The 113,562-nt window shown below is 64.6% G+C and carries 100 protein-coding genes and 1 tRNA gene (1 of these 101 only partly in view); 31 read left to right on the top strand and 70 right to left on the bottom strand.

From position 1 onward, the window contains the following. The 12 genes from lpdA (ACLV8F_RS04840) to ACLV8F_RS04785 form a co-directional block, all read right to left on the bottom strand. Positions 1-604 carry the 5' end (the start) of a dihydrolipoyl dehydrogenase gene (gene lpdA / locus ACLV8F_RS04840; protein ID WP_411883114.1) on the bottom strand. Its footprint begins 824 nt before the window's first position, so only the first 604 of its 1,428 coding nucleotides appear in the window; the start codon lies at positions 602-604; the stop codon falls past the left edge of the window. Positions 605-608: 4 nt separating this feature from the next. Then, entirely contained in the window at positions 609-1,082 is a 474-nt protein-coding gene (locus ACLV8F_RS04835) for a hypothetical protein (RefSeq protein ID WP_411883113.1), read from the bottom strand. An 8-nt stretch (positions 1,083-1,090) separates the two neighbouring features. After that, positions 1,091-2,386 carry a 2-oxoglutarate dehydrogenase complex dihydrolipoyllysine-residue succinyltransferase gene (gene odhB, locus ACLV8F_RS04830; protein WP_411883112.1) on the bottom strand — a complete coding sequence of 432 codons (1,296 nt, stop codon included), beginning with the start codon at positions 2,384-2,386 and terminating at the stop codon, positions 1,091-1,093. Between the two features lie 54 nt (positions 2,387-2,440). Next, positions 2,441-5,329 (bottom strand): 2-oxoglutarate dehydrogenase E1 component, encoded by a 2,889-nt coding sequence (locus ACLV8F_RS04825; RefSeq protein ID WP_411883111.1) that lies wholly within the window; start codon positions 5,327-5,329, stop codon positions 2,441-2,443. A 258-nt stretch (positions 5,330-5,587) separates the two neighbouring features. Continuing rightward, complete coding sequence (gene soxB / locus ACLV8F_RS04820; protein WP_411883110.1) at positions 5,588-7,306, bottom strand: thiosulfohydrolase SoxB; 1,719 nt, start codon at positions 7,304-7,306, stop codon at positions 5,588-5,590. 75 nt (positions 7,307-7,381) lie between these two features. After that, complete coding sequence (gene soxX / locus ACLV8F_RS04815; RefSeq protein WP_411883109.1) at positions 7,382-8,041, bottom strand: sulfur oxidation c-type cytochrome SoxX; 660 nt, start codon at positions 8,039-8,041, stop codon at positions 7,382-7,384. Between the two features lie 29 nt (positions 8,042-8,070). Then, entirely contained in the window at positions 8,071-8,877 is an 807-nt protein-coding gene (gene soxA / locus ACLV8F_RS04810) for a sulfur oxidation c-type cytochrome SoxA (protein ID WP_411883108.1), read from the bottom strand. A gap of 61 nt (positions 8,878-8,938) precedes the next feature. Next, positions 8,939-9,250, bottom strand: coding sequence for a thiosulfate oxidation carrier complex protein SoxZ (soxZ, locus tag ACLV8F_RS04805; protein WP_411883107.1), 312 nt, complete (start codon positions 9,248-9,250; stop codon positions 8,939-8,941). A 50-nt stretch (positions 9,251-9,300) separates the two neighbouring features. Continuing rightward, positions 9,301-9,768: a thiosulfate oxidation carrier protein SoxY gene (soxY, locus tag ACLV8F_RS04800; RefSeq protein WP_411883106.1), complete on the bottom strand. Its 468-nt coding sequence runs from the start codon at positions 9,766-9,768 to the stop codon at positions 9,301-9,303. Positions 9,769-9,893: 125 nt separating this feature from the next. Further along, complete coding sequence (locus ACLV8F_RS04795) at positions 9,894-11,054, bottom strand: c-type cytochrome (protein WP_411883105.1); 1,161 nt, start codon at positions 11,052-11,054, stop codon at positions 9,894-9,896. Then, positions 11,041-12,381: a sulfite dehydrogenase gene (gene soxC, locus ACLV8F_RS04790; RefSeq protein ID WP_411883104.1), complete on the bottom strand. Its 1,341-nt coding sequence runs from the start codon at positions 12,379-12,381 to the stop codon at positions 11,041-11,043. Before soxC ends, ACLV8F_RS04795 begins: the two co-directional genes overlap by 14 nt. Positions 12,382-12,398: 17 nt before the next feature. Then, positions 12,399-12,782 (bottom strand): ArsR/SmtB family transcription factor, encoded by a 384-nt coding sequence (locus ACLV8F_RS04785; protein ID WP_411883103.1) that lies wholly within the window; start codon positions 12,780-12,782, stop codon positions 12,399-12,401. Between the two features lie 267 nt (positions 12,783-13,049). Here ACLV8F_RS04785 and ACLV8F_RS04780 point away from each other — a divergent pair, with 267 nt between their 5' ends. From ACLV8F_RS04780 to ACLV8F_RS04770, 3 genes are read left to right on the top strand one after another with little or no spacing between them, the layout of a single operon-like run. Next, on the top strand, positions 13,050-14,381 hold the full coding sequence (locus ACLV8F_RS04780) for a surface lipoprotein assembly modifier (RefSeq protein WP_411883102.1): 1,332 nt from the start codon (positions 13,050-13,052) through the stop codon (positions 14,379-14,381). 46 nt (positions 14,382-14,427) lie between these two features. Next, a complete protein-coding gene (locus ACLV8F_RS04775) occupies positions 14,428-15,882 on the top strand; it encodes a FecR domain-containing protein (RefSeq protein WP_411883101.1) in 1,455 nt (484 codons plus the stop codon). Positions 15,883-15,929: 47 nt separating this feature from the next. Next, a complete protein-coding gene (locus ACLV8F_RS04770; protein ID WP_411883100.1) occupies positions 15,930-17,348 on the top strand; it encodes a FecR domain-containing protein in 1,419 nt (472 codons plus the stop codon). On the opposite strand, the gene ACLV8F_RS04765 is transcribed toward ACLV8F_RS04770, so the two are convergent. Then, positions 17,335-18,372 (bottom strand): glycosyltransferase, encoded by a 1,038-nt coding sequence (locus tag ACLV8F_RS04765; RefSeq protein WP_411883099.1) that lies wholly within the window; start codon positions 18,370-18,372, stop codon positions 17,335-17,337. The two genes, ACLV8F_RS04770 and ACLV8F_RS04765, sit on opposite strands and share 14 nt — an antisense overlap. An 84-nt stretch (positions 18,373-18,456) precedes the next feature. Between ACLV8F_RS04765 and ACLV8F_RS04760 the strand changes: the two genes are divergently transcribed. Beyond that, entirely contained in the window at positions 18,457-20,652 is a 2,196-nt protein-coding gene (locus ACLV8F_RS04760) for a hypothetical protein (protein ID WP_411883098.1), read from the top strand. Here the strand turns inward: ACLV8F_RS04760 and ACLV8F_RS04755 are convergent. From ACLV8F_RS04755 to ACLV8F_RS04745, 3 genes are read right to left on the bottom strand one after another with little or no spacing between them, the layout of a single operon-like run. After that, the gene (locus tag ACLV8F_RS04755) at positions 20,603-21,649 is read right to left on the bottom strand and encodes an XdhC family protein (RefSeq protein ID WP_411883097.1); all 1,047 of its coding nucleotides are present in this window, start codon (positions 21,647-21,649) and stop codon (positions 20,603-20,605) included. The genes ACLV8F_RS04760 and ACLV8F_RS04755 overlap by 50 nt on opposite strands. A gap of 55 nt (positions 21,650-21,704) precedes the next feature. Further along, positions 21,705-23,846 (bottom strand): molybdopterin cofactor-binding domain-containing protein, encoded by a 2,142-nt coding sequence (locus ACLV8F_RS04750; protein WP_411883096.1) that lies wholly within the window; start codon positions 23,844-23,846, stop codon positions 21,705-21,707. Positions 23,847-23,857: 11 nt separating this feature from the next. Continuing rightward, positions 23,858-24,322: a (2Fe-2S)-binding protein gene (locus ACLV8F_RS04745; RefSeq protein ID WP_411883095.1), complete on the bottom strand. Its 465-nt coding sequence runs from the start codon at positions 24,320-24,322 to the stop codon at positions 23,858-23,860. A 272-nt stretch (positions 24,323-24,594) separates the two neighbouring features. On the opposite strand from ACLV8F_RS04745, the gene ACLV8F_RS04740 reads away from it, so the two are divergent. Next, complete coding sequence (locus tag ACLV8F_RS04740; protein WP_411883094.1) at positions 24,595-24,990, top strand: hypothetical protein; 396 nt, start codon at positions 24,595-24,597, stop codon at positions 24,988-24,990. Between the two features lie 3 nt (positions 24,991-24,993). Here ACLV8F_RS04740 and ACLV8F_RS04735 read toward each other — a convergent pair whose 3' ends face one another. The 5 genes from ACLV8F_RS04735 to ACLV8F_RS04715 all read right to left on the bottom strand — a co-directional run bounded on the left by ACLV8F_RS04735 (position 24,994) and on the right by ACLV8F_RS04715 (position 30,523). After that, positions 24,994-26,904: a propionate--CoA ligase gene (locus tag ACLV8F_RS04735; protein ID WP_411883093.1), complete on the bottom strand. Its 1,911-nt coding sequence runs from the start codon at positions 26,902-26,904 to the stop codon at positions 24,994-24,996. 121 nt (positions 26,905-27,025) lie between these two features. Further along, positions 27,026-28,003 (bottom strand): MDR family oxidoreductase, encoded by a 978-nt coding sequence (locus ACLV8F_RS04730; protein WP_411883092.1) that lies wholly within the window; start codon positions 28,001-28,003, stop codon positions 27,026-27,028. A gap of 233 nt (positions 28,004-28,236) precedes the next feature. Then, positions 28,237-29,079, bottom strand: a complete 843-nt coding sequence (locus ACLV8F_RS04725) for a DMT family transporter (RefSeq protein WP_411883091.1) — start codon at positions 29,077-29,079, stop codon at positions 28,237-28,239. A 167-nt stretch (positions 29,080-29,246) separates the two neighbouring features. Continuing rightward, complete coding sequence (locus ACLV8F_RS04720; protein ID WP_411883090.1) at positions 29,247-29,867, bottom strand: isochorismatase family protein; 621 nt, start codon at positions 29,865-29,867, stop codon at positions 29,247-29,249. Positions 29,868-29,899: 32 nt separating this feature from the next. After that, positions 29,900-30,523, bottom strand: coding sequence for a TetR/AcrR family transcriptional regulator (locus ACLV8F_RS04715; RefSeq protein WP_411883089.1), 624 nt, complete (start codon positions 30,521-30,523; stop codon positions 29,900-29,902). 128 nt (positions 30,524-30,651) lie between these two features. On the opposite strand from ACLV8F_RS04715, the gene ACLV8F_RS04710 reads away from it, so the two are divergent. Further along, positions 30,652-32,274 (top strand): 4-hydroxyphenylacetate 3-hydroxylase family protein, encoded by a 1,623-nt coding sequence (locus ACLV8F_RS04710; protein WP_411883088.1) that lies wholly within the window; start codon positions 30,652-30,654, stop codon positions 32,272-32,274. A 130-nt stretch (positions 32,275-32,404) separates the two neighbouring features. Here ACLV8F_RS04710 and ACLV8F_RS04705 read toward each other — a convergent pair whose 3' ends face one another. Then, positions 32,405-32,866, bottom strand: coding sequence for a DUF2721 domain-containing protein (locus tag ACLV8F_RS04705; protein WP_411883087.1), 462 nt, complete (start codon positions 32,864-32,866; stop codon positions 32,405-32,407). 37 nt (positions 32,867-32,903) lie between these two features. After that, positions 32,904-33,683, bottom strand: coding sequence for a DNA-formamidopyrimidine glycosylase family protein (locus ACLV8F_RS04700; RefSeq protein ID WP_411883086.1), 780 nt, complete (start codon positions 33,681-33,683; stop codon positions 32,904-32,906). A 239-nt stretch (positions 33,684-33,922) separates the two neighbouring features. Between ACLV8F_RS04700 and ACLV8F_RS04695 the strand changes: the two genes are divergently transcribed. Further along, a complete protein-coding gene (locus tag ACLV8F_RS04695; protein WP_411883085.1) occupies positions 33,923-34,708 on the top strand; it encodes a glutathione peroxidase in 786 nt (261 codons plus the stop codon). A 4-nt stretch (positions 34,709-34,712) separates the two neighbouring features. Here the strand turns inward: ACLV8F_RS04695 and ACLV8F_RS04690 are convergent, their stop codons facing one another. From ACLV8F_RS04690 to ACLV8F_RS04665, 6 genes are all read right to left on the bottom strand, one after another. After that, the gene (locus tag ACLV8F_RS04690; RefSeq protein ID WP_411883084.1) at positions 34,713-36,065 is read right to left on the bottom strand and encodes a type II toxin-antitoxin system HipA family toxin; all 1,353 of its coding nucleotides are present in this window, start codon (positions 36,063-36,065) and stop codon (positions 34,713-34,715) included. Positions 36,066-36,067: 2 nt separating this feature from the next. After that, a complete protein-coding gene (locus ACLV8F_RS04685; RefSeq protein WP_411883083.1) occupies positions 36,068-36,406 on the bottom strand; it encodes a helix-turn-helix domain-containing protein in 339 nt (112 codons plus the stop codon). A gap of 138 nt (positions 36,407-36,544) precedes the next feature. Next, entirely contained in the window at positions 36,545-38,698 is a 2,154-nt protein-coding gene (locus tag ACLV8F_RS04680) for a TonB-dependent receptor domain-containing protein (RefSeq protein ID WP_411883082.1), read from the bottom strand. A 143-nt stretch (positions 38,699-38,841) separates the two neighbouring features. Then, positions 38,842-40,098 (bottom strand): Hsp70 family protein, encoded by a 1,257-nt coding sequence (locus ACLV8F_RS04675; protein WP_411883081.1) that lies wholly within the window; start codon positions 40,096-40,098, stop codon positions 38,842-38,844. Beyond that, positions 40,095-40,619, bottom strand: a complete 525-nt coding sequence (locus tag ACLV8F_RS04670) for a hypothetical protein (protein ID WP_411883080.1) — start codon at positions 40,617-40,619, stop codon at positions 40,095-40,097. The genes ACLV8F_RS04675 and ACLV8F_RS04670 overlap by 4 nt, the downstream gene beginning before the upstream one ends. Before the next feature lie 124 nt (positions 40,620-40,743). After that, the gene (locus ACLV8F_RS04665; protein WP_411883079.1) at positions 40,744-41,211 is read right to left on the bottom strand and encodes a DUF1348 family protein; all 468 of its coding nucleotides are present in this window, start codon (positions 41,209-41,211) and stop codon (positions 40,744-40,746) included. Between the two features lie 100 nt (positions 41,212-41,311). Between ACLV8F_RS04665 and ACLV8F_RS04660 the strand changes: the two genes are divergently transcribed. Next, positions 41,312-41,875 (top strand): TetR/AcrR family transcriptional regulator, encoded by a 564-nt coding sequence (locus ACLV8F_RS04660; RefSeq protein WP_411883078.1) that lies wholly within the window; start codon positions 41,312-41,314, stop codon positions 41,873-41,875. Here ACLV8F_RS04660 and ACLV8F_RS04655 read toward each other — a convergent pair. Continuing rightward, positions 41,872-42,330 (bottom strand): MerR family transcriptional regulator, encoded by a 459-nt coding sequence (locus ACLV8F_RS04655; protein WP_411883077.1) that lies wholly within the window; start codon positions 42,328-42,330, stop codon positions 41,872-41,874. The genes ACLV8F_RS04660 and ACLV8F_RS04655 overlap by 4 nt on opposite strands. A 23-nt stretch (positions 42,331-42,353) precedes the next feature. Then, entirely contained in the window at positions 42,354-42,794 is a 441-nt protein-coding gene (locus ACLV8F_RS04650) for a nuclear transport factor 2 family protein (protein WP_411883076.1), read from the bottom strand. Positions 42,795-42,941: 147 nt separating this feature from the next. On the opposite strand from ACLV8F_RS04650, the gene ACLV8F_RS04645 reads away from it, so the two are divergent. After that, positions 42,942-43,181 carry a hypothetical protein gene (locus tag ACLV8F_RS04645; RefSeq protein WP_411883075.1) on the top strand — a complete coding sequence of 80 codons (240 nt, stop codon included), beginning with the start codon at positions 42,942-42,944 and terminating at the stop codon, positions 43,179-43,181. Positions 43,182-43,362: 181 nt separating this feature from the next. Here ACLV8F_RS04645 and ACLV8F_RS04640 read toward each other — a convergent pair whose 3' ends face one another. From ACLV8F_RS04640 to ACLV8F_RS04625, 4 genes are read right to left on the bottom strand one after another with little or no spacing between them, the layout of a single operon-like run. After that, positions 43,363-43,668 carry a hypothetical protein gene (locus tag ACLV8F_RS04640; RefSeq protein WP_411883074.1) on the bottom strand — a complete coding sequence of 102 codons (306 nt, stop codon included), beginning with the start codon at positions 43,666-43,668 and terminating at the stop codon, positions 43,363-43,365. Between the two features lie 10 nt (positions 43,669-43,678). Further along, a complete protein-coding gene (locus tag ACLV8F_RS04635) occupies positions 43,679-44,353 on the bottom strand; it encodes a hypothetical protein (protein WP_411883073.1) in 675 nt (224 codons plus the stop codon). Continuing rightward, on the bottom strand, positions 44,350-45,381 hold the full coding sequence (locus ACLV8F_RS04630; protein WP_411883072.1) for an MlaD family protein: 1,032 nt from the start codon (positions 45,379-45,381) through the stop codon (positions 44,350-44,352). Before ACLV8F_RS04630 ends, ACLV8F_RS04635 begins: the two co-directional genes overlap by 4 nt. 21 nt (positions 45,382-45,402) lie before the next feature. Continuing rightward, on the bottom strand, positions 45,403-46,206 hold the full coding sequence (locus ACLV8F_RS04625) for an MlaE family ABC transporter permease (protein WP_411883071.1): 804 nt from the start codon (positions 46,204-46,206) through the stop codon (positions 45,403-45,405). 87 nt (positions 46,207-46,293) lie between these two features. Between ACLV8F_RS04625 and ACLV8F_RS04620 the strand changes: the two genes are divergently transcribed. Then, positions 46,294-46,944 (top strand): LysE family transporter, encoded by a 651-nt coding sequence (locus ACLV8F_RS04620; RefSeq protein ID WP_411883070.1) that lies wholly within the window; start codon positions 46,294-46,296, stop codon positions 46,942-46,944. Positions 46,945-46,951: 7 nt separating this feature from the next. On the opposite strand, the gene ACLV8F_RS04615 is transcribed toward ACLV8F_RS04620, so the two are convergent. Next, on the bottom strand, positions 46,952-48,424 hold the full coding sequence (locus ACLV8F_RS04615; RefSeq protein ID WP_411883069.1) for a PLP-dependent aminotransferase family protein: 1,473 nt from the start codon (positions 48,422-48,424) through the stop codon (positions 46,952-46,954). A gap of 190 nt (positions 48,425-48,614) precedes the next feature. On the opposite strand from ACLV8F_RS04615, the gene ACLV8F_RS04610 reads away from it, so the two are divergent. Genes ACLV8F_RS04610 through ACLV8F_RS04600 form a run of 3 tightly spaced genes read left to right on the top strand, consistent with a single transcriptional unit; the run spans position 48,615 to position 50,205 of the window. Further along, positions 48,615-48,980 carry a hypothetical protein gene (locus tag ACLV8F_RS04610; protein ID WP_411883068.1) on the top strand — a complete coding sequence of 122 codons (366 nt, stop codon included), beginning with the start codon at positions 48,615-48,617 and terminating at the stop codon, positions 48,978-48,980. A 51-nt stretch (positions 48,981-49,031) separates the two neighbouring features. Then, positions 49,032-49,679: a LysE family translocator gene (locus ACLV8F_RS04605; protein WP_411883067.1), complete on the top strand. Its 648-nt coding sequence runs from the start codon at positions 49,032-49,034 to the stop codon at positions 49,677-49,679. Positions 49,680-49,722: 43 nt separating this feature from the next. After that, the gene (locus tag ACLV8F_RS04600; RefSeq protein ID WP_411883066.1) at positions 49,723-50,205 is read left to right on the top strand and encodes a RidA family protein; all 483 of its coding nucleotides are present in this window, start codon (positions 49,723-49,725) and stop codon (positions 50,203-50,205) included. A gap of 3 nt (positions 50,206-50,208) precedes the next feature. Here ACLV8F_RS04600 and ACLV8F_RS04595 read toward each other — a convergent pair whose 3' ends face one another. Further along, positions 50,209-51,357, bottom strand: a complete 1,149-nt coding sequence (locus tag ACLV8F_RS04595; RefSeq protein ID WP_411883065.1) for a PQQ-dependent sugar dehydrogenase — start codon at positions 51,355-51,357, stop codon at positions 50,209-50,211. A gap of 238 nt (positions 51,358-51,595) precedes the next feature. On the opposite strand from ACLV8F_RS04595, the gene ACLV8F_RS04590 reads away from it, so the two are divergent. After that, positions 51,596-52,288 (top strand): C40 family peptidase, encoded by a 693-nt coding sequence (locus tag ACLV8F_RS04590; protein ID WP_411883064.1) that lies wholly within the window; start codon positions 51,596-51,598, stop codon positions 52,286-52,288. Between the two features lie 39 nt (positions 52,289-52,327). Here ACLV8F_RS04590 and ACLV8F_RS04585 read toward each other — a convergent pair whose 3' ends face one another. Then, positions 52,328-57,022 (bottom strand): beta strand repeat-containing protein, encoded by a 4,695-nt coding sequence (locus tag ACLV8F_RS04585; protein WP_411883063.1) that lies wholly within the window; start codon positions 57,020-57,022, stop codon positions 52,328-52,330. A gap of 54 nt (positions 57,023-57,076) precedes the next feature. Further along, a complete protein-coding gene (locus tag ACLV8F_RS04580) occupies positions 57,077-58,783 on the bottom strand; it encodes a ShlB/FhaC/HecB family hemolysin secretion/activation protein (RefSeq protein WP_411883062.1) in 1,707 nt (568 codons plus the stop codon). A 440-nt stretch (positions 58,784-59,223) separates the two neighbouring features. Between ACLV8F_RS04580 and ACLV8F_RS04575 the strand changes: the two genes are divergently transcribed. From ACLV8F_RS04575 to soxA (ACLV8F_RS04535), 9 genes are all read left to right on the top strand, one after another. After that, a complete protein-coding gene (locus ACLV8F_RS04575) occupies positions 59,224-59,634 on the top strand; it encodes a VOC family protein (protein ID WP_411883061.1) in 411 nt (136 codons plus the stop codon). 83 nt (positions 59,635-59,717) lie between these two features. Beyond that, positions 59,718-60,629: a glycosyltransferase gene (locus ACLV8F_RS04570; RefSeq protein ID WP_411883060.1), complete on the top strand. Its 912-nt coding sequence runs from the start codon at positions 59,718-59,720 to the stop codon at positions 60,627-60,629. A 2-nt stretch (positions 60,630-60,631) separates the two neighbouring features. Next, a complete protein-coding gene (locus ACLV8F_RS04565) occupies positions 60,632-61,732 on the top strand; it encodes a winged helix DNA-binding domain-containing protein (protein ID WP_411883059.1) in 1,101 nt (366 codons plus the stop codon). A 169-nt stretch (positions 61,733-61,901) separates the two neighbouring features. Beyond that, on the top strand, positions 61,902-62,405 hold the full coding sequence (locus ACLV8F_RS04560) for a (2Fe-2S)-binding protein (protein WP_411883058.1): 504 nt from the start codon (positions 61,902-61,904) through the stop codon (positions 62,403-62,405). Next, entirely contained in the window at positions 62,402-64,594 is a 2,193-nt protein-coding gene (locus tag ACLV8F_RS04555) for a molybdopterin cofactor-binding domain-containing protein (RefSeq protein WP_411883057.1), read from the top strand. Before ACLV8F_RS04560 ends, ACLV8F_RS04555 begins: the two co-directional genes overlap by 4 nt. Beyond that, positions 64,591-65,040, top strand: coding sequence for a sulfur oxidation c-type cytochrome SoxX (soxX, locus tag ACLV8F_RS04550; RefSeq protein WP_411883056.1), 450 nt, complete (start codon positions 64,591-64,593; stop codon positions 65,038-65,040). Before ACLV8F_RS04555 ends, soxX (ACLV8F_RS04550) begins: the two co-directional genes overlap by 4 nt. Positions 65,041-65,049: 9 nt before the next feature. Next, on the top strand, positions 65,050-65,523 hold the full coding sequence (locus tag ACLV8F_RS04545) for a SoxY-related AACIE arm protein (protein WP_411883055.1): 474 nt from the start codon (positions 65,050-65,052) through the stop codon (positions 65,521-65,523). After that, positions 65,523-65,846, top strand: coding sequence for a thiosulfate oxidation carrier complex protein SoxZ (soxZ, locus tag ACLV8F_RS04540; RefSeq protein ID WP_411883054.1), 324 nt, complete (start codon positions 65,523-65,525; stop codon positions 65,844-65,846). Before ACLV8F_RS04545 ends, soxZ (ACLV8F_RS04540) begins: the two co-directional genes overlap by 1 nt. Next, the gene (soxA, locus tag ACLV8F_RS04535; RefSeq protein WP_411883053.1) at positions 65,843-66,616 is read left to right on the top strand and encodes a sulfur oxidation c-type cytochrome SoxA; all 774 of its coding nucleotides are present in this window, start codon (positions 65,843-65,845) and stop codon (positions 66,614-66,616) included. Before soxZ (ACLV8F_RS04540) ends, soxA (ACLV8F_RS04535) begins: the two co-directional genes overlap by 4 nt. Positions 66,617-66,621: 5 nt before the next feature. Here soxA (ACLV8F_RS04535) and ACLV8F_RS04530 read toward each other — a convergent pair whose 3' ends face one another. Then, positions 66,622-67,422: an SDR family NAD(P)-dependent oxidoreductase gene (locus ACLV8F_RS04530; protein ID WP_411883052.1), complete on the bottom strand. Its 801-nt coding sequence runs from the start codon at positions 67,420-67,422 to the stop codon at positions 66,622-66,624. Positions 67,423-67,533: 111 nt separating this feature from the next. On the opposite strand from ACLV8F_RS04530, the gene ACLV8F_RS04525 reads away from it, so the two are divergent. Further along, complete coding sequence (locus ACLV8F_RS04525) at positions 67,534-68,481, top strand: GlxA family transcriptional regulator (RefSeq protein ID WP_411883051.1); 948 nt, start codon at positions 67,534-67,536, stop codon at positions 68,479-68,481. A gap of 143 nt (positions 68,482-68,624) precedes the next feature. On the opposite strand, the gene ACLV8F_RS04520 is transcribed toward ACLV8F_RS04525, so the two are convergent. The 6 genes from ACLV8F_RS04520 to aceE form a co-directional block, all read right to left on the bottom strand. Further along, complete coding sequence (locus ACLV8F_RS04520; RefSeq protein ID WP_411883050.1) at positions 68,625-69,428, bottom strand: CHAP domain-containing protein; 804 nt, start codon at positions 69,426-69,428, stop codon at positions 68,625-68,627. A gap of 153 nt (positions 69,429-69,581) precedes the next feature. Beyond that, the gene (locus tag ACLV8F_RS04515) at positions 69,582-71,069 is read right to left on the bottom strand and encodes a reverse transcriptase family protein (protein WP_411883049.1); all 1,488 of its coding nucleotides are present in this window, start codon (positions 71,067-71,069) and stop codon (positions 69,582-69,584) included. A gap of 260 nt (positions 71,070-71,329) precedes the next feature. Continuing rightward, the gene (lpdA, locus tag ACLV8F_RS04510; RefSeq protein WP_411883048.1) at positions 71,330-73,198 is read right to left on the bottom strand and encodes a dihydrolipoyl dehydrogenase; all 1,869 of its coding nucleotides are present in this window, start codon (positions 73,196-73,198) and stop codon (positions 71,330-71,332) included. Continuing rightward, positions 73,195-73,785, bottom strand: coding sequence for an MFS transporter (locus tag ACLV8F_RS04505; protein WP_411877686.1), 591 nt, complete (start codon positions 73,783-73,785; stop codon positions 73,195-73,197). The genes lpdA (ACLV8F_RS04510) and ACLV8F_RS04505 overlap by 4 nt, the downstream gene beginning before the upstream one ends. A gap of 2 nt (positions 73,786-73,787) precedes the next feature. Next, positions 73,788-75,455, bottom strand: a complete 1,668-nt coding sequence (aceF, locus tag ACLV8F_RS04500; protein WP_411883047.1) for a dihydrolipoyllysine-residue acetyltransferase — start codon at positions 75,453-75,455, stop codon at positions 73,788-73,790. 52 nt (positions 75,456-75,507) lie between these two features. Continuing rightward, positions 75,508-78,243, bottom strand: coding sequence for a pyruvate dehydrogenase (acetyl-transferring), homodimeric type (aceE, locus tag ACLV8F_RS04495; protein WP_411883046.1), 2,736 nt, complete (start codon positions 78,241-78,243; stop codon positions 75,508-75,510). Between the two features lie 335 nt (positions 78,244-78,578). Between aceE and ACLV8F_RS04490 the strand changes: the two genes are divergently transcribed. The 3 genes from ACLV8F_RS04490 to folD all read left to right on the top strand — a co-directional run bounded on the left by ACLV8F_RS04490 (position 78,579) and on the right by folD (position 82,755). Then, on the top strand, positions 78,579-81,146 hold the full coding sequence (locus ACLV8F_RS04490) for a PAS domain S-box protein (RefSeq protein ID WP_411883045.1): 2,568 nt from the start codon (positions 78,579-78,581) through the stop codon (positions 81,144-81,146). A gap of 49 nt (positions 81,147-81,195) precedes the next feature. Further along, entirely contained in the window at positions 81,196-81,822 is a 627-nt protein-coding gene (locus tag ACLV8F_RS04485) for a response regulator transcription factor (RefSeq protein ID WP_411877690.1), read from the top strand. Positions 81,823-81,909: 87 nt separating this feature from the next. Continuing rightward, entirely contained in the window at positions 81,910-82,755 is an 846-nt protein-coding gene (gene folD / locus ACLV8F_RS04480) for a bifunctional methylenetetrahydrofolate dehydrogenase/methenyltetrahydrofolate cyclohydrolase FolD (protein ID WP_411883044.1), read from the top strand. A gap of 84 nt (positions 82,756-82,839) precedes the next feature. Here the strand turns inward: folD and ACLV8F_RS04475 are convergent, their stop codons facing one another. The 20 genes from ACLV8F_RS04475 to rpsB form a co-directional block, all read right to left on the bottom strand. Next, complete coding sequence (locus ACLV8F_RS04475; RefSeq protein ID WP_411883043.1) at positions 82,840-83,280, bottom strand: DUF4149 domain-containing protein; 441 nt, start codon at positions 83,278-83,280, stop codon at positions 82,840-82,842. Positions 83,281-83,288: 8 nt separating this feature from the next. Continuing rightward, positions 83,289-83,765 carry a transcription elongation factor GreA gene (greA, locus tag ACLV8F_RS04470; RefSeq protein ID WP_411883042.1) on the bottom strand — a complete coding sequence of 159 codons (477 nt, stop codon included), beginning with the start codon at positions 83,763-83,765 and terminating at the stop codon, positions 83,289-83,291. 144 nt (positions 83,766-83,909) lie between these two features. Further along, positions 83,910-87,140, bottom strand: coding sequence for a carbamoyl-phosphate synthase large subunit (gene carB / locus ACLV8F_RS04465; protein WP_411883041.1), 3,231 nt, complete (start codon positions 87,138-87,140; stop codon positions 83,910-83,912). Beyond that, entirely contained in the window at positions 87,133-88,311 is a 1,179-nt protein-coding gene (gene carA, locus ACLV8F_RS04460) for a glutamine-hydrolyzing carbamoyl-phosphate synthase small subunit (RefSeq protein ID WP_411883040.1), read from the bottom strand. Before carA ends, carB begins: the two co-directional genes overlap by 8 nt. 285 nt (positions 88,312-88,596) lie before the next feature. Next, entirely contained in the window at positions 88,597-89,400 is an 804-nt protein-coding gene (locus ACLV8F_RS04455; protein ID WP_411883039.1) for a TrmH family RNA methyltransferase, read from the bottom strand. Continuing rightward, positions 89,397-90,014 (bottom strand): ribonuclease HII, encoded by a 618-nt coding sequence (rnhB, locus tag ACLV8F_RS04450; RefSeq protein ID WP_411883038.1) that lies wholly within the window; start codon positions 90,012-90,014, stop codon positions 89,397-89,399. Before rnhB ends, ACLV8F_RS04455 begins: the two co-directional genes overlap by 4 nt. Then, on the bottom strand, positions 89,986-91,116 hold the full coding sequence (gene lpxB / locus ACLV8F_RS04445; RefSeq protein WP_411883164.1) for a lipid-A-disaccharide synthase: 1,131 nt from the start codon (positions 91,114-91,116) through the stop codon (positions 89,986-89,988). The genes rnhB and lpxB overlap by 29 nt, the downstream gene beginning before the upstream one ends. Before the next feature lie 96 nt (positions 91,117-91,212). Then, complete coding sequence (gene lpxA / locus ACLV8F_RS04440) at positions 91,213-92,028, bottom strand: acyl-ACP--UDP-N-acetylglucosamine O-acyltransferase (RefSeq protein WP_411883037.1); 816 nt, start codon at positions 92,026-92,028, stop codon at positions 91,213-91,215. Positions 92,029-92,059: 31 nt separating this feature from the next. Beyond that, positions 92,060-92,500 (bottom strand): 3-hydroxyacyl-ACP dehydratase FabZ, encoded by a 441-nt coding sequence (gene fabZ / locus ACLV8F_RS04435; RefSeq protein ID WP_411877700.1) that lies wholly within the window; start codon positions 92,498-92,500, stop codon positions 92,060-92,062. Next, positions 92,497-93,567, bottom strand: coding sequence for a UDP-3-O-(3-hydroxymyristoyl)glucosamine N-acyltransferase (gene lpxD / locus ACLV8F_RS04430; protein WP_411883036.1), 1,071 nt, complete (start codon positions 93,565-93,567; stop codon positions 92,497-92,499). The genes fabZ and lpxD overlap by 4 nt, the downstream gene beginning before the upstream one ends. A gap of 49 nt (positions 93,568-93,616) precedes the next feature. Then, positions 93,617-94,123, bottom strand: coding sequence for an OmpH family outer membrane protein (locus ACLV8F_RS04425; RefSeq protein WP_411883035.1), 507 nt, complete (start codon positions 94,121-94,123; stop codon positions 93,617-93,619). Then, entirely contained in the window at positions 94,123-96,420 is a 2,298-nt protein-coding gene (bamA, locus tag ACLV8F_RS04420; RefSeq protein ID WP_411883034.1) for an outer membrane protein assembly factor BamA, read from the bottom strand. Before bamA ends, ACLV8F_RS04425 begins: the two co-directional genes overlap by 1 nt. A 13-nt stretch (positions 96,421-96,433) precedes the next feature. After that, positions 96,434-97,810, bottom strand: a complete 1,377-nt coding sequence (rseP, locus tag ACLV8F_RS04415; protein WP_411883033.1) for an RIP metalloprotease RseP — start codon at positions 97,808-97,810, stop codon at positions 96,434-96,436. A gap of 1 nt (position 97,811) precedes the next feature. After that, a complete protein-coding gene (gene ispC, locus ACLV8F_RS04410; RefSeq protein WP_411883032.1) occupies positions 97,812-98,999 on the bottom strand; it encodes a 1-deoxy-D-xylulose-5-phosphate reductoisomerase in 1,188 nt (395 codons plus the stop codon). An 8-nt stretch (positions 99,000-99,007) separates the two neighbouring features. Further along, a complete protein-coding gene (locus ACLV8F_RS04405) occupies positions 99,008-99,868 on the bottom strand; it encodes a phosphatidate cytidylyltransferase (protein WP_411883031.1) in 861 nt (286 codons plus the stop codon). Continuing rightward, positions 99,868-100,611 (bottom strand): polyprenyl diphosphate synthase, encoded by a 744-nt coding sequence (gene uppS / locus ACLV8F_RS04400; RefSeq protein WP_411883030.1) that lies wholly within the window; start codon positions 100,609-100,611, stop codon positions 99,868-99,870. The genes ACLV8F_RS04405 and uppS overlap by 1 nt, the downstream gene beginning before the upstream one ends. Before the next feature lie 145 nt (positions 100,612-100,756). Then, positions 100,757-101,317, bottom strand: coding sequence for a ribosome recycling factor (gene frr / locus ACLV8F_RS04395; protein WP_411883029.1), 561 nt, complete (start codon positions 101,315-101,317; stop codon positions 100,757-100,759). Positions 101,318-101,365: 48 nt separating this feature from the next. Further along, a complete protein-coding gene (pyrH, locus tag ACLV8F_RS04390; RefSeq protein ID WP_036838012.1) occupies positions 101,366-102,076 on the bottom strand; it encodes a UMP kinase in 711 nt (236 codons plus the stop codon). Positions 102,077-102,138: 62 nt separating this feature from the next. Next, positions 102,139-103,053: a translation elongation factor Ts gene (tsf, locus tag ACLV8F_RS04385; RefSeq protein WP_411883028.1), complete on the bottom strand. Its 915-nt coding sequence runs from the start codon at positions 103,051-103,053 to the stop codon at positions 102,139-102,141. A gap of 135 nt (positions 103,054-103,188) precedes the next feature. Further along, on the bottom strand, positions 103,189-103,941 hold the full coding sequence (gene rpsB, locus ACLV8F_RS04380; RefSeq protein WP_411877710.1) for a 30S ribosomal protein S2: 753 nt from the start codon (positions 103,939-103,941) through the stop codon (positions 103,189-103,191). A 189-nt stretch (positions 103,942-104,130) separates the two neighbouring features. Here rpsB and ACLV8F_RS04375 point away from each other — a divergent pair, with 189 nt between their 5' ends. The 3 genes from ACLV8F_RS04375 to ACLV8F_RS04365 all read left to right on the top strand — a co-directional run bounded on the left by ACLV8F_RS04375 (position 104,131) and on the right by ACLV8F_RS04365 (position 108,426). Next, entirely contained in the window at positions 104,131-105,483 is a 1,353-nt protein-coding gene (locus ACLV8F_RS04375) for an amidase (RefSeq protein ID WP_411883027.1), read from the top strand. A 111-nt stretch (positions 105,484-105,594) separates the two neighbouring features. After that, on the top strand, positions 105,595-106,854 hold the full coding sequence (locus ACLV8F_RS04370; RefSeq protein ID WP_411883026.1) for a D-amino acid dehydrogenase: 1,260 nt from the start codon (positions 105,595-105,597) through the stop codon (positions 106,852-106,854). Between the two features lie 72 nt (positions 106,855-106,926). After that, positions 106,927-108,426 carry an NAD(P)H-hydrate dehydratase gene (locus ACLV8F_RS04365; protein ID WP_411883025.1) on the top strand — a complete coding sequence of 500 codons (1,500 nt, stop codon included), beginning with the start codon at positions 106,927-106,929 and terminating at the stop codon, positions 108,424-108,426. Here the strand turns inward: ACLV8F_RS04365 and ACLV8F_RS04360 are convergent. Next, a complete protein-coding gene (locus ACLV8F_RS04360; RefSeq protein WP_411883024.1) occupies positions 108,423-108,980 on the bottom strand; it encodes a YggT family protein in 558 nt (185 codons plus the stop codon). The two genes, ACLV8F_RS04365 and ACLV8F_RS04360, sit on opposite strands and share 4 nt — an antisense overlap. Before the next feature lie 55 nt (positions 108,981-109,035). Continuing rightward, on the bottom strand, positions 109,036-111,351 hold the full coding sequence (rnr, locus tag ACLV8F_RS04355) for a ribonuclease R (RefSeq protein WP_411883023.1): 2,316 nt from the start codon (positions 111,349-111,351) through the stop codon (positions 109,036-109,038). Between the two features lie 167 nt (positions 111,352-111,518). On the opposite strand from rnr, the gene ACLV8F_RS04350 reads away from it, so the two are divergent. Next, positions 111,519-111,603 (top strand) — tRNA-Leu (locus tag ACLV8F_RS04350). 133 nt (positions 111,604-111,736) lie between these two features. Here the strand turns inward: ACLV8F_RS04350 and rimO are convergent. Beyond that, on the bottom strand, positions 111,737-113,146 hold the full coding sequence (gene rimO, locus ACLV8F_RS04345; protein ID WP_411883022.1) for a 30S ribosomal protein S12 methylthiotransferase RimO: 1,410 nt from the start codon (positions 113,144-113,146) through the stop codon (positions 111,737-111,739). Positions 113,147-113,244: 98 nt separating this feature from the next. Next, positions 113,245-113,562: PHB accumulation regulatory domain-containing protein (locus ACLV8F_RS04340; protein WP_411883021.1), on the bottom strand; the 318-nt coding region annotated here is incomplete at its 5' end.

Here is a 113,562-nt window from a genome sequence, read left to right as displayed (position 1 = left end):
AGACCGAACCCATTTCCAGGCCGATCACACCGGAGCCGATCAGGCCTAGCCTCTTGGGCACGTCGCCGATGCGCAGCGCGCCGTCGTTGGACAGGATGTTTTCCTCGTCAAACGGCGTGCCGGGCAGCGCACGGGCATTGGAACCCGTGGCCACGATGATGTGTTTGCCGGAGATGGTCTCTTCGGCGGCGCCGGCGACCTTGAGGTCATAGAGGCCGTCTTTCGCGGCGGCAAAGGAGGCGCGGCCGTGGAAGAAGGTGACCTTGTTCTTCTTGAACAGGTAGACGATGCCGTCATTGTTCTGCTTGACCACGGTGTCCTTGCGGCCCAGCATTTTGCCCATGTCCAGGCTGAGCCCCTTGACCTCGATGCCGTGGTCGGCAAAGTGGTGGCCGGCCTGCTCGTAATGCTCGGACGACTGCAGCAGCGCCTTGGAGGGAATGCAGCCGACGTTGGTGCAGGTGCCGCCCAGGGCCGGACCGCCCTTGGCGTTCTTCCACTCGTCGATACAGGCGACGTTAAAACCCAGCTGGGCGGCGCGGATGGCGGCAATGTAGCCACCGGGGCCGCCGCCTATGACGATGACGTCGAATTGTTTAGACATGTTCCTATTCCTTCTTGAGTTCAAACGCCCCCGCGTGGAGGACGATTCCAAATACACCGGTGCTCGCCAGCAGGCTTTCCTGCCGGGGGCCATCGCGGCCAATTTTCACGGTCGTGCCGGGCGCAGTCTTGCAGACAAACATGCGGCTGGCATCCAGGCATTCAATCCGGCCATCGGCGTGCAGCGCGGCCCAACCCAAATCCTCGTATTCCGCCGCGAGAAAGCGGCGCAGGGATACGGTCTCCGCAGGGGTCTGCACATCGGCAAGGGTCCAGCGGGCCAGGTCCGACTGGTATTTTTCAACCAGCTTCCCGGGGTCGGCATCCGGCGCTTTTGCCAGCACCAGCCGGGATCCCAGCTGCGAAACGCTTAGCCATTGCAGCCCGTAATAACCGCTCCAGTTGTCGCCAACCGGCGCCGCAGCCGCAGCCAAGCCCACGCTCAAGGCGCAGGCCAGGCAGGCGACGAGGCGGCGCATCGACGGTCTTAGATGTCGAACAGCAGACGGGCCGGGTCTTCCAGCGCTTCCTTCATCGCCACCAGGCCCAGCACGGCTTCGCGGCCGTCCACGATGCGGTGGTCGTAGCTCATGGCGAGGTAGTTCATCGGGCGCACCACGATCTGGCCGTTTTCGACGACGGCACGGTCCTTGGTCGCGTGCACGCCCAGGATGGCCGACTGCGGCGGGTTGATGATGGGGGTGGACAGCATGGAGCCGAACACGCCGCCATTGGAGATCGAGAAGGTGCCGCCGGTCATTTCTTCAATGCCCAGCTTGCCGTCGCGCGCCTTGGCGCCGTACTCGGCAATCTTCTTTTCGATCTCGGCAAAGCTCATCTGGTCGGCATTGCGCAGGATGGGCACCACCAGGCCGCGCGGCGAACCGACGGCGATGCCGATGTCGAAGTAGCCGTGGTAGACGATGTCATTGCCGTCGACCGAAGCATTGAGCACAGGGTACTTCTTCAGCGCATGCACGGCGGCCTTGACGAAGAAGCTCATGAAGCCGATCTTCACGCCGTGTTCTTTCTCGAACTTTTCCTGGAAGCGCTTGCGCATTTCCATGACGGGCGCCATGTTGACTTCATTGAAGGTAGTCAGGATGGCGTTGGTGGCCTGCGACTGCAACAGGCGCTCGGCGATGCGCGCGCGCAGGCGGCTCATAGGCACACGCTGCTCCGGGCGCTCGCCCAGGTCGGCGGGCTTGGCGGAAGCGGCGACCTGCGGCAGGGCCGCGACGGGCGCGCCCGTGGGGATGGCCGCTGCGGGGGCGGGCTTGGCGCCGCCGGCAGTGGCACCCAGCACGTCACCCTTGGTGACGCGGCCGTCCTTGCCGGTGCCGGGAACGGAACCGGTGGCGAGGTTGTTGTCGGCCATCAGCTTGGCAGCGGAAGGCATGGGCACGCCGGCCATGGAGCCACCTGCCGCGGGAGCAGGTGCGGCGGCGGGAGCCGGCGCCGATGCGGCTGCAGCAGCCGGTGCGGCGGCAGCGGCCGGTGCGGCGGCAGCGGCCGCCGCAGGCGCCGCGGCGCCCGCCTTGGCTTCGGTGTCGATACGGGCGATCACCTGGTCGGACACCACGGTGCCGCCGTCGGCGACAACCAGTTCGGTCAGTACGCCGGCCGACGGCGCGGGCACTTCGAGCACGACCTTGTCGGTTTCGATCTCGATCAGGATTTCATCGATGGCGATGGCATCACCGACTTTTTTCTTCCACTGCAGCATGGTGGCCTCGGCCACGGACTCGGACAGCTGGGGGACTTTGACTTCTACGATAGCCATGTTGTTTCTTCTTTCGTGTACGTTCTTGTGTTCTGTATGGTGAAGAGGCCGGCCTTACTTGGTCAGCACAAAGCCCTTGAGCTTGCCGAAGGCGCCATCCACCAGCGCCTTTTGCTGCTCCTGGTGCAGGTGCGAGTAGCCCACCGCCGGTGATGCCGAAGCAGCACGGCCGGAGTAGCCCAGCTTCTGGCCGTCGAGCATGTTTTCGTGGATGTAATGCTGCACGAAGAACCAGGCGCCCTGGTTTTGCGGCTCGTCCTGGCACCACACGATGTCGGTGACGTTCGGATAGCGTTTCAGTTCGGTGGCAAAGGCCTTGTGCGGGAAGGGATAGAGCTGTTCGACGCGCAGGATGACGGTGTCGTCGGCGCCCTTTTCTTCGCGCTTCTTGGCCAGGTCGTAGTAGACCTTGCCCGAGCAGGCGATGATGCGCTTGACCTTGTCGGCCTTCTTGTTGATCTCTTCCTTGTTCTCCGGAATGATGGTCTGGAAACCACCTTTGGTGAACTCGGACAGCGGCGAGGTGGCGTCCTTGTTGCGCAGCAGCGACTTGGGCGTCATGATGACCAGCGGCTTGCGCAGGTTGCGCACCATCTGGCGGCGCAGCACGTGGAAGATCTGGCTGGCCGTGGTGGGCTGCACCACTTGCATGTTGGTGTCGGCCGACAGCTGCATGAAGCGCTCCAGGCGCGCCGAGCTGTGCTCGGGGCCCTGGCCTTCGTAGCCGTGCGGCAGCATCAGCGTGATGCCGTTGACGCGGCCCCACTTCACTTCACCCGAGGCGATGAACTGGTCGATCACGACCTGCGCGCCGTTGGCGAAGTCGCCGAACTGGGCCTCCCAGATCACCAGCGTGTTGGGATCGTTGGAGGCGTAGCCGTATTCGAACGCCAGCACCGCCTCTTCGGACAGGATGGAGTCGATGACGACGAACGGGGCCTGGTTGTCGGCCACGTTCTGCAGGGGCACATAGGTGCCGGTATCGAACTTTTCACGGTTCTGGTCGTGGATGACGGAGTGGCGGTGTGTGAAGGTGCCGCGGCCGCAATCTTCGCCCGACAGGCGCACCGGGTAGCCGCTGGCCACCAGCGAGGCGAAAGCCATGTGCTCGCCCATGCCCCAGTCCACGGGGATGTCGCCGCGGCCCATGGCGGCGCGGTCGTCATAGACCTTCTTGACCAGCTGGTGCGGCGCCACGGTGGCGGGGATGGTGGTGATCTTGTCGGCCAGGCGTTTCCACTCGGCCATGGGGATGGCGGTATCGCCGGCATCGGTCCATTTTTTGCCGAGGTAAGGGTTCCAGTCGACCGCGTACTTGCTCTTGAAGTTGGTCAGGACCGGGTCGAAAGTGCTCTTGCCGGCGTCCAGTGCCGCGCGCATGGCCTTGACCATGTCTTCGCCCAGCGTGTCGCCCATGCCCTGCGCCGTCAGCTTGTCGGCGTAAAGGCGGCGCGTACCGGGGTGCTGCGCGATCTTCTTGTACATCAGCGGCTGGGTCAGCGCGGGGGTGTCCTGCTCGTTGTGGCCCAGTTTGCGGAAGCAGATGATGTCGACCACGACGTCCTTCTGGAATTCCATGCGGAACTCAAGCGCCAGCTGGGTGGCCAGCACGACGGCTTCGGGATCGTCGCCGTTCACGTGCAGCACGGGTGCTTCAATCATCTTGACGACGTCGGAGCAATACAGCGTCGAGCGGCTGTCGCGCGGGTCACTGGTGGTGAAACCGATCTGGTTGTTGATCACGATGTGCACCGTGCCGCCCGTGAAGTAACCACGGGTTTCGGCCAGCGCCAGCGTTTCCATGACCACGCCCTGCCCTGCGAAGGCGGCGTCGCCGTGCACCAGCACCGGCAGCACCTGCAGGCCCTTGGGGTCGGCGCGGCGGTCCATGCGGGCGCGCACAGAGCCTTCAACCACGGGGTTCACGATTTCCAGGTGCGAGGGGTTGAAGGCCAGCGTCAGGTGGACCGGGCCGCCAGGGGTGGTCACATCGGAGCTGAAGCCCTGGTGGTATTTGACGTCGCCGCTGGGCAGGTCTTCGGGGGCGGTGTGGTCGAACTCGGCGAACAGGTCGGCCGGGACTTTACCCAGCGAATTGACCAGCACGTTCAGGCGGCCGCGGTGGGCCATGCCGATCACGATTTCCTGCACGCCCTTGATGCCGCCCTGCTGGATCAGCTCGTCCATGCTGGCGATGAAGCTTTCGCCGCCTTCGAGCGAGAAGCGCTTCTGGCCGACGTATTTGGTGTGCAGGAAGCGCTCCAGGCCTTCGGCGGCCGTCAGGCGGTCCAGGATGTGGAGCTTCTTTTCCTTGTTGAAATTGGGCTTGCTGCGAATCGATTCGAGCTTTTGCTGCCACCAGCGCTTGTGGTTCTGGTCGGTCGCGTACATGTACTCGGCGCCAATGGTGCCGCAGTAGGTTTCGCGCAGCGCGTTCATGAGCTCGCGCAAGCTCATGGTGTCTTTGCCGAAGAAGGTGTTGCTGGTGTTGAACACCGTTTCCTGGTCGGCGTCGCTGAAGCCGTAGAACGAGGGCTCCAGTTCGGGAATCTTGTCGCGTTCGGCGCGTTTGAGCGGGTCCAGGTCGGCCCAGCGGGCGCCAACGTTGCGGTAGGCGGCGATCAGCTGCTGGACGGCGGTGCGCTTGCGGCCCATTTCGGAATCGGCGCCGCTGGCGACGACGACCCTGGTCTGGCCCTGTTTGGCGCGCTCGGCGAAGGCATTGACGACCGGCAGGTGCGGAACGTCCTTGGCATTGCTGCCGTCAACGGCGGGAACGTGCTGGAGTGCGTCGAAATACTCGCGCCAGTTGTCGGGCACGCTGCCGGGGTTGGCGAGGTAGTTTTCGTACATCTCTTCGACATAGGGCGCGTTGCCGCCGAAGAGGTAGGTGTTGCCTTGATAGGCAGAATAGACGGACGATGCCGCCGGGTTGGAACTCATTACGCTGACCTCCGTTTCCCTTTGGGAAACATTAGCTGGCCACAACAGGATATGGCTGGTTGATTAACCTTCCGCAACACGGCTGGACCGATTAGCGGATGCGACTGTGGCAGGAAGGGCCTTCAGGTACAACCCTGGATTGTGCCACCGAACTGTGACAGCGGAAAGACCATGGTTATGCCCATTTCGAATGGACCACGGCCTTACATAACCTCACATGTCGGCTTTGACAGTTAACGGACAGTTGGGGGCAAAACTTCAGCCGGCAAGGCCCGGATTGCCCGCCACGCCCACTAATTTCGGCGTGTTGGGCTTGACGGGCTTGATGACTTTTTGCGTCTTGAGGTAGCTTTCCACCACCTCCCAGACCGGCGGGCCGGCGTTTTTGCTGGCCTCGGCCACCGGCGCCCAGCCGGCCACTTTGTAGGTCTTGCCGGCCTCAATCAGCTTGCCGCCCAGGCGCATGTCCTGGATGCGTTCGCCCATTTTGGCGCCGGGCTCGCAGGTGTAGGTCAGGCCGCCCACGCGCACCATGTCGCCGCCCTGCTGGTAATACGGGTCGGGGTTGAAGAGGTTGTCGCCCACGTCTTCGAGGATGGTCTTGATCATGTCGCCGCGCATGTCGGTCAGCGTGGTCCAGGGATAGCTGATGGCCGTCTGGTCCATCACGTGTTCGCGCGTGATGGCCTGGCCGGGCAGCAGCGAAGTGCCCCAGCGGAAACCGGGCGAGAACGCGATGTCGGCGCCTCGCACCTTCATCAGCGCGTCGAGGATCAGCTGGTCGAAGCTGCCGTTGAAATTGCCGCGGCGGTACAGCGTGCCTTCGGTCACCGCGAGCTTTTCCGCCAATTTGCCGGCATAAGGCGCCCTCACCTTCGTGATCAGCTCGTTCATGGCCGCGTCGGCCGGCAACAGATTGGCGAACACCGGCAGCAGCCGGTAATTGAAGCCGGCCACCTTGCCGTCCTTGACGTCGAGGTCCAGCACGCCCAAAAACTTGCCGTTGCTGCCGGCATTGGTCACGATGGTCTGGCCGCCGGGGTTTTTGACGATGACAGGCACCGGCACGCCGTCGTGGGTGTGGCCGCCCAAGATGGCGTCGATGCCGGTCACGCGCGAGGCCATCTTGAGGTCCACGTCCATGCCGTTGTGGCTCAGCAGCACCACGGCCTGGGCGCCCTTGGCGCGCGCCTCGTTCACGGTTTCCTGCATCTCGCTTTCACGGATGCCGAAAGTCCAGCTGGGCGTGAGCCAGGCCGGGTTGGCAATCGGCGTGTAGGGAAAGGCCTGGCCGACGATGGCGACGGGCACGCCGTTCATTTCCTTGATCACGTAGGGCTTGAACACCGGATCGCCGAAGTCGCTGGTCTTGACGTTCTGCGCGACGAAGTCGATCTTGCCGGCGAAATCTTCTTCAACAATCTTCTTGATGCGCTCCTCGCCGTAGGTGAAGTCCCAGTGGCCGGTCATTACGTCCACGCCCAGCAGCTTGGCCGCGTCAACCATGTCCTGGCCTTGCGTCCACAGCGCGGTGGCGCTGCCCTGCCAGGTGTCGCCGCCGTCCAGCAGCAAGGCGCCAGGGCGCCCGCCCTTGAGCTGCTTGACCAGCGTCGCAAGATGCGCGAAGCCGCCCACCTTGCCGTACTGGCGCGCGGCCCGTTCGAAGTTGAGGAAAGTCAGCGCATGGGCTTCGGGCGTGCCCGACTTCAGGCTGGCCGCCTTGAGCAGGTGCTCGCCGACCAGGTGCGGCGCCTGCCCGCGCATGGCGCCCACGCCGAGGTTGACGGAAGGCTCGCGAAAGTAGATGGGCAGCAGCTGGGCGTGGCAGTCGGTCATGTGCAGCAGGTGCACATTGCCGCTGCGCGGCAGTTCATACAGGCCGGCGGCCTGGGCGGCGCCGGCCTCGCGCTGCAGGGGGAAACCGGCGGCCAGGGCGGCCGCCATGACACTTGCAAACTCGCGGCGGGAGAGATTCATGGCGTTGGACATCCTGCCCGGCGCGCCAGGCATGCTTTCAGGTTGCGGTCGATCCGGGCGCCGGAGCGCGGCCGGTTACTTGTTGACGGGTGAGTTCGGGTCCAGCAGCAGCGCCATCACGTCGCGGATCTGCTGCTCGTTCAGGATGGACGCGTGGCCGAACCTCGGCATGTCGGAACAGGCGTTGTAGGCCTTGGCGTTCCACAACTTGCCCCAGGTGTAGTCGACGATGGGCTTGCTCTCCGGCGAAGCCGGGTTGCTCACGCCGCGCAGCTTGCCGTAGTTGTAAAGGCTGGGGCCTATGGAGCCGAAGGACAGCTCGGCCTTGCTGATCTGGTGGCAGTTGTAGCAGCTGCCGCCGTTGGCTTCGCCGGGCTTGTCGCTCCAGGTCAGGCCGCGGCCATTTTGCGCGATTTTTTCGCCTTCACTCCAGCTGCCGAGGTATTTGCCGTCCGAAGGCAGCTTCACGGTCTGCAGGTTGGCCTCTTCAATGGCTTTGGCGAGCTTTTCGTCCAGCGGCTTGCCGGCAGCGTCCGAGCAGGCCTGGTTGGAGGCGTCCAGCGTCAGCCGGTCCATCTTGGCGATGCCCTGCTCGCGGAACGAGCTTTTGAGCACCTGCTGGGTGGCTTCATCGACCTGCTGGACGGTCGGCGCGACGGCGCAACTGGTCAGGAAGAAGGCGGCGAAAGCCAGGCCTGCCGCGGACAGCGCTGCTTGTGTGTATGACTTGTTCATGTGGTTTTTCCCAATACCGAATTAGCGGATTAACGCTTCAAGGCGGGCGCGATCGAAGCGCCGCCCTTGCTGTTGACGCCCATGAACACGCCCAGGGCGATGGTGGCGTCGGAGGCGTAACCCGGGAAGGGGAAGCGCTGCTGGCGGTAGCAATCGTTCAGGCGGCGCTGCATGCTCCACAGGTCGCCGCTGGAGACACGGTAGGCCGGCCAGGCGCCGAAGCCGTTGCCGGCGCCGGGCTGCTTGGTCAGGTTGGGCAGGTCCTGCAGGCGCACGCGCTTGTTGTCCTCGCCGTGGCAGGACGCGCAGGAGAAGTCGTAAGGGCCGCCGCGAAGGTAGAACACCTTCTTGCCGACTTCATACATCAGCTTTTCCTTGGCGTGCGACTGGGGCACGTTGAAGGCCATGTCGCGCGATTCGGCCGAGATGTAGGCCACCAGCGATTCAATCGATTTTTGCTCACCCGTGCCGAACGGCGTCTTGGCGATTTCTGCGGCGTTAAAACCCTGCAGTTGCTCCATGCAGGTCAGCAGGCGCGACTCCATGTCCTGCACACGCTGGGTGTCGGCAAAGAAGCGCGGCAGCTCGACAAAAGCGCCTTTGAGCACGCCTGGGCCCTTGCCCAGGTCGCACTTTTCCAGCGAGGCGTTTTTGGGGCCGCGCGCCTGTTTCCAGAGGGCTTCGCCCTTGGCTTCGTACAGCTCGGCGGGGTTGCCGTCGGCCAACATGGCGCGGTATTCGGCAATGCCTTCGGCCGTGGTCTTTTGCGCGGCCGCCGGCAGCGGCAAGGCGGCTATCGCGGCCAGGGCCGCCAGCCCAAACAGGCTCAATTTCATCGTGGTCTCCTCAAATATTGTTGTGGACGGCCGGGGCCGCGGCGAAGAACCGGAGGGGGTCTCAGGAAATGACGGCTTCGTCAGTGCGCTTGTCGCCGCGGTTGTCCGTCCAGCTGACGGCGATCTTGTCGCCGGCCTTGCCGCCCTTGAAGCTGAACTGCACAAACGGGTTTTTGGACACGGCCGTGCCCCACTGGGCGCTCATGACGGTCTTGCCGTTCCAGGTCGCATTGATGTCCTGGATGAACCAGGCCGGCACGGTCTTGCCGGCGGCGTCCTTGCGCTGGCCGCTTTCCATTTCATGGCTCACGAGCACACGCACCGTGGTTTTATCGCCTTGGGCCTGGGCCCGGATCCGCATTGGGTCTGACATTTTTTTCTCCTGATTTCAAGGTTTGATGTGATGGACGGGACTGGCGCGGATTAACCGCCGCAGCCGCCCAAAGTGACTTTCACTTCCTTGACCGCGTAAAAATATTTGTCGCCGGCCTTGGCCAGCGCGTAGACGTTGGAGGACTGGCCCATCTTGATGTTGGTCGAGACGTTGGCGTCGGTGCCGGCCGGGATTTCGAACATGGCGGCCAGCGCGCTCGGGTTCTTTTCAACGACCAGCGCGATCTGCGTGGTGCCCGCGATGTTGCTCTGGGCGCCCACACGCACCACGTTGCCGTTTTCGGCGATCTCGGGGGCCTGCAGCAGCAGGTCCTTGCTTTCGACCGGCGCGCTGGTGGCGCCCATGGCCTTGGCCGCATCGGCCAGGGACTTGCTGTCAAAAGCGGCCTTGTTCCAGCCCGGGGCGTTTTGCGCGTAGGCCGGGCTCAGGCCCGAGGCGGCGGCCAGGGCCAGCGCCGTGGCGCCGGAACTGCTTGCCAAAAAATCACGACGTTCCATGGTGAACTCCTTTTTATATAACTTGAATGTCTGAAAACTTATCCCGATTGGACACAAAAACGCAAAACTGCGGGAGGGTATTTCTCCCAAGCATGCCTCAAAAAAACACTGCCGGCCCGCGCGCCCTACTTCGCCGCGCCTTGCGCCAGCCACTGGGAAATCTGGGCCGATTCCGCCGCGCTCAAGGCCTGCGCGGGCATGGGGATGGCACCCCAGACACCTTGTCCGCCGGCCTTGATTTTGCCCGAGAGGTAATTCACCGCGTCGGCACGGTCCTTATATTTGTTGGCTATATCCTTGAACGACGGGCCTACCAGCTTGCTGTCCATGCCGTGGCAGGCCACGCAGGAATTTTTCTGCAGCAAGGGCATGACGGAGGCTGCTCCGGGCGCGACGGTTTTCACCGCGACGGCCGGCGCAGCGGCTGCGGCCTTTTCAGGCGCTGCCGTCACACGTTCCGCCTGCGCTACAACAGCACCCGATTTTGCCCCCGCAGCCAGCGGCGGCCGGGTCGTGTCGATCCCGCGGCTTTCCCCCACCAGGCGCGACTGCTCGGCCAGGTTGCCGTGGGCGTTGCGCGCATAGTCCGGCAAAAAGCTTTTGACGACGGCTTCGGTCTTGCAATTCGCCATGCAGTTCGAGCCTTGCACGTCGGGTTTGGCCGTGCCGCCCAGTTCCTTGCCCGGCCACATGGCATGCGCGGTCGTCATGCCATTGCGATTCGGCAGGCGGGCCTGCACTTCGCGGATGTTGGCGTCGGACAGCGTGAAGTCTTCCGGCAGCACATTGCCCAGGAACAGGATGTAGGCCGTCGCGGCATAGACCTCGTCCGCCGTCAGCGTCTTCGGGGCCGTCCAGGGCATGGCACGGTTGATGTAATCCCACAAGGTCGACAGCGTGGACACCTTCATCAGCGTGGTGCGGTTGGGCTGGTTGGCCCCGGGCATCAGGCCGTCGACGCGGCCGCTCTTGATGTCCTGCGCCGTGGTGCCGCCGGCGATCGGCGTGAACACCTCGGACGACTCGGCGAAGCTGCCGTGGCAGGAAGCGCACTGCGCTTCCCACAGCACTTCACCCTGGCGCACCGAGCCCTGGCCCTTGGGCAGGCCCTTGAAGTCGGGCCGTACGTCGATGTCCCAGGCCTTGATTTCAGCGGGCGTGGCGCTTCTGCCGACATTCGCCAGCGCCGCCTGCCGCGCGGCCGGTAGCGCCTGGGCGAAGGCCGTGCCCAAGGTGCAAAGCACCAGCAGCAGCAGCGAGCATGGAGCGTGCTTAAACCTGGACATTTTTCACCTCGCCGTTTTCTTCCAGCGACCACGACTGGATGGCGTTGTTGTGATAAATGCTGCGCGAGGCGCGCACCTTGCGCAGCTCGTTGTAGCTGGGCTGGACCTGCCCGGTGTCGTCCACCGCCCGGCTCTGGAAAATCGCCGGCTTGCCGTCCCAGACAAAGTCGGCGTTGAAGCGCGTGAGGCACTTGGCCAGCACCGGCCCTTCCAGCCGCGCCTGCGTCCAGTTGCGCCCGCCGTCCACCGAGACGTCGACCCGGCGTATCTTGCCGCGCCCGCTCCAGGCCAGGCCGGTCAGGTTGTGAAAGCCTTTTTGCAGCAGCACCTGGCCGCCGCTGGGCGAGGTCACCACGCTTTTGACTTCCTGGATGCTGGTGTACTGCCGGTGCAGGCCGCTGGGCTGCAGGTCCACGTAATGGATGGTTTCGTCCTTCGCGCCGTAAGGCATGTCGCCCACTTCGATGCGGCGCAGGTATTTGATCCAGCTCACGCCCTGCACGCCGGGCACGATGAGGCGCAGCGGGTAGCCGTTTTCGGGCCGCAGCATTTCGCCGTTCTGGCCGTAGGCCACCAGCACCTCGCCGCTCATCACCAGGCTCATGGGGATGGTGCGCGTCATGCCCGAGCCGTCGGCGCCTTCGCCCAGCACAAATTTGGCGCGCTTGAGGTCGGCGCCGCACAGCTCCAGCAGCGTGCGCAGCGGCACCCCGGTGAATTCGCTGCAGCTCAGCATGCCATGGGTGTATTGCACCGTCGGCACCGCCGCATTGCCCCACTCCATGCCGGTGTTGGCGCCGCATTCGATGAAATGCATGCGGCTGACGCTGGGCAGGCGCATCAGTTCGTCCATGTTGAAGACCATGGGGCGCTTGAGCATGGCCTCGTCCGAACCATTGACCATCAGGCGATGCTTGGAGGGGTCGATGTCCCACCAACCCTGGTGGTGGCGCTCAAAGTGCAGGCCGCTGGGCGTGATGATGCCGAACAGGCCCTGCAAGGGGCAAAAGCTCACGCTGGCCTGGCCGACGCGCGTCAGGCCCGGGCTTTCGCGGCGCTGCAGGTTTTTCTCGAATTCGCTGGGCAGGCCGTAGCCGCGTGCCGCCACTGGCTGGCCCAGGCCCTTGCTGTGGGGCGGAAGGTTCAGGATTTCAGGCTCGCCTTCGGCAGCCGACGCGCCTTGCGCGACGGCCTGGCCCGCGGCCAGGGTGCCGGCCGCGGCGGCGAAGGCGCTGCCCAGAAAGCCGCGGCGCCCGGCCCGCACTTTTTGTATTTGTTCGCGCGACAGGAAATTTTCAGGCGCGCGCTGGAGGAATCGGTTCAACATGGATGGCGTCTTTCGCTTCAGGCGTCTTGCATGCCGGAGCGCGGCGACAGGCTTTGCCCCACGGGCAGCGCGCCCGGCTCGTCCAGCTCGATGGCGATTTGCGTACAGACGCTGCGGCACAGCGCCACCGCTTTTTCGCTTTGCACCCGGTAAATCACCTGGGTACCCTCCCGGCGTTTGGCCAGCACACCGGTGCGGTACAGCACGGCCAGGTGCTGGGACAGGTTGGGCTGCGTGGTGTCGATCTCGGCCAGCAGTTCATTGACGGATTTTTCGCGTTCGCACAGGGCGCTCAGCACCCGCAAACGCATGGGCGTCGCCAGCACGGCGAACAGCTCGGCCGCCAGCTCAAACACCCGCCCTCTTTCGACCTGGGCACTGGCCTGGATCATCTGGTCCATAGTGAGTTCTTCTTAATATAAGTAATGACTAATATTATTCCTCCAAATTGCGGAGACATCCCCCGTAAATACCCTCGACTGCCTCTGAAACGGTGTGCCAATTTGGTGAATATCACCAAGCCGGTGCCAAGGCCATGAAAAGGTGTTGCCAGGACACCATCGCGCCCTCTGTAGCAGGTGTAATAAAAGCCTGGATACCCCTTCACCGTGATATAAAACTTTTGTTGTTTACGGGTTGTTACCTGGAATCTCTAAAAAATAATACCTATGTATTCAAAAAACAAACTCTTCGCGGGCGGAGTCCTCCTCCTGGCCAGCCTTGTTACAGGCTTGGCGCATGCGGAAGTCGACGCACTGGTCACCAATGCGCGCAGCTTGCTCGACCAGAGCCAGGCGCAAAAAGCCTTCGACCTGCTCGAGCCGCAAGAGGCCGCCCGCGCCGGCGACCCGGATTTCGACACCGTGCTGGGCATCGCCGCCAATGAAACCGGCCAGTACACCCGTGCGGTATTTGCCCTGGAGCGCGTGCTGGCCGTGCAGCCCGCCAATTCGCGCGCACGCGCCGAACTCGGCCGCGCGCTGTTCTCGGTCGGCGACACCAAGGCCTCCCGGCAGGTGCTGATGGAAACCCGGCAGGAGAACATCCCCGCGGAAGCCGCCGCCACCATCGACCAGTTCCTGCAAGCCATAGACCGCACGGAAGAAGCCGCCCGCTCCTCGGTCAAGCCCTTCCTCGAAGCCAGCATCGGCTACGACACCAACATCAACAGCGGCCCCGGCAACCCCAACGTCGCCGTGCCCGCTTTCGGCGGCCTGGTCTTTACGCTCAATGCCGCCGGCGTCGAAACCAAGGATGCCTTCGTCAGCCTGGGCGGCGGCCTGTCGGCCCGCTATGTGGTGGACCCGCGCTGGTCGCTGATCGGCAACGTCTACGGCAACGCCCGCGCCAATGCCAAGTACAGCGACTTCAACACCGGCCAGGTCGACCTCAACTTCGGCGCCAGCTACCGCTACGACAAACACGAGTTCTCCGGCGTGGTGCAGGCTGGGACCTATACCGTCGCCGGCTCACGCGCCCGCGACCAGCAGGGCCTCGTCGGCGAGTGGACTTACCGCATCGACGGCTTTCGCCAGTGGAGCAGCTACGTCCAGTGGGGCGACCTGACATACCCCGGGCAGTCGGTGCGCGACGCGACGCGCACAGTGGTCGGCACCTCCTATGCGCACGCCTTCCGCGACAGCAACATCGTCGTCTTCGGCGGCGGCTACGTCGGCACGGAAAAAGAGCGCGCCTCGGGTGTGCCGCAGCTCGGCCATGATCTCTACGGCTTGCGCGCCGGCATCCAGAAGACCCTCTCGGACACGCTGGCGCTGTTCGCCAGCGCCGGCTACGAAGACCGCAAATACGGCGGCGCCGACCCGCTGTTCCTGGTCACCCGCCATGACCAGCAATGGAACCTGAACCTGGGGCTCAACTGGGTGCCCGCAAAACTCTGGCGCGTCACGCCCCAGCTGGCGCTGACCTCGGTGAAATCCAACGTCGCCATTTCCGACTACAACCGCAGCCTGTTCTCAGTGACGGTGCGCCGCGACTTCTGATACCGGACGACCGCAGCGCAAGCACCGGCACCCAGGCCCCAACAAAGTGAAACAGACATTCCCCTTCCGACACGCCGCCCTCGCCCTGATCGTGGCCGCGGCATTTCCCGCGCAGGCTTTTGCCGCCGGCTCGGCGGGCGTGGCGCAGTTCATTGCCGGCGACGTCAACGTGCTGCGCGCAAACGGCAAGACCGAGGCGCTGGCCAAGGGCAAGGCGCTTGAAAGCGGCGAATCCATCCTGACGGGCAACGGCGGCCGCGCCCAGGTGCGGTTTTCCGACGGCGGTCTGGTGTCCCTGCAGCCCAACACCGAATTCAAGATCGCCAACTACGTCGACGAGGCCGACCCCAAGCAGGACCGCTTCCTCGTCGACCTGCTGCGCGGCAGCATGCGCGCCATCACCGGCCTGATCGGCAAGCGCAACCGCGAGAACTACAAGGTCACCACCACCACGGCCACCATAGGCATACGCGGCTCCGGCTTCAGCGTGGGCTACAACCCCGACGGCTCGCTGGGCATCACCACGGAACTGGACGCCATCGAAGTCTGCAATGCCGGCGGTTGCGTGGGCCTGACGGCCGGCGAATCGGTGCGCGTGATCAACAGCTCCGAGGCGCCCGCGCGCACCAATGTGCGGGCCAACGTGCCGACACCCGCACCGGCGCAGGAAGTGGCCGTGGCCGGCAACCAGACCACGTCCAAGGGCGAGTCCAGCGTGGTGCCGCCGCCCCCGCCACCGGAAAAAACCGTGGTCACACCCCCGCCCCCGGTTGTGGAAAAACCGCCCACCAAACAGATTTACACCGACCTGGCCGTCGGCGTGGTGTACACCGACCCGGTGACGTCGAACGTGGCCGCCGAGAGCTACCACCCCGACGCCAACATCGCCGTGCTGGCCGGCATCCTCAGCGGCAAGCCGGTCGACTTCAGCAGCCTCGACGGCAGGAACAACGTCCTCACCGAGTTCCGCGGCACCGGCAGCGCCCAGGTGGAAACCGGCACGCTGGGCGTACCCGCCGACGCCGACTTCATCGGCTGGGGCAGCTGGGTGACGGGGGAGAAGGTCGTGGCCGGTGTAGCCACTGCGATTGAATCGGCTCATTTCGTGATGGGCCGGCCCACACCGTCGGCCCAGATGCCGGCCGCCGGCCTGCAAGGCACTTACGAGTTTGCCGGCGGCACGGCGTTTTCCAGCCTGTTTGGCGCGGGCCAGCTTGTCGGCGGCGCCATGACGGCCAATTTCAGCGGCGCCAGCCAAGGCTACGGTTCTGTCGACCTCACCACGCGCTTTGGCGGCACCGACTACGCCACCAACCTCAGCATCGACATCAACGGTTCGAAGATCACCAGCAGCACCGCAGGCATGAGCGCCGCCGGTTTCTTCACCGGCAACAACGCCAGCCGCGCGGCAATGGTCTACAGCACGTCGATTGAAAATGCGGGCCAGGTTTCCGGCGCAGCCGTCTTCCGGCAAACCAGCCTGGGTTCGCCCCCGTCCTGACCCGCCCGGCACGCACCGCACCCCACAAAATTTCCGGAGAAACCACCATGACCCCGCACTTCAAACTTCAGCACACCGTCCTGGTGATGGCGCTGGCGGCCATTTACCCGCTGCAGTCCTCGGCGGCGCCTTCCGCGGGCGTGGCCCAGTTCATCGTGGGCGACGTCAATGTCCGCCGCGCCGACGGCGGCACCTCGCCGCTGGCCAAAGGCAATGACATCGAAAGCGGCCAGGCCATCGTGACCGGCGCCGGCGGCCGCGCGCAGGTGCGCTTCACCGACGGCGGCCTGGTGTCCCTGCAGCCCAACACCGAGTTCAAGGTAGCCAACTACGTCGACAAGGCCGACCCGAAAGAAGACCGCTTCCTGGTGGATCTGCTGCGCGGCAGCATGCGCGCCATCACCGGCCTGATCGGCAAGCGAAACCGCGAGAACTACAAGGTCACCACCACCACCGCCACCATAGGCATACGCGGCTCCGGCTTCAACGTCGGCTACAACCCCGACGGCTCGCTGGGCGTGACGACCGAGCTCGATGCCATCGAGGTCTGCAACGCCGGCGGCTGCGTGGGCCTGACGGCCGGCGAGTCGGTGCGGGTGGTCAACAACACCGATGCGCCGGTGCGCACCAATGTGCGGGCCTCCGTACCCACGCCCGCGCCCGAACGGGAGCCGGTCAACGTGGGCGACAAGGTCAATGAACAAGGAAAAACCACCCTCGTGGTGGAGCCCAAACCCGAACCCAAGCCCACGCCCAAGCCGGACCCGGTCCCCCCGGCCCCGCCGGCCAACACAGGCACGTACACCGACCTGAAAATCACCGCCAGCGGGTACTACCCGGCCCCGGTCGGTTCCCCCCCGGCGTCGGGCGGCGTTCCCACAATCGCGCCCACCGTGGCGACTTCCGCGACCCTTTCAGACGGCAAACTGACCACCTTCACCACCAGCGGCAACGTTTTTACGCCGTCCACCACCAACGGGGTCACCTCCACGGGGACCATTGCCGGCGGGGATTTCATAGGCTGGGGCACCTGGGTGACCGGCAGCAAAAACGGCACAACGGCGCTGGCCGACCTGCACTATGTGGTGGGCCAGCCGACGCTGAACATGCCGACCACCACCGGCTCCCTCACCTACACGCTGCTGGGCTCCTCACCGGTGACCAGCTACGTCACGTCCACGGGTGCCGCCGGCGCGTCCGGCACGGTGAGCTCCGCGCTCCTGACGGTTGACTTTGTCAACAGCAAGATGGGCGCCACCATCAACACCACGCTCGGCAACATCAGCATCGGCAACACGTCCATCACGATCTCGGGGTCGCAGTTCTCGTACTCGTCCGGCACCGGCATCCTCGTGGATGGCTTTTTCAGCGGCGTGAACGCCAGCCGGGCGGGTCTCGTCTACACAGGCATCCCAACCGGGCCCGCCGGTTCGTTCTCGGGCGCCGCGATCTTCAAGGCGCCCTGAGCGCGGCGCCCTGGCGCAGGTAAAAAGCCATGTGGCGTTCGGTTGCCGCAGGGCCGTGCACTTTGATGGCCTGCTGCCTTGCGGCATTGCCGGTCAGGCGGCGCAAATCACCTGAATTTTCCAGAGCCAGCAGCGCGTCGAAGGCTTCTTCCTGGGTCCGCACCAGAAATCCGGAAACACCGTGTTCGATGACCTCGGCATAGCCGCCTAGCTCGAGCGCCACCACCGGCAGCCCCGCCGCCATGGCCTCCAGCACCACGCGGCCGTAGGCTTCCACGAATTTCCCCGTGCGGTAAAAAACCGCGTCCAGCGAAGCGTAAAAGTCCGGCACCGGCTCCGCGCCTGCGGGCAGCAGCTCGATGCCCTCAACGCCTTGCAGCCCCGGCGCCAGGCAGGTCCCGCCCATGATGCGCACGCGCATGCCGCGGCTGGCCAGCATGCGGTACAGGGACAGGTCGCGCGGATGGTGCTTGTCCAGGAAATCGCGGCTCACGCGGCCCACGGTAAAAGGCCGTGCCACGCGCCCGGGCGGCGATGCATCCAGCCGCGCAGCCGCGACGTCCAGGAATGGCGTGAGGTCCATCAAACTGGGAATGATGCTTCCGGGCAAGGCGGCGCTGCGCTGCAGCAGGCCGGACACAAACACCAGCTCGAGCTCCAGGCCCGTGGCCTCGCGCACGCTCTGGACAATGGCAAACAGCTGCCGCTGGTTGGAAATGTTGTGCAGCACGATGATGCGCTCGAAGCGCGTGTATTTCAGCCAGACACCCGGCTGCAGGTGCGAGCCGCCCATGAGCAGCGCTCCGTCTTTGGGAAACTGGTGTGAAAAGGGCTGGATGGCGCTGATGCCTTCGCCGGCATAGCCCGGATGGACGGGCGCGTCGGACCAGAGCCTGACCGGCCGCCGCCCGGCCGCCAATTGCCGAAGGTCCAGCAACTCCCTTTCGGCGCCCGTATACAGCTCGCTGAAGCGTCCCAGCAGATGCAGGGTGGACGGCGATACGGGGACGGGTCCATCGGTCATGTCCCCCGGATTATCCCTGCGCAAGCCGCCGAGGGACACATGGCGGTGCCACATAATCCGAAGATGCTTGATGGCCATCAACCGGTGCCCGACCCGACAATGCCGACGCCTGGCGCTGCGGCCGATCACGGCACCTGGATGCTGCGCGGCACGCAGCTTCACGCAGCCGGGCAGCTTGAACAGGCGCTCGTCGCGTTTGAACACGCGCTGGCGCTCAACCCGCGCGACGTGAACACCGCGGCCGCCTGCGCCACGCTGCTGAGCCTGCTCGACAGGCCCGCGGCGGCCTACCGGGCCCTGCTGTCCGTCGAAGACCTGCTGATGCGCAACGCCGATGGCGCAGCCAACCTCGCCATTGCCGCCGAGGCTTGCGGCGACCTTGCGAAGGCCGATGCCGCCTATGCCAGGGCCTTGCAACTCGACCCCGGGCACCTGCGCTCGCTCAACAACGTCGGCATCCTGGCGGCAGGTTCATCGGAATGGGACATCGCCATCGGCCTGGCCCGAAAGTGCCTGGCGCTGCAGCCGGACCATGCGCCGCACCATGCCAACCTGGCCGAATACCTTTCAGGCGCGCGGCGCTATGCCGAGGCGCTGGACGCCGTTACCGCAGCCGTGGCGAGATTTCCTCTCGACGGTGACCTCAAAATACGCCATGCCGTCCTTCTTGCCTTGCACGGCGAGCTGCAGGAATCGGACGCCGCATTGCAGACGCTGGATGCCGCGGAGCGCCGGCTCCTGGAAGAATTCCTGCTGAAGCTCCACGCTCCGGAAGACGCGCATGGCCGGGCCATCAGCCAGGCGCGCAAGCTGTCGTCCCAGCCACCCGACGCGCTGCAAATCCATACCGGGCAGGCCTTCCGCAACATCGCCATCGGTGACTGGCGGCACAACAACCGCCTCCTTACCCTGCTGCGCGATGCCCTTGCCGGCAACGCTGCCAATGGCCTGAGCCGCGACTGGGGTGAGGCGCCGTTTTATGGCTTGCTGCTGGGCATGCGGGAGGACGAACTGGCGCAAATGCGCAGCGAATCCGCCGGCGCGATTAACGCCCTGCTCAAGGCCTCCGCCCCGGCCATTGCGGCATTCCGGCAACCGGCCGCCCGGCAGGACGGGCGCATCCGCGTGGGCCTGGCCGTGCAAAGCCTTCACGACGAACGCCGGCTGCAGGCGATCCAACAGCAGCTGGCGCAGCACGACGCCTCGCGCTTTGCGATGCATGTCTATGCCTTCACGCCGCAGCCGGGCCCGCAGTCCGGCGAGCAGTTGCGCCCGCATGCGGAAAGCGTCAACGAGATCGGCCATATGACGGGGGCCGAAGCCGCCGCGCGCATCCGGCTGGACCGGCTGGACGTGTACGTCGAAATGGGGTTTGGTTCAGCCTGGAGCCGGCCGGACATCGCGGCCATGCGGGTGGCGGCTGTGCAGTTGAGCCAGCCCGGCCTTCACCGCCGGCATGTCCCGGGGCACTGGGACTACGGCATGTCAGACCGCTTCGCCCATCCCGACGGCGCGGAGCATTCACAGGATGCGGCGCTTGTCCGCCTGCCACACAGCTGCTGGCTGGCAAGCGCAGGCGGGCAGCCGCCCGCCGAAGGCAAATCGCGCGAAGACATGGGACTGCCTGCGGACGCGCTGGTGCTGGCCTCCTTCCTCTGGCCCGCACTGCTCGATCCCCACAGCTTTTCCGTGTGGATGAAAATCCTGCGCGCCTTGCCGGATGCCGTTCTCTGGCTTCCCCACTGCGGCACGGCGGCTGTCAACCTGGCACGGGAAGCGCAGGCGGCCGGCGTCGGCCCGGCACGGCTGCTTTTTTCAACACGCATGGACCGGCCCCAGGCCCTGGCCGGCCTGCGGCATACCGACCTGTTTCTGGACTCCTTGCGGATCAACGCCATGCAAGGCCTGGAAGACGCCCTGCACCTCGGCGTGCCGGCCATCAGCTGCGCGGGAGAAACCGTGGCGTCGCGCATGGGTGGCGGCATGCTGCGCGCCGCGGGCCTGGCGCAATGCGTTCTGGACAGCCCCGCGGCCTACCAGGCTGAGGCCGTGCGCCTGGGGCGCGATCCCGGCGCACTGCAAGCCTTGCGCGACAGCCTCAAGGTAGCCGTCGCGACGGCCCCGCTGTTCGACCTGGCGGCGCGCGTGCGGGACTGGGAAACGGCCTGGACGGTGATGACAGAGCGTTCACACGCGGACTTGCCGCCCACGGCCTTCGACGTGGCCCGGCTTAGGATTGCTGGGCGCCCGGCACGGGCAACTCGCACACCTCGCCCGTAGGCGCCAGCCCGGCTTGTGCCTTGGCTTCGGCAATGCCCACGGCGCGCGGCAAGGCCACGCCGTTCTTCACCGCCGTGAGTTCGGCCAGGATGGAGACCGCGATCTCGGGCGGCGTCTTGCTGCCGATGTAGACGCCTATCGGGCCGTGCAGCTTGCCGAGTTCCTGCTCCGTCATGTCGAAATGCTCGGCCAGCCGTTCACGGCGGCGCTGGTTGTTGACGCGCGAGCCGATCGCACCCACGTAGAAGGCCTCGGAGCGCAGCGCCTCCATCAGCGCCAGGTCGTCCAGCTTGGGGTCATGCGTGAGGGCGATGACCGCGCAGCGCGCGTCCAGCTTCATGGCCTGCACCACGTCGTCGGGCATGCCGGTGGCGAGTTCCACGCCTTCCACCTGCCAGCTGTCCCGGTATTCCTCGCGCGGGTCGCACACCGTCACGGCGTAGTCCATGCCCTGCGCGATCTGCGCCACAAAGCGCGACAGCTGCCCCGCGCCGATGATCAGCAAACGCCAGCGCGGGCCGTGCAAGGTGACCAGCGCGGCCTCGGACACCTGCATGGACTGGCTGGGCTGGGCCGCGCTCAGCGTGACGGCGCCGGTGTGCAGGTCCAGCCGGCGCGCCACGAGTTCGCCGGCCTGCAGGCGTTGCAGCAACTCATCGATGCCGCTGGTCTTCGTCAAAGGCTCAATCGCCAGCTCGATGGTGCCGCCGCACGGCAGGCCGAAGCGGCGCGCCTCATCGGCCGACACGCCGTAAGTGACGATGGCCGGCTTCGCGCGGTCCAGGCCTTCGCGCCGGGCCCGGTCAATCATGTCGTCTTCAATGCAGCCGCCCGACACGGAACCCACCACCCGGCCGTCTTCGCAGATCGCCAGCATGGAGCCTTCGGGCCGCGGGCTGGAACCCCAGGTCTTGAGCACGGTGACCAGCTCGCAGCGCAGGCCCGCAGCCAGCCACTGCGAGGAGGTTTTCAGAACTTCGAGGTCTATGTTGTCCATTCGCCGGATGCTAGCAGTCCACGGTCATTTCCGCCGTGGCTCCATGCCAAATCCCTCATGCCTTCGCCAGGTTGTCGTTCAAAGGCAGCGTGCGCACCCGCTTGCCGGTGGCCGCGAACACCGCATTGGCCACCGCCGGCGCCACCAGTGCCGTGGCCGGCTCGCCGATGCCGCCGGGCTTTTCAGTGCTGGGCACCAGGGTGATGTCCATCACCGGCGATTCATGCATGCGCAGCACCGGGTAGTCGCCGAAATTGGTTTGCTGCACCCGGCCCTTGTCCAGCGTGATCTGGTTGTTCAGCGCGGCCGAGAGGCCGAAGACGATGCTGGACTGGATCTGCGCCTGCACCGTGTCGGGATTCACCATGCGGCCCAGGTCGGCCACCACCGTCATCTTGTGCACCGTGACCTGGTTGTCCTTGACGGAGATTTCCGCCACCTGCGCCATGTAGGTGTCGTAGCCCTCCATCAACGCGATGCCGCGGCTGCGGCCGGCCGGCGCCGGCGTGCCCCAGCCGGACTTGTCGGCCGCGAGCTTGAGCACATTGGCAAAGCGCGGTTGCTTGTCCAGCAGCGACATGCGGTAGGCGTAGGGGTCCTTGCCCGCCGCCAGCGCCATTTCATCGACAAAACTTTCGTTGGCAAAGGCATTGAGCGCATGGCTCACCGAACGCCAGTAGCCCACGCGCAGCCCGCTGTCGTGGATCACCAGCTCGTACTGCGAGTTCGGGATGTCGTAAGGCATGGCGCCTGCTTCGGCCATGAAGGGGTCCAGCGTATCCTTGGGCAGGCCGAAGGCGCGCTGCGTGATGGATTGCGAAGTCAGCTTGAAGGTCAGCGCTACCGGCTTGCCGTCGGCGCCCAGGCCGGCCGCGAGCTGGTTGACGGCCATGGGCCGGTAGAAGTCGTGCGTGGTGTCGTCCTCGCGGCTCCACAGCAGCTTGACGGGCTTGCCCACGGCCTTGGAGATCTGCGCCGCCTGCACGATGAAGTCCACCTCCAGCCGCCGGCCGAAGCCGCCGCCCAGGAAGGTTGTTTTCAGCGTGATGTCTTCCGGCTTGATGCCCAGCGCCGCGGCCACGCCGCCTTCGGCCCCCTGCTGGAACTGCGTCGGGCCTATCAGCAGGCACTTGCCGTTCTTGTAGTCGGCCGTGAAGTTCATGGGCTCCAGCGTGGCATGCGCCAGCAACGGCGACACGTACTCGGCCTTCAGCGTTTGGGCCGCGCCCTTCATCGCGCCGGCTGCATCGCCCTTGGCCGGCACGATGGGAATCAGCTTGCCGCTGTCGGCCGCCTTGCGTATGCCGTCCAGCATGCTGGCATTGCTGATGGCCGCGACCGGGCCTTCGTCCCACTGCACCGTGAGCGCCTGGCGCGCCTTGAAGGCATGCCAGTAGCTGTCGGCCACCACCGCCACGCCGTCGGGAATCTGTACCACGTCGATCACGCCCGGCATGGCTTTGGCCTTGCTGGCGTCCAAGCTGGTGGGCTTGCCGCCTATCACCGGGCATTGCTCCAGGCTGGCGTAGACCATGCCCGGCAGCTTCACATCGATGCCGAACTCGGCCGTGCCGTTGACCTTCATCGGCGTGTCCAGCCGTTTGGTGGGCTTGCCGACCACGGTGAAATCCTTCGGGTCTTTGAGCGCCACGTTTTCCGGCACCGGCAGCCTGGACGCCGCCTCGGCCAGCGAACCGTAAGTCGCCTTCCTGCCCTTAGGCCCAATGACCATGCCGTTCTCGGCCTTGAGCGTGGCGGCATCGACATTCCATTTCGCCGCCGCCGCCGACACCAGCATCATGCGCACCTGCGCGCCGGCAATGCGCAGCTTCTCCCAGCCATCGCGCACCGAGGTCGAGCCGCCGGTGATCTGCGCGCCCAGCAAGGCATTGGTGTAGACCTTGCCCGGCGGCGCGATCGCGACCTTGATCTTGCGGATGTCCACGTTGAGCTCTTCCGCGATCAGCATGGGCATGGAGGTGTAGACGCCCTGCCCCATCTCCGAGCGCGCCGAGATCAGCGTGATGGTGTTGTCGTCGGCGATGTGCACCCAGGCATTCGGGGTGTACAAGGTGCCGGCGGCCTGCGTGGCCAGCGGCAGGCCCAGGCTAACCCCCATCACCAGGCCGCCCGTGACGGCGGACGAGGTCTTGAGGAAAGTGCGGCGGTTCGGTGCGATCAACGTGTTGGTATTCATGATCGTTCTCCTCAGGCTCTGCGCAGGGTGGAAGCGGCATCCTTGATCGCCGCCCTGATGCGCGGGTAGGTGCCGCATCGGCAGATGTTGCCGCTCATCGCGGCGTCGATGTCGGCGTCGCTGGGATTTTTGTTGGCCTTGAGCAGCGCCGCCGCGCTCATCAGCTGGCCGGACTGGCAATAGCCGCATTGCGGCACGTCATGCTTGATCCACGCCACCTGCAGCGGATGCGTGTTGTTGCGGGATAAGCTTTCAATCGTCGCCACCTTCTGCCCCGCCGCGGCTGACAGCGGCGTCTGGCAGGAGCGCACCGGGTTGCCGTTGAGGTGCACGGTGCAGGCACCGCACAGCGCGGCGCCGCAGCCGAACTTGGTGCCGGTCATACCCAGCTCGTCGCGTATCACCCACAAGAGGGGTGTGTCGGGTTCGGCATTGACGGAAACGGCGCGGCCGTTGATATTGAGTTTTGTTGTCATGTGGGGTCCCCTTTTTAATTAGTCACCGCGTCAATCGCTGTTGTCACAGGATGCGGCAGGGCCCCCAAAAGTCATTAGCTACTACCCGAAGGCCTTGCGCGGTTCATGCTACGGCTGCGCCCGGGCGGGTATCCGGGTAGAAACCCTTGGTTGAAACATGGTGTCGAGAAGTTTTCTCAGGATGAGACAGGGACAGGCACAGCCCCTAAGATAGCCGGGGCCTTCCCGATGAGCCGGTATCGGTCCTGCTTATCTACGGCGGAAAACCATTCATGATCGACAAACTCTTTTCCCTCTGGGATTCAGTCCAGGACTTTCTGTCGCAAGCTGCCGAAGCGACCGGTCTTTCAGATGCCATCGAGGTCATTGAACAAAACGACGTTCAACTGGTCCTCAAAGCCAACGGCCGGGATGTCATTGTGAACAAACGCTACGGCACCGTGATGGCGGAGTCGCGGTTGCTGGCACGCACAGCAGCCATCAAGTCGGTAGACATCAAATACTGCCGGCATAGATACCGCGGCAGGCTCGTGGAGTGGTGGGTAGTGCGCCTGAACCTGAACTGGTATTCCTCGGTCAGGATAGGAAGCACAAAAAACAAGCTGGATGCCGCCATCGCTGCCGCCAACCTGGGCACGGCAACCGGCAAAAAGGTGCGCTCTTACTAAGGTTCAACCCGTCACCTTGTCCCGAATCTGCTGCAGCGCGGCCGGGTCGTCCATCGTCGTCAAATCCCCCGGGTCCCGGCCCTCGCACACCGCCTGGATCGCGCGCCGCAGCATCTTGCCGCTGCGGGTCTTGGGCAGGGCCGACACAAAGTGCACGCGCGAAGGCCGGGCGACGGCGCCCAGGTCGCCGTCGACGCGTTTCATGATTTCGCCTTCCAGCTTCATGGCGGCGGCGCTGTCGGCCAGCACGGCGGCGTCCTTGGGCACGGCGAAGGCCATGGCCACCTGGCCTTTGAGTGCGTCGGCCACACCGATCACCGCCACCTCGGCGATGCCCGCGTGGCCTGAGATGCTTTCCTCGATCTCACGCGTGCCCAAGCGGTGGCCGGCGACGTTGATGACGTCGTCGGTGCGGCCCAGGATGAAAAAATAGCCGTCTTCGTCGCGTATGCCCCAGTCGAAGGTGCTGTAGACCATCTTGCCGGGCACGCTCTTCCAGTAGGTGTTGACGAAGCGCGCGTCGTCCTTCCAGATGGTTTGCATAAAGCCCGGTGGCGTCGGGCCTTCGATGATGACCACGCCTTTTTCATTGGGCTGTGTCAACTCTTCGCCGGTGGACTCATGCAGCAGCTTGACGCGGTAGCCGTACATCGGGATGCCGGGGCTGCCGAACTTGCTGGGCTTCTTTTCGACGCCGTTGGCGATGGTGATGATGGGCCAGCCCGATTCGGTCTGCCAGTAGTTGTCGATGATGGGCACGTTGAGGCCTTCGCTGATCCAGCGCGCCGTCGGTTCGTCCAGCGGCTCGCCGGCGAGGTAGAAGGCGCGCAGGCTGGAAAGGTCATGCTTCTTGAGCAAGGCCGGGTCCTGCTTTTTGAGCACGCGCACTGCGGTGGGCGCGCTGAACAGCGCGGTGACCTTGTATTTCTCGACCAGGCTCCACCAGATCGCGCCGTTGGGTTGCTGGTCCATGCCCTGCGTGGGCAGGCCCTCGTACATGATGGTGGCCATGCCGGCGATCAGCGGGCCGTAGACGATGTAGCTGTGGCCGACGACCCAGCCGATGTCGCTGGTGGAGAAATAGGTTTCGCCGGCGCGGCCGTCGAAGATGTGTTTCATGCTGGCAGCCAGCGCCACCGCGTAGCCGCCTGTGTCGCGCTGCACGCCCTTGGGTTTGCCAGTGGTACCGCTGGTGTAGATGGTGTAGCTGATGGCGTTGGAGTCCAGCCATTCGCAATGGACCTGGGCATGCATGTACTTGGCGCGCAGGTTTTCCCAATGCAGGTCGCGGCCGGCCACAAAATTCATGGGCGCCATGCCGCGGTCGACCAGCAGCACGGCTTCGGGCTGGTGCTTGGCCAGGCGGATGGCTTCGTCAAGCAGGGGCTTGTACGCCACCACCTTGCCGCCGCGCGAGCCGGCGTCGGCGCTGATGATGACGCGGGGCGCGGCATCGTCGATGCGCGAAGCCAGCGAGCCGCTGGCAAAACCGCCGAACACCACGCAGTGGATGGCGCCTATGCGCGCGCAGGCCAGCATGGCAAAGGCGGCTTCCGGGATCATGGGCATGTAGATCAGCACGCGGTCGCCCTTGACCACGCCCATGGCCAGCAGGCTGGCGGCCATGCGCTGCACTTCCCCATGCAGCTCCTTGAAGGTGTAGGTCTTTTCGACGCCGGTTTCGCTGGAGACGTAGATCAGCGCCGCCTGATCCGCGCGGTCTGTGAGGTGCCTGTCCACGGCGTTGTGGCACAGGTTGGTTTGCCCGCCTTCGAACCAGTGGACAAAGGGCGGATTGTCGTCATTGCAGACGCGGGTAAAGGGCTTGTGCCAGTCAATGAGTTTGGCCTGCTCGGTCCAGAAGGCGTCGGGCTGCTCTATGGACTGGCGGTAGAAGTCTGCGTAGCTTGTCATCTTTTTGTCTCCGTTTTTTAGGGTCTATGCCCGTTTTGATTCTGGTTTCCGTTCGGGCTGAGCCTGGCTAAGCCCTTCAACCCTTCGACAAGCTCAGGGCGAACGGTGAAAGGCCTCGCGTCTAGATTTTGACGACGATGCGGCCGCGCACCTTGCCCAAGATCAAGTCCGCGGCTTTTTCCGCCGCCCTCTCCATCGAAATCTCCTCCACCATGGCCTCCAGTTTGGCCGTGTCCAGGTCTATCGCCAGCCTGTCCCAGGCCAGTTGCCGGCGCGCCAGCGGCGCCATCACGCTGTCGATGCCGGCCAGCGTCACGCCGCGCAGGATAAAAGGCATCACCGTGGCCGGGAAATCCGCGCCCTGGGCCAGGCCGCAGGCCGTCACCACGCCGCCATAACGCGTCTGCGCGCAGGCATTGGCCAGCGTGTGCGAGCCCACGGCGTCCACCACCGCGGCCCAGCGTTCTTTTTGCAGCGGCTTGCCGGGGGCAGAGAGTTCGGCCCGGTCAATCACGCTGGCGGCGCCCAGTTGCTTTAAATAAGCCTCTTCGCTGGCCTTGCCGGTGGCGGCCACCACGGTGTAGCCCAGCTTGCCGAGCAAGGCCACGGCCACGCTGCCCACGCCGCCGGTGGCACCCGTGACCAGCACCTCTCCCGAGGCCGGCGTGATGCCGTTTTTCTCCAGCGCCAGCACGCTGAGCATGGCCGTGTAGCCCGCGGTGCCTATAGCCATGGCTTGGCGCGCGCTGAAGGCCGGCGGCAGCTTCACCAGCCAGTCGCCCTGCAACCGCGCCCGTTCGGCCATCAGGCCCCAGCGCGTTTCACCCGCACCCCAGCCGTTGTGCACAAAACGGTCGCCGGCCTTCCAGCCCGGGTGGGTCGATTCGAGCACGGTGCCCGCGCCGTCAATGCCGGCCACCATGGGCCAGCTGCGCACCACAGGCCCCTTGTTGGTAATGGCCAGGCCGTCCTTGTAATTGAGGGTGGAGTACTCGACCGCCACCAGCACGTCGCCGGCGGGAAGCTGGGCCTCATCGGTATCCGTCACGGCGGCGGAAAAGCCGGCGTCGGACTTGCTGAGCAAAAGGGACTTGAACACGGATGTCTCCAGATAGTTATGGCCCTGGCGGCGGGCCAGGGGAATCAGAAAGCGGCAAAAAGCAGAAAACTGAATTCTTAATTATGGATAACGGGCTTTCAGGAGACTGACGAGGTGTATCCGCAGCAGGATTTGCGATTATTTTGATAGCCGACCGCGCTCTTGCCCATGGATCATGGGGCTGGCAGCGTCCGGCGGCAACGGCATAGGCGTTTATTGCGACCGGCTTCTTGTCACGGCCGGCGTTTCTCCAGGATGACCAGCGCGATGCCGCCCAGGATGGCGACAGAGGCCAGCACCAACCGCAGCGTGATGGCTTCCCCTAGCATGAGCACCCCGCCCAGCGCGGCGATGACGGGCACGCTCAGCTGCACCGTGGCGGCGCTGCTCGCCTTCAAGGCCGGCAGCGCGGCGTACCAGATCACATAACCCACGGCAGAAGTCAGCCCACCCGAGGCCAGGGCCAGCGCAACGCCGGCGCCATCCACCGACACATGGCTCATCGTCAGGAGGCTCAAGGCCACAGCCATGGGCGCGGCGCGCAGAAAATTGCCCGCTGTCACCCGTGCCGGGTCACCTTGCCCCCTTCCGCGCAGAGAATAAATACCCCAAGCCACACCGGCCGCCAGCATCAGCGCGGCACCCAACAAAGGCGGCGCCGAAAGACCGGGCAACAGCAAACCCACCAAGCCACCGAAGGCCAACAGCAGGCCAGCCAGTTGCCAGCCGCGAAAACGTTCGCCCGCCCAGACACCATGGGCGACCATGGTCGCCTGCACCGCGCCAAAGAGCAGCAAGGCGCCGCTGGCGGCCGGCAAGCTGCTGTAGGCAAAAGAAAAACCCGCCGCGTAGGCGAACAGGGCCAGCCCCGACAGCCAGCTCCCGCGCCCGGTGCCTCCGCCGGACTTGAATTTCACCAATAGCCAAAGCATCAGCGCGCCCGACACCAGGCGCAAGGTGGTAAAGCTGGCCGCGTCCATGGCCGTGTGTTTGAGCGCCGCGCGGCACAACAGCGAGTTGGCCGCAAACGCCAGCATCGCCATGGCGGTCAGGGATGCAGTGCGTGCGAAGGACATACGGTCGCGCCTCTCAGTCTTTTTCAGGGATGCGGCCGTCCATGACCTGCTGTCCATTTCCAAAAATACCGGTCGACGTCAACAGGCGCCTGAACCCGGCACGCCGGGATCTCACTCCAGTCCATGCCGTCCAACGCATTGAGCCACTCAAGCGCCAGGTTCCGGCCTTACTTGATGAGTCCCAGCACATCCCTGAAAGCCTCATGCTCGGCCGTACGCAACCACTCAAAGGCCACCATCTCGGTCGTCACCAATTCTGCGCCGTTGCCGGCCAGGCGGTCAAAGGCGGCGTCGCGGTTGCGTTCGGTGCGGGAGCTGCAGGCGTCGGTGACGACCCAGACTTCAAACTCTTCTTCGAGCAGGTCGAGTGCCGTTTGCATCAGGCAGACGTGGGCTTCGCAGCCGGCGATGACGATGGTGCTCCTGCCCTGCTCCGGCTCGGCCGGTTTCTGCAGGTGTTTGGGCAGGCTGCGCGCGTTGCCGCGCACGGGTTGCTGGCGCACGGGCGGGCGCAGCAGGTCCGTCAAACCGTCGGCCACGGCGCTGAAAAACATCTTGTCCAGCGTGCGGCCGCCGGCGGCGGCGATGGCGGCCTGGATCTCGGGCACGTTGGGGCCCAGCTTGTCGGGGTTCTCGGCGGTGCCCCAGACCGGCACTTCCAGCAGCGCGGCCATGCGGGCCAGCTTGATCGCGTTGGCGACGACCAGGCTGCTTTCAAAGATGGAGGGCATCAGGCGGGACTGGTAGTCCACCAGCACCAATTGGGAGTCGTCGGCATCGAGCAGCATGGGAAATTCCTGAAAAAAAAGAGGGAGGGTGATCAGCCGGGGTTGCGCTGCAGGCGCTCCACCAGGCAGATCAGGTAGGCGTCAAACAGCAGCGTGGCGTCTTGCCCGAACATGCGTATGCGCCCGGTGTGCTGGAGCAGCAGCAGGCCCACGCCGTGGGCGAACAAGGCCGTATTCTCGCGCAAGGCGTCTTCGGCGCCCAGGCCCATGGCCTGCAGCGCCGCCTCGCAGGGCCGCAGCGCGTCGTGCAGGCGATCGTTGAGCTGGAAGTTCAGCTCGGCCGTGAGCCCGCGCGGGCGCATGCCCTGCACCAGGTAAAACCCCAGGTCCAGGTCGCGCGGGTTGGCCGCGAAAAAGCCGAACCAGGCGCCGGCCTTGGCCTCCAGCAGCTCGGCCGGCTCGCTTCGGTCCTGGCCGGCAGCGTCGACCGCGGTGTTCAGGCGCTCCAGCGACTCGGCCAGCAAGGCGCCGTAAATCGCCTCCTTGCTCTCGAAGTAGGAATAAATGGCGCCGGCGGTGTAACCGGCCTCTTTGGCGATTTCGCGGATGCTGGCGCCCTCGATGCCCAGGCGCTCGAACACCACGCGGGCGGCGTCCAGCACCCCCTTGCGGCGCGAATCGCTTTGGGCCTGCTGACGGTCTAGTCTGGCTTGCATCGTTCAAATGTAAGCGGAAAAACGGAGCGACCGCCCTCGCAACCTGGTGAAAATTAACGCTTGTTTTTTATTTTGAACGCTGTTCAAATATTTGATAGCCATTCAAAAGCCATCCTGGAGACAAGCCCATGAACGCCCCCACCCTGGCCGCCACCCTGATGTCCGGCGACGACTTTCGCGAGTCGCTGCGCCGCTACAAACCGCGCATTTTCCTGGATGGCCGCCAGGTCGACAGCGTGGCCGACGAGCCCGGCTTCGGCCCCGGCATCAATGCCATCGCGCTGACCTACGACTACGCCCTCAAACCGCAGTACGCGCCCGTGATGACGGCGCTGCAGCACACCAGCGGCAAGCGGGTCAACCGCCTGAGCCACATCAACACCAGCAGCGGCGACCTGCTCAACAAGCTGGAAGCCGTGCGCCTGGTCTGCCAGGAAACCGGCTGTGCCCAGCGCTACCTCACGCACGATGCGCTCAACGCCATCGGCCAGGTGTCGGCGCGCATCGACGACGCCCGGGGGAGCACCGAACACACGGCCCGCTTCCTCAACTACCTGCACCGCGTGCAGGACCAGGACCTGACCCTGGGCATCGCCATGACCGACGCCAAGGGCGACCGCAGCAAACGCCCGCACGAGCAGGCCAACGTCGACAGCTATGTGCACGTCGTCGAGCGCAACGCCAAGGGAATCGTCATCTCGGGCACCAAGGCCATCGTGACCGGCGCGCCTTACGTGCATGAATTGCTCGTCATGCCCTGCCGCAACATGGGCCAGGAAGACGCCGACTTCGCCGTCTGCTGCGCCGTGCCGGTGGACGCACCCGGCATCACCATCATCGCGCGGCCCGCGGGCCGGCCCGGCGAGAAGGTCGAGCACGGCGCAGCCCTCTTCAGCCGCAAATACGGGCAGAGCACCGGCGTGGTGATGTTCGACAGGGTCTTTGTTCCCTGGGACAGTGTTTTTTACGCCGGTGAATGGGAACACACCGGCCACCTGACCTACAGCTACGCCACCCACCACCGCCACACCTGTATAGGCGCGCGCGCCGGCTTCGGCGATTTGCTGATTGGCGCGGGCGCATTGATGTGCGAGGCCAACGGCTTCGACCCGGGCAAGGAAACGCATTTGCGCGAGCAGATGGTCGAACTCATCACCATCACCGAAAGTTTTTACGCCTGCGGCGTGGCGGCCAGCGTGTATGGCAAGGCCGACGAACACAGCAAGACCTTTATGCCCGACCCGGTGTTCTCCAACATCGGCAAGCTGCTGCTGGCCACCAAGATTTACGACATGCACCGCATCGCCCACTATGTGAGCGGCGGCCTGATCGTCACCCTGCCCGGCCCCGACGAAGACCACAACCCCGAAACCGGCGCCAAACTCTCGGAGGTGCTGCGCGCCAACCCCAATGTGCCTTACGAGCAGCGCATAGAAACCGCCCGCTTCATCGAAGACCTGACGGCCGGCTACCAGGGCGGCTGGTACAGCGTGATCAGCCTGCACGGCGGCGGCTCACCGGCCGCGATGAAGCAGGAGATCTACCGCAACTACCCCATCGGCAGCAAGGTGGAGCTGGTGGAACGCATCCTGGAGCGCGGGGTTGCGCATGACCCGGAGCGCGCGATCACGAAGAACCGGCAACCGGGGAAGTGTTGCGATACGGGATGCACCACGCCGGGACAGCCGGTGATGGTGGATTTGCCGACGGTGGAGGCGGAGTTGCCTTCCAGGCGGGGTGGCATCTCCTGATTTTGGGTTGCTCCCGGCGGGGTGTTTTCTGACTTCCGCTGGCCGGGGTCGCCCGCCGGGGCGAGACCTGGCCAGCAAGCCCATGCAAAGACCACAAGCGCGCAAGCCGGCGCAAGACCCGGTAAAAAATTTACCCCGGCCGGGAAGGCAACTCCGCAAACTTCAGCAAACGAGTCGCCAACAGAGTCTCACCCAAAAAACACACCAACGCCAAAAGAAAACAAACCACCCCCGACAAAAAGCAGACCGTCGCAATCCGCAGCGTGGGCAACTCGCTGGTCTCGCCCAGGAACAGCAGGATGATGGTGCTGCCGATCAATATGGCGCAGAAAGTCAGCAAGGCGATGCAGATGTTGACCAGCCAGCCTCGGTGGCGCAGTTCGCGCAGTTCGGCGTACATGCGGTGCGCGCGGGACTCTTCCACGCCGCCGGCTTCCAGCCGGTTTTCCACAAAGCGCGCGCGGTCGATGATGCGGGCCAGGCGGCCGGCGACGGCGGCGATCATGCCGGAGACGGCCGTGAGCAAAAACACCGGCGCCACCGCCAGCTGGATGCCGTGGGTGACCGTGGTGAGGTCGGGCGCAAAGTTCATGCGGAGCTCCAGCTGGGGTTAAGAACCCCGCATTTTGTCATGCCGCCCGCCGGCTCAAGCCCTGGCTGAACTCAAACGGCGCTTCGTAGCGGTGCTGGCAGTTTTCGCAGAAGAAGCTGCGCCTCCGGGTCTTGCCCAGGTGGGCTCTGACAAAGGGAATGTCGCAGCGCGGGCAAATGGTTTTGGTGTGGGCCAGCCAGTGCTGCTTGAGCACAAAGGCTTTCTTCCAGGCGAGGAAATCAAAGCTGTACTGCCGCGCCTGGGCCACCAGCTCCCGCAGCTTGGGCGCGGGCAAGGCGCCCACGGTGGACAAGGGGTGGACGCGGATGCGAAACAGCACCTCGTTCTTGATGATGTTGCCGACGCCGGAGAACACCGTCTGGTCCAGCAGCGCGTCGCAGACCAGGGTGTCGGGCATGGCGCGCAGCTTCTTGCGGGCGGCCGCGGCGTCCCAGGCGTCGGAGAGCACGTCGGCGCTCCAGTCGTACACGGCGTCCAGCGGCTCTTCGATGTAGCGCACGGAACAGGTGTAGAAGTTCAGTTCCTTGCCGCCGGTGAAGCCCAGGCTGAGCCTGGGCGTGGCGTCCTCCTTGGCCTCGTTGATGCGGTAGCTGCCGAACATCAGCAAATGGATGCGGATGGCGAAGCCTTCGAACTCGAGCAGGAAATGTTTGCCCCAGCTGCGCACGGCCACCAGGCGCCGGCCCACCAGCCGCGCCGTGTCGATGCGGCTGTTGCCGCCGGCGCGCCGCACGACCTTGCCGGCAAAGCCGGCGGCCTGCTCCCTGAGAATTTGAATTGACGGTCCTTCGGGCATGAAGATCCTCCATCGCCCGGCAAGCCGCGGGCGTCCGGAGATTCTGGAATGCGGGCCGTGCCGGCGCTGTGGGCGGAAACCGGCCCGGCCTGACGGTGCCGGCGCGGCCCCGCAGGTGGGATTGCCCTACAGCAATGTCGTCGCCGTCCGACAGCTTTGAGCGTGCAACGGTCCCCACAATCAATGCACGGGCGCGAACCGCCATCCACGGCTACAGCGCTTCACCAAAAGGACTTCCCATGCTCTCCAACAACGAGGGACAACGCGTCCCCGACGTCACCTTCAAGACACGCCAGAACGAACAGTGGGTCGACGTCAAAACCGCCGACCTGTTCGCCGGCAAGAACGTCGTGGTGTTCTCATTGCCCGGCGCCTACACGCCCACCTGTTCGTCCACCCACCTTCCGCGCTTCAATGCGCTGGTCAAGACCTTCAAGGCCCACGGCATCGACGACGTGGTGTGTTTTTCGGTGAACGATGCCTTTGTGATGAACGAATGGGCCAAGGCGCAGGAGGCCGGCAACATCACCATGATTCCCGACGGCAATGGTGATTTCTCCAAGGGCATGGGCATGCTGGTCGACAAGAGCGACCTGGGCTTCGGCAAGCGCTCCTGGCGCTACTCGATGCTGGTGCGCGACGGCGTGATCGAGAAGATGTTCATCGAGCCCGACAAGGACGGTGACCCGTTTGAGGTGTCGGATGCAGACACCATGCTCAAGTACGTGGCGCCGGACGCCGTGGCGCCCGATCCCATTACCCTCTTCAGCAAACCGGGCTGCCCGTTTTGCGCCAAAGCCCGGGCCATGCTGGACGAAGCCGGGCTGGCGTATGAAGAAATCACGCTGGGCCACGGCATCACGACCGGCACACTGCAGGCCGTGGCGGGCGCGGGCACGGCGCCGCAGGTGTTTGCGGGCGGCAAGAGAGTCGGCGGATCGGAGGACCTGGAAGCCTGGTTGAAGGAATTGCAAGCAAGGCAATCAAAGGCAGAGCCGGCAAGCCCGCAGCAGTTTCTCAGTTAATCAGTCAGGCCCCGGCGCTTTGCGCCCGGCGCCTGGCCCCCGCTGCGCGCCGGGCCCGCCAGCTGAGCACCGCGTCGCAGGCCTCGAAATGCTTGAGCAGGTTCTGCTTTTGCCGCTCCAGCAAGCCGCTGGCGGCAATCATCTCCGGCCACGACTCGCAGGCCTTGCCCACCGCCTCATTGAGCACGCCGCGCACGCGCGTTTCAAACATGCCGGTGGCGTTGCAGAAACTGCGCAGGGTCTGGGCCGTGAGCCTGGCCTGCTTTTCACCGCCGGGCACAAAGCGCAATGCATGGCCGCGCCCGCCCAGGTAGGCCGCATAGGCCACCACGTCATAGGCGGGCGACAGCTCGGGCGTGCGGCCGTCGCGGTAAAGCACGCCGAAATTCTTGACGTGGGCGTCGTAGTTGCCCAGCATTTCGTTGACCATCACACGGCGTATCAACTCTTCCGCCGCGCCTTCGGCTTGCCGGGCCGGCAGGCTCATGCCCTCGCGCAGCGTCCTGGCCATGGCGGCGTAGCTGGCGGCCGGATGGGTGTATTTTTCTTCGGGCTGGATGCGCAGGATCTGTGCGAAATCTTCGCAGTGGATATGCCCCTGGGAGGTGCGGTCAAAGCGTTTGACGGCCAGGAAGTGCCGGCTTTCACCGAGCACAAAAGGCTGCTCGGCCACGATCTCGTTCATGGGCGCCAGCCAGGCTTCGCAGACGTCCACGCCCGCGGCCTGCGCCAGACGCAGCGACAGCTCTTCCACCTCGGGCAAGAGCGCGAACTCCGCCGTGGGCAGCTTGGCGATGATGTGTGTGCCCTGCGCGTCGCGGGTGCGCGCCACATAGCGGCCCTGCTGCTGCACCAGCGCCAGCTTGGGCTGCACGCCGGACAGAGACGTCGCGTCGGGCAAAGGGTCGGCGCTGACGGTCATCTCGAGCGCGTCATGGTGCTGGGTGACCACACCGGCCAGCGCCTGGGTGTCGAGATGCGCCGGGTAGGCGTAGACATTGCCCGGCAGATCGGTGCCGCAGGCGGCCAGCATGTCGAAGTGGTCGTTGGGCCCGCAGCCGCGCAGTTGCTCGAGGTGGCGGCGCAGCGGACCTTCGGGCAGCAGGTTCTGGAAGAAGGCCGGCAGGCGCCCGCCTTCGGCATTGAAGAAGGGGGTGTTGACGTAGCTGCGCCAGAAGATTTCGCGGCGCTGCGCATCGTCGTCCGTGGCGGACCAGGAAAACACCGGCGATGCCGGGTTGGACCAGAAGGCCTCGTCAGGGATGAAGCGCGTGAGCGCCGTGCCGCCCGTACCGTACTGGAACAGCAGCCCCGCGCGCAAAGGCCCCAGGTAGATATCGAGCGCCAGGACGTTCATCGTCAAACGCCTTTGGTTTTCTTTCCGCCGGCCGCGGCGGCGGCGAGCTGCGAGGTCTCCGCCACGATGCGGTCCACCCGCGACAAGGCGGGCGGCGCGGGCTCTTCAACGCTGTGGGCCTGCAAGCCCGTTGCCACGACCTTGGGCAGTAGCAGCAGCTCCAGGCCCAGTTGGTCGGCGATGGCCATCAGCGTGGTGACGCGCGGCGCGGTCCGGCCCTGCAGGATGTTGCGCACGGACAGCGGTGTGAGGCCCGTTCTTTCGGCCAGGGCCTGGTAGTCCAGCATCAAACGCCGCCGCTCATCTTCCAGATGGTTGGCGATGGCAGAGAGTGTTTTCATAGATATAAAAATATCGTTTTAAGTATCAACAATGGTATTGTATCGATTTCCTCACTCATTTTACATATAAAACTATCTTTTATAACGAAAAAGATAGTTTTATAAACTTTGTTCGGGCTTAAGCCGCAGCGGAAGGCACTAAAACGCGTAGCTGCCCGTCAGCGACAGCAGCCAGGTCCGTCCCGCGGCGGGCTCGAAGTAACGGCCATTGCCCTCATTCACGATGACGGAGCCCGCGTACTTTTTGTCGAGCAGGTTGTCCAGCCGCAGCGTGCCCAGCAGCTTCCAGCCGGAGGCCTCTACGGCGTAGCCCACATGCGCCGCCGCGACGGCAAACGAAGCGGCCGCGTCCGAATTGAGGTCGTTGACAGGCACCTTGCCCAGATAGCGCGCCTCCACACCCCCGCGCCATCCCCGCGCCGGGCGCCAGCCGGCTTCCAGCGCCAGGGCCGTGCGCGCAATGCCGGGAATGCGGTTGCCGGCAGGCACGGCCACATTCGGCGTGGCGCAGGGCGTGGCCGCGCAGGTCAAAAACGCATCGCGGTAACGCGCATCCAGCCAGGTGTAGGAAAGCTGCACCAGCCAGTTGCCGGGCAAGTCCAGGCTGGAGGCCAGCTCCAGCCCGCGGCGCCGGGTCGCGCCCGCATTCTGGAAAGTGCTGCGCCCGCCCACATTGGTCTGGCTCACGATTTCGTCCTGCGTGGCGGTCTGGAAGACGGCAGCGCTCCATTCCAGCCGGGTGGATGCGCCGGTCGGCGTGCGCCATTTGGCGCCCGCCTCCAGGTTGTTGCTGCGCGAAGGCTTCAAGCCCAGGTTGAGCCCGGTCGAACCATCGGCGCGGTAGGCGGTTTCGTTGAGGGTCGGGGTTTCAAAGCCCTTGCCGGCCGTGGCGTACAGGCGCAGGTTGTCGGCGGGTGCATACAGCAGGCCCGCCACGGGCAAGGTGGCGCTGTAACGCGCGCTGCCGCTGTCGTCGCCGTTGGGGCCCGCCACATAGTGGTCGGCCGAGTCGAAGCGCACCGTGCTGCGGCGCAGGCCCGCGTGCAGCGTCCAGCGCGGCGAAAGCTTGAGGGTGGCCTGGGCATATGGGTCCAGACTGCTGACGCGGTTGTCCTCGTCGCGGCGCAAGGCGCCCTGCACACCCAGGGTGGCGCCGCTGAAGTTCTGGTAGCCCAGGCGGCGTTCACGCAGGCTGTCATAGGCCAGGCCCGCCACCAGTTCCAGCGGCAGCTCGCCGAGGTGGGCCTGTGCGGTCACGCGCACGTCCGCGCCGCCATAGGAACGGTTCAGGTCGATCACGCCGCCTGGATGCAGCGGGCTGAGTTGCGCCGCCACCGGAATCGCCTGGTATTGCACCGTGGCGCGCTGGCCCTGGTAGACCATGGCCCGCAGCCGGTTGCCGCCGCCCAGCGGCTGCTCGTAGACCAGGCCCAGCTGCGTCTGGCGCACGGTTTTGCGCGTATTGAATTGGGTGGCCGAAGGATCGGCGCTTTGCGGCGCGGTATCGAACTGCGCGCGGCTCAGGCCCAACGGGTCGTCGGCGCGCAGGTCCACGTGGTTGGCCACCAGCGTGAGTTGCCCGTCGTTGGCCAGCCGCCAGTCGAGGCGCGCATTGGCCAGCTCGCGCTGCGCCGCGCTGTACGCGCGGAACCCGTCGCCGCCGAAGCGGCTGGCGTTCAGGGTGTAGCCCAGTGAACCGGTGCTGCCTGTGGCTTTCAGGCCGTTTCGGTAAAAACCGTCGCTGCCCCAGGCCAGGCTGGGCGTCATCGTGAAAGGGCCCTGCCCCTCTTCGGTGAAGACCTGCACAACGCCGCCCGACGAGTTGCCGTAGAGCGCGGAAAACGGCCCGCGCAGCACCTCCACCCGGCTGGCCGAGCCCAGGTCGACGTGCGAGAGCTGGCCTTGCCCGTCGGGCATGGTGGCCGGGATGCCGTCGACATAAATGCGAACCCCGCGCACGCCGAAGGTGGAACGCGCGCCGAAGCCGCGCACCGAGAGCTGCAGGTCCTGCGCCTGGTTCTGCCGGTCGCGCGCCAGCACGCCGGGTGTGAGCGCCAGGCTTTCGGAAAGATTCAGTTGCGCCCGGCCGTCGGCCCGAAGCCGCTCGCCATCAATGACGTCGACTGACGCCGGCACCTCGAAAGGAGGAAGTTCGGTGCGGGTGGCGGTGACGGTGACCGGCGCGAGCGATTGGGCCAGCGCCGCGGCGCTGAGCCAGGGCGCCAGGAACATCACCAGCTTCGCAGGCCTCGGCAAGACAGGAAAGGCTGAGGTGCGGAGGCGAGGGGGCATGAAGGCGGGTTCGGTTGGCAAGCGATGGGCTGGGCCGAGCCATCGTAGCGTGCCATCGCGCGCCTTGCCACCGCTGGGCTGTAGGCCGAAGCCGCAAAAACAGTTTTGTCCCCTCTTCCTCTGGGAGAGGGAGCAAGAAGCCCTCAGCCGAACTTGCGCACCGCGTCCAGCGCCAGCCCGGCGCCGATGCTGCCGAAGCGGTCGCCTTCCACACTGCGGGCCTGCGGCAGCAGCGCGGAGATCTGCTCGCGCAGCAAGGGCACGCCGCTGGAGCCGCCGGTGAAGAACACCGTGTCGATCTCGTCCCCGCTCACGCCGGCATCCTTGAGCAGCGCCATGACGGTGCGCGACACCGTGTCCACCAGCTCGCCGATGGCGCCGTCAAAATCGGGCCGGTGCAGGGTAAGTGTCTCGCCCGGCGCGATGCGCCCCAGGTCCATGACGGCCTCAGGCGCATCGGACAGCGCGATCTTGGCCGCCTCGACCTGCATCGCGAGCCAGTGGCCGGCGCGCTCGCGCACCAGGTTCTGCAGCCGGTCCAGCTTGTCCTTGTCGACCGCGCCGCGGCGGATGTCGCTGATCTGCGTCCAGGACTTCTTGCTGTAGACCTGGTTGATGGTGTGCCAGGTCGCCAGGTTGAAATACTGGGCCGAGGGCACTTCCAGCCCGCTCACCAGCCGGCTGCCCAAGCCCAGCGTGGGCATGACGCTGGCCAGGCTCAGGTATTTGTCGAAGTCAGTGCCGCCTATGTGCACGCCGCCGCTGGCCAGGATGTCGTCGCGGCGCTCGGCTTTTTTCGCGCGCTCGGGCGACAGGCGCACCAGCGCGAAGTCGGACGTGCCGCCGCCTATGTCCACCACCAGCACCAGTTCTTCGCGCCGGATCTGCGACTCGTAGTCGAAGGCCGCGGCGATCGGTTCGTACTGGAATGCGATGTCTTTCAGGCCGACCGCATGGGCGATCTCGGCCAGGGTGTTTTCGGCTTTCTTGTCGGCCGCGGCGTCGTCGTCCACAAAGAACACCGGGCGGCCCAGCACCGCGCGGGTAAATGGCTGGTCCGCGGCTTTTTCAGCGCGGTGCTTGAGCTCGCCGATGAACTGCGCCAGCAGCACACGAAACGGCAGCGCGCGGCCGGCGACCTCGGTGTGGTCGTCGATCATGGACGTGCCCAGCAGGCTTTTGAGCGAGCGCATCAGCCGCCCTTCGTAGCCCGCCAGGTAATCGGCCAGCGCGGCGCGGCCGTAGCTCACGTGTTCGTCCTCGGCATGGAAGAACACCACCGAAGGCAGCGTGGCCTTGCCGCCTTCCAGCGGCAGCAGCGCGGGCAGCCCGGGCCGGCTCCAGCCCGCCGTCGAGTTGGAGGTGCCGAAGTCGATCCCGCAGGCCGGGGCGGCGCTCACCGGCCTGCCGGCTTGGCGAAGCCGTTCTCTGCCCAGGCGACGGCGCTGGCGCGGTTGAGCTTGAAGGACGGCGCCACGCGCACCTGCGCCAGCGGCTCGCCGGTTTCGTCGGCGGCGCTGAGCAGGCCGTGCGGGTTGTCCTCGTCGGGAACGATGTCCAGCGAAACGGTGACGCGCGCCGCGCCGGCCGTCACCGTGATGCTTTGGTGCAGCGTGGCGTGCAGTTGCTGCTCATGCCGGCGGACAAATTCCGAAGCGGTCTTGACCAGCGTGCTGAAGGCCGGGCCATCCAGCGGCTTGGGATTTTTCTTGTCGCGGCCCATGGTCCAGGGGCCGACCAGCGCGGGCTCGGGCTCGCCGTCCTTGATCATCGCGACGGCCCAGCCGTCGTCGTCTTCGTTCTTGATGACTTTGGCCGTCCAGCCGTCGCCGCGCCAAAGCCGCGGCTCCTGGAGGGTGGGCTGTTCGTCGTGGGGGGATTCGTGGTCCGGGCCGGCCGGCGGGGTGTGGGAGTCGGTCAAAGCGCTGTCACTCGGGTCAGTTGCCCGCCGGAGGCCGGGGGCATATTCATCAGGGTCACGCACCGCCTTCAAACAACACGGTGCGCATGGGGGACCCGGATTTTACAGCCCGTGCACAAAACCCCTACATCCCCAGGTCGCTCAGGCTGGGATGGTCGTCGGGACGGCGGCCCAGCGGCCAGTGGAATTTGCGGTCGGCTTCCTTGATCGGCAGGTCGTTGATGCTTGCGTGGCGCACCGCCATCAGGCCGTTTTCGTCGAACTCCCAGTTCTCATTGCCGTAAGAGCGGAACCAGTTGCCCGCATCGTCATGCCACTCGTAGGCAAAACGCACGGCAATGCGGTTGCCGGCAAAGGCCCACAGTTCCTTGATGAGGCGGTAGTCCAGCTCGCGCGCCCATTTGCGCGACAGCAGGCCCACGATTTCCTCGCGGCCGGTGATGAACTCGGCGCGGTTGCGCCAGCGGCTTTGCGCCGTGTAAGCCATCGACACGCGCTGCGGGTCGCGCGTGTTCCAGCCGTCTTCGGCGGCGCGGACTTTCTGCGCGGCGGTTTCGGGGGTGAAAGGCGGGAGGGGTGGCCGGGTTTCCATGGTTTTGTCCTTTGAATGAAGGGAGGGGAAAACGGTAGACAGGTTTGTCTACATGCGGGAATTCTGGCACAGGTAGACAAGTCTGTCTACAATCACCCGAATGGACCTTCCAGCCCCTTCCCCGCGCGAGCGCATCCTGCTCACCGCGCACGACCTTTTTTACCGCGACGGCCTGCGCGCCACCGGCATTGACCGCATCATTGCCGAGTCCGGCGTGGCCAAACTCACCTTCTACCGCTGCTTTCCCAGCAAGGACGAACTGATCCGCACCTTCCTGGACTACCGGCACGAGCGCTGGATGGCCTGGTTTGTCGATGCGCTGGGGCGGCACGGCGCGGTGGCGGGCGGCGGCCTGGCGCCGCTGGTGCCCACGCTGGCTGAATGGTTTGCCGACCCGCTGTTTCGCGGCTGCGCTTTTATCAATGCCATTGCCGAAGTCGGCGCCTCGCAGCCCGAGGTGACGCACATCGTGCAAAACCACAAACGGGACATGGAACAGGTGATTGCCGGCCTGCTGCCCGCCGGCCCAGGCCAGCAAGCCGGCGCCGGCGCGGCGGCGCTGGCCGTTGACGGCGCCATCGTGCGGGCGCAGATCGAAGGCGGCGAATCGGCGCTGGCCGGCTTGCGTTTGCTGCTGGAGGCGCTGGGTTCCCCGGCGGCCTAAACCTTCACGGTCCGCCGCGTTTTCTCCTTGGGCCGGGATTTGAGCGCGGCGCCCGCGCGCTCCGGAACCTTCACCGCCGGCCGTTTGCCCGAAGCGACCCACTCGTCATAAAAATCGATCTTGCTGTCCAGCAGCTTGAGCGCCAGCTGCCACTCGGCAATCATGTCCTTGACCTGCTCGCGGTGCGCCGACAGCAGCGCCTGCCGCCTGGCCAGCGTGTTGCTGCCCTGTTTGACCAGCGCCGTGTACTCGCGCATTTCGGCGATCGACATGCCGGTGCGCCGCAACCTGTCCATCAGGTCCAGCCAGCTGATGTGCAACTCGCCGTACACCCGGCGGCGCCCGCCGTCGCGTGCCACGCCGGGGATCAGGCCCTGCGCCTCGTACCAGCGTATGGTGTGCACGCTGCGCCCGGTGCGCGCGGCGAGTTGCCCGATCATGAAGGTTTCAGCCATGCATCACTGTATGAAGTTGTCGCTCAGGCGGCAAGGGCCGGAGATGAAGGCGCCTCGAGCGCTGCACTGACCAGCGCCGTGTCGAAGTACTCCATGAGTTCCTTCATCTGCCCGCCCTCCATGCGGCAGACGTAGCAATAGCGGTTGTTATAGGCCTTGCCGGCCTTGGTGGTGACCCGGCCTTCAAATTCAATGATGACCATGTCGCCGTCGGCCATCACGCGGCGCGTGGTGCTGACGTAAGGCGTGGCGAACTGGGCATACAGCGGCCGCAACAGTTCGCCAAGGACCACCTGCTTGCCGCTGTAGGTGCGCGACCAGGGCGTGTCGCCCGGGATGGTCCATGAAAAATCGTCGGCCATTGCGTCGACAAAAGGCTTGCCGTTGCCTTTGTCGAGTTCGGCCATGACCTGGCGCATGCGCTGCCTGTTGGCGTCGGTGGTGGTGGTAGATGTTGTGCTCATGGGGAAGCTCCCTGGATGCCCGTCACACCGGGTGTGGGGCCCGGCAATTTGCGAGGGCTTGAAGGAATTGGAAAACCTTGAGTGCACTCAAGGTCAAGCCCCGCCATGGCGGCGTTGTTGTTTTGCAGGGCAACCCTACAATGCCCCATGAACCAGAAACGACCTGCGACCAGCGAATGGGTCAGCAAAATGCTGGCGGTGCTTAAAACCGGCAACACCACGGCGGCGCTCGCCCAGATCAAGGCAACCACCAGCAGCAAGGATTTGCGCCAGCTGCATGCCGCGCTTGAAAAAGCGCAGCTGCTCAAGCAGCTGGCTGCTGTCGACACCGCGATTTCCGACCAGTTGCAGGCACTGGCCTCGCCGCGGCTCAGCCGCTCGCCCTGAGGCGCTCCAGAAGCCAGGAACCAGCTCCCCCGTTTTACCCCCTCTCCCCCCTGGGAGAGGGTTGGGGTGAGGGCTAGCGGCAATAAAAGTCGCACCGGCTCATCCATAGGCCGCTGCCCTCACCCCTGCCCTCTCCCAGAGGGAGAGGGAGCAAGATTCCAAGGGAGGTTGCTGGCAGGCCCTAAGCCGGCCGGATCTCGAACTGCGCATCCCCCATATAACGATTCGGTCCCAGCGCCGCGGTCACGGCGGCCAGTTCCGCCGCCTGCCACTGGCTGAACACCTCCAGCTCCTCAGGGGACAACACGTCTTCCCCGGGCGCCTCGCCATAGGTGGCCAGCAGCCGCATATAGGCCGTGTACACCGGCAGCACCAGGCTTTCATGGCCCAACGTGGCCTCCAGCGCCGTGCGGAAGCGCTGCTCGGCCGCCTGCAATTCGCCTTCCGACGCGTCTTCGTAGGCATACAGCCTGAGCCGGTAACTCACAGTGCATCCCTCATGGCGTCACGGGCGCAGGCGCGTTTTGCGTCAGCGCGATGCGGCGGCGAAGGCGGTCGGCTTCGGCCGTGTTGCCGCCCTGCTCCGCCCGGCGCAGCTCCACGCCCAGCCAGGCCAGCAGCGGGCGCCGCCAGCCCTGGGCCGATGCGGTCCCTATCGCCTGGCTGATCACCGCCGGGTCTGCCTTGCCGGTTTGCAGCAACACACCGGCCGCCACCAGTTTCGACAGCGGGTCGGTGATGCCGGCCAGTGCGCCCGCGTTACCGGCCGCGGCGCTGCGCTGGGCTTCGGGCAGCAGCGCAACAGCCTGCGGCTGCACCTGGCCCTTGAGGTAATCGGCGTAGGCACGCTGGGCCTCGGTGGCGTCGGGGCGCAATTTTTCAAAGGCGCTGCAGGGCTCGTCCAGCACCAGGCTGGCAACGCGTGTAGCGCAGTGCAGCAACTCGGCCGTGGCCAGCAGATCAGCGCGACCGGATCGCGTAAGCTGGCCGCGCGCGCGTTCCAGCTCCGCCATCTCCACGCGGCTGTTACCTTCCATATAGGCGGCGACGGAACGGTCCATCGAGCCCTTGGCTTCAAGCTGCCAGTCCGGCGCGCGCGGGCCGCTGGAGCAAGCTGCCAGCAGCCCGGCGGTCAGCAACAATATGGCGGGTTTCAGGGCGGTGGTGTTCATGGCAGTTTCATCTCCGCCTCGCTCGCGCCCTTGGCAAATGGCCATTTGCGGCTGATTTCGTTGATCAGGCCTTCCACCTTGCGCAGGCTGGCCTCGACGTCGGCGCGCAGCGCGCCCAGGTCGTCGGTGGCCACCTTGGCGTTGCGCGTAACGGCCTGGGCGTCCTGCAGCAGTGCATCGACCTTCTTGAGGCTGGTGCGCGCCTCGCCCAGCATGGCATTAAGCTGCACCACGGTCGCGCGGGTTTCGGGCATCAGGCCCTTGTCGCCGAACACCTGGGTGTCCGTCTTTGCCGCCAGCGTATCCAGCCGGGCGAGCAGCGAATTCGTGCGGTCCAGCGTGGCGGCGAACTTCTTCGCCTCGGCCTCGCTGCCCAGCAGCACCGTGAGCGCGCCGCCCGGGCCGTTGAGGCGCTCGGTCAGCGTCTGCAGGTTGGCCAGGCTGGTGCCCACCGCGCCGCCGCTGCCGGTCAACGTGTTGAGGTTTTCGATCAGGTCCTTGGCGGCGGCGATCACCTTGGGCACCTCGGCGCCGGCATCGCCCAACAGCACCGTGCGCTCCGCGCCCTCGGGCAACGGCGGGTCGTTCAGCAACCCGGTATAGGCGCGGATGTTGGTGCCGCCCACCAGGCCCCGCACCAGCGTGAAGACGCTGGAGGTGCGCAGCCAGTGGGCGTCCTTGGCGGCCACGTCCACCAGGATGCGGGCCTTGCCGTCTTCCGCCAGTTCGATGCGCTTGACGCGGCCTATCGGGAAACCCGAGAAGGTCAGGTCCATGCCGACCACCACGCCTTCGGAGTCGTCGGCGATCAGCACCAGGCGCTGGGTGGATTCAAACGCGCCGCGCGCATACATCACGTACAGGGCCGAGCCGCACACCAGCAGCAGCATGAAGAGCAGCAGCAGCCTGGCCTTGAACTCCAGGTTGGCGATTTCGGCCGGCGAGGACTCCGTCTCGCGCGAAGGCTGCAGCGGGTCCGGCCGGCCGGGCGGCGGTGACGGGTTGGGATTGTCTTGGGTTGAACTCATGGGGTGTACTTTTTTGTGAGGTCAATAGTAATTGCCGACCAGCGAAGCCACTTCGATCAGCAAGATCACCGCGAACATGCGCACCAGCCCGCGCATCTCGGCACTGGTGCGCACGCTGGCTTCCGACATGCCGTACAGCGCCGAGGCCATGGGAATCAGCGACACGGCCAGGCAGAAAAACAGGGTCTTGAGCACAAAGATCAGCGTGACCGCCGGGCTGAACACCTGGCCAAAGAGCCGCGTATAGGCCGGCAGGCCCGACAGCGCAAAGCCGTAGGACGCGATATAGGCCACCACCAGCGCCACCACGCAGCTGAGCGCCGCCAGCGTGATGCCCGAGAACATGCCCGCCACCACACGCGGCAGCACCTCGCGCCGCACCGGCTCCACGCCGCGCCGCCGCATTTCGTCCAGCTCGCCGCTGGCCTGCATGGCCGTCAGTTCGGCGCCGTCGGGAATCGTGCAACGCAGCGCCACAAACAACGCCGCCGTCAGCGGAATCAGCTCCAGCACCAGCACCCGGATCACCACCTGCAGCGCGTACTGCGAAAGCCCGTAACTGAGCGCCGTCACCAGCACGATGCGCGTCAGCACCACGGTCACCAGCGCACACAGCACGGTGAACCACAACAGGATGGGCGCGGTGTTGATGTAGATGTGCCGCGAAAGAATCGCGCGGCTTTGCGGGCTGTAACTCGAAGGCGACAAGGTCAGCACCAGGATCAGCGCCCCCAGGTGCACCAGTCGCCACCACTCAATCACCCACTGCTGCGCCGCACGGCCTGTTTGCGTGAGTCGAGGATGCCCGTATGCCTTGGAAGCCATCCGGGCATGATACCTGCGGCCTTATCCAGTCCCCTGTAGGATGGCAGGCGTTCCGCACTCTCCCTTCCCTATTTCCGTACTTCAAAAATGGCCCTCGACACCTGGACCGCCTACTTCCTCGCCTCCATCCTGATCGCGCTGTCCCCCGGCTCGGGCGCCGTGCTGGCCATGAGCCATGGGCTGAGTTTTGGCATGCGGCGCACGCGCGCGACGATTGCGGGCCTGCAGTTTGGGCTGGTGGTCATCCTGCTGGTGGCGGGTGCGGGTGTGGGGTCGCTGCTGGTGGCGTCTGAGCTGGCTTTCAGCGTTGTGAAAATCCTGGGCGCGGCCTACCTCATCTACATCGGCTGGGCGCAGTGGCGTTCGTCCAACGGGATTGCGGCGGGCGATGAGGCCGGACCTGCGGATGCCAACGGCCTGTCGGCCAAGCGGCGTTTCTTCACCGGGCTGCTGACCAACGTGACCAACCCCAAGGGCATTCTGTTCATGGTGGCAGTGCTGCCGCAGTTCATCAGCCCCAGCCGGCCCCTGTGGCCGCAGCTGCTGGTGATGGCGCTGACGACCGTGGCGGTGGACACCGTGGTGATGCACGGTTATGCCTTCGCGGCCAGCCGGCTGCAAAAGCTGTTCAAGAATGCGCGCGCCATCAAGCTGCAGAACCGGGTGTTCGGCGGCATGCTGATGGCTGTCGGCGCGGGTTTGTTCTTCGTCAAGCGCAGCCACGCGGCAGCGCACTAGCCTTTTTTCAGCCCTTCGCGGCTTCGGCCGAGACGATGGCCGCCAGCGTGCGCAAGGCCTCATTGGCCTGGCTGGTAAAGGGCGCGCCACTGCTGATGCGCAGGAAATTATCGAAGCGGTTTGAGTTGGAGAACATCGAGCCCGGTGCGACGCGTATGCCCTGCTTGATGGCGGTGTCGAACACGGCTTGCGCCGAGGTGCCGGCCGGCATTTCCACCCATAACATCATGCTGCCCCGGGGCACCGACAGCCGGGTGCCGGCCGGGAAATGCGCGGCGATGGCCTCGGCCATCTGCTCACGCTGGGCATTGAGCAAACGGCGCAGCCTGGCCATGTGGCGGTCATAGGCGCTGGAGGCCATGAACTCGGCCACGGCGTGCTGGGCCAGGGTCTCATTGGCGCGGCTTTGCGCGTACTTGAGCATCTGGATACGGGCCTGCCAGCGGCCGCCGGCGATCCAGCCCAGGCGCAGGCCGGGCGCCAAAGTCTTGCGCAGCGAGGCACAATAAATCACCGAGCCGCTGTTGTCCCAGGCCTTGGCGGCCTTGAGGGGCACGTCGTCGGGACCCATCGCGCCGTAGGTGTCGTCTTCGATCAGCGCGACCTGCTGGCGCTCGCACAGGCGCACCAGCTTTTCTTTTTCGCTGTCGGGCATCACGCTGCCCAGCGGGTTGTGGAAATTGGGCATGACCACCACCGCGCGCACCCTGTCGTGCGTGCGCAGGGCCAGGTCCAGCGCCTCGACGGAAATGCCCTGTTGCGGGCTGGTGGGGATTTCCAGCGCGCGCAAACCCAGGCTTTCCAGGATTTGCAGGAGGCCGTGATAGGTCGGGGATTCCACCGCGACGGTGTCGCCAGGCTGCGCGACCGCGCGCAGGGCGATGTTGAGCGCCTCTATGCAGCCGTGCGTCACCAGGATGTCTTCGGGCGACAGCTGCATGCCGGCCTCCAGCGCACGTTTGGCCAGCACGGCATTGAGGGGCGAATCGTGCAGGAAATCGGGCGCCGTCACCAGCAGGTGCGGATGCTTGCGCAGGGTTCGCGTGGCGGCGTTTTTGAGCGCCTCGGCGGGGTACATCTCGGGTGAGCCGTAGGTGCCCGCGAGGTTGGTGACCAGCGGGTAGAAGTCGCACTTGGCGACAAAGTCGGAGACACGGTCGTGGATGCCGACGTACTGGGCCGGGTCCAGCTTGCGGCCGAACTCGGGCTCGCTGGGCGGCTGCAGGTCGGTGCGCCGCCGCTTGAGCACAAAGTAGCCCGAGCGCGGCCGCGCTTCGAGCAGGCCTTCGTCCTCCAGCGTATGGCAGGCCTCCACCGCGGTGGACAGGCTGACCTGGTGCAGCCGCGTCAGCGCCCTGACGGAAGGCATGCGTTCGCCGGGCATCAGCACGCCCGACTGGATGGCTTGCCGGTAGTGGCTGGAAAGCCGCAGGTAAAGCGGTTGTTGCGCCGAAGCTTGGGTCAAGGTTTGCACGTCCATGGCTTGAATGATCCGTGAAGGGGCTGCCGCCACACAGCCACAGATAAGGCGAAACCAGACCATAACAGATGGAGAAAAGGCTTTCTGTACCGATACAGAAAGGCCCCAGGTGCATCTGTCGGGAATCCGTGGCTTTCCTTAACCTTGCGGCATGCCTTCCCCGATTCGCCCAACCCTGAATGGAGCCGCCATGAAACACCTCGCCTCCCGCCGCCTGGACCTCGATGCCGGTGAATCCCTGTTCTTCCACAGCAAAGCCGGCAGTGCGCTGATCAGCAGCTCGGGCACGCTGCTGGTGACGGGCGCGCCGCGCTGGCTGGGCGAGCAGGTGGTGTGCAGCGACGCGGTGCTGGAGGCGGGGCAGTCGCACACCGTCCACCAGGACGGCTGGATCACGGTGACCGCCCAGCACGGCGGCGCGGCCTGCATCCTGAGCCAGCCGGCCCGCGCGCCCCAGTGGGAAACGCTGCTTTCGGCGGCCATGGCCTTCTTCAGCCGCTTTCCAGGAATCACCCGGGCTCTGCGTGGCCGATACCGCAGCGCCAAACCGGTTTAAGCCGGGCAAGGTAAATTCGATACTCACTCCTCCCCTCTTTCGCCCGTACCCATGACCACCTCCGCCTGGCTTTTGTTCATCACCATTTCGCTGGTCACCGCGCTGAGCCCGGGGCCGGGTATCCTGCTCGCCGTCTCGAACGCCGTGGCCTGGGGCCCGCGCAAGACGGCGTGGAGTTCCAGCGGCAACGTGCTGGGCGTGTTCTCGGTCTCGGCCGCGGCGATGGCGGGCCTGGGCACCTTGCTGCACACCTCGGCCTGGCTGTTCGCGGTGCTCAAAACCGTGGGCGCGGTTTACCTGGTTTACCTCGGCTGGCGCCAGTGGACCAGCAAGACCTCGATGTTCGACGCGCCCTTGCCGAACCCGTCGGAGCAGTCGCAACAGCCCGGCAAAAGCAACGCCGCGCTGTTCCGCCAGGGCCTGCTGGTGGCGATGACCAACCCGAAGAGCATCCTCTTCTTCACCGCGCTGTTTCCCCAGTTCATCCACCCTGAAGCGCCGGTGCTGCCGCAGTTCCTGGCGCTGACCAGCGTCTTTGCCGCCTGCGTGCTGCTGTCCCACATCACCTACGTGCTGCTGGCACGCCATACGCACCGCTGGTTCGGCACGCCGCGCCGGGCGCGCATCTTCAACCGCATCTGCGGCGGCGCCTTCGGCCTGCTGGGGCTGAGCCTGCTGCGGCTCAAAAGCCCCAGCTGAATTCCTGCCCCTCTATATATAACTACCCAGGAAAGCCCCTCCCATGGAAGACTCACGCGACGCCCGCTTTGCCGCCCAGGAAGCCGCCCTCGGCTACCGCTTTGACGGCGAGATCAAGATAGGCGGCAATTACGTCTCCACCGTGCGCCACGGCGACGTGGTCTACGTCAGCGGCCAGGTGCCGCGCGTGGGCAGCACCGTCGTGGTCACCGGCAAGGCCGGCGCCGAGGTTTCACTGGCGCAGGCCCAGACGGCCGCGAGGGTGTGCGCCATGCGCGCACTGGTGCTGCTGCGGCAAAGCCTGGGCAGCCTGGACCGCATCGAACAGCTTCTTCGCATCACGGTCTACACACAGTCCGCAGCAGATTTCACGCAGCAAAGCGAGGTGGCCGATGCCGCGTCGGACCTGCTGCATGCTGTGCTGGGCAAGGCCGGTACGCATACGCGCACCTCGGTGGGCGTGGCGCAACTTCCCAAGAATGCGGCGGTCGAGCTGGACCTGATCGCCGCCGTCACGCCGGACTAGTTTTCAGCCGCCCGGCAGCAGGCGGATCAATTTGCCGTTGTTGTTGTCGGTCAGTACATAAAGCAGCCCGTCCGGGCCCTGGCGCACGTCGCGGATACGCTCGCCGACGTCGCCCAGCAGCTTGCTCTCGCGCACCACCTTGCCGGTGAAAGGCGCCGACAGCTCAATCCGGTCCAGGTAGCCGAACTTGAGCGAACCGACAAACAGGTTGCCCTGCCAGGCCTTGCCGTAGCGCTCGCTGGTCAAAAAGGCCATGCCCGAAGGCGCAATCGACGGCACCCAGTAATGCAGCGGCTGCTGCATGCCGGCCTTTTCGGTGAGGCCCTCGCCCATCTTGCCGCCGCCGTAGTTCTCGCCGTAGGTGATGACGGGCCAGCCATAGTTGGCGCCGGCCTTGGGCAGGTTGATTTCGTCACCGCCCTGCGGGCCGTGCTCGTGCATCCAGAACGTGCCGTCGGGCGCCAAGGTCGCGCCTTGGGCGTTGCGGTGACCGTAGCTCCAGATTTCAGGCAGCGCGCCGGCCTTGCCGACGAAGGGGTTGTCTTGCGGCACCGAACCGTCCTTGTTGATGCGTACGATCTTGCCGTGGTGGTTGTCGAGTTTCTGGGCGTCTTCCTTGCGCGAAAAGCGCTCGCCCAGCGTGAGGAAAAGTTTGCCGTCCGCTGCACCGTTGCTGCCGGCCGCCCGGCTTTCGACGATGCGGCAACCGAAGTGGGCCGTGCTGGCCACCTTGGGCTTCTGGCTGAAGATGATTTTGAGGTTCTCCAGCCGGGTCTCGTCGGCGCTCAAGGTCGCCCGCGCCAATGCCGTACTGTTGCCGCCGCCCGTGGCCGCCGGTTCGGAAAAGCAGAAATAAACCATGCGGTTGCGCGCAAAGTCGCTGTCGGTGATCACGTCCAGCAAGCCGCCCTGCCCGCCGGCGGCGACTTCCGGCACGCCGGCCACAGGCGCGGCCAGCTTGCCGTCGGCCGCGACCACCCGCAATTTTCCCGGGCGCTCCGTCACCAGGAAACGGCCGCCCGGCAGGAAAGCCAGGCCCCAGGGGTTTTGCAGGCCGGCGGCCACGGTTTCAGGCCGGACACCCTGGGCCTGCGCCTGAGCGCTGAACAGGCAAGTTGCTATCAAAAATAAAGCAAACTTCGTTGATGGCATTGGTCTATCCCCTGTTTTGTTGCCTGGGCAATGATCGGTGCCGGGCGCCCCTGGGCCGGCACCTGAAAGCAGGGTCAAGTCCCCGCCAAACCGCCGCTTTCATATGTAAACATACCATTCCCGAGATAACGAAGGGTTATCCCTCATACAAACTCGTTACAAATCAATGGCTTGTAAACGTTATCGAGAAGCCACATGAGGTTGACGTAGGACGAATCCTTCAAGTATCCTAGGCGCCATGCGAAAAATTGCCCCTGCCCTCATCATTGCCTCTGCCCTGCTGGCAGCCGGCGTGCACGCGGCCCCGGGCAATTCTGGCGATGATATGGACAAGTTGCTGGCCGACAAGGGCCTGCTCACGAAGATTGACCACGTCCGCCAAAGCGTCAGCAACAAGGCTTCCGAGCTTGTGGTCAACGCCATGGGTTTCCTGGGGGTTCCCTACAAGCGCGGCGGCAACACGGCGGAAACCGGTTTTGACTGCAGCGGTTTTGTGCGGGCCATCTACGAGCAAAGCGTCGGCCTGCTGCTGCCGCGCCGCGCCGAACAGCAGGCAGCGGCCACCCAGCGCATCGAGAAAAACGAGCTGCAGCCCGGCGACCTCGTGTTTTTCAACACCATGCGCCGCGCTTTCAGCCATGTCGGTATTTATGTCGGTGACGGCAAATTCATCCACTCCCCCAAGCCCGGCGCCGAAGTTCGCGTCGAAAGCCTCAGCGTGAGCTATTGGCAGCGCCGCTTTGACGGCGCCCGCCGCGTGCAGACGCCGGGCGGCGCCGGCGCCGAAACCCAGCGCACGGCATCGCAAACATTGACGACGCAGTCCGCGCCGGAGATCCAGGCCGCGCAAACCGCCGCACCGCAACTCGCGGTAGGCCAGCAGGCGCAGCAGGTCATGCAGCTCTTGCAACAGGAACAATACCGGCGCTGAGCCGGTTTTTTTCGCCCTCTCTGCGGGGCTTCTTTTCCCTTATTCCTTCTCGCGCTCGTTCTTCGGCGACATGTCCAGTTCCACGGCCTCGCCGTTGTCGATCGCTTCACCGGCATTGGATGGGGAACTCCGGCCGACGACCGGCTCGCCTTCAAGCGTCAGCATGCCGGCCTGGGCCAATTGAAGCGCGGGCTCATCGGCCGATGAACCTTCAGCCAGGTTGTTGCCGTTCGGAATCACGCGGTTGTTTTCCGAGTTGGAGGACAGTTGCTGGTTGCCCTGGGGCTTGCCGTTCACGGCGACCAGGCCGCTGCCTGTATTGGTGACTTGACCGAAGTTGCCGCTGACCGTGCCTTTTGGCGCGTCAATGGATATCTGGCCGGACGAGCCGGAAATCTGGGCCTCAGTGGCGGCCTGCACCGTCAGCGTAGGCGCAATCACCTTGACAATAACGGTGTCACCCGTCGCCGACGCAGAACGGCTGGCCTCTATGGTCGAGTTCACATCCCCCTCGGCGTTCAGAACCACGTCGGTGCCCGAGATATTGGCAACGATATCCCCGCCGCTGATGACCTGCACGGCGCCCAGGCTGATCGTCGAGCCGGTCACGTTGCCGCCGGCGTTCAGGGTATTGGTAGCGCCGGCATCCTGCCCGCGCAACGTGTGGTCGGCCAGCGCGACGCTGCCCAGCGCGTTGATGCCGTAGCCCTTGACCCAAAGCGTGCTGTCCAGGTTGAAGCCGTTGGAGAGCACCGTGAACTGGCCCAGCGCGTTGGCTTCGCTACCGCCCATCAGCATATGTACATTACCCCGCCTGGCGCCCGAGCCGGCGAACAGGCTCAGCGCGCGCGCCGTGCCGCCGTCATTTTGAATGTCGCCGTTGATCGTGATGTCGGAGCCCAGGGTAACCAGCGTCGTGTCGCCCAGCAGGCGGACCGGTGCGACCGTTTCCCCGTTTTTGGGTACTCCGGCATTGAACAGGAAGCCGCTCACACCGTCTTGCGCCACCGTGCCGGTGGCCGTCACCGTGCCGCCTATGCCGGAACCGCTTGCGCCGGCGTTGAGCGCCAGGCTGCGCAGCGTGCTGCCGCTGAAGTAGAGGTTGTAGGGGTTGTTCACCACGACATCCTCGGCAAAGGGGCCCGCACCCACGCGGATGTTGGCGCCGCTGCCCGCGTTGCCCAGGGCCGTGTTGATGGACAGCGCCTGCGTGCCGCCGCCCAGCAGGTTGCCTATGCCCACATGGAACTCCTGCGTGGCCCGCGCGCCGTTCCATTCCTGCACGTAGCTGGAGGCCGAACTGCCCAGGTTGACGGCGTAGTCGTAGGCGTTTTGCTGCGAGGCCTGCAGCCAGGTGTACTGGTTGTTGCCGCCCGCCGTGCTGGCGTTGCGCACGGCGAAGCCGAAGCCGGCGATGCTGAGCACGCCGAAGTCGCGGCTGGCCGACTCGTCCTGCAGGTAGACAGGGTTGCGCTCGGTGAAGCTGTTGCTGCGATCCACCGTGATGTTGTTCATCTGCTGGTTGTAGGAGCGGTTGGCCTGGTAAAGCGCCAGGCCGCCCCAGTCGTTGTTGCGGGTGGTCGAATTGGTGATGGTCACATTGGCGCTGTCGGTCAGCTGGATGCCCGCGCCCTGCGTGCTGCTGGCGTCGTTGCCCACCAGCGCGCCGTTGGCCGTCACGCTGTCGATGACCGCACCGTCGACGCCGTTGAGGTCCAGTTCGGCCCGGCCGGCGCCGCGGCTGGTGACGTTGCGGATGGTGAAGTTGCGCAGCCGGGCTGACGCGGCGCCGTCCGGCGCCACCTTGATGCCGTAGGCCGATGCCACGTTGGCGCTCGGGCCGTAGAGCGTGAAGTCGCGCAGGGTGGCGTTGTCGGCCGTCACGTTGATGCCGTAGCTGTTGACGCCGCGAGCGTCGATCACGGTGGCGCCCTGCCCCGAGCCTGCCAGGGTCACGCCGCGGTTGATCTTGAGCGTTGTGGGCTGCACATAGGTGCCGCCGGCCAGGTTCACCGTGCCGCCCAGGGCCACGGCATCCACCCCGCGCTGAATGCTGCCGCTGTTTTGCGTGACGTAGACGTTGCCGTCCGTCCAGGTCACCAGGCCGCGGCCGGTGGTGTCCAGCGCATGGGTCACCCGGTCTTCAATCGCGAAACCGTCCGCCGCGCCGACGAAAACGGCGCCGCGGGCGTCGACGGAGGTGCCGTCGACCGTGATGTCATTGTTATTGTGGTTGTTCTTGAACCGGGTGCCGTTGATGGTCACAGTCGGCTGGCCGCCGCTGCCGTTGCTCAGGGTTTCAAAGCGTATGCCGGCGGAGACGGAATCCTCAATGCTGCCGCCGGTGATGGTGACGCTTTGCAGGCTGGCCGGCGAACGCCTGTAATCGCTGCTGTCGCCGGCGATACCACGCGTCTTGATCACCACGGCTGTGCTGTTTGCATTGCCTGAATTTTTGACCACCACGTTGTCGAAGTTGATCGAACCGTAGGCGCCATATTTCAGGTTGACGTCGATCGCCGCGCCGTTCAGGTGCGAGTCGTCCCCGACGTGGCCTGCGTTGGTGATGGTGACGTTCCTCAGCGTGAGGTCGTCGGCCGTTTCAAAGTAGAAGCCCTTGTAGCTTGGGCCGTCCACCGTGACGTTCTCGAAAAGCGCGTTTTTGAAGGAGGCGTTGCCGGTGCCCGCGCCGTAGTTGTTGTAGGTCTGGAAACCGATCACCCCGCCGCTGATGGTGCTGTTGAGCATGCGGAAGTTGTCCGCCTTGGTGTCCCCCGCGCTGCGCACGCTGTACTTGTTGTTGTTGAAGGCGACGCGGTCTATGGTCATGTTGTTGGACGTGTCCTTCAAGTGAATCCCATAGTAGGAATCGTTGATCGACAAGTCCGACACGGTGACGCCGGACGCCTTGATGGCTATCGCGTCACCGCTGGTGGACGAGGCTCCTTTCAAAATGGTCTGCCCCATGCCCGCGCCATCCAGCGTCAGCGCCTTGGTGATGGTGACGTTGCCGGTGTAATTGCCGGCCGCCACGTTCACAATGCCGCCCGTGACCACAGCGTCCACACCGGCCTGCACCGAGTTCAAAGGGGCGAGCGGGCTGCCCTGGTTGGTGGGCAGGGAGTTAAGGTTGGAAACGTTGACATGGGTTCGGTTCGACGATGTATAGCCCTGGTCCTGCACCGACCAGCCGCCGTTGGCCGCGCTCAAGGCCAGCAAGGCCTGCTGCCAGACCAGGGTCGGGCTCGCGGCGATGGGGTTGTTGACGATGTTAGCCCCGGACAGGTAGCCGTTCAGGTGCAGGTTGAGCCCCCATTCGTTGCCCACCGGGCCCTGGCTGTTGCCGGCGATGGTGATGCCGCTGCCGTCGGTGTACTGCACCGAGATGGCGCTCTTGGTGTTCTCGATGCGGTTGCCGGTGACGCTGCCGGTGCTGTTGCGCCCGTGGATCAGGACGCCGTTGCGCACGTCATGGATGTTGTTGTTGCTGATCGTGAAGCCGGTGACGCCGTCGGCCACCGCGATGCCGCGCGTGATGCCGTTTCCCCAGGCGTAGCTGGTGTAAGGCTGGCTGGCGGGCCCGGCGATCTCCATCCCCGTCACCGTCACGTTGTTGGCGGTGATGCCTATGCCGTTGAGCTGGCCCGAGGTGTCGGGCACCACGAGCTTGGCGCCCGACTGGCCTGTCAGCGTCATGTTGGCCTTGTTGAGCGTGACCTGCTCGGCGTAGCTGCCCGCATGCACGTCGACCGAGGCGCCCGCGCCGGGCGTGCCGGTCTTGGCGATGTTCACCGCATCCTGGATGCGCGCGCCGCCGTAGACGTCGATGTGGTTGGAGTTGCCGCTGACGCTGGGCGCCTGCAGCGCCGACTTGAGCACCACCGCATTGCCGTTCACCACGATGGCATTGCTGGCCTGCTGCACGCCTTCGAGGTTGATCACGCCCGACAGCAGGTTGGCCGCATCGCCGACACCGAGGCGCAACGTCGCGCCTTCCAGGGTGGCGCCGGCCGCGTTGGTCACGTTCGTGCCAGTCGCACCGCCCGCAATGGCGAACTCATACAGGCCGCCGTTGAGTGAGACCGTGCCGGCGGTCACGCCCCCCAGGGCAATCGTGCCGCCTGTGGCGATGATGCTGCCCCGGTTGATGACGGACGGCGCGACCAGCCCCACCAGCCCCGCGCCCTGCGCGGTGATGCTGCCCTCGTTGATGACACTGCCCGTGGCGCCGGTGATCTGCGCGACGCCGGTGCTCATGAAGTTGTCGGCGTCAATGTTGCCCGTCGTCGCGATCAGCGAGCCCACGTTGACCACGGCGCCCTGCCCGAACATCACGCCGTTGGGGTTCATCAGCATCACCATGCCGTTGGCCGACAGGCTGCCCAGGATTTGCGAGGCGTTGGCGTCCCCGGTGACGCGGTTGAGGATGGCCGACGCGGCATTCGGCTGGGCGATCTGCACCGACTTGCCGGCGGCTATGTTGAAAGAGCCCCAGTTCAGCACGGCGCGGTCGGTGCTCTGGTTGATGGTCATCTGGTTGCCCGACACCGAGCCCGAGACTGTGCCGCCGGCGAACATGCCGTTCTGCGGCAGGCCTGCCGCGCCGGTGATGTCTACAGTCCAGCCCGGCGGCGCGAACAGCAGCGCGATCGCCGCCGGAAGGGTTTTCAGGACAAAGGAAGGCCTGCGCCGGGAAGGAGGGCGCAGGTTCTGCGGAAGGGACTTGGCTTGCATGGAATCACCTCTTGAAAGCAAAGAACAACATGAACGCGTTCAGGGAACACATGGTCAGAAACGCACAAGCAGCGAGCCCAGCAGGCGCGGGTCTTTCCCGTCCGCCTGGTAGCTCGCGATGGATTTGGTCAGCGGCCAGGCGGCTTCAATGGCAGCCACCACATTTTTTTCAAAGAACAGGCGCAGGCCCAACCCGGCGGACGCCAGGCTCTGGCTGGACGGCGTGCCGGGCGCGACGCTGCCCACCTTCCAGACCTTGCCGATGTCGTAGAAGCCGTACATCTGCCAGGACCTGAGCCCGGGGGCGGTGGCGGCGCCGTTGAAGCGCGGCTCGACGCGAAACGCCAGCGCGCGCTCGCCCACCAGCTCGGCCGGCTCATAGGCCCGCCCAAAGCGCCGCCCGCCCAGGGCGTACTGCTCCGATGACAGCAGCGGCGTGTTGGCCCACTGCCCGCCCGCGCCTACCGTGAAGGAAAAATTCGAACCCAGCGACTGCGATCGCTCGTAGTCAAAGCTCAATTTGTTGAAGACACCATCGGCGCCTGTCCGGCTCTTGAGCAGGTCGGACTCCTGGGTGCCGCCCAGGCCCTGGCTGAAATCAACATCGAGAGAGTTCTGCCCGTCCAGGCGGTCCAGCACGCGCCAGCTCAGGCCCAGGCGCAGCGCGCGTATGCGGTCTTCAATCACGCGGGTGCCGAGGATGTCGGTGTTGACATTGGAATAGTCGTAAGCCGCGCGCGCGATCAGGCTTTCATTGCGGGTCCGCAGCAAGGCGTAGGCGGCGCCCAGCGAGACCGTGTCGGCACTGCCGCGCACCTCAAACGGCTTGAGCACATCGCCGGGCTGCGTGCGGGCCCGGGACACGGCGGCCGACAGCCTGAGGCCTTCCGTGCTGACGATCTGGTTGTAGGAAAGCTGCGCGAATGACATCTCGGAGTTGCCGGTGCCCACGCCGACAAAACGCCATTGGTCGTTCACGCCCAGCAGCTGGTTGCCGACGACGCCCAGCGTCGCCTGCCCCGGCCCCAGGTACCTGGAGCCGTAGTTGTCGATGGAGGCAAAGCCCTCCACCTTGTTCACGTTCGCAATCAGCGTGAGGTCGGCCGCGCCTGGTGCCTGCGAAGGCGCCAGCACGCTGCGCAGTTCGATGCCGGGAAAATCATTGGCGATCAGCAGGTAGCGCTCCAGCACGGGGCCCTGGATGGGCCTGGACGCCTGGATCTTTTCGCCCAGGCGCGCCAGCTGCTCCTGCACATAAGCGCTGACGCCCGGCCCCGCCTGGATGTTCACGCGGTCTATGTAGCCCTCGACGACACGCAGCGTCAGCGTGCCGTCGGCGAGGGACTGCGGCGGCACCACGACGAGCGAAAGGATGTAGCCCGCGTTACGGTACATCGCCGTGAGGGAGGACGCCAGTTCAAGGATGTCGTTGCCGGTGATTTCACGCCCGGTGTAGCTGTCGGCACGCGCCTGCAGCACATTGCCCGGCAACAAGGTGGCGCTTTCGATGTGGACCTGTTTGAGCGTGACACGTATGGACTTGAGCGAATCCGGCAAGGGCTCGACCGGTTCGGTCCGTGGCTGCGAGGGCGTCGGCGCCGGTGTGGGCTCCGGCTGGAAGTCAAAACGTTCGCGAAGCCGGCCCGGGTCTATGGTCCCCGGCGGCGGCGCTTGTTGCGCGAAGGCGGCCGGAACGGCCAACAACAAGCCCAGGGCGTAAGGAAGAATCCGGTGCGTGCCAACGCCATAACGAAGCTTCATTGCTTTATTCCTGCAGAAGTCAATATTCAGGGCTGCCGGAACACCACAAACTGCGTTTATGGCATCCTTTTTCGTGAATTAGTTCACAGTAACCAATTGTGAAACTTGATACAAGGAAGAAAAAGGGATTAATTACCAGGGAATTTCTGCCGTTAATGCGCTGACTTTTTCGGTAATGAATTCTTGTGGCTTATATCGATCGATTTTTTTGGTATCAGAAACGGCTAATTTGCTACCTATGGCTTATTTATGGCCGCTGTTAGCGCTTCTTCGAGCCTCGGAAAATTTTTCAAAAAATTCAGCGGGCTTTGTAAAGTTTTGGTTTTTGCGGCAACCAATGCCGCGCTTCATGCCTGGAATCCGGGGATGCCACCTCATGACATCGCTGCCCCAACAGAGGCAAAATCGGCACCTGTTCCTGTTGCCCAGGGAGGCATGCCATGTCGAACTCACTCATCATTCCCTGCCTGCGCTACCGCGACGCGGCCGCCGCCATCGACTGGCTGTGCACCGCCTTTGGTTTTGAAAAGCAGGCGGCCTATCCCAACCCAGACGGCTCCATCGCGCATGCCCAGCTCACGCTGGACGGCGGCATGGTGATGCTGGGCTCGGTGGGCAAGGTCCCGACCGAATGGGGCAAGCTGATACGGCAGCCTGACGAACTGGGCGGCGTGGAAACGCAAAGCGCCTATGTCTGCGTGCACGATGCCGACACCGTGTACGCGCGCGCCAGGGCGGCGGGCGCCGCCATCGTGATCGACATCAAGGACGAGGACTACGGCGGGCGCGGCTTCACTTGCCGCGACCCGGAAGGCCACTTGTGGAGCATAGGCACCTATAACCCCTGGTGAGCGGCCCGCGCCGGCCTGCACCCCCGGCTCCGCACAATGCGCTATAAGCGGCGAAGGCAAAAAAAAGAAAACCGGAACGCGCATTGAAAGTCCACCTCTATACAGACATCGACACCCTGTTCGGCCGCGCCTCGCGCCTGTGGATGGACGTGTTGGTGCAAGCCGGTCACGAGGTCGAGTTCATCGACCTGGGCACCAGCACCGAGGCGCGTTTGCCCGACGTGGGCCCATGCGATGTCAACCTGCTGGTGGCCGGCATCTATGCCTTGCCGCGATTCGCAAAGCAAGGCTTGCCGCGCCACGGCAAACACGCGCTCTGGATGTTCGACCCGCTGACGCGGGATGCGTCGGCCACGGTGCACCGGCACAAGGCCGGGCTGTTCGATGCCATCGCGCCAGGCCTGCATGCGGTGATGGCCATGGATGCCTCCATGGAACGCTACCTCGCGCAGCATTTTCCGGCGCTCACCACTTTCCGCCTGCCTTACCTGGTGGCGGACAAGCATGTGCGCGCACCACTTGCCGAAGCGCAGAGGACGCGGGACATCATCATGCTGGGCGGCGACACGCCGAGACGGCGCGAGGCCGAGCGCCTTTTCCTCACCGGCAGCGCCCCGCAAAGCGCCGAGTTCATCCGGGGCGGCCTCTGGGGCGCGGCGCGCGACGCCTGCCGCGCCGGCGCGCGCATAGGCCTGAACGTGCATGCCGACAACGAACATCACTACTTCGACCAGTTCCGCACTTTTGAAACCTGGGCGGCCGGCACGGCCGTGGTCTCCGACAACTTCGACGGCTGGGAAGACTTCGGCATGGAGCCCGGCGTCCACCTGGTGATCGCCGAACTCCAGGACCTGCCGCAGGCCTGCGCGGAGCTGCTGGCCGACGTATCGCGGCGCGAGGCCATGGTGCGCGCGTCGCAGCGGCTGCTGCGTGAGCGCTTTTCGCCGGCGGTGTGGCAGGGCCGCATGCTGGCGATGATCGAAGGCATCGCCTGAACATGGCGGAGCTGTCCCGGCAGGAGTTGATCGCGCTGCGCCTGGCCGGCCACCGCCTGGTACCCGTACCTGCCGCTTTCAAACGCGTGGCGCAGGCCGTGCAATGGATGGGCGTGGTGCAGGCGCAGGAATACACCCATGCGCGCTGGGCCGTTGGCTCACGATTCATGGCCGATGCCGCCATTGCCGGCGCGGCGATTGAGCAGGCGCTGGCCAATCGCAAGCTGGTGCGCAGCTGGGTCTTGCGCGGCACGCTGCACCTGGTGGCAGCCGCCGACCTGCGCTGGATGCTGGCGCTGGCCGCGCCGGCCTTGCTGACCCGCACCGCGGCCGCTTACCGGGAGGTCGGTCTTGATGAAGCCGCCTTCCGCAAAATCCTGCCGGCCCTGTGCCAGTGCCTTGAAGGCGGCCGGCAGCTCACGCGCGTAGAACTTTTTGCCGCACTCGCGCAGCACCGCATCAACACTGAAGGCGAACGCGGCGGGCGCATCCTGTACCGCGCGGCCCAAACCGGCTTGATCTGCCTGGGCGATCCACACGGCAAGCAGGCCCGCTATACCTTGCTCGATGAATGGCTGCCGCCGGGTCCTGAGCTGCCTCGCGAAGACGCGCTCCGGCAACTGGCGCGGCGCTACTTCACCAGCCACGGCCCCGCCACGCCAGCGGACTTTGCCTGGTGGTCAGGGCTGGCCGCCGGCGAAGCCAGGGCGGCGCTGGAGATGGCCGCGCCCGGCCTGGCGCATGCACTCTTTGAGGGCGATACCGTGTGGTGGTCCAAACGCATGCCCGCGCCTGCATCCGCCCAGCCGCCCCTGCAACTGCTGGCGGGCTTTGACGAATACGTGCTGGGCTACACGGACCGCAAGGCCGTCGTCGACAGCGCGCACGCCGGCAAGCTCATGACGCCCAACGGTTTGTTCCGCCCGGCGCTGTTGATCGGCGGCCGCGTGGCCGGCACCTGGCAGGCCGAAGTGAAAAAAGGCGTGCTCAACATCAACACCGCACCCTTCGCGCCGCTGCCGCGCGGCAGTGCCGGCGCGCTGCAGCTTGCCGCGCAGCGCTATGCGGCCTTCATCGGCCTGCCGCTCGCGGAAGTTCGCTGAAACAAGACGCGGTTCATCACAAGGGTTTACCCGGCAGAACTTTGACTGCTATCCCGAGTCAGCACATTACTCAGGTATAGAAATTCCAGGTGCGCTTGCCACATCCCGGCGCTACTATCCCTCCAGTCTTCCGCCCCACCCTTCCTTCAAATACCGAGGAGCGCTTTTTATGGCAAAGCTGAACGTCAACGGCACCGTGCGTGAGTTTGAAGTGGAGGACGACACACCGCTGCTGTGGGTCATCCGCGAGCAGCTCGGGCTGACCGGCACCAAATACGGCTGCGGCGTCGCGCAATGCGGCGCCTGCACCGTGCACATCGACGGCGTGCCCACGCGCAGCTGCGTACGGCCTGTCTCCACCGTCAGCCCCACCGAAAAAATCGTCACCATCGAGGGCCTGTCGCCCAACGGTTCGCACCCGCTGCAAAAAGCCTGGGTGGCACTCGACGTGCCGCAATGCGGCTACTGCCAGTGCGGCATGATCATGGCGGCCGCGGCGCTGCTCAAGGACAAGCCCAACCCGACCGACGCCGACATCGACCAGACCATGACCAACATCTGCCGCTGCGGCACCTACAACCGGGTGCGCGCCGCGATCAAGGTCGTGGCCCAGGGCGGCAACACCAAAAGCGCCGCATTGTCCATCGTTCACACCGACGGGAGCACGACATGAGCGCCGCCACCACGTCTCCGCGCGCCCTGCCCCGGCTGTCGCGCCGCCAGTTCATCGGCGCTTCCGCTTCGGCGGGCCTGGTGGTCGCCTTCCACATTCCGCTGGCGGGCACCGCCCTTGCGCAAGAGGCGGCGGCCAATGAGGTCAATGCCTGGGTGGTCGTCAAGCCTGACGACACCATCATCATCCGCATCGCCCGCTCCGAAATGGGCCAGGGCACGCTGACGGGCCTGGCACAACTCGTGGCCGAAGAACTCGATGCCGACTGGGCCAAGGTCACGACCGAATACCCGACACCCGGGCAGAACCTGGCGCGCAAACGCGTGTGGGGCAATTTCGGCACCGGCGGCAGCCAGGGCATACGCCAGTCGCAGGACTACGTGCGCAAGGGCGGCGCCACCGCCCGCATGATGCTGGTGCAAGCCGCGGCCGACGGCTGGAAAGTGCCGGCGGCCGAATGCACGGCGGCCAAGAGCGTCATCACCCACACGCCGTCGGGCCGCAAGACCAGCTACGGCAAGGTCGCACTGGCCGCCGCCAAGGTGGCGCCGCCCGAGACCGTGGCACTGAAAGACCCGAAGGACTGGAAGCTCGCCGGCAAGCGTCTGGCGCGGCTGGACACCATCGACAAGGTCACTGGCAAGCAAATTTACGGCAGCGACCTGGTCTTTCCCGGCATGCTCAACGCGGCCATCAAGGACTGCCCGGTATTCGGCGGCAAGCTCAAAAGCTTTGACGCGGCCGCGATTGAAAAACGCCCCGGCATCAAGAAGGTGGTGCGCGTCGGCGACAGCGCGGTCGCCGTGGTGGCCGACACCTGGTGGCGCGCCAAGAGCGCGCTCGAAATCCTGCCCGTGGTCTGGGACAACGGCCCGAACGAGAAGGTGTCGAGTGAAAGCATCAAGGCCTTCCTGAAAGAGGGTCTCGATGCGCCCGAGGCCATCCTGGGCAACAGCAACGGCGACGCGCGCGCCGTGCTGGCGGGCAGCGCCCGCAAGCTCGAGGCGGTGTACTCCTACCCCTACCAGAACCACGCCACCATGGAGACCATGAACGCCACGGCGAAGTGGACGCCCGAGCGCTGCGAGGTCTGGACGCCGACGCAAAACGGCGAAGCCGCCTTTGCCGCCTGTGTGGCCGCAGCCGGCCTGCCCAGCGCGCAGTGCGACGTCTACAAGATCCACCTGGGCGGCGGCTTCGGCCGGCGCGGCCAGAGCGACTACGTGACGCAGGCGGTGCTGATTGCCAAGGAAATGCCCGGCACCCCCATCAAGCTGATCTGGTCGCGCGAGGAAGACATGCTGCACGGGCGCTACCACCCCATCACCCAGTGCAAGATGCGGGCGGCGCTGGATGAGCAAGGCAATGTGACCGCGCTGCACATGCGCATCTCGGGCCAGTCCATCCTCGCGGGCCTGGCGCCCCAAAGCATCGTCAACGGCAAGGACCCGGTCGTCTTCCAGGGCCTCAACCCGCCGGCGCCCGAGGCGTCCATCGGCTACAGCTTCCCCAACCTGCTGATAGACCACGCGATGCGCAACCCGCACGTGCCGCCGGGCTTCTGGCGCGGCGTGAACCTGAACCAGAACACCATCTACCTCGAGTCCTTCATCGACGAGATCGCGTTTGCGACCAAGCAGGACCCGCTGGCCTTGCGTCGCAAGCTGATGGTCAACCACCCCAAGCACCTGGCCGTCCTCAATGCCGCGGCCGAGCGCGCGGGCTGGGGCAAGCCATTGCCGGCCGGCCGCTTCCTCGGCTTGGCCCAATGCATGGGCTTTGGCAGCTACGTCGCCGGTTGCGCGGAGGTGTCCGTCAATGCCGAGGGCAAACTCACGGTGCACCGCATCGTGGCCGCCACCGATTCCGGCCATGCCGTCAACCCGCAGCAGATCGAGGCCCAGGTGGAAGGCTCTTTCGTCTACGGCCTGTCGGCCGCGCTGTACGGCGAGTGCACCGTCAAGGACGGCCGCATGGAGCAGGAGAACTTCAACACCTATCAGGTGCTGAAGATGGACGAGATGCCCAAGGTGGAAACCATCATCATGCCCTCGGGCGGCTTCTGGGGTGGCGTGGGCGAACCGACGATCGCGGTGGCGGCGCCGGCGGTGCTCAACGCCATTTTTGCAGCGACGGGCAAACGCATACGCGACCTGCCGCTGAAAAACCACGACCTCAAGAAGGCATGAACTGGCAGGGGGCCGTCGCCGCCGGTGTGATGATGATGGCGCCCCTGTCCAGCTTCGCGCAGCAAACAACGCCGCCCCTGCAGCTTGTCGGCGACGCGATCCCGCAAGCGCTGACGGCCACGCCCGGCGACCCGGCGCGCGGCCGGGCCATCGTTGCCAACCGCCAGCAAGGCCTGTGCCTGCTGTGCCACACCGGCCCCATTCCTGAAGAACGCTTCCAGGGCAACCTGGCGCCCGACCTGTCAGGTGCGGGCTCGCGCTGGACGGAAGGCCAGCTGCGCCTGCGCATCGCCGACACGCAGCGACTGAACCCGGCCAGCATCATGCCGGCCTATTACCGCAGCGAGGGCCTGGAGCGCGTGGGCGCGGCCTGGCAAGGCAAGCCCATCCTGGATGCGCAGCAAATTGAAGACGTCGTGGCCTTCCTGCGGACCTTGCGAAACTGAGATAAATCCATGCCTCCGGTCGACAACTCTTCATCTCTGAACCGACGCCACATCCTCGCGGGCGCTGCCGGAGTAGTAGCCAGCGTCGTGCTGCGTCCGGCGCATGCCGCCGCGGGCGACCTGGCCGTGGCCATCGCGGCCTACACCAAGGGCGCGCCGGTTCGCGCAGGCAAGGTCAAGCTCGACGTGGCCGAGCTGGTCGACAACGGCAATGTGGTACCCATCACCGTCACGGTGGACAGCCCCATGACGGCCGCCGACCACGTCAAAAGCATCGCCGTCTTCAATGAAAAAAATCCCCAGCGCGACGTGGCCCGCTTCACCCTGGGCCCGCGCGCCGGCAAGGCCGACGTGACGATGCGCATACGGCTGGCGACTTCGCAGCAGCTAGTCGCCATTGCGCAAATGAGCGATGGCAGCTACTGGTCGCACACGGTCGACGTCATCGTCACCCTCGCCGCCTGCATCGAGGGGGACTATTGATGGCCCGCACCCTGATCAACGCGCCAACCAGCGCCAGACGCGGCGAAGTCATCGAGATACGCGCCACCATAGGCCACCCGATGGAGACCGGCTTCCGCCCGGGTGAAGACGGCAAGATCGTGCCGCGCAACATCATCCAGACCTTCAGCTGCCGCTACAACGGCGAGCTGGTCTTCAGCGCCGAACTCTTCTCCGCCGTCTCGGCCAACCCCTATATCGCCTTCCATACCGTGGCCACCGACAGCGGCACGCTGGTGCTCAACTGGGAAGGCGACAACGGTTTCACGCAGACGGAAAGCATCAATCTGTCCGTCACGGCATGAGGCGCATCCTGCCGGCATTGCTGGTATTTTTGATGGGCGCCGCCGGTGCGCAGACCCCGCCGCAGAAAGACACCCGCCGCTCGGGCTTTGAAGACATGGGCGCGTCCACGCAAGCCATGCAAAAAGACGATGCGCTCAACCCCGCCATGCTGTGGGTCAAGGACGGCGAAGCGCTGTGGAAGCAAGCCGCTGGTGCCAGCAACAAGGCCTGCGCGAGTTGCCATGCCGCCGCGCCGGACAGCATGCGCGGCGCGGCGGCGCGCTACCCGGCGTTTGACGCGACGCTGGGCCGCCCCCTCACTTTGGGCCAGCGCATCAACCAGTGCCGCCAGCAGCACCAGCAGGCCGCGCCGCTGCGCGCCGAAAGCGCCGAACTGCTGAGCCTGGAAAGTTATGTCGCACTGCAGTCGCGCGGCCTGCCGCTGGCGCCGCCCGACGATGCCCGGCTCGAGCCCTTTCGCCAACGCGGGCAGCAGCTTTTCATGCAACGCATGGGCCAATTGAATCTCTCGTGCGCGCAATGCCATGACGGCCTGGCCGGCCGGCGCCTGGCCAGCAGTGTGATCCCCGAAGCACACCCCACCGGCTACCCCGTGTACCGGCTGGAGTGGCAGTCGCTGGGCTCGCTGCAGCGCCGCCTGCGCGGCTGCATGAGCGGCGTGCGCGCCCAGCCCTTTGCGTATGACGCGCAGGAGCTGGTGGAGCTGGAGCTGTACCTCAACACGCGGGCCAAAGGCATGGCGATGGAAGCACCGGCCGTGCGGCCCTGAGGGCTTCAACATTTCTGGTAGCGCTGCGCCGCTTTCTGCAGCGACAGGCCGGGGCCCATCGCCAGGCGTGCCGTGCTGAAGGCCTCCCACTGCGCCGCATCCGGCAGCGAGGGAATCGTCACCAGCTCGCGCTGGTCGAAGCCGCTGAGCGCGGCGTCCACCAGTTCATCGGCCTGCATGACGATGTGCTGCGGCAGGTGCTCGACCGGCACGCCCGCGCGGTTCCAGAACGGCGTGCTGATGGCGCCCGGCAGAACGGCCTGCACCTGCACGCCCTTGGCGCCCACCTCATGGTGCAGCGACTGCGTGAAAGCCAGCACATAGGCCTTGGTGCCGCCATACACGCCGTTGAGCAGCTCGGGCGCCAGCGCCACGATGGACGCGATGTTGATGATGGCGCCCTGCCCGCGCGCCAGCAGGCCCGGTAGCGCGGCATGCGTCAGGCGGGTCAGCGCCACCACGTTGAGCTGGATCATCTCGTCCATGGCGTCAATGCTGGAGTCAACCAGCGGCGCCGTGGCGCCCAAGCCTGCATTGTTGACCAGCAGGGTCAGGGTTTTGTCGGCGGCCAGGCGCTGCTCTATCTTCAGTACGTCAGCCTTGACGGTCAGGTCGGCCTGCAGGGTCTCGACCTTGCGGCCGGTCTGCGCGGCCAGTTCCTGCGACAAGGCTTGCAGGCGCTGCCGGTCGCGCGCCACCAGCACCAGGTCGTAGCCGCGGCGCGCCAGGCGCTCGGCGTAAATGGCGCCAATGCCGGAAGAGGCGCCGGTGATCAGGGCTGTACCCTTGGAAGTTGATGTGCTCATGGAGATTCCTTGGTTTGAGGGATACGGGGTATTGCTCGTTCAGTGAACGGGAATCAGCTTGGGGCGCTACCATATGTCCTAAAGGACCCATAACCCTCAATTTGGGACATCATGAAAAAACGCGTCGGATTTCTCCTGTCACCCGGTTTCCAGATCCTGGACTTGGTGGCCGTCACGGTGTTTGAACTGGCCAATGCCGAGTCGGCTGAGCCTGCGTATGAGATCGTCATGCTGTCCGAGCACGGCGGCCCCGTCGCGAGTTCGGCGGGCGTGAAGATTGAGACCAAGCCCTTTCGCCAGGCCCGATTCGACACGCTGATGGTCACCGGCTCGCTGGCCATACAGCCCTCCTCGCCCGCGCAGCTGGCCTTTTTGCGCAAGGCCGCCGCCGTATCGCGCCGCGTGGCCAGCATCTGCACAGGCGCCCACGCGCTGGCCGAGGCCGGCCTGCTGGACGGCCGCCGCGTGACCACGCACTGGTGTTATGCGCGCGAACTGCAGCGCCTGTTCCCCAAAGCCCGTGTCGAGGAAGACCGCATCTTCATCCAGGACGGCCCGGTTTGGACCTCCGCCGGCATGACCGCCTGCATAGACATGTCGCTGGCGCTCGTGGAAGCCGACCTTGGGCTGGAGGCCTCACGCTCCATCGCCAAAACCATGGTGGTCTACCACCGGCGCAGCGGCGGGCAGTCGCAGTTCTCCGCCCTGCTGGAACTGGAGCCCAAGTCGGACCGCATCCAGAACGCGCTGGCCTACGCCAAAAGCAACCTGCGCAAAAACCTGGGCGTCGACGAACTCGCCGACGCGGCAAACCTGAGCCGCCGCCAATTCAGCCGCAGCTTTCGCGCCGAGACCGGCCAGTCGCCGGCGCGCGCCGTCGAAACCCTGCGCGTGGAGTCGGCCCGCGCCATGATCGAAAGCAGCAGCCACCCGATTGAGATCGTGGCCCGCGAGAACGGCTTCGCCGACCCCGAACGCATGCGCCGCGCCTTCATACGCGCCTTCGGCCAGCCGCCGCAGGCGATCAAGCGGGCGGCGCGCAAGGACGCAACGGCCTGAGCAGCGTGCATGCCGAGCCCGTGCCTGTGGCGCAGGACGGGTGGAATCGGGGCTTTACCTGAGCGCGCGCGTCAACGGATTAAATCGAAAGTCCGGATATGCATGCGTGAAGCAGTGCCTGATATCTGGAATATCCGCCGCCTTCACGCATCGGTGTAATCGACAAAGCCCTTCAGGTTCAAATCGCTTAGCTTTCGCCGTTCGAGCCGAAAAACACCGACACCTGTACGAGAGCCGTCATTATTGGTATTGCCCTCTACCGTCGCCAGGCGCCCTCCCGGCATCACCCGTTCGACGAAGCCGGTGTGCCCAAGTCCGCTACCGAAATCCAGTATAAAAACCAGCCCCGGCTTGATGAGGCTGGGTGAATCGAGCGCATCGCTGGCCCTGATAAGCCTGGCTCCCGGAACCGTCGCGGCCTTGTTCCAGTGCGAAAGAACACTGGCAGTCTTGGGCGTCGGGTTGCTGCGGCCCAGTGCTTGTGAGGCAGTCTGGAACGCCCAGTAAACAAAGGCCATACACCAGGCGCGAGAATTCGGATCAGCGCCTGTTAACGGAACACCCGCCGACCTGAGGTACTCATTGACCATCGGGCCGAGGTTGGAGCCGCGAGGCTCCTCCATCTGGCCGACCTGAGACCCGGCAATGCCAAGTGCCTGGAGCATGTAGGTTGATGGCGCGCTTGCCGGAGTCACCGGCACTCCCCCGAAAAGCGCCGCCCATGTCAGGAGGCCAATCTGCCCATCGACAACGAGCGGATAGCCGTCGTCATCTTGATGTTGCGACTGGAAAAGCATGACAACAGAGGTCATATACGCATCAAAGACGCCCGGGCGAATAAAGGGGCCGTAACCACACGAAACCAGGGCATCCTGAAGCTGGTTCACGAGTGCGGGATTTGATATCCCTTCTCTGGCCACAATGCCCGGAAAATGAAAAGAAGCCATGTCTAAAACTCCTCCAAGGATGGTGCCAAAGGCATTCCATCTTATGGTGAAGCGTGAAGATGCTCATCCCACAAATGGAGGACGACACTGCATTCTCATCATGTATGGGAGGCGGGGCAGGAGTTCGCAGGCCGTTGACGCCCAGAGAAGCGCTCAGCGTGACCAGTCGATCCTCTCAAACAGGCGCATGAGCCTGGCCTGGCGCGCCATGCCGAATTGCCCAACCCACCCAATCCGGCCCAGCAGGTGTGAGCGAAAGTCGGCAAGCCGCTCCTTGTTTTGCGACGCCGGCCCGTGCAGCACGCTTTGGTGTAAACACGCTTTAAGCCGATCGAAATCATCACGCGGCACATTCGGGTGAACGTTGACCACAACGCCGGTCACGCGCTGGCGCTGATGCCGGGGCAGGCAACGCGTCTTGTCGGGGTGCAAGGCAAAGCCTTCATCGCGGACGATCTCCGCAACCCAGGCGTGCAGCGCGCGAAACTGCCGGCGCAGCGATTCGGCGCCTGAAAATACCAGGTCATCGGCATAGCGCGTGTAACTCGCGCCGAATACCCAGGCCAATCCCTCAAGCCGCAAATCGAGGTTGAAAGCGCAGAGGTTGGCCAGTGCTGGAGAGGTCGGCGCGCCCTGCGGCAAATGTGCGGAAGCAAGGCGCTTGGCGCCCATCCAGTCAAGCCCGCCGTCATCACGCAAACGCTCGATGACCATCTCCGCCGTACGGTGTGTGCAGAGCGCGGTGAGGCTTCGCGCCACGCCTTCGGGGTAGCCCAGCGTGCGCCAGATGGCGTTGACATGGGCGGCCCCTACGCTGCCAAAAAAATCGCGCAGGTCAAAACGGATCACCACCGCTTTCCCCACATGGGCCGCCGCATGGGTTTTGACGGAACGGCCGGCGGTGAAGCCATGCGCGGCCTCATGCACAGGCACCTGGCCCAGCAGCGTGTGCAGGATGTGGCGCTGCACACGCTTGAGTTCGACTTTGGGCGTCTCCAGCAAACGCAGGCCGCCCGCCTGCTTGGGCTGCAGGCTGTAGCGGTAGTGCTCGACAACTCGCGGCGTCGCCGGAGCCAGCCAGCGCAATTGCTCGCGCGTGAGCTGGAGCCAGCGCGCCAGGTCGGCGTCCGTGGCGACGTCGGGCAAGGTGCACGCTTCCAGTCCCAGCGGCCGGGGCCGCATCACGGGGGGGCGCAGGATCATCCGGCGAATGCGCGGCGGCCTTTCCGGTTCGGGATCATCCCGGTCATCGTTCGGTTGCGGGGCTTGCGGCTCGGTGGGCTCGTCTTCGTTTTCGTTGTCTTGCTCACCGAAGGCCAGGGCAAAAGCAGGCAATTCTTCCAGCCGTCGGGCCAGCGAGGTGACATCGAATTTTTGCCAGGTGATGGGCGACAGGACGGCCAGCGGTTCAAGCACCTGCCGGAGCCAGGCGGGGCGTTGCCCGAGCGCTGCCGCAGCCCTGGCCTGAAGCGCGCGCACGGTAGTGCCACCCGGCTTGTCCGCATCGGCGAGCAGTGCGCGAGCAAGGCCGCGTGTCATCAAATTTCTGGAGCTGGCTTCGCGCATGGAATGGGTTGACACCAGCATCCCAACCAGCAGGTCCTGCGTGAGCCTCGCGCGCAGAATGCGCGGGCCGCTCATGCACCGAAATCACTAAGCACAAAACAGCCATGGGGGTGCCCCATGGCGCGGACAGGCAGCAACGAATCGCGTCCCGCTCGCAACACTTGGAATGCTGGCGTCGTGGAAATTCTAAGGGCTTGCCTCGGCAACGAATGACTCTTCAGCACTGAGGTGACTGCAAAACAACAAGAGAATGTGTTTGCCGTCAGCCTGGAGCGTGAGAATTCAGTCAAAAAAAAGCCCGGGAACACCCGGGCTTTTTCGATGCGGCACGCAGCTTACTTGCGTGGCGGCGGCAAATCCGTGCAGCTGCCGTGGGCCACTTCCGCGGCCATGCCCATGCTTTCACCCAGCGTGGGGTGCGGGTGTATGGTCTTGCCGATGTCGACCGCGTCAGCGCCCATCTCGATGGCCAGCGCGATCTCGCCGATCATGTCGCCGGCATGCGTGCCTACAATGCCGCCGCCCAGGATCTTGCCGTGGCCGTGCGCTTCCGGGCTGTCGTCAAACAGCAGCTTGGTGAAGCCTTCGGAGCGGCCGTTGGCAATGGCGCGGGCGGAGGCCGTCCACGGGAACAGGCCCTTCTTGACCTTGATGCCTTGTGCCTTGGCCTGGTCTTCGGTGAGGCCCACCCAGGCGATTTCGGGGTCGGTGTAGGCGACGCTGGGAATCACGCGCGCGTTGAAGGCGGCGCTGGCGAGCTCCTTGTTGCCCTGCAGTTCGCCGGCAATGACTTCGGCCGCCACGTGGCCCTCATGCACGGCCTTGTGCGCCAGCATGGGCTGGCCGACGATGTCGCCGATGGCGAAGATGTGCGGCACGTTGGTGCGCATCTGGATGTCGACGGGGATGAAACCGCGGTCGCTCACGCTGATGCCGGCCTTGTCGGCGGCAATCTTTTTACCGTTGGGCGTGCGGCCCACGGCCTGCAACACCAGGTCGTAGGTTTGCGGCGCCGGGGCGCCCTCGCCTTCAAAGCTGACTTCGATGCCGGCCGGGGTCGCCTTGGCGCCCACGGTTTTGGTCTTGAGCATGATGTTGTCGAAACGCGGCGCGTTCATCTTCTGCCAGACCTTGACCAGGTCGCGGTCGGCGCCCTGCATCAGGCCGTCCATCATCTCGACGACGTCGAGACGCGCGCCCAGGCTGGAATACACCGTGCCCATTTCCAGGCCGATGATGCCGCCACCCAGGATCAGCATGCGCTTGGGAATCTCTTTCAGGTCCAGCGCGCCGGTGGAGTCGACCACGCGCGGGTCGACCGGCATGAAAGGCAGGCGCACGGCTTGCGAACCCGCCGCGATGATGCAGTTCTTGAAGGCGATGGTCTGCTTCTTGCCGGATTTCTCCTGGCCGGTGCCGGTGGTCTCTTCGACCTCGACATGGTTGGCGCCGACAAAATTGCCGTAGCCGCGCACCACGGTGACCTTGCGCATCTTGGCCATGGCGGCCAGGCCGCCTATGAGCTTGCCGACCACGGTTTCCTTGTGGGTGCGCAGCTTGTTGATGTCGACCGTGGGTTCGCCGAAGCTCACCCCCACGCCGCCGAAATGTTTGACCTCGTCCATCACGGCCGCGACGTGCAGCAACGCCTTGGAGGGAATGCAACCGACGTTGAGGCAGACGCCGCCCAGCGTGGCGTAACGCTCGACCAGCACGACCTTGAGGCCCAGGTCGGCGGCACGGAAGGCGGCCGAATAGCCGCCGGGGCCGGCGCCCAGCACCAGCACGTCGCAGTCCAGGTCGGCGGAGCCGCTGAAGCTGGCGGCCGCAGGAGCCGGCGCGGCAGGCGCAGCTTTGGCCTGTGCAGGCGCGGCGGATATTGGGTTTTTCGAGCCCTCCCCCTGGGGGGAGGGTTGGGGAGAGGGAGAGCCGTTACCCCCTGAAAGGGAGCTCGCGCTTGTGCTTTCAAGCACAAGTACGAGAGATCCCTGCTTGACCTTGTCGCCGAGCTTGACCTTGATGTCCTTGACCACGCCGGCGGCGGAAGACGGGATTTCCATCGACGCCTTGTCGCTTTCGACGGTGATCAGGCTTTGCTCGGCCTTGATGGTGTCGCCGGCCTTGACCAGCACTTCAATCACGGACACTTCGTCAAAATCGCCAATGTCCGGCACCTTGATGTCTACCAGGCTGGATGCGCTCATTTGGAGGCTTTCAATTTAAGGGTGAATATGTCGACGGGTCCGGCGGAGTTCTTGTCGAACTCGCAACCCGCATTCAGGCCGGCCATGGCCACTTCGCGCGCGGTCTTGGCCTTGTCCCAGGCGGCATGCATGGCGCCCAGCGCAAAGCTGCGGCCCGAGCCTATGCCCCAGAACTCCTTGAACTCGAAGACTTCACGGTAGCTGTAGAGGCCGTAGATGCCGCTGGCGTTGGCGATGACGACGGTGAACTGGCTGGACTCGTAGGGGTCGTTGTCGTCTTCCTTGGTCTGCAGGAAAAACGTTTCCTTGAGCAAGGGGTGGAGCTTGACGAAGGTGTCGAACACCTCATCGCGCGAACCGAGCTTGAGCTGGTCCTTGGGCAAGGCTGCCATGGCTTTGCGCAGCACCGGGAAATGCGCCACCGTGCCGGCCATGCCGACGTAGCTCATGCCGGCCGGCGTGTCGACCTTGAAGATCTTGCTGTTGGCCTCGAAGCGCTGGCCAAGGCTGGTGTCGCCGAAGGTGACCAGCGTGTCGGCGGCGATGGCGACCTGCCCCGCTTTTTTGACGACTACTAGCGTTGTCATCTTTAGAGGAGGACGCGGCGGAAGTCTGCGAGGATTTGCCCGAGGTAGGCGTTGAAACGCGCAGCGCCCGCGCCGTCGAGCACGCGGTGGTCCCAGGCCAGCGACATCGGCAGCACCAGGCGCGGCTGGAAGGCCTTGCCGTCCCACACGGGTTCGATCTGGCTCTTGGACACGCCCAGGATGGCGACTTCGGGCGCGTTGATGATGGGCGTGAAATAACGCCCGCCAATGCCGCCCAGCGACGAGATGGTGAAGCTGGCGCCCTGCATTTCGGCGGGGGTCAGCTTGCCGTCGCGCGCCTTCTTGGCGAGCTCGCCCATTTCCTGGCTGATCTGCAGCACGCCCTTCTTGTCGGCGTCCTTGAGCACGGGAACGACCAGGCCGTTGGGCGTGTCGGCGGCAAAGCCGATGTTGTAGTACTGCTTGTAGACCAGCTGGTCGCCGTCCAGCGAGCTGTTGAACTCGGGAAATTTTTTCAGCGCCGCGACGCTGGCCTTGATCAGGAAAGCGAGCATGGTGACCTTGAGGCCGGTCTTTTCGTTTTCCTTGTTGGTGGCGACGCGGAAGGCTTCCAGGTCGGTGATGTCGGCGTCGTCATGGTTGGTGACGTGCGGGATCATCACGTAGTTGCGCAGCAGGTTGGCGCCGCTGATCTTCTTGATGCGCGACATATCCTTGCGCTCGACCGGGCCGAACTTGGTGAAGTCGACCTTGGGCCATGGCAGCAGGTCGAGCCCGGCGCCGCCGCCGGACGATGCCGGTGCCTTGGCGGCTTGCGCCTGGGTGCGCACGCTGCCGTCCATCACCGATTTGGTGAAGGCCTGCACGTCGTCCTGCGTGATGCGGGCCTTGGGGCCGGAGCCCTTGACTTCGGACAGCGGCACGCCGAGTTCGCGCGCGAACTTGCGCACCGACGGCGACGCATGCGGCAAGTTGCCTTGCGGGGCGGTGGTGGGGTCGTGGGCCGGCTGGCTGGCAGCGGGTGCGGCGGCAGGCGCAGGTGCGGAAGCCGTGGCAGGCGCCGCAGCGGCTGCCGGTGCCGCGGGGGCTGCCGCAGCTGGCGCTGCGCTGGCGGCGGCGGTTGAGCCTTCCAGCACGGCGAGCAGGTCGCCGATATTGACGACGTCGCCCATCTTGACCTTGAGCTCCTTGAGCACGCCGGCGGCCGATGACGGGATTTCCATGGAGGCCTTGTCGGACTCGACGGTGATCAGCGACTGCTCGGCCTTGATGGTGTCGCCGGGCTTGACCAGGATTTCAATGACGGAGACGTCCTTGAAGTCGCCGATGTCGGGCACGCGGACTTCGACCGGGCCGGATGCCGCGGCAGCTGCCGGTGCGGCGGCGGGCGCCGGTGCCGGCGCTCTGGCCGCAGGGGCTGCGGGAGCAGCCGCGGCTTTTGCCGGTGCAGCAGGCGCGGCGGCTTCGGCGCCGGCCACTTCCAGCGTCAGCACGACCGAGCCCTGCTTGACCTTGTCGTCGAGCTTGACCCGCAATTCCTTGACCACGCCCGCGTGGCTCGAGGGAATTTCCATGGAGGCCTTGTCGGACTCCACGGTGATCAGCGACTGCTCGGCCTTCACGGTGTCGCCGGGCTTGACCAGCAATTCGATCACCGTCACTTCGTCGAAATCCCCGATATCAGGAACTTGAATGTCTACCACTGCCATATCTTGTCTCCGTTTGCTTCAGGCGTCTGTGCGTCTACGTCAGGGTTTTAACTCAAGCGTAAAGCGGATTGATCTTGTCGGCATTGATGCCGTACTTCTTGATGGCTTCCGTCACCTTGGCAACCGGCACCGTGCCCTCTTCGCTGAGCGCCTTGAGGGCGGCCACGACGATGTAGTGGCGGTTGATCTCGAAGTGCTCGCGCAGCTTGCTGCGGAAGTCGCTGCGGCCGAAACCGTCGGTGCCCAGCACCTTGAAGGTGCGGCCCTTGGGGATGAAGGAGCGGATCTGCTCGGCATAGGCCTTCATGTAGTCGGTGGAGGCGACGACCGGGCCGGTGTGCTTTTCGAGCTGTTCGGCGACGAAGGACACCTTGGGCTTGTCGGCCGGGTGCAGCAGGTTCCAGCGCTCGGTGCTCTGGCCGTCGCGCGCCAGCTCGTTGAAGCTCGGGCAGCTCCAGACGTTGGCGGCGACGCCCCATTCTTTCTCAAGCAGTTCCTGCGCGGCAATCGATTCGCGCAGGATGGTGCCGGAGCCCAGCAGCTGCACGCGCGGCGTGAGTTTGGCGCCTTCCTTGCAGAGGTACATGCCCTTGATGATCTGCTCTTCGGTGCCGGGCTTGAGGCCGGGCATGGCGTAGTTTTCATTGAGCAGCGTGAGGTAGAAGTAGACGTTGTCCTGCTTCTCGACCATGCGTTTGAGGCCGTGGTGCAGGATGACGCCGACTTCGTGCGCGAAGGTCGGGTCGTAGCTGATGCAGTTGGGGATGGTGCCTGCCAGGATGTGGCTGTGGCCGTCTTCGTGCTGCAGGCCTTCGCCGTTGAGCGTGGTGCGGCCCGAGGTGCCGCCCAGCAGGAAGCCGCGCGCCTGCATGTCGCCGGCCGCCCAGGCCAGGTCGCCGACGCGCTGGAAGCCGAACATCGAGTAGTACACGTAGAACGGGATCATGATCCGGTTGTTGGTGCTGTACGAGGTGGCCGCCGCGATCCAGCTGCTCATGCCGCCGGCTTCGTTGATGCCTTCCTGAAGGATCTGGCCCTTTTTGTCTTCCTTGTAGTACATCACCTGGTCTTTGTCGACCGGCGTGTATTTCTGGCCGTCAGGGTTGTAGATACCGATCTGGCGGAACAGGCCTTCCATGCCGAAGGTGCGGGCTTCGTCCACCAGGATGGGCACGACGCGCGGGCCCAGGGCCTGGTCGCGCAGCAGCTGCGTGAGGAAGCGCACGTAGGCCTGCGTGGTGGAGATTTCGCGGCCTTCGGCCGTGGGCTCCATCACCGACTTGAAGGTGTCCAGCGAAGGCACGGTGAACTGCTCGTCGGCCTTGACGCGGCGGTGCGGCAGGTAGCCGCCCAGGGCCTTGCGGCGCTCGTGGAGGTAACGCATCTCGGGCGTGTCTTCGGCCGGCTTGTAAAAGGGGATGTCGGCCAGCTGGCTGTCGGGAACCGGGATGTTGAAGCGGTCGCGGAAGGCCTTGATGTCCTCGTCGGCCAGTTTTTTGGTCTGGTGGACGTTGTTCTTGCCTTCGCCGATCTTGCCCATGCCGAAGCCCTTGACGGTCTTGATCAGCAGGACGGTGGGCTGGCCCTTGTGGTTGACGGCCTTGTGGAAAGCCGCATAGACCTTTTGCGAATCGTGGCCGCCGCGGCGCAGGTTGAAGATGTCCTCGTCGCTCATCTTGGAAACCATCTCGAGCGTGCGCGGGTCCTGGCCGAAGAAATGCTTGCGCACGTAGGCGCCGTCATTGGCCTTCATGGCCTGGTAGTCGCCATCCAGCGTGTCCATCATGACCTTCTTGAGCGCGCCGTCCTTGTCGCGGGCGAGCAGCGGATCCCAGTTGCTGCCCCAGAGCAGCTTGATGACGTTCCAGCCGGCGCCGCGGAACTCGCCTTCGAGTTCCTGGATGATCTTGCCGTTGCCGCGCACCGGGCCGTCCAGGCGCTGCAGGTTGCAGTTGATGACGAAGACCAGGTTGTCGAGCTTTTCGCGCGCGGCCAGGCCGATGGCGCCCATGGATTCGACTTCGTCCATCTCGCCGTCGCCCAGGAAGGCCCAGACCTTGCGGTTTTCGGTGTTGGCGATGCCGCGGGCGTGCAGGTACTTGAGGAAGCGCGCCTGGTAGATCGCCATCAGCGGGCCCAGGCCCATGGAGACGGTGGGGAACTGCCAGAACTCCGGCATCAGCTTGGGATGCGGATAGCTGGACAAGCCCTTGCCGTCGACTTCCTGGCGGAAGTTGAGCAGTTGCTCTTCGGTCAGGCGGCCTTCGAGGTAGGCGCGGGCATAGACGCCGGGCGACACGTGGCCCTGGATGTAGAGGCAGTCGCCACCGTGCTCTTTACCTGGCTCAGTGCTCTCGGCGTGCCAGAAGTGGTTGAAGCCGGCGCCGAACAGGCTGGCCAACGAGGCGAAGGAGCCGATGTGGCCGCCCAGGTCGCCGCCGTCGGCGGGGTGCAGGCGGTTGGCCTTGACCACCATAGCCATGGCGTTCCAGCGCATGTAGGCGCGCAGGCGTTCCTCGATCTCGAGGTTGCCGGGCGAGCGCTCTTCCTGGTCGGTCTCAATGGTGTTGACGTAGCCAGTGTTGGCCGAAAAAGGCATATCTATGCTTTTCTGGCGCGCGTGTTCCAACAGTTGTTCGAGCAGGAAGTGGGCGCGCTCGGGGCCTTCGCTTTCGATGACGGCGCTCAGCGCGTCCATCCACTCACGGGTTTCCTGGCTGTCTTTGTCCAGCGGGTCGTTGGCGGCGGCGTGCAAGTTGTCGCCGGCTTGGGTGGGATTGGCAGCCATTTTTTGTCTCCTGAGTAGCCTGATAAAGCTTCGTTAACCTGCGATGCGGCCTCTTGTCGGGCCGCGCGCAGAGCCTGTGTCCAACTTGGGTCTAAGCGTGTTGTAAACGCAAATTAGATTCAAGTCTCTAGTTTCTCATAATATTCATACGATTTCAAATCGTGCCTACTCGTTTCACATTAAGAAATTTAAAACTAAGCATGCTTTGTTTTGCTCAGCCGCTGATTGACCACCAATCGCCGCGTGCCACCGCACGAAGCACTGCCCGTTCACCTTAAAAGATCAAGGTCAACCCTGCTTCGCCCAGGGCATGTCCCTTAAACTGCACCTTCCCTATGACCCAGCAAGCCCCTGCCCCCGCCGACCCCGCGATAAACCCCGCCCCCTTCGCCGTGTGGCGCCGCTGGTGGCGCAAGCAGTCGCCGTCGCGCCAGGACCGCTTCATCACGCTGGGGCCCTTGCTGGCTGTCGTGCTCTTCCTGGCCGCCGTGATCGCCGCCTTCGGCTACCTGCGCATCGAGGAAATCGACCGCGAGCAGCAAGCCGTCAAGCGCGACGTGGAGTACGCGCAGCAGCGCCTGCGCCTGCGGCTGCTGGAGCGGCAGGAGCAGCTCATGCGCATTGGCCGCGACGTCTCCAACCGGGAAATCGACACCGAGGAATTCATCACCCAGGCCGAGTCGCTGGTCAACCAGTACCCCGAGCTGATGGCGGTGACCTGGGTGGACAGCAAGCGGCGCATCAAGGTGGCCTACGTGTCGCCCAGCGCCAATGCCAGCCAGTTGCGCGGCGCGGGCGAACAGCTCAAGGTCGGCGAGACCGACGGCACTTATGAGCTGGCCAGGGACCTGCGCCAGCCGGTGTATTCGCGGCCGCTGGCGGCCAAGGAGGCAGGCGGCTACAACGCCCCCACCCTGCAGTTGCAGGTGCCGCTGGACGACCAGGGCAAGTTCGCCGGCGTCATCATGGGTGAATACTCCATCGACGGGCTGCTGCGCTTCGGCGTGCCGACCGAGGTCACAGCCAAGTACGCTGTAACCCTGGTCGACGACAAAAACCAGGTGCTGGCGGGCAACCTGCCGCCGCCGCGCAACCCGGCGGCCCGGTTGCTGCCCTGGTCCGACGGCGCGGCCGAGTACGAGATACCGGTCTCGCCGGTCGGCAACGGCCTGCTGATACGCGCCGAGGGCTACCGCGCCTCGCTGGGCGTGGTCGGCAGCGGCTTCTTCTGGCTGGTCAGCGCCCTGAGCGCGCTGACGGTGTGGATGCTGCTGGGCACCTGGCGCCACACGCGTCGCCGTGTGCAGGCCCAGCAAGCGCTGATCTCCGAAACCAACTTCCGCCGCGCCATGGAAAACTCCATGCTGACCGGCATGCGCGCGCTGGACCTGCAGGGCCGCATCACTTATGTCAACCCGGCCTTCTGCCAGATGACCGGTCTGACTGAAAGCGACCTGGTGGGCCGCACGCCGCCCTTCCCGCACTGGCCCGAGGGCGAAATCGACACCCTGATGCAGCGGCTGGATGACGAACTGCACGGCCGTACGCCGCCGGGCGGCTTCGAGGTGCGCGTCAAACGCAAGAACGGCCAGATCTTTGACGCCCGCATGTACGTCTCGCCGCTGATAGACCCGCGCGGGCAGCAGACCGGCTGGATGACCTCGATGACGGACATCACCGAGCCCAAGCGCATCCGTGAGGAGCTGACCGCCTCCTACGAACGCTTCACCACGGTGCTGGAGGGGCTGGACGCTGCGGTGTCCGTGGCGCCGCTGGGTAGCGAGGAACTGCTGTTCGCCAACAAGCTGTACCGCTCGTGGTTCGGCGGCGAGGTGTCGGGCCACCTGAACCTGATCGCGCAGGCCGGCGTGCCCAGCGCCGTGCCCACCGACGACACGCTGGACGCAGTCGACGGCCTGGCCGGCCTGCCCACCGACACGCTGACGGCGGCGCAAACGGAAAACGCCGAGATCTTTGTGCCCGAGCTCAGCAAATGGCTGGAAGTGCGTTCACGTTACCTGACCTGGGTGGACGGCCGCCTGGCGCAGATGGTGATCGCCACCGACATCACGCCGCGCCGCCATGCCGAGGAGCAGGCCGCCCAGCAAAACGAACGCGCCCAGACCGCCAGCCGCCTGATCACCATGGGCGAGATGGCTTCCAGCGTGGCGCATGAATTGAACCAGCCACTCACGGCCATCAACAACTATTGCAACGGCATGGTGTCGCGCATCAAGGGCAAGCAGATCAGCAACGAAGACCTGCTGGTCGCGCTGGACAAGACCGCCAAGCAGGCGCACCGCGCCGGGCAGATCATCCAGCGCATACGTTCCTTCGTCAAACGCAGCGAACCCAACCGCACGGCCGCCGACGTGGCCACCATGGTCAGCAACGCCATGGAGCTGGCCGACATCGAGCTGCGCCGCCACCACGTGCGCCTGAGCCACTACATCGCGGCCCGCCTCCCCGAGATCATGGTGGACCCCATCCTGATAGAGCAGGTGCTGATCAACCTGATGAAAAACGCGGCCGAATCCATAGAGCAGGCGCACCTGCCGACGGCGCGCCGCAGCGTCGAGCTGCGCGTGGTGCCCAAGACCATCGAAGACCAGGCCGTGGTGGAGTTTTCAGTGCTCGACACGGGCCGCGGCCTCTCGCCGGAAGTGATGGGCCGGCTCTATGAAGCCTTCTATTCCACCAAGGCCGAAGGCATGGGCATAGGCCTCAAGCTGTGCCGCAGCATCGTCGAGTCCCACCAGGGAAGAATGGAGGCTGAGAACCTCTACAATGGGGACGAAGTGGTGGGGTGCCGGTTTACCTTCTGGATCCCTGTAACACCCCTGCTCTTGCCGCCGGCGCCCGCCAACGACGGCACTGCAGCCAGGAACGCAGGCGTTCACTGAAAACCCTTCAAGAACCGTCTCTTGAGAAGTTCACGAAAGAAAGTTTGGCATGAGCTTGATTCCCAAAAAAGGTACCGTCTACGTCGTTGATGATGACGAGGGCGTGCGCGACTCTCTGCAGTGGCTGCTCGAAGGCAAGGACTACCGCGTCCGCTGCTACGACTCGGCCGAAACCTTCCTCTCCCGCTACGACCCGCGTGAAGTCGCCTGCCTGATCGTCGACATCCGCATGGGCGGCATGACGGGCCTGGAGCTGCAGGACCGCCTGGTCGAGCGCAAGTCGCCGCTGCCCATCGTGTTCATCACCGGCCACGGCGACGTGCCCATGGCGGTCAACACCATGAAAAAAGGCGCGATGGATTTCATCCAGAAGCCCTTCCAGGAAGAAGCCCTGGTCAACTTGGTCGAGCGCATGCTCGAGCAGGCCAAGGAAGCTTTCAGCGAATTCCAGCAGTCCGCCAGCCGCGACGCCTTGCTGGCCAAGCTCACCTCGCGCGAAGCCCAGGTGCTCGAACGCATCGTGGCGGGCCGGCTTAACAAGCAGATCGCCGACGACCTGGGCATCAGCATCAAGACGGTGGAAGCGCACCGCGCCAACATCATGGAAAAGCTAAACGCCAACACAGTGGCCGACCTGCTCAAAATCGCCCTGGGGTCCAACGCGCCCAAGGCCTAATCCCCCTCTTTTGCTATCCCCTGATAGCGTTAACGCCCGTATTGATTGGACCAGCGGGCGTTTTTACTTTGAGAAACCGATTCAAAAATGACCGCCCAGCTGATTGACGGAAACGCCCTCTCCAAACAATTGCGCGCCGAAGTCGCACAGCGGGCCGCCGCGCTGCGCGCGCGCGGCATCACGCCCGGCCTGGCCGTGGTACTGGTGGGCGAAAGCCCGGCCAGCCAGGTCTATGTGCGCAACAAGGTCAAAGCCTGCGAAGACAACGGCCTGCATTCGGTCCTCGAAAAATACCCCGACACCTTGAGCGAAGCCGACCTGCTGGCACGAGTGGACGCACTCAACAATGACCCGTCCATCCACGGCATCCTGGTGCAGCTGCCGCTGCCGGCGCACATCGACGCGCACAAGGTGATCGAGGCCATCTCGCCGGCCAAGGACGTGGACGGCTTTCACGTCGCCAGCGCCGGCGCGCTCATGGTCGGCCAGCCGGGCTTCTGGCCCTGTACACCTTATGGCTGCATGAAGATGCTCGAGAGCATCAACTATGACCTCAAAGGCAAGCATGCCGTGGTCATAGGCCGCAGCAACATCGTCGGCAAACCGATGGCGCTGATGCTGCTGCAAAAGAACGCCACCGTTACGATCTGCCACAGCGCGACCAAAGACCTCAAGGCCATGACCTTGCAGGCCGATGTGGTCGTGGCCGCCGTCGGCAAGCGCAACGTGCTGACGGCCGACATGGTCAAGCCGGGCGCGGTCGTGATCGATGTGGGCATGAACCGCAACGATGAAGGCAAGCTCTGCGGCGACGTTGATTTTGAAGGCGTGAAGGAAGTCGCGGGCTACATCACGCCGGTGCCGGGTGGTGTCGGTCCCATGACCATCACCATGCTGCTGGTGAACACGCTGGAAGCCGCAGAGCGCGGCTGAAAACGCCCCCTGCCCCCCGAGGGGGCCGCTGCGCCTGCGGCCTGGCAAAGCCAGTTCCGCGGCCCCGGCTTGTAAAAGCAACCCTTAGGCTGAGGCGTCCACTTGCGATGCGGGCACGAGGCGCCACAGCGCCAGGCCGGCACACAGCCACTGCACGACATACAAGGCCGTGCCCAGGCCATGCCAAAGCTTGAGGTTGCCGGCTTCGGCACGCGCACTGACGATGCGCGGCGCGATGCCGAACTCCACCACCAAAGCCAACAGCAAGCCGGCCACCACAAATTTCATGGCGGCCTGCGCCTGCCGTGCAAGGGCGGCATCGTCTTTTTTATTGAGCACAACCAGCAGCAGCATGGCACAGCCCGCGCTGACCCAGGTTTGTGCGGTGAAGAGCTTGGCCGCCATGGCGCCGGCCATAGCGGGCGTGCCCAGGTTGGCAAACAGCATGGGGACGACAACGAATCCGAGACCCGTCAGGCTGCCCCACCACAGAGCGGCCACAAGCACAGTGAAGCGCTGTTTCATGCGCAAAATCAGATGTACATCACCGCGATGATTTCGTAGCGCTTGATGCCGCCCGGCGCCTGGACTTCGGCCGTGTCGCCTTCATCCTTGCCGATCAGCGCGCGTGCAATCGGCGAGCCGATGTTGACACGGCCCTGCTTGATGTCGGCCTCGTCTTCGCCGACGATCTGGTAGGTCACCTTGTCGCCGGTGTCTTCATCTTCCAGTTCGATGGTGGAGCCGAACACCACTTTTCCGCCCGCGTCCAGTTCGGACGGGTCGATGATCTGCGCGGCGGAGAGCTTCCCTTCGATTTCCTGGATACGGCCTTCGATGAAGCCCTGGCGGTCCTTGGCGGCGTCGTATTCGGCGTTTTCGCTCAGGTCGCCCTGGGCACGCGCTTCGGAAATGGAATTGATGACCCAGGGGCGGTCAACGGTTTTGAGCTGATGCAGCTCCGCCTTGAGGCTTTCCGCGCCGCGCTTGGTAATGGGAATGGTGGCCATGTTTTTTGCTCCTGCAAAAGCGAAACCGCCACCAGTCACCTGGCGGCGGCGCTTCAATCCAAAATTTCAATGAAACAAGTTTAATGCAAATCGGGCCGGGCTCAAGCTGGAAATAGCCCGGAGAAAACCCCGATTCCCAGCCCGTCAGGCCAGCTGGGCGTGCAACTCCTGCACGGAATAAACCGGCAGGTTGTCCAGGTATTTCATGCCTTCCACGGCCGCTTCGGCGCCTGCAATCGTGGTGTAGGTCGTCACGCGGGCCAGCAGCGCCGAAGTGCGGATCTGGCGCGAATCGGTGATCGCGTTACGCCGCTCTTCGACGGTGTTGATGACCAGGGCAATCTCGTTGTTCTTGATCATGTCCACCACGTGCGGCCGGCCTTCGGTGACCTTGTTGACCACGGTGCAGGCAATGCCCGCCGCCTGGATGGCCGCCGCCGTACCCTTGGTCGCCACCAGCTCGAACTTCTGCGCGGCCAGGGCGCGCGCGACTTCCACGGCGCGCGGCTTGTCGTTGTTCTTGACGGTGAGGAAGACCTTGCCGGAGGTCGGCAGCTTGGTGCCGGCACCGAGCTGGGACTTCACGAAGGCTTCGCCAAAGGTCTTGCCCACGCCCATGACTTCACCGGTGGACTTCATCTCGGGGCCAAGAATCGTGTCAACGCCGGGGAACTTGACGAAGGGGAACACCGCTTCCTTGACGCTGAAATACGGCGGCGTGACTTCATCCTTGATGCCCTGCGAGGCCAGCGACTGGCCGACCATGCAGCGCGCCGCCACCTTGGCCAGCTGGATGCCGGTGGCCTTGCTGACAAAGGGCACGGTGCGCGAGGCGCGCGGGTTGACTTCCAGCACGTAGATCACGTCCTCGCCGTCAATGTTCTGGATGGCGAACTGCACGTTCATGAGGCCCACCACCGTCAGCGCCTCGGCCATGGCCGCAGTCTGGCGCTTGATTTCGGTGACGGTTTTGGCGCTCAGCGAATACGGCGGCAGCGAACAGGCCGAGTCGCCACTGTGCACGCCGGCTTGCTCGATGTGTTCCATCACGCCGCCGATAAAGGTGCGGCCCTCCGGGTCGCGCAGGCAGTCGACGTCGCACTCGATCGCGTCGTTCAGGAAGCGGTCCAGCAGCACGGGCGAGTCATGGCTGACCTTCACGGCTTCGCGCATGTAGCGCTCGAGGTCGCGCTGTTCGTGCACGATTTCCATCGCGCGGCCGCCCAGCACATAGCTGGGGCGCACGACCAGGGGGTAGCCCAGCGCCGCGGCTTTTTCCAGCGCTTCGGGCTCGGTGCGGGCCGTGGCGTTGGGCGGCTGGCGCAGTTTCAACTCGTGCAGCAGCTTCTGGAAGCGTTCGCGGTCTTCCGCCGCGTCGATCATGTCGGGCGAGGTGCCGATGATGGGCACGCCGTTGGCTTCGAGGTCCAGCGCCAGCTTCAGGGGCGTCTGGCCGCCGTACTGGACGATCACGCCGAGCGGTTTTTCCTTGTCGACGATCTCGAGCACGTCTTCCAGCGTCAGCGGCTCGAAATACAGGCGATCGCTGGTGTCGTAGTCGGTGGAGACGGTCTCGGGGTTGCAGTTGACCATGATGGTCTCGTAGCCGTCTTCGCGCATGGCCAGCGCCGCGTGCACGCAGCAGTAGTCAAACTCGATGCCCTGCCCGATGCGGTTGGGCCCGCCGCCCAGAACCATGATCTTTTTCTTGTCGGTGGGTGCGGCTTCGCACTCGCTGCCTTCGGCCTCGTAGGTCGAATACATGTAGGCGGTGTTGGTCGCGAACTCGGCGGCGCAAGTGTCCACGCGCTTGTAGACCGGGCGCACGCCCAGCGCGCGGCGCTTCTCGCGGACGGCGGTGTCGGTGGTCTTGAGCTGCTTGGCCAGGCGGCGGTCGGAAAAGCCTTTTTGCTTGAGCGCACGCAGCGTGACGGCGTCAATCTTGTCGAGCGAGGTGGTTTCGAGTTCAAGCTCGATCTTGACGATCTGCTCAATCTGCACGAGGAACCAGGGGTCGATCTTGGTCAGCGCGAACACCTCGTCGACGCTCATGCCCAGTGCAAAAGCATCGCCCACGTACCAGATACGGTCGGGGCCGGGCGCGCCGAGTTCTTTCTCGAGTACTTCGCGGTCCTGGGTTTTTTCGTTCATACCGTCCACGCCGACTTCCAGGCCACGCAGGGCTTTCTGGAAGGACTCCTGGAAGGTGCGGCCCATGGCCATGACCTCGCCGACGGATTTCATCTGCGTGGTCAGGCGCGAATCGGCCGCCGGGAATTTTTCAAACGCGAAACGCGGAATCTTGGTGACGACGTAGTCGATGCTGGGCTCGAAGCTCGCGGGGGTGGCGCCGCCCGTGATTTCATTGCGCAGCTCATCCAGCGTGTAACCCACGGCCAGCTTGGCCGCGACCTTGGCGATCGGGAAACCCGTGGCCTTGGAGGCCAGCGCCGAGGACCGCGAGACGCGCGGGTTCATCTCGATCACGACCATGCGGCCGTCCGCCGGGTTGATGGAGAACTGCACGTTGGAGCCGCCGGTGTCCACGCCGATTTCTCGCAAGACGGCCAGGGAGGCATTGCGCAGGATCTGGTATTCCTTGTCGGTCAGCGTCTGGGCCGGCGCCACGGTGATGGAGTCACCGGTGTGCACGCCCATGGGGTCCAGGTTTTCGATCGAGCAGACGATGATGCAGTTGTCGGCGGTGTCGCGCACGACTTCCATCTCATACTCTTTCCAGCCGAGCAGCGATTCCTCGATCAGCAGTTCGTTGGTGGGCGAGGCTTCGAGGCCGCGCTTGCAGATGACTTCAAACTCTTCGGAGTTGTAGGCGATGCCGCCGCCGGTTCCGCCCAAGGTAAAGCTGGGGCGGATCACGGTGGGGAAGCCGACGGTCTTCTGGACGGCCCAAGCCTCGTCCATGCTGTGCGCGATGCCGGAGCGGGCCGAGCCCAGACCGATCTTGGTCATCGCGTCCTTGAACTTCAGGCGGTCTTCGGCCTTGTCGATGGCTTCGGGCTTGGCGCCAATCAGCTCGACCTTGTATTTGTCGAGCACGCCGTTGTGCCAGAGGTCGAGCGCGCAGTTGAGCGCGGTCTGCCCGCCCATGGTCGGCAGGATGGCGTCGGGACGCTCCTTGGCGATGATTTTCTCGACCGTCTGCCAGGTGATGGGCTCGATGTAGGTGACGTCGGCGGTGGCCGGATCGGTCATGATCGTCGCGGGATTGCTGTTGATCAGGATGACCTTGTAGCCCTCTTCGCGCAAGGCCTTGCAGGCCTGCACGCCGGAGTAGTCGAACTCGCAGGCCTGACCGATGATGATGGGGCCGGCGCCGATGATGAGGACGCTCTTGATGTCTGTGCGCTTAGGCATTCTTCTCTCCAGCTTGTTCCATCAGCGCGGTGAAACGGTCAAACAGGTATGAAATATCGTGCGGGCCGGGCGAGGCTTCCGGGTGGCCCTGGAAGCAGAACGCCGGCTTGTCGGTGCGTGCCAGGCCTTGCAGCGTGCCGTCGAACAGGCTGATGTGCGTGGGCCGCAGGTTGGCGGGCAAGCTTTTTTCGTCGACCGCGAAGCCGTGGTTCTGGCTGGTGATGCTGACACGGCCGTTGTCCAGGTCTTTGACCGGGTGGTTGGCGCCGTGGTGGCCGAACTTCATCTTGAAGGTTTTCGCGCCGCTGGCCAGCGCCATGATCTGGTGGCCCAGGCAGATGCCGAAGGTCGGGATGCCGGTTTCGATCAGCTCGCGCACGGCGGTGATTGCGTAGTCGCAAGGCTCCGGGTCACCCGGGCCGTTGGCCAGGAAGATGCCGTCGGGCTTGAGCTTGAGCACGTCGGCGGCGGGCGTTTGGGCCGGCACCACCGTGATGCGCGCGCCGCGCTCGGCCATCATGCGCAGGATGTTTTTCTTCACGCCGAAGTCGAAGGCCACGACGTGGAATTTCGGCGTGATCTGCACGCCGTAGCCCGCGCCCAGTTTCCACTCGGTCTGCGTCCATTCATAGGTCTGCTTGACCGAGACGACCTTGGCGAGGTCCAGGCCGGCCATGCTGGGCGCGCTGCGGGCTGCCGCGACGGCTTTCTCGATCGCGGGCTGGCTCACCGCTTCGCCCGCGGGCAAGGCCAGGATGCAGCCGTTTTGCGCGCCCTTGGTGCGCAGGTGGCGGGTCAGCTGGCGGGTATCTATGCCGGCGATGGCGACGGTGTTTTCCTTGACCAGGTATTCGGACAAGGTCATGGTCATGCGGAAGTTCGAGGCCAGCTGCGGCAGATCCTTGATGATCAGGCCGGCGGCGTGGACTTTTTCAGCCTCGACGTCTTCGGCATTGATGCCGTAGTTGCCGATGTGCGGGTACGTGAGCGTGACGATCTGCTGGCAGTAGCTGGGATCCGTGAGGATTTCCTGGTAGCCGGTCATGGCGGTGTTGAACACCACCTCGCCGACTGTGGAGCCTGCGGCTCCAATGGAATTGCCGATAAAGACCGTGCCGTCTGCGAGCGCCAGGATGGCGTGCGGGGTGTTTCCCTGTAGAGACAAAAGCACTGGGTTCTCCGGGTTGGTTACGGTTCGCCCAAGCGTGCACAAGAAACGTCTCGGTCAAGACTCTTGCAGGCTGCTTTTGAGAGGGTGGTGGCTTTGTATGCGCTCGGGCGAAGCTGTGTTTTGAAAAGCCACTGATTATAGCCTGAACAGGCTATGGCCCCCACGGTCGCTCACTGCGTGTAGCTCCCTGCCCCCCGAGGGGGCCGCTGCGCCTGCGGCCGGGCAAAGCCCGTTCCGCGGCCCCGGCTGGCAAAGAGAGAATCCCGTGCTCGACCCGATTTGCGATTACAAATCTGGAGGGCCGACCAGCGAACTTGCGTAGAGGCAGATCGCGGCGGCGGCGGCTACGTTGAGTGACTCCTCCCCACCCGGCTGGTCTATGCGGACTTTGAGGGCGGCCCTGGCCATCAGGTCGTCGCTGACACCCTGCCCTTCGTGGCCCATGGCCCACGCGCAGGGCATGGGCAGCTTTTGCTGGTGCAAAAAGCTGCCGTGGTGGGAACTGGTAACGACAATGGGAACGGTCAGCGTCGACAGGGCATCAGGCTCCAGGCCTTCCACCAGCTGTAGCGCGAAATGCGCGCCCATGCCGGCGCGCAGCACCTTGGGCGACCAGAGCGCCGCCGTGCCCTTGAGGGCAATCACCTGGCCAAAACCGAAGGCCGCCGCGCTGCGCAGGATGGAGCCGACGTTGCCGGCATCCTGCACGCGATCCAGGATCACCGAGGCTGCGCCGGGCTGCAGGCCTGCGGCCGCGGGCAGGTCCAGCACAAAGCCCATGCGCGCGGGAGACTCCAGGCCGCTGATCTCGGGCAGCAAGGCGTCGGGGATCACAATGTTTTTGGCCGCCGCCCGTGTGAATTCCGGGGGGGTCACAGGCCAGCAGGATTCGGAGAAGACAGCCAGGGCGGGTTTGAGCCCGCGCGCCAACGCCGCGCGGCACAGGTGGTCGCCTTCCAGCCAGACGCGCGCCTGCTTGCGGTAAGCGGTGCTGTCCTGCGAGAGCTTGCGCAGGTCCTTGATCAGGGGGTTGTCGCGGGAGGTGACGTGCGTGACTTCGGCGGCGGGCCCTGAAGCACCCGAACTCACCGCAAGACCTCAGCGACCGGCGCGAAGGACTTGCGGTGCTGCGGGCAGGCGCCATGCTCGCGCAGGGCCGCCAGGTGTTCAGCCGTGCCGTAGCCTTTGTGGTCGGCAAAGCCGTACTGTGGATATTCCAGGTGGAACTCGGCGCACCAGCGGTCGCGGTGCACCTTGGCCAGGATGGAGGCCGCCGAGATGGCGGGCACCAGTGCATCGCCGCCCACAATGGCTTCCGACAGGATCACCAGCGTGGGCAGGCGGTTGCCATCGACCAGCACCTTGTTGGGTTTCAGGCGCAGGCCCTCCACCGCACGCTTCATGGCCAGCATGGTGGCCTGCAGGATGTTGATGCTGTCGATCTCTTCAACGGTCGCCATCGCAATGGAGCAGCACAAGGCCTTGGCGCGGATTTCGTCGTAGAGCTTTTCGCGGCGTAGGGCCGTCAGTTTTTTGGAGTCGGCCAGGCCCTTGATGGGGTTCAATTCGTCAAGGATGACGGCGGCGGCCACCACCGGCCCCATCAGGGGGCCGCGCCCGGCCTCGTCAACGCCGGCCACCAGCCCGGGAATGTCCCAGGACAGGGCGGTTTGCTCAGCTTTCAAGAATTTGCTGGATCGCATCGGTCGCTAATGTTGAAGTATCCCGCCGCAGCTCGGTGTGCAGCGCGGCGAATCGTTGTTCCACAGCCGCTATTTTGTCAGGTGCCGACGATTCTGCCTCTATCCATTGCAGGACTGCCGCGGCCAGTGCTTCGGGCGTGGCCTGGTCCTGCAGCAACTCGGGCACCACAAAGTCCCGGCAGAGGATGTTGGGAAGGCCCACCCAGGGCTGCAGCTTCTTGCGCCGCATGATCTGCCACGACAGCCAGTTCATGTTGTAGGCGATGACCATGGGCCGCTTGAAGAGCGCGGCCTCCAGCGTGGCAGTGCCGCTGGCGATCAGGGTGACGTCGCACGCGGCCAAGGCGGTGTGCGACTGGCCTTCGATGATCTGCAGGTGGGCCCGGATACCGGCCTCGTCAGCCATGCGCTCTATGGTCGCCTTCAGGACGGGAATGGCGGGTACGACGAACTGGACGGCTGGCTGCGCCCGCCGGATCAGGGCTGCGGCCGCGAAGAACCGTTGTGCAAGGTACTGGATTTCCGACTTTCGGCTGCCGGGCAGGATGGCGACCACAGTGCTTTCGTCCCGCAGCCCCAGCGCACGCCGTGCGGCGGCGCGGTCCGGCTGCAGCGGGATCACGTTGGCCAGCGGATGGCCGACATAGGTTGCGGCAATTCCGTGGGCCGCCAGCAAGGCCGGCTCGAACGGAAAGATGCACAGCACGTGGTCCACGCTGCGCCGGATTTTCTCGACGCGGTCGGCGCGCCAGGCCCAGATGGAGGGGCTGACGAAATGCACGGTCTTGATGCCCTGCCCTTTCAGTGCGGCCTCGAGGTCCAGGTTGAAATCGGGCGCATCTACACCCACAAAGATATCGGGGCGCTGGTCGAGCAGGCGTTGCTTGAGCTGTTCACGGATGCCGACGATTTCGCGGTAGTGGCGCAACACCTCGACATAACCGCGCACAGCCAGCTTTTCACTGGGCCACCAGGCGTCAAATCCGCGTTTGGCCATTTGCGGGCCGCCTATGCCGCAGGAAGTCAGCCCCGGCCAACGGGCCTTGAAACCATCGAGCAGCAGGCCGGCCAGCAGGTCGCCGGAGGTTTCCCCAGCGACCATGGCCACCTTGGGCGTACCGCCGGCCGCCAGCGTTGCCACAGGGCCGCCAGCCTCTCTACGGGCTGGCAGAGGGCTGGTCTCAAGAGACATGGGGCCTTACCGGACGATGCCGCGTTGCGGCGAGGTTTGCTCCAGGAAGGAGAGCATCATCTGCACGTCCGGCGCCGCCTCCGGGTGCTTCCCGGTCAATTCGGCAATGCGCGCGCGCGCTTGGTCCAGCGTAAGGTCGTCGCGGTACAGGGCCTTGTGCATGGCCTTGACGGCGGAAATACGGTCGGGTGAAAAACCGCGCCGCCGCAGCCCTTCAAAATTCATGGACCGAGCTTCGGCCGGCTGGCCTTGGGCCATGACAAAAGGCGGCAAATCGGCGAATAGCAAGGAGCACATGGCGGTGAAGCTGTGGGCGCCGATTTTCACGAACTGGTGCGCGACGGTGAAGCCGCCCAGGATGACCCAGTCGTCTACATGCACATGCCCGCCCAACTGGGTGTTATTGGCAAATATGGTGTTGTTGCCCACGACGCAGTCATGCGCCAGGTGCACGTAGGCCATGAGCCAGTTGTCGTCGCCCACACGCGTCACGCCGCTGTCGCCGGGCGAGCCGATGTTGAAGGTGCAGAACTCGCGGATGGTGTTGCGGTCGCCGATGATCAGCTCGCAGGGCTCGCCCGCGTACTTTTTGTCCTGCGGGATCGCGCCCAGCGAATTGAACTGGAAAATCCGGTTGTCACGGCCAATCGTCGTGTGGCCTTCAATCACGCAGTGGGGGCCGACCGTAGTGCCGGCGCCGATTTTCACGTGCGGGCCGATGATGGTATAGGGCCCGACACTCACGGACTCATGGAGCTGGGCCTGCGGATCCACAAGGGCCGTGGGATGAATGCCCGGCGCGGTGGTAAGGGGTGCTGTCATGTAGCGCTCGCCTGGATGGTCTCTGCCTGGCTCACGCAATGGTGCGCATGGTGCACATGAGTTCGGCTTCGCAGGCGATGGTGTCGCCGACGCGCGTCACGCCCTTGAACTTGAAAATACCGGCCTTCATGCGGTCCAGCGTGACGTCCATGATCAACTGGTCGCCGGGCTCGACCGGGCGCTTGAAGCGCGCGCCGTCTATGCCCGCAAAGTAGTAAACGGTTTTGTCGTCGGGCGTTACGCCCAGGGTTTCAAAAGCGAGCAAGGCGGCGGCTTGCGCCATGGCTTCAAGCATCAGCACGCCGGGCATGACCGGGTGATGGGGAAAGTGCCCCATGAAAAACGGCTCGTTGATCGTGACGTTCTTGAGCGCCTTGATGCGTTTGCCTTTTTCAATTTCCAGTACGCGGTCCACCAGCAGGATGGGGTAGCGGTGCGGCAGCTGCTTGAGAATTTGGTGGATATCCATCATGATTTTTCTTCAATATGTCCTGAGTTCAGAATGGCTTTTTCAGCCAGCCGCAGGCGCTCGCGCAGCGTATGCAGTTGCTTGAGCGTGGCGGCATTTTTTTCCCAGACAGCATTGTCGTCGATGGGAAAGAGCCCGGTGTAATTCCCGGGCTTGAGGATGGACCGCGTTACGACGGACGCCGCCGACACATGCACGTGGTCGGCAAGGCTCAGGTGGCCCAGCACGATGGCACCGCCGCCCACCGTGCAGTGGGCGCCTATGGTCGCACTGCCCGCTACGCCGGCGCAGCCGGCCATGGCCGTGTGTTTGCCCACCCGCACGTTGTGGCCGATCTGGACCAGGTTGTCGAGCTTGACGCCGTCTTCGAGCACCGTATCCTGCAGCGCGCCGCGGTCTATGCAGGTGTTGGCGCCTATCTCGACGTCGTCGCCGATCAGCACACCGCCCAGTTGCTCGATCTTGACCCACTGCCCTTCATGCAAGGCAAAGCCGAAACCGTCGGCACCTATGACCGCCCCCGGGTGCACGATGCAGCGCGACCCGATACGGCAGCCGTCGGCCACGGTGACGCGTGCCGCCAGGCGGGTATCTGCCCCGACCTGCGCATGCCGCCCGACGACACAATGTTCGGCGATGCGCGCACCCGCACCGATGACAGCGCCCTCCCCTATGCAGGCAAAGGCTCCCACCGAGACGCCGTGCGCCAGCGTGGCAGTGGGATCGATAAAGGCGCTGGGATGGATCTGCGCCGGAGACTGCGGGGTATGCCGCTGCTTCCACAACTGCGTGACCAGCGCGAAGGCATGATAGGGATCGTCCACCACAATGCAGGCACCTCGGCCGACGGCAGCCTGCCGTGCGGCGGGGGCCACGATAACGCAGGCAGCCGCAGACTGCGCCAGCTTGGCCAGGTATTTAGGGTGGCTGAGGAAACTCAGGTCCTGGGGGCCGGCGGCCTCCAGGGTGGAGAGCCGCTCTATCTGCAGGCCGGGATCACCGATCAATTCGGCGTTGGCACCGGTAGCACCGGCAAGGAACTGAACGATGTCGGCGAGACGGAGTGTCACACTGCGCCTGCCGTTTTAACGATGGTGGCTGCGGTGAACACCCCCGCCATCAACGGGCGGCGTTCAGCGCCTTGATCACCTTGTCGGTGATGTCGTGCTTGGGATTGACGTAAACCGACTCCTGAAGGATCAGGTCGTATTTTTCGGTTTCAGCCAGGGTTTTCACGACCTTGTTGGCGCGCTCGATCACCTGCTGGAGTTCTTCATTTTTGCGGGTGTTCAGGTCTTCCTGGAATTCACGGCGCTTGCGCTGGAAATCCCGGTCCTGGTCCACCAGCTGTTTTTGCCGCGTGGTGCGTTGGCTTTCCGGAAGCGTGGGTGCCTCGCGCTCGAACTTGTCGGACAGGGTCTTCAGCTGCGTCGCGAGATCGTTAAGCTCTTTTTCACGCTTGCTGAATTCCTGCTCGAGCTTGGTCTGGGCCGCCTTGGCGGAGTTGGCCTCGCGGAAAATCCGGTCCAGATTGACGACACCGACCTTGAACTCCTGCGCGCTCGCGGAGAAGCCCGCCAGTGCAATGGCAAGACCCAGGAAAATTTTGCTTGAAAGATGCTTCATTAGAAAGATGTACCAATTTGGAATTGCAACCGCTCTATTCTATCGCCTGGCTTTTTGCGCAGCGGGGTTGCAATCGCAATGCGCAAAGGTCCGACCGGGGAAATCCAGCTGATGCCGACACCGGTTGATATCCGCAGGTCACTCATGCGGTACTGCTCTTTTTCCCCAAAAACGTTGCCGGCATCGACAAAACCAAACATGCGCAAGGTCCTGTCATTGCCCGCACCCGGAAATGGCGCAACGAGTTCCGCGTTAAGCGTCAGCTTTTTCGGGCCGCCGATCGCCAGGTCGGAGGCGTCGCGCGGACCCAGCGAACCCTGCTCGAACCCACGCACCGATCCGAGGCCGCCCGAGTAGTAATTCTTGAACAGCGGGTAAGGCTGGCCGTTCAGGCCCTTGCCCCAGCCGAATTCACCGTTCAGGGCAATCGTGAACTGTTTGTTCAGGGGGATGTACTGCTGAATCTGGTAATTGGCGCGCACGAACTTGATGTCGCCCGCGACGCCCCAGTCACCATACACGCGCTGGAAGCGGCCCATGGTAGGCACCAGCGAGCTGTCCCGGCTGTCGCGTGACCATCCGACAGTCAGGGGAATGGAATTGCTCTTGTAGCCGAACTGGTTCGCATAGTCCTGGTAGCTGACAGGGAGGTTGGTGCCCGGAACGATGGTCAACTGCTCGTAGCCGCTACCGAAATAAACGGTGTCGTTCTCGGTGAACGGAACGCCGAAACGGATGCTGGCGCCGCGGGTTTTCAGGCTGTAGTCACCGCCCTGGCCCGACAGGGGCTGGGACGTGCGGTCATACACGTCGATGGTGCGGGAAATGCCGTCGGCCGTGAAATAGGGATCTATGGTGCTCAGCACCACCTGGCGGTTCGACTTGCTGGTGTTGAGTTCAATACCCAGGTAATTGCCCGAACCGAACACATTTTCCTGCTTGATACCGAACAGCAGGGACACGCTGTCCGCGCTGGAATAACCCGCACCCAGCTGCAGGTTGCCGGTGGGCTTTTCAACCACGGTCATCGTCACGTCAACCTGGTCGCTGGTACCGGGGACTTCCTGCGTGTCGATGTTCACATCGGTGAAATAACCAAGGCGGTCCACACGGTCGCGCGACAGGCGGATCTTGTCACCGTCGTACCACGACGATTCAAACTGGCGAAACTCACGGCGCACGACCTCGTCGCGCGTGCGGTTGTTGCCCGCCACATTCACGCGCCGCACGTAGGCGCGGCGGGAAGGATCGGCCTGGATCACAAAGGAGACGCGGTTGTTGCTTCGGTCGATCTCGGGCACCGCGTCGACGCGGGCGAAGGCAAAGCCGAAGGTGCCGAAATAATCGGTGAAGGCCTTGGTGGTTTCGGCGACCTGGTCGGCGTTGTAAGGCTCGCCGGGCTCGATCTTCACCAGGGTCTTGAACTCTTCTTCCTTGTTCAGGTAATTGCCTTCGAGCTTGACGCCCGACACCACAAAACGCTCACCCTCGGTCACGTTGACCGTGATGGCGATGCTTTGTTTGTCCGGAGAGATCGCGACCTGCGTCGAGTCGATCTTGAATTCGAGGTAGCCGCGCGACAGGTAATAAGAGCGCAGCGTCTCGATGTCGGCATTGAGCTTGGTACGCGAATAACGGTCTGATTTGGTGTACCAGCTGAGCCAGCCCCCGGTATCCAGGTCAAACAGCCCCAGCAAGGTCGACTCGCTGAAAGCCATGTTACCCGTGATGTGGATTTCCTTGATTTTGGCCACATCGCCTTCGACGACGCTGAAGGTCAGGTTGACGCGATTGCGTTCAATCGGCGTGACGGTGGTGATTACCTCGACGCCGTACAGGCTCTTGTTGATGTACTGGCGCTTGAGTTCCTGCTCGGCCTTGTCGGCAAGCGCCTTGTCAAAAGGCTGGCCGTCGGCGATGCCGGCTTCGCGAAGCGCTTTTTTCAGCACATCCTTGTCGAACTCCTTGGTGCCGACGAAATCAACGTCGGCCACGGTTGGGCGCTCTTCGACAATCACCACCAGCACGTCTCCGCTGACCTCTAGCCTCACGTCCTTGAACAAGCCCAGGCCGAACAGCGCGCGAATGGCGGTTGAGCCCTTGTCGTCGTTATAGGTCTCACCGACACGAAAGGGAAGCGATGCAAAAATGGTTCCCGGCTCCACACGCTGCAAACCTTCAACGCGGATGTCGCGCACCGTGAAAGGGTCAACGGCCCAGGCGGTGCTGGCTGCAAAAAGACCGGCGGCAATGGCGCAGACTGCGCGAACTTTGAAACGATTTATTTGTTTTTGCATGAAATGTATGGAATTAGCCCAAGAGCCGGGTGACATCGTTAAACAGGGCAACGCACATCATGCCCAGCAGGATCGCAACGCCACCGCGCTGTAACCGGTCCATCCAGGCGTCAGACACGCCTCGGCCAGTGATCCCCTCCCAAAGATAATACATCAGGTGCCCCCCATCCAGAACCGGCAACGGCAGTAAATTCAGGACGCCCAGGCTCACGCTGATGAGGGCCAAAAACACCAGATAGGAGCTCCAGCCCATGCTCGCTGATTTGCCTGCGTAATCGGCAATCGTGAGCGGCCCGCTGAGGTTCTTCAACGACGCCTCTCCGATCACCATTTTCCCCATCATGCGCAGCGTGAGCATGGACACCTGCCAGGTGCGCACGGCGCCCTGCCACAGGCCGTCGGCGAAGCCGTAACGCACCGTCACGAGTTCCGCCGGCGCCCCCACATAGGCATCGATCCGGGGCACTACCACCCCGTTCACGGGCTTGAGTTCAGGGGTGACCTGCAAGGCCAGGGGCTGGCCGGCGCGGACGACATGCCAGCTTTGGGGGACAACGGTTGCCGTGCCCGCATTGGAAGCCTGGGCCGACGTGCGTATGGCCTCCCGTAAATGCGGCCCGTCCACGATGGCGGTATCCCCGATGCGCACCACCACGTCGCCGGCACGCAGACCGGATTTTTCCGCCGCGCCGCCGGCCATGACCTCCCCGATCTCGGGTCGCGTCCATGGCCCCAGGATGCCGATTTTGCGAAACAGCTGGGCATCGGCCTCGGCAGCGCCCAGCGTGCTGAGCGCCAGCCGCACCGTTTGCCCCGCGCCTGCGGTATCACCACCCAGCACCAGCGTGAGGTCGCGTCCATCCAGGGCGCCCTGGGTCAGGCGCCAGCGCAAGTCTTCAAAGGACCGGACAGCCTGAAGCTCATCGCCTTCGAAAGCCGCCTGTTCGACGGTTTCATGGCCGCGCAGGCCGGCTTTCTCCGCCAGAGAACCTGCCACGGGACTGGCCAGCACGGCCTTGGGCTCCTGCAGGCCGCTCCAGTTGACGATGGCGTAAAGCAGCACGGCCAGCAGCAGGTTGGCCGCCGGGCCGGCCGCGACCACCGCCGCCCGTGACTTCAGTGGTTGGGTATTGAAGGCCAGGTGGCGCTCGGCCGGATCGACAGGCGCCTCCCGTTCGTCCAGCATCTTGACGTAGCCGCCCAGGGGCAGCATGCCGATGGAGAACTCGGTGGACTTGTTTTTGAGCCGCCACGTGTAAATCGGCTTGCCGAAGCCGATGGAAAATTTCAGGACCTTGATGCCGCAGGCCACGGCCACACGGTAGTGGCCGTATTCGTGCACGGCAATCAGGATGCCCAGCGTCACAACGAAGGAAATCAGGGTCAGCATGTCAAGACTCCAGTTGTCCGGCAATTTGAAGGGCAACGCGCCTGGCCTGCCCATCCAGCCCGAGCAGGCCTTCGATATCACTTACCTCTGAGAGCGTTACCGCCTCCAAAGTTGCGTGGTTTACATGGTGAATATGGTCAAAACGGATACGTTTTTCAAGGAAGGCAGCGACAGCCACCTCGTTGGCAGCATTGAGCACGGCCGTGCTGCCGGCCGGGCCATTCAGCACTTCCCAGGCCAACGGCAGCCCGGGAAAACGCTCATTGTCCGGGACTTCAAAAGTCATGGTGGCCAGAGACCTGAAATCAAGTGCTTTTGCCCCCGACACGACCCGGTCGGGCCAGGCCAGGCCGTAGGCGATGGGAACGCGCATGTCGGGCGTGCCGAGTTGCGCCACCACGGAGGTATCGCGGTACTGCACCATGGAATGGATGATGCTCTGCGGGTGGATCACCACCTCGATCTGCTCCGGCGTCAGGCCGAACAGGAACTTCGCTTCGATGACCTCCAGGGCCTTGTTCATCATGGTGGCGGAATCGACGGAGATTTTGCGGCCCATCACCCAGTTGGGGTGGGCGCAGGCCTCGTCGGGCGTCACATGGCGCAGGCTGCCGAGGTCGCGCGTGCGGAAGGGCCCGCCGGAGGCGGTCAGGATGATCTTTTCCACGCGATCGCCCCAGGTCGCCGCGTCTTCGGGCAAAGACTGGAAGATGGCCGAATGTTCGCTGTCGATGGGCAGCAGTTTGGCACCCCCTGCACGGACAGCTTGCATGAACACTTCGCCGCCCACCACCAGGGCTTCCTTGTTGGCCAGCAGCAAACGCTTGCCGGCGCGGGCCGCGGCCACGCAGGGCGGCAGGCCGGCTGCCCCTACGATGGCCGCCATCACGGTATCCACCGAGTCGTGCGAGGCAATCATTTCGAGCGAGTCCGGCGCCGACAAAACCTGAACGGCAAGGTTATGCGCCTTGACCTTGTCGGCCAGTACCCGGGCGTGCGGTTCGCTCGCCATGACGGCGTACTGCGGCTTGAACTGGACGCACTGTGCCAGCATCAGGTCGGTCTGGGTCGCGGCGCTGAGCGCGAAAACCTCAAACCGGTCGGGGTGGCGCGCAATGACGTCCAGCGTGTTGACGCCCACGGACCCCGTGGAACCCAGAACGGTGATGCGCTGCTTGCTGAAGGACATGCAGGGACCTAGAGGGAGGCCAGCATCATGGCCAGCGGCAAGGTGGGCAGGAGCGCATCGACGCGGTCCAGTACCCCGCCGTGGCCCGGCAACAGGCCGCTGGAATCTTTCACGCCTGCGCTGCGCTTGATCAGCGACTCGACCAGGTCGCCGACCACGCTCATGGCCGCCAGGAAAATCACCGCCAGCAGCATGATGAACAGGCCGTGGTTCGCCGCCAGCCGGCTGTAAAGCGTCACCTCGCTCCAAAAACCGGTGCCGCCTGCAGCGTTGCCCGCATAGACCCAGGCCAGCGACAGCGCGACCACGCCGGCCATGCCGCCCCACACGCCTTCCCAGCTTTTGCCGGGGCTGATCGAAGGCGCCAGCTTGCCTTTGCTGAAGCGGCCGCCAAAGGTACGCCCGGCGAAGTAGGCAAAAATATCCGCCACCCAGACCAGCAGCAACACGGACAACAGGAAATTGACACCGACGACACGCGCCTGCGCGACGGCCAGCCAGGCCAGCCACAGCGCGACCAGCCCCGCCACCAGCCGCAGGACGTTCGGAATACGCGGCCAGCCGGCTACGCCATTGCGCAGCAGCCAGCCGCCGGCCAGAACCCATACAGCGCCGGCGGCAGCCCAGAGCAGGGGCAAAGGTTTTTCAAGCAGGCCGCCGTACCAGGACAAGGCGCAGGCCGCCACGCACACCAGGCCCAGCCCCACCGAAACGCCCTGTCCGTAGCCGTTAAGGCGGCCCCACTCCCAGGCACCCGCCGCGATCAGCAGCAGCGCCACGGCGCAAAAAGGCTCGGGAGTTTTGTAAAAAAGTGCAGGCAGCAAAATGGCCAGCAGGACAATCGCCGTGATCACACGCTGTTTAAGCATCAAGCCGCCTTTGCATTGTGGTTGTTGTCTTGGCCGCTGACCTGCGCCGAGGTCTGGCCAAAGCGCCGTTCGCGGGTGCGAAAAACGGCAATCGCTTCATCGAGCGCCGCCTCGTCGAATTCAGGCCACAGTTTGTCGGAAAAATGCAGTTCCGAGTAAGCAGCCTGCCACAGCAGAAAGTTGCTGATGCGCAGTTCGCCGCCGGTACGGATCAGCAGGTCCGGGTCGGGCACATGCGCCATCGCCATGGCGCGGTCCAGCGACAGTTCGGTGATGGCCTCGCCGCGACTGGCCAGCTTTTGCGCCGCCTGGGCGATGTCCCAGCGGCCGCCATAGTTGAAACAGACGTTAAAAACAAGCCGGCTATTGGCGGAAGTGTCGCGCTCTGCCTTGACCAGCCCCACTTGCACCTTGTCGGACAGCCGCTGCCGGTCGCCGATGAAATGCAGCTGCACACCGTTCTCGTTGAGGCTGGGGACTTCCTTGGCCAGCGACAGCGCCAACAACTCCATCAAGCCGGACACCTCTTCAGACGGGCGGTTCCAGTTCTCCGAGGAAAAAGCGAACACCGTCAGCACGCCGATGCCGCGCTCCAGGCAGGCACGCACACAGCGGCTCAATGAGTCGACGCCCTGCTTGTGGCCCGCGATGCGAGGCAGAAATCGTTTGGTCGCCCAGCGGCCGTTGCCGTCCATGACGATGGCAACGTGGCGCGGGACCGTGGTGGAACTTGTTGAGGCCATGTCAGCAGTCAGGCGCTGCCCTTAATGGGCCTGAGGCATCTGTCTTTTCAAGCAGGGGCCGCGGAACCGGCTTTGCCGGGCCGCAGGCGCAGCGGCCCCCTCGGGGGGCAGAGAGCTACGCGAAGCGAGCGAACGTGGGGGCAATCTAGACCGCCATGATGTCTTGTTCCTTGCCGGCGACCAGTTTGTCGACTTCGGCAATGAAACGGTCGGTGAACTTCTGGATGTCGTCCTGCGAACGGCGCTCGTCGTCCTCGGACGCCAGCTTGTCCTTGACCAGCTTCTTGATGCCGTCGTTGGCATCGCGGCGCAGGTTGCGGATGGCGACCTTGGCATGCTCGCCCTCGGCGCGCACGACCTTGGTAAGCTCCTTGCGGCGCTCTTCGGTCATCGCCGGCATGGGGACGCGGATCAAGTCGCCCTGCGCCGCCGGGTTGAGCCCCAGGTCGGAATCGCGGATGGCTTTTTCGATCTTGGCGCCCATGCCCTTTTCCCAGGGCGAAACGCTGATGGTGCGCGCATCGAGCAAGGACACATTGGCCACCTGGCTGATGGGCACCATGGAGCCGTAATAGTCCACATGCACGGTATCGAGCAGGCCGGGGTTGGCGCGGCCGGTGCGGATCTTGGTCAGGCCGTTCTTGAACGAGTCGATGGACTGCAGCATTTTTTGCTCTGCCAGCTGCTTGACTTCAACAATGCTCATGGTCGAATCTCCGGATTTTGATAGCGAAAAAAGCAAGCCATGGAAGGCTCAGACGTGAACCAGCGTTCCCTCGTCTTCGCCCTGCACCACGCGTTTGAGCGCGCCGTGCTTGAAAATGCTGAACACCTTGATGGGCAGCTTCTGGTCGCGGCACAGCGCAAAGGCGGTGGCATCCATGACCTCGAGGTTTTTACCCATGGCCTCATCAAACGTGATGTTGGTGTAGCGCGTGGCTTTCGGGTCCTTCTTGGGGTCCGCAGTGTACACACCGTCGACCTTGGTGGCCTTCAGCACGATCTCAGCGCCGATCTCAGCGCCGCGCAATGCGGCCGCCGTGTCGGTGGTGAAAAACGGGTTGCCGGTGCCTGCCGCGAAGATGACGACCTTGCCCTCTTCGAGGTACTGCAGGGCCTTGGGTCGGACATAGGGCTCGACCACGCGCTCAATGCCGATCGCCGACATCACACGGGCGATCAGCCCGGCCTTGTCCATGGTGTCGCCCAAAGCCAGGGCGTTCATCACGGTGGCCAGCATGCCCATGTAGTCGGCGGTGGCGCGGTCCATGCCGACCGAACCGCCGGCCACGCCGCGGAAAATGTTGCCGCCGCCTATGACCACCGCCACCTCGACACCCATACGGGTGACTTCGGCGATTTCCTCGACCATGCGCACGATGGTGGCGCGGTTGATGCCGAAAGCGTCATCGCCCATCAGGGCCTCACCTGACAGTTTTAACAAGATTCGCTTGTAGGCTGGCATGTGAGAGGCTCCTGTAGGGGTTATGGATAAGTTTAGCGGCCTTCCGGCGGGGCGGGAAACGATCAGGCCGACTTGGCGGCAGCCACCTGGGCGGCAACCTCTGCGGCGAAATCGTCAACCTTCTTCTCGATGCCTTCGCCGACGACGTACAGCGTGAAGGACTTCACCGCGGTGCCCTTTTCCTTCAGCATCTGCTCGACGGTCTGCTTGTCGTTCTTGACGAAAGCCTGGTTGTGCAGGCTGACTTCCTTCAGGTACTTCTGCACGCCGCCTTCGATGCGCTTGGCAACGATTTCCGGCGACTGCACGGGCTTGCCTTCAGCGGTGGCCTTGGCGGCGTCTTCGGCGGCCTTGGCGGCAGCCACGGAACGTTCTTTGGCGACCAGCTCGGCAGGCACGTCGGCGCTCGACAGGGACACCGGCTTCATGGCCGCCACATGCATGGCGACGTCCTTGGCGGCGGCTTCGTCGCCGTCAAACTCGACAACCACGCCGATGCGCGTGCCGTGCAGGTAGGAAGCCAGTTTGCCGGTGGCGAAACGCTGGAAGCGGCGAACGCTCATGTTCTCGCCGATCTTGCCGATCAGGCCCTTACGCACGTCTTCCACCGTCGGGCCGAAGCCGTCCAGGGTGAGCGGCATGGCGCCGACCGCGGCCACGTCGGCCGGGTTGTTCTTGACGATGCCTTCAGCGACGGCATTGGTGAACGCCAGGAAGCTGTCGTTCTTGGTCACGAAATCGGTTTCGCAGTTGATTTCAACCAGCGCGCCGATGCCGCCTTCGGTGTGGTACGCGATCACGCCTTCGGCGGTGATGCGGGAAGCGGCCTTGCCGGCCTTGTTACCGAGCTTGACGCGCAGGATTTCCTCGGCCTTTTCGAAGTTGCCTTCGGCTTCGGTGAGCGCTTTTTTGCACTCCATCATGGGGGCGTCGGTCTTGGCGCGCAGTTCAGCGACCATGCTTGCAGTAATTGCCATTTTTGATTCTCCGTTTGTCGTGTTGACAGGGATGGGCCGACAGGGCCGCTCCCTTCTTGATGCTCAAGTTGTGAAAAAGGGGCTACGCGAGCCCCTTTTTCGCGTCTAACGCAGCGCCATCGCTGGCGCGCTCAATCAGCCAGCGGCGTTTTCCACTTCCACAAATTCATCCGAGTTCTCGGTCGACACCGCCTTGACGACGTCATTCACGGCGTTGGCGCGGCCTTCAATGATCGCGTCGGCGATGCCGCGCGCGTACAGCGCGACAGCCTTGGAGGAGTCGTCGTTGCCGGGGATCACGTAATCGATGCCGATAGGCGAGTGGTTGGAGTCAACCACGCCGATCAGGGGGATGCCGAGCTTCTTGGCTTCCAGGATCGCGATCTTGTGGAAACCCACGTCGATCACGAAGATGGCGTCCGGCAGGGCGTTCATGTCCTGAATGCCGCCGATGTCTTTTTCAAGCTTTTCGATTTCACGCTTGAAGGTGAGCTGTTCTTTTTTGCTGATGGAGTCGAGGCCGGCTTCCTGCTGGGCTTTCATCTCTTTCAGGCGCTTGATCGACGTCTTGACCGTCTTGAAGTTGGTCAGCATGCCGCCCAGCCAGCGCTGGTCAACGTAGGGAACGCCGGCGCGCTTGGCTTCGGTGGCGACGATTTCGCGGGCCTGGCGCTTGGTGCCCACCATCAGGATGGTGCCGCGGTTGGCGGACAGCTGCTTGGCGAACTTCATCGCCTCCTGGTACATCGGCAGCGATTTTTCCAGGTTGATGATGTGGATGCGGTTGCGATGGCCAAAGATATAGGGGGCCATCTTCGGGTCCCAGAAGCGGGTTTGGTGTCCGAAATGAACGCCTGCTTCCAGCATTTCGCGCATAGTGGTCGACATAAAAATTCTCCAGAAGGTTGTGTCTAAAATCAGCGCTTATCGCCCCGGCGGTCTCTTCTAGAGAATTTCCGGGGCAACACCTTGGGTGGCTGATTTGCGATTTACCTTGCGAACAACAAAATCGTCATTCACAAAGCCTGTCGAGTATAACATCCTCCCGCCCTTCTCTCTCGCACCCCTTCCCATCCTATGAGCCAGACACCCCCTTCAGGCGACCTCCATGCCGTTCGCCAGGCACTCCAGGAGGGTCATCTGCAACCCCGGGACGTCCTGGCGCAAGCCGCCCATACCGCGCAAAGCCCCGCATGCCAGCATGTTTTCATGCCCAATGCCGGCCCCGGCGACATGCCGGAAACGCTGAAAACGACTCCGTCCGGCGCTCTGGACCTTCCTTTGGGCGGAATTCCGGTGTCGATCAAGGATTTGTTCGACGTGGCCGGCCAGACCACCGCAGCAGGCTCCACGGTGCTGGCACAGGCCGCCCCGGCCCAGTCCGACTGCCCCGCAGTGGCCCGCCTGCGGAAAGCCGGCGCGGCGGTGGTGGGACGCACCAACATGGTCGAATTCGCTTTTTCGGGCGTGGGGATCAACCCGCACTACGGCACGCCGGCCAATCCGGCCAACCCGGACACGCCACGCATCCCGGGCGGTTCGTCGTCGGGCGCGGCCGTATCGGTGGCGACCGGCGCGGCCCTGGTGGGCCTGGGCTCCGACACCGGCGGCTCGATACGCATTCCGGCGGCGCTCTGCGGCATCGTCGGCTTCAAGAGCACGGCACGCCTGGTGCCGACCGCGGGCGCCCTGCCCCTGTCCACCAGCCTGGACACCGTGTGCGCCTTGACGCGCTCCGTGCGCGATGCCGTCACCGTGCACGAGGTGCTGGCGGCGCGCGAAGTCGCGCTGACAGGCAAACCGCTGTCCGGATACAGGCTGGCCGTGGCCGGCACGCTGATGCAGGACGCGTTGGGCCGCACGGTCGCCCAGGCTTTTGAGCGCAGCCTGCAGCTCCTGCGGGACGCCGGCGCGAAGATCGTGGAAATCCCGCTGGTGGAGATCGGCGAACTGGCGGCCATCAACGCCACCGGCGGCTTGTCCGCGGCTGAAAGCTACGTCTGGCACCGCAAGCTGATTGCCGAACACCAGGCCAGCTACGACCCACGCGTCGCGCTGCGCATCCTGCGCGGCGCCAGCATGGGCGCGGCCGACTACATCGACCTCGTGGCGGCACGCCAGGCCTGGATCGCCCGCATGGAAACGCGCCTGGAAGGCTTTGACGCGGTGCTGTCGCCGACAGTGCCCCTGGTCGCGCCGCCGATTGCCAGCGTGCTGAACGACGATGCCGAGTTTTTCAGAGTCAACGGCCTTTTGCTGCGCAACACTTCCGTGGTTAACATGCTCGACGGCTGCGCGATCTCCCTGCCCTGCCACACGCCCGGCCAGTTGCCCGTGGGCCTGATGCTCTGGCATGCGGCGATGCACGACGATACGGTGCTGGACCTGGCCCTGCAGGTGGAAGCCGCCCTGGCACTCTCGCTCCAGTAATAAAGACAACGACAGCCCGCACTTGGCTTGACAGGGCTTGCGGCCTGCTCCATTCATAAAACCAATGCACAACACGACTTCCCGCACTCGACGCCGCAGCGGCGCGCTCGCATGAAAGTTGCCGTTATCGGCGCCGGCATCATCGGCATCACCACCGCCTACGAATTGGCCCTGGACGGCCACGAAGTCACCGTGTTCGAGCGCAGGGGCGCGGCGGCCGAGGAAACCAGCTTTGCCAACGCCGGCCTGGTTGCGCCCGGCTACGTCACGCCATGGGCCGCGCCCGGCATGCCGGGCAAGGTCCTCAGCCACCTGTTCAGCCGCCATGCGCCCGTCAAGCTCGCCCTGCCGCTGTCGGCGAGCGAGCTGGCCTGGATGTGGAAATGGTTTCGCGCCTGCAAGCTGGAAACCTACCTGGCAAACCGCGCGCGCATGCAGCGCCTGGCCTTCTACAGCCGCGAAAGGCTGCACCACCTGACGGCCGAACTGGAACTCGAATACGACGGCAGCCCGGGCTACATGGTGCTGCTGCGTTCCGAAAAAGACAGCAAACTGGTGCAGCCGGGCCTGGCGGTGTTGCGCGAAGCCGGCGTGGTGTTCAAGGAAATCGGCCTCGACGAAGTCCTCAAGATCGAACCGGCACTGAACACGGAAACCCCTTTCCTGGGCGCCGTGCACCTGCCGAACGACGAGGTGGCAAACTGCCGGCAGTTTGCGCTGCTGCTGAAGAACGAAGCCCAGCGCATCGGCGTGAACTTTGAGTTCAACACCACCGTGGCCCGGCTTGATCCATCGCGGCCGGCGAGCATTTTTCTGGCCCATGAAAGTGCGCCGCGCAGCTTCGACCGCGTGGTCATGTGCGCCGGCCTGGCCTCGGCGCAACTCATCAAGCCGCTGGGCCTGAAGATTCCCATGGCGGCGGTCTACGGCTACTCCATCAGCGCGCCAATCCGCGAACCCCTGAACGCGCCGCGCAGCGCGCTGATGGACGAGCACTACAAGGTGGCGATTTCGCGCCTGGGCAACCGCGTTCGTGTAGCCGGGAGCGCCGAGATCGGCGGCTCGCTGGAGAACAAACGCGCCGCGTCGCTGCAGACCCTTTACAAGGTCTTGCACGACTGGTTTCCGGGCGCGGCCCAGCTTGCCAACACCGGCTCCAGCGTGCAGGAATGGAAAGGCGCGCGGCCCATGCTGCCCGACGGGCCGCCCATCCTCGGTGATAGCGGCATCGCTGGCCTCTGGCTCAACCTGGGCCACGGCTCCAGCGGCTGGGCGCTCAGTTGCGGCAGCGCGCGGGTGCTGGCCGACCTGATGGCGGGCAAAAACGCCGACATCGACATGGAAGGACTGGGCATCGCGCGCCTGGCTTGACACCGGGGCGCCGCACGCCCGCCAGGACGCGGCTCCTTGCGACGGAAAAGCCGGTAGCCGCACAATCGGGCCATGCGAAAAATCTCCAGCGCTCACAGCGAGCCGCTCCACAGCGTGGCGGCCACCCGCGAACTTGAACGGCAAGCCGCTGCCGGCTTGCCGGCGCATACGCTAATGCAGCGAGCCGGCCTCTCGGCAGCGCGCCTGGCGCTGGCCCTGGCACCGCACGCGCGGCACATCTGGATTGCCTGCGGGCCGGGAAACAACGGGGGCGATGGGTTCGAGGCCGCGATGCACCTGCACCGCTGGGGCAAAACCGTGACCCTGACCTGGACCGGTTTGCCGTCGGGAAGCGCCAACCAGCCACCCGACGCTCAGGCCTCGCGCGAACGCGCCCTGGCAGCAGGCGTGCCCATGGCCGGCGTGCCGCCTGAAAACTTTGATTTCTGCATAGATGCGCTGCTCGGCATAGGCGGCGCGCTGGACCCGGCCCGCCCCGGCACGCCCCTGATGCTGGAATGGCTGGCACACATGCAGGCGAGCGGCACACCGCGCCTGGCGGTGGACGTGCCGACCGGCCTTGACGCGGACACCGGAACTTTCACCGAAGGGTTTGCCGCAGCCCCAAACGTTTCTACCTTGAGCCTTCTGACACTCAAGCCGGGACTGTTCACCGCAAACGGACGCGATCGTGCGGGCCAGGTGTGGTTTGACGATCTTGGCACGGTCTCCATCCAGAGCGATGCACCGCAAATTTGGCTTCTGGGCGCCGACCGGGTCCCGCAACCAGCGAAGCAAGCCAACGCGCATGCCAGCCACAAAGGCAGTTTCGGAGACGTGGCGGTGCTGGGTGGGGAATCCACCGCGCACAGCCATATGGCCGGCGCCGCGCTGCTGGCCGCGCGTGCCGCGCTGCACGCGGGCGCGGGCCGGGTGTTTGTGGCACTCCTCGGCAGCCCCATCATGGCCGTAGACCCGCAGCAACCCGAACTGATGTTCCGCTCGCCTGAAGCGCTGGACCTGGCCCAGCAGGTGGTGGTATGCGGCTGCGGAGGCGGTGATGCGGTACGCACCGCACTGCCCAGGGTGTTGTCGACCGCGCCTCGCCTGGTGCTGGATGCGGACGCGCTGAATGCCATCGCCGCGGACACGCAGTTGCACACCCAGCTCACGGCCCGCCACCACCGCGGCTACGCGACGGTGCTGACACCGCATCCGCTGGAAGCGGCCCGGCTGGTGGGTACCAGCGTCAAAGAAATACAGGCCGACCGGCTCGCGTCAGCACGGCAGCTGGCCGAACGCTTTCAGTGCGTCGTGGTACTCAAAGGCTCCGGGACCGTGATCGCAGCACCCGGGCGGCCCAGCGCCATCAACAGCAGCGGCAATGCCTTGCTGGCCACGGCGGGCACCGGCGATGTGCTGGCAGGCATGCTGGGGGCCGGCATGGCCGGTGGAATGGAAGCTTTTGAGGCGGCTTGCAGCGCCGTGTTTGCACACGGCCGCATCGCCGACGAATGGCCGGCCCGTGGTGGCGGGCAGGCGCTGACGGCGTCAGCGCTGGCCAGCGCCTAAACGAGGATCATCAAGGCGATCTGCAGCAGCACGATCAGCACCAGCGCCGAGAGGTCGACCCCGCCCACTGCCGGGATCACCCGGCGCAGCGGTGCCAGCATGGGCTCGGTCAGGCGGCCCAGCAAAGCATAGGCCGGCGAACCAGGTTGCACCCAGGAAAGGATGGCAAAACCCAGCACCAGGATGAACAGGGTTTGCAGGGCAACGCGCACCAGCATCTTCAGCGCGAAGGACAGGAGCGTCAGCAGCACCATGGGCGCCAGCTCAAGCGCACCCATCAGCATGCCGAACAACAACGCCCACAGCAGCGCATAAGCCAGCGCCAGAATCACTGCGGCAATCACGCTGGCCCAGTCCACCCGCGATTGCGCCAGTGACCCGGGCAGCGTACGGCGCAAGGGCTTGACCAGCCAGTCGGTCACCGCCATCACAAAGCGGCCCGGCTGGGCGCTCATATTGACGCGGACCCAGTTCATCCAGGCGCGCAGCAGCGCCGCGGCAATCAGCAGGAAGAAAAGGGTTTCCAGAAGAAACGCCAGGATACGGATCAGCATGCGCGGCCTGCCCTGTGTGAGAAAAAGCGGTGGGTCAAACAATCCATGTGCATTCCTAGCGGCGCGGCTTCTTGCCCTGTTTGCGCCCTGGGTTGCCCGCGGCTTTTTTGACGGCCGCCTTCAAGGCCTGGATGGGCGACTTGGGCGTGCGCTCGCTGCCGGCGCTTCGGCTCGCACTGCCGCTGTCGCGGCTGCCTGCACGGGTTTCCGTGCGCTTGCCAGCCGTCTTTTTACCGGCCTTGCCGTTACGGGCATCACCGGGATGGCGCGCGGCCCCGCGCTCCTGCGCCGGCAGTTCCGCCGCATGGCCACCGGTCTTGTCCTTCATGGCGCGCCCAACCAGGTCCTGGCCTTCGTTCACCAGGCGGAAGTCGATCTTGCGGCCGTCCAGGTCCACCCGGCTAACCTGCACCCGTACCCGCGTGCCGATGGCATAACGAATGCCGGTGCGCTCGCCGCGCAGTTCCTGGCGGGCTTCGTCGAAACGGAAGTATTCGCCGCCCAGCTCGGTGATATGCACAAGGCCTTCAACGTACATCGCATCCAGCGTGACGAAGATACCGAAACCGGTGGCCGCCGTGACGACGCCGCCGAATTCCTCGCCGAGATGCTCGCGCATGTACTTGCACTTGAGCCAGGCTTCGACGTCGCGGCTGGCCTCGTCGGCGCGGCGTTCGTTGGCGCTGCAATGCAGGCCGGCCGCTTGCCAGGCGAGCTCGTCGGCGCTGGCTTTTTTGGGTTTCTGTGTCGGCTCCTTGACGCGCGAGGCCAGCCGCTTGGACAGCTTGGCCTCGGCCTCTCCCGGCGTGGGCAGGGTCGGCAACTGGTACTTGGCCTTGTTCAGCACCGCCTTGATGACGCGGTGCACCAGCAGGTCGGGATAGCGCCGGATCGGGCTGGTGAAATGGGTGTAGGCCTCGTACGCCAGGCCGAAGTGGCCGCTGTTCATGGGCGTATAGATGGCCTGCTGCATGGAGCGCAGCAGCATCGAATGGATTTGCTGCGCGTCCGGCCTGTCCTTGGTGGCCAGCGCGATCTTCTGGAATTCGCCGGGCTCCGGATCGTCGCTGATGGTCATGCCGACGCCGGCCGCCTTCAGGTAGTTGCGCAGCATGTCCTTCTTCTCGGGCGTCGGGCCTTCGTGCACGCGGTACAGACCCACGTGCTTGCTTTGCGAAATGAAGTCGGCCGAGCAGACGTTGGCGGCCAGCATGGCCTCCTCGATCAGGCGGTGCGCCACATTGCGGGTGCGGGGCACGATCTTTTCAATCCGCCCGGCTTCGTCGCAGACGATTTGCGTTTCTGTGGTTTCAAAATCCACCGCCCCGCGCACGCCGCGCTCCTTGAGCAGCGCCTGGTAGACGTCGTGCAGGTCGAGCAGGTGCGGCACCAGCGCCTTGCGCTGCGCGGCTTCGGGGCCCCGGGTGTTGGCCAGGATGGCTGCCACCTCGGTGTAGGTGAAGCGCGCCTGGCTGAACATCACGGCCGGGTAGAACTGGTAGGCATGGACCTCGCCCTTGGCGTTGACCAGCATGTCGCAGACCATGCACAGGCGCTCGACATTGGGGTTGAGCGAGCACAGGCCGTTGGAGAGTTTCTCCGGCAGCATGGGAATCACGCGGCGCGGGAAGTACACGCTGGTGGCGCGGTCGTAGGCATCGATGTCGATGGCGCTGCCGGTTTCCACATAGTGGCTCACGTCGGCAATCGCCACCAGCAGGCGCCAACCCTTGCCACGGCCGACCTTGGCCGGCTCGCAGTACACGGCGTCGTCAAAGTCACGGGCGTCTTCACCGTCAATGGTGACCAGCGGCACGTCGGTCAGGTCGACGCGGTGCTTTTTGTCGGCCGGGCGCACGGCGTCCGGCAACGAGCGGGCCAGGGCAAGCGCCTCGTCGCTGAATTCATGCGGCACGCCGTACTTGCGCACGGCGATTTCGATTTCCATGCCGGGGTCGTCGATTTCGCCCAGCACTTCCTTGACTCGGCCCACGGGCTGGCCGAACAACGCTGGCGGCTCTGTCAGTTGCACCACCACCACCTGGCCGGCCTTGGCCGTGCCGGTGGCGCCTTTGGGAATCAGCACGTCCTGGCCGTAGCGCTTGTCTTCGGGCGCAACCAGCCAGACGCCGCTTTCCTGCAGCAGGCGGCCGATGATGGGGTTGGAGGAGCGCTCGATGATCTCGGTCACGCGGCCTTCGGGCCGGTTTTTGCGGTCATGGCGCACGATGCGCGCCTTGACGCGGTCCTTGTGCAGTACCGCGCGCATCTCATTGGGCGGCAGGTAAATATCCGCTTCGCCGTCGTCGCGCAATACGAAACCATGGCCGTCGCGGTGGCCGGAAACGGTGCCCTCGAATTCAGCGAGCAAACCGGAGGAATGGGCGGACGATCCGCCCGCATGGGAGTGAGTTGTTTTGATAAAAAGTCTCTTTTTGTTGGAGGCTGCTGGCTTTGAGTATGCAGCCGAAATATTTCAGGAAAATTTGCGGGCCATGGCCTGAGAATGCATTGAAGTAATGGTACACTGCTAGCTGTGCCCGGGTGGCGGAATTGGTAGACGCGCACGGTTCAGGTCCGTGTATCGCAAGATGTGGAGATTCGAGTTCTCTCCCGGGCACCAGATACACCAAACAGCTTTGCCAGACTCTGAAACGAGCTCTGGAATAAAGCAAGATTAAAGCCACTGTGATCCAGTGGCTTTTTTTGTGGCCGGCCCCCCTTCTTCAGGTCCGGCTTTCCGTCCGCCGTCTTAATCAAACAGGCACGGCAATCAGGTCGTGGCCCTGGGTTCCGACGATGCGGGCCCGGGTGAATTCGCCGACCTTCAGCGTCTTGCTGATTTTTTCGGGCGGCAACAGCTTGACCACGCCGTCGATCTCGGGCGCATCGGCATAAGAACGCCCTGTGCCGCCTTTTCGGCCCAGCGCCGGCGCCGAATCCACCAGCACTTGCATGGTCGCGCCTATGCGCTGCTGCAGCTTCTGGCTGGACACCGCCTCGGCCACCGCCATGAAACGGGCGCGCCGCTCTTCACGCAATTCCATCGGCAGCATGCCGGGAATCTCGTTGGCCGTTGCGCCTTCCACGGCGCTGTAGGCAAAGCAACCCGCACGGTCGATTTTGGCCTCGCGCATGAAATCGAGCAGGTGCTCGAACTCCGCTTCGGTCTCACCGGGAAAACCGGCGATAAAGGTGCTGCGGATCACGATCTCGGGGCAGATCTCGCGCCAACGCGCAATGCGCTCGAGGTTTTTTTCGCCGCTGGCCGGCCGCTTCATGCGCTTGAGCACATCGGGGTGGCTGTGCTGCAGCGGCACGTCCAGGTAGGGGAGCACCTTGCCGGTGGCCATCAGCGGCAGCACTTCATCCACACTTGGGTATGGATAAACATAATGCAAGCGCACCCAGGCGCCGTAAGGCTCGGCGATTTCACCCAGCGTCTGCACCAGCTCCAGCATGCGCGTCTTGACGGGTTTGCCGTCCCAGAAGCCGGTTCGGTATTTGACGTCCACGCCGTAGGCTGAGGTGTCCTGGCTGATCACCAGCAGTTCCTTGACGCCGCCCTCAAACAGTGCACGCGCCTCATTGAGCACGTCGCCTATGGGCCGCGACACCAGGTCGCCGCGCATGGAGGGAATGATGCAGAAGGTGCAGCGGTGGTTGCAGCCTTCGCTGATTTTCAAGTAGGCGTAATGCCGGGGCGTGAGCTTGATGCCGGCAATACCGAATGCGTTGGGCACCAGGTCCACAAAAGGATCGTGCGGCTTGGGCAGGTTCAGGTGCACCGCGTCCATGACTTCCTGGGTGGCGTGCGGGCCGGTGACGGCCAGCACGCTGGGGTGCATCTGGCGCACCAGGTTGCCGCCGTCTTCGCCCGCCTTGGCGCCCAGGCAACCGGTGACGATGACCCGGCCGTTTTCGGCCAGCGCCTCGCCTATGGTGTCCAGGCTTTCCTTGACGGCGTCATCGATGAAACCGCAGGTGTTGACGATAACCAGGTCCGCGCCCTCAAAGGTTTTGGAGGTCTGGTAGCCCTCGGCGCTCAGTTGCGTGAGGATCAGCTCGGAGTCGGTCAGGGCTTTGGGGCAGCCCAGGCTGACAAAACCGACGCGAGGCGCGGCTTTGAAATTGACGGATGCGGGTGGGGAAATAACTTCGCTCATGGGGTCTATTGTCTCAGGGTAGGCGTCAGGGCGAACCGTGAACCCTGGATGGCCTTCAATGGCCTGTCAGCGCACGGGCACATTGCCCGGCGTTCAGTTCACTTCTTGAGGCCGAAGGCCTGCAACATCTGCTCGCTCTGCTTTTGCATCTGCTCCTGCATCTGCGTGAAAACACTTTTGGATTGCTCCACGTAAGTGCCCATCATGCCTTGCATCATGGGCGACTGGGCGTTCATGAACTGCGCCCACATTTCGGGGCTCAGCCCTTTGGACTGCTCGGCCATCTTGACCTGCAGGTCCATGAAACTCTGGACGTTTTTTTCCAGGTAAGCGCCCATGAAGCTCTGCATCGCATTACCGTAAAAACGGATGATATTGGCCAACACGGCCTCGGTGAACATGGGCTCGCCGCCGGA

The organism is Polaromonas sp. YR568, assembly GCF_943369675.1.
Taxonomy (GTDB): domain Bacteria; phylum Pseudomonadota; class Gammaproteobacteria; order Burkholderiales; family Burkholderiaceae_C; genus Polaromonas.
Note: the sequence above shows the minus strand (reverse complement) of the source record. Positions and strands in the feature narration are given on the sequence as shown.

Coding starts and splice junctions, on each gene's coding strand:
- ACLV8F_RS04370 (WP_411883026.1), top strand. CDS start 105,595: ATGAAAGTTGCCGTTATCGGCGCCGGCATCATCGGCATCACCACCGCC.
- soxX (WP_411883109.1), bottom strand. CDS start 8,041: ATGAACAAGTCATACACACAAGCAGCGCTGTCCGCGGCAGGCCTGGCT.
- ACLV8F_RS04575 (WP_411883061.1), top strand. CDS start 59,224: ATGTCGAACTCACTCATCATTCCCTGCCTGCGCTACCGCGACGCGGCC.
- ACLV8F_RS04620 (WP_411883070.1), top strand. CDS start 46,294: ATGGCCCTCGACACCTGGACCGCCTACTTCCTCGCCTCCATCCTGATC.
- ACLV8F_RS04660 (WP_411883078.1), top strand. CDS start 41,312: ATGGACCTTCCAGCCCCTTCCCCGCGCGAGCGCATCCTGCTCACCGCG.
- ACLV8F_RS04795 (WP_411883105.1), bottom strand. CDS start 11,054: ATGTCCAGGTTTAAGCACGCTCCATGCTCGCTGCTGCTGCTGGTGCTT.
- ACLV8F_RS04625 (WP_411883071.1), bottom strand. CDS start 46,206: ATGGCTTCCAAGGCATACGGGCATCCTCGACTCACGCAAACAGGCCGT.
- rimO (WP_411883022.1), bottom strand. CDS start 113,146: ATGAGCGAAGTTATTTCCCCACCCGCATCCGTCAATTTCAAAGCCGCG.
- rpsB (WP_411877710.1), bottom strand. CDS start 103,941: ATGTCGACCACTATGCGCGAAATGCTGGAAGCAGGCGTTCATTTCGGA.
- ACLV8F_RS04665 (WP_411883079.1), bottom strand. CDS start 41,211: ATGGAAACCCGGCCACCCCTCCCGCCTTTCACCCCCGAAACCGCCGCG.
- ACLV8F_RS04530 (WP_411883052.1), bottom strand. CDS start 67,422: ATGAGCACATCAACTTCCAAGGGTACAGCCCTGATCACCGGCGCCTCT.
- soxY (WP_411883106.1), bottom strand. CDS start 9,768: ATGGAACGTCGTGATTTTTTGGCAAGCAGTTCCGGCGCCACGGCGCTG.
- ACLV8F_RS04720 (WP_411883090.1), bottom strand. CDS start 29,867: ATGCTGCTCGATGCCGACGACTCCCAATTGGTGCTGGTGGACTACCAG.
- greA (WP_411883042.1), bottom strand. CDS start 83,765: ATGGCCACCATTCCCATTACCAAGCGCGGCGCGGAAAGCCTCAAGGCG.
- ACLV8F_RS04375 (WP_411883027.1), top strand. CDS start 104,131: ATGAGCCAGACACCCCCTTCAGGCGACCTCCATGCCGTTCGCCAGGCA.
- ACLV8F_RS04785 (WP_411883103.1), bottom strand. CDS start 12,782: ATGGACCAGATGATCCAGGCCAGTGCCCAGGTCGAAAGAGGGCGGGTG.
- ACLV8F_RS04485 (WP_411877690.1), top strand. CDS start 81,196: ATGAGCTTGATTCCCAAAAAAGGTACCGTCTACGTCGTTGATGATGAC.
- frr (WP_411883029.1), bottom strand. CDS start 101,317: ATGAGCATTGTTGAAGTCAAGCAGCTGGCAGAGCAAAAAATGCTGCAG.
- ACLV8F_RS04745 (WP_411883095.1), bottom strand. CDS start 24,322: ATGACAACAAAACTCAATATCAACGGCCGCGCCGTTTCCGTCAATGCC.
- ACLV8F_RS04565 (WP_411883059.1), top strand. CDS start 60,632: ATGGCGGAGCTGTCCCGGCAGGAGTTGATCGCGCTGCGCCTGGCCGGC.
- ACLV8F_RS04590 (WP_411883064.1), top strand. CDS start 51,596: ATGCGAAAAATTGCCCCTGCCCTCATCATTGCCTCTGCCCTGCTGGCA.
- ACLV8F_RS04560 (WP_411883058.1), top strand. CDS start 61,902: ATGGCAAAGCTGAACGTCAACGGCACCGTGCGTGAGTTTGAAGTGGAG.
- soxC (WP_411883104.1), bottom strand. CDS start 12,381: ATGTTGAACCGATTCCTCCAGCGCGCGCCTGAAAATTTCCTGTCGCGC.
- ACLV8F_RS04770 (WP_411883100.1), top strand. CDS start 15,930: ATGACCCCGCACTTCAAACTTCAGCACACCGTCCTGGTGATGGCGCTG.
- ACLV8F_RS04725 (WP_411883091.1), bottom strand. CDS start 29,079: ATGTCCTTCGCACGCACTGCATCCCTGACCGCCATGGCGATGCTGGCG.
- ACLV8F_RS04750 (WP_411883096.1), bottom strand. CDS start 23,846: ATGAATACCAACACGTTGATCGCACCGAACCGCCGCACTTTCCTCAAG.
- lpxA (WP_411883037.1), bottom strand. CDS start 92,028: ATGACAGCACCCCTTACCACCGCGCCGGGCATTCATCCCACGGCCCTT.
- ACLV8F_RS04505 (WP_411877686.1), bottom strand. CDS start 73,785: ATGACAACGCTAGTAGTCGTCAAAAAAGCGGGGCAGGTCGCCATCGCC.
- uppS (WP_411883030.1), bottom strand. CDS start 100,611: ATGGCCTCAACAAGTTCCACCACGGTCCCGCGCCACGTTGCCATCGTC.
- tsf (WP_411883028.1), bottom strand. CDS start 103,053: ATGGCAATTACTGCAAGCATGGTCGCTGAACTGCGCGCCAAGACCGAC.
- lpdA (WP_411883048.1), bottom strand. CDS start 73,198: ATGAGCGCATCCAGCCTGGTAGACATCAAGGTGCCGGACATTGGCGAT.
- ACLV8F_RS04490 (WP_411883045.1), top strand. CDS start 78,579: ATGACCCAGCAAGCCCCTGCCCCCGCCGACCCCGCGATAAACCCCGCC.
- ACLV8F_RS04520 (WP_411883050.1), bottom strand. CDS start 69,428: ATGGCTTCTTTTCATTTTCCGGGCATTGTGGCCAGAGAAGGGATATCA.
- ACLV8F_RS04610 (WP_411883068.1), top strand. CDS start 48,615: ATGAAACACCTCGCCTCCCGCCGCCTGGACCTCGATGCCGGTGAATCC.
- ACLV8F_RS04650 (WP_411883076.1), bottom strand. CDS start 42,794: ATGAGCACAACATCTACCACCACCACCGACGCCAACAGGCAGCGCATG.
- ACLV8F_RS04525 (WP_411883051.1), top strand. CDS start 67,534: ATGAAAAAACGCGTCGGATTTCTCCTGTCACCCGGTTTCCAGATCCTG.
- ACLV8F_RS04475 (WP_411883043.1), bottom strand. CDS start 83,280: ATGAAACAGCGCTTCACTGTGCTTGTGGCCGCTCTGTGGTGGGGCAGC.
- soxX (WP_411883056.1), top strand. CDS start 64,591: ATGAACTGGCAGGGGGCCGTCGCCGCCGGTGTGATGATGATGGCGCCC.
- folD (WP_411883044.1), top strand. CDS start 81,910: ATGACCGCCCAGCTGATTGACGGAAACGCCCTCTCCAAACAATTGCGC.
- ACLV8F_RS04635 (WP_411883073.1), bottom strand. CDS start 44,353: ATGAACACCACCGCCCTGAAACCCGCCATATTGTTGCTGACCGCCGGG.
- ACLV8F_RS04545 (WP_411883055.1), top strand. CDS start 65,050: ATGCCTCCGGTCGACAACTCTTCATCTCTGAACCGACGCCACATCCTC.
- ACLV8F_RS04680 (WP_411883082.1), bottom strand. CDS start 38,698: ATGCCCCCTCGCCTCCGCACCTCAGCCTTTCCTGTCTTGCCGAGGCCT.
- ACLV8F_RS04555 (WP_411883057.1), top strand. CDS start 62,402: ATGAGCGCCGCCACCACGTCTCCGCGCGCCCTGCCCCGGCTGTCGCGC.
- ACLV8F_RS04690 (WP_411883084.1), bottom strand. CDS start 36,065: ATGAACGTCCTGGCGCTCGATATCTACCTGGGGCCTTTGCGCGCGGGG.
- ACLV8F_RS04630 (WP_411883072.1), bottom strand. CDS start 45,381: ATGAGTTCAACCCAAGACAATCCCAACCCGTCACCGCCGCCCGGCCGG.
- soxA (WP_411883108.1), bottom strand. CDS start 8,877: ATGAAATTGAGCCTGTTTGGGCTGGCGGCCCTGGCCGCGATAGCCGCC.
- ACLV8F_RS04580 (WP_411883062.1), bottom strand. CDS start 58,783: ATGAAGCTTCGTTATGGCGTTGGCACGCACCGGATTCTTCCTTACGCC.
- aceE (WP_411883046.1), bottom strand. CDS start 78,243: ATGGCTGCCAATCCCACCCAAGCCGGCGACAACTTGCACGCCGCCGCC.
- ACLV8F_RS04755 (WP_411883097.1), bottom strand. CDS start 21,649: ATGGACAACATAGACCTCGAAGTTCTGAAAACCTCCTCGCAGTGGCTG.
- soxA (WP_411883053.1), top strand. CDS start 65,843: ATGAGGCGCATCCTGCCGGCATTGCTGGTATTTTTGATGGGCGCCGCC.
- ACLV8F_RS04600 (WP_411883066.1), top strand. CDS start 49,723: ATGGAAGACTCACGCGACGCCCGCTTTGCCGCCCAGGAAGCCGCCCTC.
- rseP (WP_411883033.1), bottom strand. CDS start 97,810: ATGCTGACCCTGATTTCCTTCGTTGTGACGCTGGGCATCCTGATTGCC.
- soxB (WP_411883110.1), bottom strand. CDS start 7,306: ATGAATCTCTCCCGCCGCGAGTTTGCAAGTGTCATGGCGGCCGCCCTG.
- ACLV8F_RS04655 (WP_411883077.1), bottom strand. CDS start 42,330: ATGGCTGAAACCTTCATGATCGGGCAACTCGCCGCGCGCACCGGGCGC.
- ACLV8F_RS04360 (WP_411883024.1), bottom strand. CDS start 108,980: ATGCTGATCCGTATCCTGGCGTTTCTTCTGGAAACCCTTTTCTTCCTG.
- ACLV8F_RS04780 (WP_411883102.1), top strand. CDS start 13,050: ATGTATTCAAAAAACAAACTCTTCGCGGGCGGAGTCCTCCTCCTGGCC.
- ACLV8F_RS04585 (WP_411883063.1), bottom strand. CDS start 57,022: ATGCAAGCCAAGTCCCTTCCGCAGAACCTGCGCCCTCCTTCCCGGCGC.
- soxZ (WP_411883107.1), bottom strand. CDS start 9,250: ATGTCAGACCCAATGCGGATCCGGGCCCAGGCCCAAGGCGATAAAACC.
- bamA (WP_411883034.1), bottom strand. CDS start 96,420: ATGCAAAAACAAATAAATCGTTTCAAAGTTCGCGCAGTCTGCGCCATT.
- ACLV8F_RS04740 (WP_411883094.1), top strand. CDS start 24,595: ATGATCGACAAACTCTTTTCCCTCTGGGATTCAGTCCAGGACTTTCTG.
- ACLV8F_RS04765 (WP_411883099.1), bottom strand. CDS start 18,372: ATGACCGATGGACCCGTCCCCGTATCGCCGTCCACCCTGCATCTGCTG.
- fabZ (WP_411877700.1), bottom strand. CDS start 92,500: ATGATGGATATCCACCAAATTCTCAAGCAGCTGCCGCACCGCTACCCC.
- aceF (WP_411883047.1), bottom strand. CDS start 75,455: ATGGCAGTGGTAGACATTCAAGTTCCTGATATCGGGGATTTCGACGAA.
- ACLV8F_RS04405 (WP_411883031.1), bottom strand. CDS start 99,868: ATGCTTAAACAGCGTGTGATCACGGCGATTGTCCTGCTGGCCATTTTG.
- ACLV8F_RS04835 (WP_411883113.1), bottom strand. CDS start 1,082: ATGCGCCGCCTCGTCGCCTGCCTGGCCTGCGCCTTGAGCGTGGGCTTG.
- ACLV8F_RS04605 (WP_411883067.1), top strand. CDS start 49,032: ATGACCACCTCCGCCTGGCTTTTGTTCATCACCATTTCGCTGGTCACC.
- ACLV8F_RS04710 (WP_411883088.1), top strand. CDS start 30,652: ATGAACGCCCCCACCCTGGCCGCCACCCTGATGTCCGGCGACGACTTT.
- lpxB (WP_411883164.1), bottom strand. CDS start 91,116: ATGGTCGCTGGGGAAACCTCCGGCGACCTGCTGGCCGGCCTGCTGCTC.
- ACLV8F_RS04705 (WP_411883087.1), bottom strand. CDS start 32,866: ATGAACTTTGCGCCCGACCTCACCACGGTCACCCACGGCATCCAGCTG.
- ACLV8F_RS04735 (WP_411883093.1), bottom strand. CDS start 26,904: ATGACAAGCTACGCAGACTTCTACCGCCAGTCCATAGAGCAGCCCGAC.
- ACLV8F_RS04700 (WP_411883086.1), bottom strand. CDS start 33,683: ATGCCCGAAGGACCGTCAATTCAAATTCTCAGGGAGCAGGCCGCCGGC.
- ACLV8F_RS04615 (WP_411883069.1), bottom strand. CDS start 48,424: ATGGACGTGCAAACCTTGACCCAAGCTTCGGCGCAACAACCGCTTTAC.
- ispC (WP_411883032.1), bottom strand. CDS start 98,999: ATGTCCTTCAGCAAGCAGCGCATCACCGTTCTGGGTTCCACGGGGTCC.
- ACLV8F_RS04595 (WP_411883065.1), bottom strand. CDS start 51,357: ATGCCATCAACGAAGTTTGCTTTATTTTTGATAGCAACTTGCCTGTTC.
- odhB (WP_411883112.1), bottom strand. CDS start 2,386: ATGGCTATCGTAGAAGTCAAAGTCCCCCAGCTGTCCGAGTCCGTGGCC.
- ACLV8F_RS04695 (WP_411883085.1), top strand. CDS start 33,923: ATGCTCTCCAACAACGAGGGACAACGCGTCCCCGACGTCACCTTCAAG.
- ACLV8F_RS04365 (WP_411883025.1), top strand. CDS start 106,927: ATGCGAAAAATCTCCAGCGCTCACAGCGAGCCGCTCCACAGCGTGGCG.
- ACLV8F_RS04515 (WP_411883049.1), bottom strand. CDS start 71,069: ATGAGCGGCCCGCGCATTCTGCGCGCGAGGCTCACGCAGGACCTGCTG.
- soxZ (WP_411883054.1), top strand. CDS start 65,523: ATGGCCCGCACCCTGATCAACGCGCCAACCAGCGCCAGACGCGGCGAA.
- carB (WP_411883041.1), bottom strand. CDS start 87,140: ATGCCTAAGCGCACAGACATCAAGAGCGTCCTCATCATCGGCGCCGGC.
- pyrH (WP_036838012.1), bottom strand. CDS start 102,076: ATGCCAGCCTACAAGCGAATCTTGTTAAAACTGTCAGGTGAGGCCCTG.
- ACLV8F_RS04825 (WP_411883111.1), bottom strand. CDS start 5,329: ATGAGTTCCAACCCGGCGGCATCGTCCGTCTATTCTGCCTATCAAGGC.
- rnhB (WP_411883038.1), bottom strand. CDS start 90,014: ATGCGATCCAGCAAATTCTTGAAAGCTGAGCAAACCGCCCTGTCCTGG.
- ACLV8F_RS04685 (WP_411883083.1), bottom strand. CDS start 36,406: ATGAAAACACTCTCTGCCATCGCCAACCATCTGGAAGATGAGCGGCGG.
- ACLV8F_RS04645 (WP_411883075.1), top strand. CDS start 42,942: ATGAACCAGAAACGACCTGCGACCAGCGAATGGGTCAGCAAAATGCTG.
- ACLV8F_RS04715 (WP_411883089.1), bottom strand. CDS start 30,523: ATGCAAGCCAGACTAGACCGTCAGCAGGCCCAAAGCGATTCGCGCCGC.
- ACLV8F_RS04425 (WP_411883035.1), bottom strand. CDS start 94,123: ATGAAGCATCTTTCAAGCAAAATTTTCCTGGGTCTTGCCATTGCACTG.